The sequence below is a fragment of the Clostridium sp. SM-530-WT-3G genome, assembly GCF_012843905.1.
Taxonomy (GTDB): domain Bacteria; phylum Bacillota; class Clostridia; order Clostridiales; family Clostridiaceae; genus Clostridium.
Genome location: NZ_JABAGC010000010.1, coordinates 1 through 84,964 on the forward strand (window position 1 = coordinate 1; position 84,964 = coordinate 84,964).

Here is an 84,964-nt window from a genome sequence, read left to right on the forward strand (position 1 = left end):
GCGATAGCTCAATGGTGGAGCACTCGGCTGTTAACCGATAGGTTGGAGGTTCGAGTCCTCTTCGCGGAGCCATTTTTATTTTACAAAGAATTAATAATTATAGTATAGTCGTTTTACGACTTTTTTTTATGTATAAAATAGTAAAAATTTAACATTAAGATTTTGATTAAATTTATGAATAATCTTTATTTTTTGTTGATATTTGACCATATTTATAAATAATTAATAGTATTTGAATTAAATTAATCTTGTTAAATGGAAAAATAAAAATTATACTATTAATATATGTGAATATTTAATATAATTTATTGCATAAACGCGAAAAGTATATGAAGTATTCCAATATAATAGTATAGGGACGTGTGGGGTATATAAAATGAAAAGAAGATTAAAATATGATAGACATAAGTCTCATAAGATGAAAAAGGCTAAAATAGCTATATTATTTGTAGCAGTAGCTTTAGTAGTAATTGCTGGTGGGGCTGTGATGGCTACGAAAGTATTTAATTATTTTGAAACAGTACAAGCAAAACAAGTAGAGTCAGAAGATACAGCATCAGCAAATAATAGCCAAGTTGCTGATAATAATAGTGATACTAATACTAAAAAGGATCCTGAAATAGATGGTGACGAAAATCCAGATTCGGAAACACCAAAATTTATTGAGCATTACTTAAATCAACAAGCACGTGGAGAAATGCCAGATGGAGCAGATGGACAAAAAGTTGTTTATTTAACTTTTGATGATGGACCATCAGAAACTGTAACTCCTCAAATATTAGATATATTAGAAAAAGAAAATGTACATGCGACTTTCTTTGTATTAGGAAAATATGTTGATTCAAGCGAAAAAAGTAAAGAATTAATAAAAAGAATGATTGATGATGGCAATGCAATAGGTATACATACTTATTCACATGATTATAATTATTTATATCCAAATAGAACAGTTAATGTTGATAATTTTATGTCAGATGTAGATAAAACTAGAACAGCATTAAAAAATGTTCTTGGTGATGATTTTGAAACGCAAGCAATAAGATATCCAGGTGGTCATATGTCATGGAAAAATACTCAACCTTTAGATGAAATATTTGAAGAGAGGGGATATAGCTATATAGATTGGAATGCATTATCTAAGGATGCGGAAGGACCTAAGAAAAATGCTGAACAATTAGCACAGGAAGCTATCAAGAGTGCAGGAACAAAGGAGAAAGTAGTACTTTTAATGCATGATACTTATGGAAAAGAAGAAACTGCAAAGTCCCTTCCAGCGATAATACAATATTTCAAAGATCAAGGCTATCAATTTAAAGTAATTAAGTAAAAAATATTATAAGTATACAGATAAAGATTCATATGAGTTTTAATATATGTGATATTCTCAGTATCGCAAAATTATTAGGATTCATATGAATTTTTTTATAAGATAGTATTTATAACTGTAACTTTAAAGTATAGCATATTAGTAAAGATAAAATAGAAAAATTATGTTACTAAATAACAATAGTAAAATAAATTATTATAAATTATGCTATAAATGTTTTAAATATAAATAAATTAAGAAGAATACAATATTAATAAATAATGGTAAACTAGTATTAGTTGATAGATTAAGTTTTAAGGAGGAATACAATGTTATCAAAAAATATTGCATCAGAAGTTTTAGCGAAATGTCTTGTGACAGGTGGAGATTTTGCTGAAATATTTGAAGATGATTCTATTAATAATTCTATTTCATTAATAGATGGAAAAGTTGAAAATGCTATAGGAGGAAGATCTTATGGTATAGGAATAAGAATATTTAAAGGCTTAAAAAGTGTTTATGCATATACAAATAATAATAGTAGAGAAAGCTTATTAGAAACTGCATATAGAGCTGCATTAGCCTTAGGAGATGTTAAAGATGAAGCGGGAAGTATTATACTTAATGAAAAGAAAATAACAACAATTCATCCTATAATATATTATCCTAAAGATGTTATGTATGATAAAAAGATAGCTATATTAAAAAGTGCATATAATGGGGCTAAAAATTATAATGATGAAATTTCTCAAGTTGTAGCAAGTTATGTGGATAAAGAACAAAATGTATTAATAGCTAATACAGAAGGATTATATGTACAAGATACAAGAATAAGAACAAGACTTGGTGTAAGTGCCGTTGCCAGTATTGGCAACGAAAATCAGACTGGATTTGAAGGTCCAGGAAGACATATGGGTATAGAGATGTTTGATACTATAGATCCAGAAGCTACTGGTATAGAAGCAGCAAGAATTGCTCATACTATGCTTCATGCTAAAAATTGTCCAGCTGGAAATATGACTGTTGCTATTGATAATGGATTTGGAGGGGTAATATTCCACGAAGCTTGTGGTCATGCTTTAGAAGCAACATCAGTAGCAAAAGGAAATTCAGTATTTTCAGGAAAGTTAGGTCAGCAGATTGCATCAACTAAAGTAACTGCAATTGATGATGGTACTATTCCAAATGCATGGGGATCTTTAAACATAGATGACGAAGGTAATAAAACTCAGAAAAATGTTTTAATTGAAAATGGTATTTTGAAAGGTTATATGATAGATAAGCTAAATGCCAGAAGAATGAACATGGAACCTACAGGAAGTTCTAGAAGACAAAATTATTGTTATCAACCTACTTCAAGAATGACTAATACTTATATTGCAGCAGGAACAGATAAACCAGAAGATATAATCAAATCAATAGATAATGGATTATATGCTAAAAAACTAGGCGGAGGTTCAGTTAACCCTATAACAGGTGAATTTAACTTTGCTGTTCAAGAAGGTTATTTAGTTAAGAATGGAGTTATACAAGAACCTGTAAGAGGTGCCAGCCTTATAGGTAAAGGAAGCGATGTTCTTATGGATATAGATATGGTTGGTGATAATTTAGAATTAGCTCAAGGAATGTGTGGTTCATCTTCTGGAAGTATCTCAACTAACGTAGGTCAACCTATGATAAGAGTAAAGAAAATGACTGTTGGAGGTAGATAGGATATGGAATTAAGCTTATTTAAGAAAAAGTTATTTGAAGAAGCTAAAAATAATGGCTTTGATGAATGTGAAATTTATTATTCAAATTCAGAAAGTTTAAGCATGAATATATATGAGGGTGATGTTGAAAAATATAAATTAAATAATTCCTTTGGTCTATCATTTAGAGGAATGATTAATGGAAAAATAGGATATTCATACACTGAAATTCTTGATGAAGCTGCAATAAAAACATTAATAGATAATGCAAAGGGTGGAGCATTATCTATAGAAAACGATGATGTACAATTTATTTATGCAGGCGATGAAAAATATGTAGATATTGATTGTTATCATAAAGAATTAGATGATATTAAACCAGATGAATTAATTAAGCTAGCAATGGAAATGGAAAGTCAGTGTAAAGAACAATGTGATAAGGTTGTTAATTTCTCAGGATGTGGAATAGGATATGGCAAGTCTGAGTATGGAATAGTTAACACAAAAGGACTTAACTTAGAAAGTAAAAGAAATCATTTAACTGCATATGTAGTTCCTATAGTAGAGGAAAATGGTGAAAAATACGATGGTATGGGATATGTAGTTGCTAATAATATAAATGAAGTAAAGCCTGCTGAACTAGCTAAAATGGGCCTAGATGAAGCTCTTTCGAGAATAGGAGGCAAAAGTATACCAGCTGGGAAGTATAAAGTAATAATAAATAATGAAGCTATGGTATCACTTTTAGGTACATTTGACTCAATATTTAATTCAGATCAAGCTCAAAAGGGGTTATCTTTACTAAATGGTAAAGAAGGAGAAATAATAGCCTCTAATGTAGTAACTTTAGTAGATGATCCACATTTAAAAGATGGTTTAGGAAGTACAGCATTTGATGATGAAGGTGTTGCAACTTATAAGAAGGAAGTTATAAGCTGTGGTAAGTTAAATACTTTACTTTATAACTTAAAGACTGCTCATAAAGCTGGAGTAAAATCAACAGGTAATGGATTTAAGAGTTCATATGCATCTCCAATAGGGGTAAGTGGAACAAATTTTTATATAAAACCTGGTGACAAATCATTTGATGATTTATGTAAGACTGTAGGAAGTGGAGTAATAATAACAGAATTTGCTGGACTTCATTCTGGTGCAAATGCTGTAACAGGTGATTTTTCACTTGCTGCTAAAGGATTTATGATAGAGGATGGAAAGAAAACATTCCCTGTAGAGCAGATAACTGTTGCTGGAAACTTCTTTGATTTATTAAAGGATATAGAAGAAGTAGGTAGTGATATAAAATTCCCAATGAGCAGTATTGGTTCTCCATCACTTATAGTTAAAGAACTATCAATAGCAGGAAAGTAATATTAAAATAGATTTTTATATTAACCTTCAATTAAAAAATTAGGATTTTTTATGAAATCCTAATTTTTTTATACCAAATACATATGAATAAAAATTATCTATGTATATTAAATACCATTCACAATTAATATATTTAGAATATTTAATCAGGTAAATGAAAAAGAATTAAATAAATTTTGTTATCTTGGAGTTTTTTTAATAAATTTATAAATTTTTTATGAAAATATACTTTTTATAGGTTTATCTATTTCGAAATTCGACACATAGTATCAAAATATATTTGATAGATATTTTAAAAAAAAGGGGAAATAACTTATGAAGAAAAAAACAATATTATCCTTATTAACAGGAGTTGCAATAGTTGCAAGTACTGCTGGAACATATGCTGCATGGGATAAAATATCAGATAGCACACAAAGTGATAAGACAGTAACATTTTAAAATCCCGTATCAATTACTGCAGTAGCTGCTACAACTAGTTATACTACAAATGATAATATAGCAAAAGATAATAGTGACGATAATAATCCGTCAGCAACTGCAAATGGTATACAATTTAATATAAGCGATAAAGATGGTAAATCTGATACGTTAGAAATAATTCCTAAAATAACTGATGCTGACAATTCAAATAGTGATTTAACTTCAAATTTCACTATTGATATCAAAGAAGAAAGTGGAGATAATATTACTAGACTTAGTAATAAAACCACATCAACAAATAATGGAGGCGTGTTAGTACAGACTGTTAACACAAGCAAGACAGATTCAAGCATTGGAACTAGCGATTTTGAGCCTAAGTATGATGTTACAATTAAACCAACAAGTAAAGATGTAGCAAATAGTATAGCTGATAAGAAATTAAATATAACACTTACTGCACAATTATCTAACAGTAAACAACAATAGTCTTTAATTCTATCATATTTAAATAGCCATTAATATTAGTATCATTAATATTCCTAATATTAATAACTATTTAAATTCTTAATTAATAAACTGGAGAATTTTATGAAGGTATTTAAGGCATTTACTAAAATTATTTATTATTTAGTAATTGTATTACTAATAGTTTTTATAGCTTTAAGAATATTTATTCCTAGAAAGATGGATAATATTGTAAATTATAAGTTCTATACTGTTCTAACAAATAGTATGGAGCCGAGGATTCCAACATACTCTTTAGTATGTGTAAAAAACTTTAAAGAAGATGAACTTGTAAACTTAAAGCCTCAACAAATTATCACTTTTCATGCCAATCGTTTTGGCGACCCAATAATTATAACCCATCATTTTAATAAAACTGAAAGAGATAAAGATGGAAATATAATTTATAGAACAAATGCTGAAGGTAAAACCAATTTGGATGTTTATGAAACTAAAAGAAGTGATTTGATTGGTACATATGTTTTTCATATTCCCTATGTAGGAAAAGTTCCTTTATTTTTTAAAAGTAAATTTGTTTTTATATGGCTTGGAGAATTGGTTATTATATTTTTAATAAATATTCTAATCAGATTGCTTTGGGGTGACAAACTTAATGAGCCTATTAAGTTAAATAAGAAAAGTAGAAGTAAAGATAAAAAAATCAATATATTAGAATAACTAAATATATATTTTTTAAGGATATATAATAAAAAGACCTGTATCTGAATGTTTTTAAATTATTTAGATACAGGTCTTTTTTTATTTATCAGTTTCCATCATAATTATAATTTGCACGAATCATCTTATCTGAAATATCAAGAGCTTCTGAGAGAATTTCTCTTTGTTGCTCAGTAAGATTTTCTTGTCCGTAAAGTCTACCACTATTTGATAGTGCATATGATAAGTTAGTATTTAAAAGATTTCTTCCCATACAAGTATTTTCATATTCACTTGCTGGAATACCTAATACATATAGAACAGTAGGCATAAAATCAATTTGACCGCCATAAAGGTTGTCAAAAGTATGTGGTTTTACTGCTCCAGATGGATCATATATTAACATTGGAACTTTACGTGCATCTTCATCAAGATACCAATCTTCTTTTTTAGATAGTTGATCAATATCGTCATTATAATATTTGTGAATTCCTGTATGGTCTCCCATAATAACTATTATACTATTCTCTAAGACACCTTCTTGCTTTAATAAGTCTAAAAAGTATCCAATTTGTTTGTCTGTATAATGTATGCTTTGGAAATATCCACCAAGTTTATTGTCATCTAATTCTTTATCTAGATTTAACTCTCTATATTTTTCAGGTAAATTAAATGGCCCATGGCTTGTTAGAGTTACTGTCATTGCATAGAATGGTGATGGCATATCACCTATCATTGGAGCAGCCTGTGTGAAGAAGGTTCTATCACTTAGTCCTAGTCCAATAGATTCATCATTTTCAAATGAATAATAATCAGTAAATTTATTAAATCCAATTCCACCACTTAGTGCAAGTTCATAGTTCCAGAATGAACCCTTATCAGGATGTATTACTTCAGTATAGTATCCATTGTTTTCAAGTATTTTAGGCATTGAATTATAGTCGTTATTAGGATATCTAAAGAAAGCAGTACCTCTTCTTACAGGGAACAATGAAGTATTTGCAATAAAATCACAGTCTGAACTTGTTCCTTCATTTACTTGTTCAATTATATTAGGGAAGTATACTGAATTTTGTGTGAGTTTATTTAATACAGGTGTTATTTCCTGACCATCAATACTTTTTCCTATTACAAAGTCTTCTAATGATTCAACTTGAATATATATTAAATTTTTACCTTTGGCAGCACCAAAATACTCATTATTAGGAAGATCTTCATTTTTAGTTTCGTAATATTCTTTTATTTCTTTCTTGTCTTCTTGAGTAAGAGTATATGGTTGTGTATTAATATATGTAGTTACAGCATCGTGTATGTGATATCCTATTGAAGACAAATATTCCATAGTATAGTTTGGATCGGTAGCTGCTAATATATATGCATTTTTAACGTTATAGTTATGTAATACATATAGATTAAATGGTAAATATGCAAGATATATAAATGGAATTATGAAGGTTAATAAAAATCCTTTAATTGCTCTCTTATAACCTTTTCCTTTTGCAAATTTGTCTCTAAATATATAAGCTAAAATTCCAAGAATAATAAAATCAACGAAAAATATCCAGTCCATTGGACTTATCATAGACATAATAGTTTCAGTCATATTGTCTAAGTTAGCTGTCTGTTGAAGTACTAATAAAGATGGTACAGTATTAAATCCTCTATAATACCATATATCAAATATGAATAAAGCAGTTACTATTATATCAAGGACAAAAACATAGATTAGTCTTCCTTTACCTTTGAACAAAAGAGAAAAGCTCAAAAATATAAGTGCAAATCCAAAATAATATGAAAGAGAAAGAATCGATACTTCATTATATCCTGATATAAAATTAAAGTCATATGGAGAAGGGCTTGTTACAAATCCTTCATAGAAAATGCCTTTTAAGACTATTGATATTAGTGGAATTATAAAAAACAATGACCTTATAAGGCTATCTTTTGAAAAATGATTTATAAAAAAGTTTTTTAGTTTTGAGTTTGAAGAACTCATAATTTCACCTCGATTCAATTAATTGTAGCTATACATTAGTATACATAATTTTTACCTTTAAATAAATAATTATGAAGCTAAATAATAAAATTGTAATTTTTATATAAATGAAAAGGTTAAATGAATATTTGTTATTAAAGCAACTTAACTTTAAATTATTATAGTATAATATATAATGTGCATTATAATGTTTTGAAATAGACAAAGTAAATAATTAATAGCTTGTTAAAAATATAAAGTTAGAAGATAGAATGGCATGGAGGGAAGTAATAATATGTTAGACTATGATTTGATTATAATAGGAGCTGGTATTGCTGGCATGACAGCAGCCTTAGGAGCAGCAGAGTCAGGTTTGAAAAAAATATTACTTATAGAAAGAGAAGAAGATATTGGAGGCATAGTAAATCAATTTATTCATAATGATTTTGGAAAAAAGTTTATAGGAGAATGTGTAACTGGACCAGAATACATACAATTTCTTAAGAATAAATTAAAAGATACAGAAGTAGATATATATATAAATTCCACAGTACTAGATATTACAGTTAATAAAACAGTTGTATATGTAAATCCTGTAGATGGTGTAAAGGAAGTTACAGCAGGGGCTATAATATTTGCAATGGGATGTAAGGAAAGACTTAGTGGAAATGTAGATGTCGCTACAAATGGTCTTACAGGAATATTTACAGTAGGTGAAGCTCAAAGAATAGTTAATATAGAAGGTTATCTTCCAGGAAAGAATGCAATTATAACAGCAAAAGATAAGTGGGGATTTATTTTAGCAAGAAGGCTTCTTATTGAGGGTGGAAATGTAGATGCTATATTAATAGAAAAAAAATTTGAAGATATTGTAGACGATGAAATAGCAGATATAATTGATGGATTTGATATGCCAATAGTTGAAAGGACTAAAGTAATAAATATTTATGGTGATGTTAGGATTAACACTGTTGAAGTAATTAATCTGGACACTAAGGAAACAATTAATCATATTTGTGATTCGCTTATATTATCAGTTGGATTTATTCCAGAAAACTACAAGATAAAGAAATTAAAAATAGAAATAGATGAAAATACTAAAGGGCCTAAAGTTATAGATTATATGACTTCTATAGATGGATTCTTTGCATGTGGAAATATAATTTATGGAGAAAATACATTAAAAATGAAAGATATAGATGGATATGAATGTGGTAAAAAAGCTGCAGAATATATAAATAGATACTTGATTAGTTAGCAATTATAATTCTAATAATTAAATTTATAATTTGACTTAATTATGTATATTTAATAGATTAAAAACTACTGTTGATTTAATTTTTGAAACAGTAGTTTTTCTTACATTGGTTGATATATTATTTTTACTATTAAACTTATTGTAATGGCATCCTAGAGATTGTATTTCTAATTACTTTAACTGCATTCTCAAACATCAATTGATTTCCTTGAGAATTTAAATGTATTCCATCTAAAAATAAAATTTTTTTATTTAAAAGAATTGAGTAAAAATCTATATATGAAACTAAATATTTATTACATAATTTTATTAGCTCCTTATGTAGTAGAGATAGTTTATCTTCAGCATATGTATAAAATGGAGAAGGGCAGAATAAATCATTTGCCATATCGCCAAATATAATTGGAGGAATTCCTATTATAACTTGAGAATTTATAGCTAATGCATCTTTTATCATAATTTCTATATTATTTAATATGTAATCTACACTTCTTCCACACAATAAATCATTAGTACCACCCATAATGAATATTATATAGGGCTTATTTTGTAAAACATCACTATTATATCTAGAAAGCATAGAAGAGGTAGTATCACCATTTTTTCCTTTATTAATATAGTTTAGTTTTAATTCATGAGAAGTTTTGTATACCCATGAATTTTCTTTAGAAACACCATAGCCAAATGTCAAGCTATCTCCAAAAAATAAAATATTTAAATTATCATTCATATATTCTCGTCCCTTCTAAAATAATTATATTAATACTGTGCTTGTTAAAATATGTGAATTTTAGGTTTAGAATAGTTTAGTAAAGCATTTTTTGCATATTAGTGTTTTGCCACCATCTGCTTTTACAAAATCAGAAGTTATAATTGGCTTGTTACAAATACTGCATGTTTTTTCTGCTGTAGCAGTATTTGAAATATTTTTTTGTACATGTTTTGCTGAATTAGTTTTTGGTGATGATTTCGAAGAAGATGAATCTTTTGATAAATTACTAGATATATTTTTTTTTAAAGAAGAATATAAAATTGGCTCTTTTATTTCTTTATTCTCGTATATTGAGTAATTTATATTATATTTGCTTTCAGGATATAATTCTAATTCAAAACGAGGATTTTCTTTATCATAAAATTCTTCAGTAATTATTCTTCGTATCTGAGCATCATTAACTATAAGTCCACTTTTTTCGATTCCATCAAATATGCTTTTTGTTATATTTATAGTATCTGGATGACGTTTTTCACTTTTATAGTATACCTTTAGTACGGCAATAAGGCTTTCAGTAAAAATTACATCTGGATTCTGGCTTCTTGCAATTAATGCGATTTCTTGTTCATATAAGGCATATCTATCATGATATTGACCAGAGTTATCAGGTAAAATAGCACGCCCTTTTGTATTGTGTAATTTAAAATTAGATTTTGTTATAGGTGACCCTTTAACGATAACTTTCGAATAATCTGACATTTAAATTCTCCTTATTTATAATTATATTTTAGATAATTGTACAGTTTAATTTTAAATTTTTCAAATTCAAGCATATCAAGTATATAATCTATATAGCATACAAAAAATTGATAATATTATATATATAAAGTATAATATTTGGGTATTATTAAGATTAACGTAAGAATTAAAATATATTATTCTGATATACTTTATAGAGGATATTTAATATTTGAGGAAGTTTTTGGAATAGACTTTATATTAAGAAGAGGGATTAAAAAATATGAGTAGAAAAGTAATTTTATCTATAGAATCTAGCTGTGATGAAACATCAGCAGCAGTTGTTGTAAATGGAAGAAAAGTACTATCTAATGTAATTGCATCACAGATAGATACTCATAAGAAATATGGAGGAGTAGTTCCTGAAGTTGCATCAAGAATGCATATTGAAGTAGTAGATAGTGTTGTTAAGGCTGCCTTAGAGGAAGCAGGAATGACTTTAAAAGATATAGATGCAATTGGAGTTACTTATGGGCCAGGGCTTGTTGGAGCACTTCTTGTAGGTCTTCAATATGCTAAGGGGTTATCTCTTGGAACAGGAATACCGCTTGTACCAGTAAACCATATTCAAGGGCACATTAGTGCAAACTTTATTCAACATGAAGATTTAAAACCACCTTTTGTATCTTTAGTTGTATCAGGAGGACATACTTTTATAGTTCATGTTAAAGGATATAGAGAATTTGAAGTTATAGGACAGACTAGGGACGATGCGGCTGGAGAAGCATATGATAAAGTTGCAAGAGCTTTAGGACTTGGATATCCAGGAGGACCTAAAATAGATAAGCTTGCAAAAGAAGGAAATGAAAATGCTATAGAATTTCCTAGAGCTAAATTCCATGATGATACTTTAGACTTTTCATTTAGTGGTGTAAAATCAGCAGTTCTTAATTATTTAAATAAAGCTAAAATGAGAGGTGAAGAAGTTAATAAGGCGGATGTTGCAGCTTCATTCCAAAAAGCAATAGTTGATGTATTAAAAACAAATGTATTTTTAACTTGTGAGAGAAAGAATGTTAAAAAAATAGCTATTGCAGGAGGAGTTGCATCTAATTCATGTCTTAGAGAAACTCTTATAAAAGAAGGTGAAAAGAGAGGTATTGAAATATTGTTCCCAGCTCCTATTTTATGTACAGATAATGCTGCCATGATAGGAAGTGCTGCTTATTTTAAATTTGAAGCAGGATTTACTGAGGATATTGATATAAATGCAAAGCCGAATTTAAAATTAGTGGAGGGTTAATTTTATTATGAAATTATTATCTCATTCTAATGGTCTTCATACTGTTAAAAAAGAGAAAATAAACAAAGTAAAAGTCATAAAGAGAATTGTAATTTTTATAATGATTTTAGTTGCAGTAGGATTTATAATTCAATCAGTAGGTAAAACTATTGACAATCAAAAATACAAATCTAGATTTAAGTATGTAAGAATAGATGGTAATAAGATGGAGTACCAGATAAGGGGAACTGGTGAATATACTGTAGTCTTTGATGGAAATATAGGTACTAATTTATATCAGTGGGATAAAGTATATAAAACAGTTGAGGAACAGGATAATGTATCAGTTTTTAGGTACAATAGATGTGGATATGGATTTAATGATTTAAAAAGTGAGATGACTCCAGAAGAGCAGGCAAAGGCTTTAAAATCACTGCTAAAAAAAGCAGGAGCATCGGAGCCATATATTCTAGTAGGAGAAGAGTATGGATGCCTGGTTATGACGAATTTTGCTAAATTATATCCAGACTCTGTTGCAGGTGCAGTTCTTATTAATCCTATTGATGAAAGCAAACTTAGTGATGCAAATATCAGTAAAGTTATTAGAAATAAATACTATAGAAGTAAAATAGAAGACTTTGGATCTAATTTTTCATTAACATTATTGATGGATAAGATGGGATTAACTACTGAAAATGCTTATTTTGAAGAAAATTTAAATGAAAATGAAAAAGAAGAATTTGAATGCTTTAAAAATAAGAACACATATAGAGGTGCTATATCAAATGAGTTAGGTAATTTATATGAAAGAGTATCAGACAGTCAAGATCAAGGAGTATTCGAAAACAAACCTCTTTATATAGTAACAGATGATGCTGATATATCTATTAAGAACATGGGGGATGAAGATAAAACCACAGTTTATATAGAGGATACATCATACGATAGTCCATATTCTATGTCTAATTCAGACAAGGTAATATCTGATATTAATAGTGTATTAAAACAGGCTAGAAAGCTATCAAAAAAATAAATATTATTATAAAATCTATAGTATAAATATAAACTATAGATTTTTTTATACTGTCATTTGTTTGACACATAATTTTTTTATACTAATATTAAAGGATGGGTAATAATATTCTATATGAAAAGTTAAAATATTATTAATTTTAATATATGTATATAATTTTTAAGTGAGTAACTACCATAGTAAATGCGTTAAGATATAGTATTAGAAATAAATATAGGAGGAACAATTTATGTATAATAACGAAAATAATAATTTTATTGATGTGGAAGCATCACCAGTTAATGAAGCGGATCAAACTGTAGGAGGGAATAGTTATAACGGAAATAACAATTTTCATAATAAACCTAAAAGAAAGGGAAAAGCAAAGTTTTTAGGAAAAATTGCAGGACTTGTAATTGTAGCAATGGCAGGGGGAGTATTTGGAAGTGGAATTACTTACTATGCTATGAATAGAGGAACTTTAGGTACATCTGCAGTAAGTAAAAATGTAACATATGTACCACAATCTTTTACACAAAGTTCTGATGATGCAATGTCAGCTGCTGATGCATTTAACAAAGTTTCACCAGCAGTAGTTATTATTTCAACTGTATCTGATTCTGGTTCAGTAAACATGTTCGGTGGAACTGGAGAAGTTGAAGGTATGGGATCTGGGTTTATAATAAATGAAGATGGAGATATCCTAACTAATTATCATGTTATAAATGGAGCTAAAGAAATAAAAGTTACATTAAGCGATGGAAGAGAAGTAAATGCTAATGTAGTTAACTATGATGCAGATAAAGATATAGCAATGATAAAATTAGCTGAAGGAACAAAGGTTCCTGCTGTTGCAGAACTTGGAGATTCTGATGAAATATACCCAGGGGCAGAAGTTATTGCAATTGGAACACCTCTTTCTAAAAATCTTGCATATACATTAACAAAAGGGGTAGTAAGTGGAAGTAATAGATCTGTTGACAGTGGAAACGGTAAATCTATGAATTTAATTCAAACTGATGCTGCTATAAATTCAGGTAATAGTGGTGGTCCATTAGTAAATACAAAAGGACAGGTAATTGGGATAAATTCAATGAAACTTTCTTCACAAGCAAGTAGCTCAAATGCTTCTGTTGAAGGTATAGGATTTGCAATTCCAATAAATGAAGTTAAGGTTCAAATAGATACATTATCAAAACAAATGGTTAACCTTGGAATAAAGATTAGAGTTGTAGATAGTTCTTTATCTCAAAGATATAATTTAGAACAAGGATTATATGTTGCAGAGGTTGAAGAATATTCACCAGCTGAAAAAGCAGGAATGAAAATCGGTGATATAATAGTAAAATGTGATGGAAAAACTGTTACTACTTTTGATGAATTAAAAGAAATAAAGAATAGTAAAAATGTTGGAGATACAATGGAAGTAGAGGTAATCAGAAATCATAAACCTGTTGATTTAACTGTTACCCTAGAAGAAGCTAAATAATACTAATATACTATAGGTATATTTTTTATTATATCTATAGTGTATTTTTTGAATTAAGATATTGGCATAATATTATTTAAAGATGCACCAAAATACATTATTTTCATATTTTATTAATATAAATAATAACTTATGGAGGTAAAGATAATGAGCGGAAGAGTAAGTGTTTGTTCCATATGCCCTAGAGAAAATGAACAAATTGATGCAGTTATTAAAATTGGAAAAGAAAAGAGAAGTGTAATATACGGAACAGTTGTAGATGAAGATAATGATCCTGTAGCTGATGCTGTTGTAAAGCTACTTCAGATTTGTCCAAAGGGTATAGTTCCATTAACTCATACTTTTACTGATCAATATGGTCAATTTTTACTTGGGCCTTTATATCCAAATCAAAGATATATGCTAAAAGTATATAAAGATAATATATGTATAAGATATGAGTCATTAAAAACATCATGTTATGAAGGAAAATATATAGGCAATAAGTGTTCTAGAGAAAATTCTTGTGATGATGATTATTAGAAAATAATATTTTTTTGCTATTTGATATTTGAAGTAGTTAATATAAAAAGTTCTCTTATATAGGGAACTTTTTATGCTATACTTAATATTGTTATAAATTAATTAATATCGTATAAAAGTAAGAGAGGTAAAGCATTATTATGAAAAATAAGATTAAATATACTGTTGTATTTTTTATAATTTTGGGATTTGGTATAATAAGTATTAATTTATTTAACCCACAGAAAGAACAGCAGATAAAGGGGCATATTGAAATTTTAGCTACTGATAAATCATATGATTTTCTCACTTTGTGTGCTGATAAATTTATGGAGACAAACCCTAAGACTACGGTTACTATAACTAAAATGAATAATTATTCAGAATTAGAAGAATTAATGGATAATACATTAAAGAATAAATTATCTAATGTAGGAGAAGCAAATAGACTTACTCTTGAGAACATTGGGATGGATAAATTAAAACCATATGAAAATGCAAATACACTTTTAGATACATATGAGAAAAATTTTGCAAAATATAGAATAGAGCAGGTTGAATATAATGGAAATGCTATAGGTATACCATTAACATCAAGACCTTTAGTTCTCTACTTACGAGAAGATATGTTAAAACAATATAATTATGATAGAGCTGATTTTAATACATGGGATGATGTTATAAGAATAGGAAAAGATATTTATGAAAAAAGTGGTGGTACAGTAAGGATACTTAATGCTACTGACCAAGATTATAAGGATTTAGTTGATTTACTTATAATGGAGAATATGACAAATGATTTAACAGAGGATGAGATTATAGAAAAAGTAAATTCTAAAATGGATGAATTAAAAAATAATAATATAATTAATTTAACTAATGGAGGAGAATTTTTAGCAAGAATTTCTTCTATAAATGCTATGAAAGAAATTGCAGCAATAGAAGAAAAGTGCCAATGGAGTGTAGGTACAGTTCCAAGTCTGCATGCAGGTACAAATAAGTTTTACTCAGCTGATGGGTCAAATATAATAGTATTAAGCGAAAATGCAGATAATCAAAAATTAATAGATAAATTCATAACGTATGTAATGACAAATACTAAAGATGGAATAGAATTTGTAAAAAATGGAGATTTCTTTTCTAGTTACTTATATACTTATAAAAGTACTGAAATAGAAAAGCATATGAATAATTTTTATGGAGCAAGTCCTTTGGTAGTTATGAGCAATGTTGAAGAAAAAACTTTACCTATGGGAAATTATAATAAGTATATTAAGATAAAACAGAAATTAATTACAGAATAATAAAACTCAGATTTTATGCATAATGTATTTTTAATACTTCAATGCAGATAAGGTCTGAGTTTTTTTATTTTTATTTAATCTTAGATGAAACAATTTTAGCATATGCTTCTAATGTTTTTTTTGCTGTATTTTCCCATGAGAATTCTAAACTTCGTTTATAGCCTTTTTCACTATATTGTAATTTAAGAGAATCACTATTTAATAAAGTAACAATAGATGATTCAAGTTCATCATCTTTAGCAGGATTTATTAAAATTGCTGCATCATCTGTGACTTCTGGAATAGATGAAATGTTAGAAGTAATTACTGGAGCTTTGCAGCTCATTGCTTCAAGTGGTGGTAGACCGAATCCCTCATATAGAGAAGGGTATATAAATGCATCACATCCACTGTATAGAACAGGGAGCATATCATCTTCTACATATCCGCAGAAAATTATCTTATCATCAAGGTTATTATTCTTTACATATTCAAAAATTCTATTACCTTCATCTTTAAGTGAACCACCTAAAAGAAGCTTATAAGGTTTATTTAAGCTTTTGTAGACTTTATTAAAAGCTTTTATTATACCAAAAGCATTTTTTCTAGAACTGAATCCTCCAAGGTATAGAATATAAGATGTATCTATATTATAAGTTTTGTTTACATATAACTGACAATCTTTTTTATCTAATGGTCTAAAATTGCTATTAGCAGCTAATGGAGTCACAAATATTTTTTCTTCAGGATAAAAACTAAAAAATTTTAATATATCTTTTTTAGAGTATTCAGAAACAGTAATTATTGCATCTGAATTTGAAATTATACTCGGCATATCTCTTAAAAATCTTTCAAGATATCCTTTTCCAACAGTTTGGGGCATAATATATGGAATAAGGTCGTGGATGGTTACAACTGTAGTTGTCTTTGAGTTAAATTCAAATCCAATTCCGTTTTGAGGAATATGATATAAATCAATATTGTTTTTTTCTAGACTATTAGGAAAATAATATTTCTCGTAGAAGGTGCCATGTTTTCCCGAAGAAAATATTATATGCGTATTATCTTTATTATAATTTGAGTTATATTTTGCAGAACAAAACAAGGTGAATTCATCTTTTGGATCTAGATTTATCATTTGTGAAATAAGATTATCTGTATATGTTCCTATTCCAGTACCATGATATAAAAATGCACCTCGCGCATCTATAGCAAATTTCATGTAAACACCTCAATAAACTGTATATATTATAGAGTATTAGTAGAGGGTAAAGATTGTGAATATAAATCACAATAAATTATTTCAGCACATATAATAAGGAGAACGATATTTGGTGGTTAGTTTATGGATAAAGGTATTGATGGTTTTAAAATAAAAAAATATATAGAGGGAAATTATAAAATTGCTGTAAATACTGTGGAGAAAGTTAAAAATAGTTATAAAATTGTTGGAACGGATGATGAGGGATACTGCCTAAAGATAGTTAAATATGAATTTTCTCATTTTTATTTTATATATTCTGCAATAAAACATCTTCAAAAGAATGGCTTTTCAGATATTCCTGAATTTATAGCTGACAAGTATGGAAGGGAGTATGGAAAGTTAGATAATAAATATGTGTACTTAACAAAATGGATTCCATCAAGAGTAAGCAATTATGATAATCTTATAGAATTGTCTTTAGTAGCTGAAGAACTTGCAAAGCTTCATAAAAGAAGTAGGGGATTTATTATTAATAATAAAATGAAGCCTAGAATAGGATGGTTCTCATGGGAGAAAGTATTTGATACAAGAAAAAATGAAATGTTAGATTTTAAAGATAGGATAAGCAGAAAGTTTTATAAATCAGATTTTGATTTATTGTACTTAGAAAATATAGAAAAAGAAATAAATAGAGCAGAAAAAAGTATAGATGGATTAAAAAAGAATAATTATTTTAAAGTTATGGAGAAAGAAGTTTTCAAGGGGGGATTCTGTCACCACGATTATGCACATCATAATATTCTAGTAGATAAGTGTGGAAAGCTTAATATTATAGATTTTGATTATTGTATATTAGATTCACATATTCATGATTTAGCTTCGCTACTTATTAGATCTATGAAAGATGGAAAGTGGGATTCACGTAAAGCTGATTTTATTCTTAATTCTTATGAAAAGGAAGTAGAAGTAGAAAATTATGAGATACCTATTATAAGAGAATTTATAAGGTTTCCTCAAGCTTTCTGGCAGATAGGGATTCAAGCATATTGGGAAATGCAGCCATGGGGAGAAGAATTTTTTATTAATAAGTTAAAAAAATATTTATGTGATTGTGATGAACGTGAAGATTTTATAGAGAGTTATTTTAAAGGGGGAGATTAAAATAACTGAATATTTAAGTTCTAAAGGAATAAATATTATAGGTAAGTATTTTTCTTATGATAAAAATATAGATAGAAGAGCATATGAAAATCAAATTAAATTAATTGTCCGTACACAAAAAATACTTTTAGGATGTAGTTTTGAAAAACTTGAAAGATTTCAAAGTGTAATAGGTAAAGATATTGAAGGATACAAAGTGCAGATGAAAAAACTAAAAAGAAATTATGACTTTTTACTAGATAAGCATCAAAAGAATGAAGCTGAGAAATTATTAATTTCTGAAGGAAATAGAATGTTGCAGAAAGGAAATGAGTCAATTAAATATATTTATGAACATGGATATTTTACTGTCATTGAAAGAAGTATGAATCGTGAAGAAATATGTATAGGGAGAGCTGATGCAGGAAACCTTAGAACTAATGGTGATAAGATTGAAATTGGTATAGATAAGGGTATGGTTTATGACCTTGTAGAAGAAGACATGTATAGATATATAAAGAGACTTCAGCGAAAAAAAATAAATATAAATGAAGAGGAATTTATAAAACTATTTGTTCATTTATCACATCTTTCGTTTGATAGCATTCATTATTTAAAAGGTTTATGTACTTATCCAAGAGATTTTTTAAGAACATGGGAAAAGTATATAGAAAATAAAAAAAATAAGTCTATAGATGAGTATTTTATAATGCTAAAAAACAGTCTGAAATATGAAAATAAGAATTTTATTTCATAAATAATTCATACTTAGGCAGGTAGTATAATTTAGGAGGAAATATATGAATAGGATAAGATATTCAGAAAAAAATTATCTTTGTGAGTATGATCTTAGTCTAGAGTTTTTCAATGAACTTGGTATAAAAATCAATGATGTTACACCACTTAGAAAGGTGTTTATATTATCTACTGATAATGGACGTAAGATACTTAAGAAGGTTAATTATGATATTCCAAGGATTAATTTTATAAGCGATTCTCTTAAATATGTGAAAAAAGATTATAAGAATATAATAAGTTATAATGTCCTTAAAAATAAGAAAAATTATTTAAAATGGAACAACGATTTATATGTAGTTATGGATATTTTAGAAGGAAGAGAAGCTTCTTTTACAAATCCTGTTGAGATAAGGTTATGTGCTGAGAATATAGCATTAATGCATAATGCTTCTCAAGGAATAAGAGAATATTTAAATAATAAATATGCTACAGATGTATTAGATGTTTCAATTATTGATAAGTATATATATGCATATGATGATCTTAATAAAATAAAAAAAATGGTATTAGAATACGATCATAAGAATGAGTTTGATGAACTGTTTATGGATAATGTAGATAAATATATTGGTGAAATAAATATTCTCATAGATAGTCTGAAAAAAAGTGATTATTTGTATTTAAGATCTTTAAAAGATAAAATTACTATCTGTCATAATGATCTTGCATATCACAATTTTCTTATAAAAAATCAAGATGTGAGTATAATAGATTTTGATTTTATGACTATTGACCTTAGAATAAATGATTTAGCAGATTTTGTGCTTAAAGCAATTAAAAATGCTGCCTTTGATATGAATAAAATGGATATGGTTATAGATTCTTATGAAGAAATAGCTCCATTAGATATGAAAGAGAAAAAACTTATGTCATATATACTTAGGTTTCCAAAAGATTTTTATGCAATATCAATGGACTATTACTATAAAAAGAAAAAGTGGGATTATGAAGTATTTTTAAATAGACTAAAAGGAAAATTGAACAATGAAATTTATAGGCTTGAACTTATTGACACACTAAATCAAAAATTCAAAATATAAACTAAAATGAACTTAATCTTATGATTAAGTTCATTTTAGTTTATATTGATTAAGTGTTATTAAATCTTATCATGAGTAATATTATTATAAATAATAGATCTATATGCATTTATAGTTCCAAGAGCAGTTTTATTCCATGAAAATTCACTACTTCTTGTAAGGCTTTTTTTAACCATAGTTAATTTTAAAAGGCTATTATTCAAAACTCGCTGAATATCATATGAAAGCATATCAATATCATAAGGATTTATTAATAAAGCAGATTCATAACAGACTTCAGGAAGTGAAGTTACATTTGATGCTATTACAGGAGTACCACAGGCCATGGCTTCAAGAGGTGGAAGGCCAAATCCTTCATAAAATGAAGGATAGACTAAGACTTCAGCTGCATTATAAAATAAAGGCATGTCTTCTAATGGAATAAAATCAGTAAAGACAACTTTATCTAAAATACCAAGTTCTTCTGCACGATGTTTATAATCATAGTATGAAGGTCCTTTGCGCCCTATTATAACAAGCTTATATGTTTCTTTTAATTCATAAGGAAGTTTTGAATATGCTTCGATTAAGCCTTTTATATTCTTTCTAGGACTAAATCCGCCTACATATAGAACAAAATCTTCTTCAATACCGTATTTTTGAGTTATAAGAGCTTTAGACTGGCATTTGCTAAGAGGTTTGTATATATCTTCAGCAGCAAGAGGTGTAACGTATATATTTTCTAGTGGAAAATTAAATTCTTTTGAAATATCATTCTTTGAAAATTCGGACACAGTTATAATTCCATCACAATTATCTAATATTTTAGGAAGTTCATTATTGAATATTCTTATATATCTATCACTTACTGTTTCGGGCATTCTTAAAGGAATTATATCGTGAAGGGTAATTACTTTTTTACAGGATATATTTTCAGAAAGACCTACCCCATTTTGAGGGACATGATATATTTCAATATCAGATGAACTTAATGCGTTAGGAACCTTTATATCATCCCAGAAACTATCAGAAGATATAGAATCTACAAATTCTACAGAAAAATTTTTGCCTAGGTTGTTTAATAAATCACATTTGGGCATAAAAATTAAATAATCATTATCAATATCTGTATTACTTAAATTTCTAATGAGCTCATGAGTATAAGTGCCTATTCCAGTACCTCTATACCATTTTGCAGCCCTGCCATCTATTCCTATCTTCATTATTGATTCCTTCCAAAGTATTTATCTTATTGTATTATATTAAAAGAATATAAAAAATGTTAATAAAAGGAATATAATATACATATAAATATTACAGGAGGTGAGAACTATGATGAGGGAATTTGAAATAGAGAGACAGTTTAATATTAAGATAGAAAAAATTAAGGCTAATAAAGGTGTATACTATCTTAAGACTGATAAAGGTGAAAGATGCTTAAAAAAGATTAATTATGGTCCTCAGAAGTTATTATTTGTATATGGTGCAAAGGAACATTTAAGAAAAAATGGTTTTTCTAATCTGGATAAGTACTATCTTAATACAGAGGGTGAACCATATGCATTAGTTAATGAAGATTTATATACTTTATCTGAATGGTTAGATGGGAGAGAATGTGATTTTCACAATATAGAAGAAGTAAAAATAGCAGCTAAAACTTTAGCAGAGCTTCATGAAGCATCTAAAGGATATGATCCACCGGAAAATTCAAAACTAAAAAGCGATCTTGGAAGATGGCCTCATCTAATGGAAAAAAGAATTAAATCATTAGATAAAATGCGTGATATGGTGAGAAAGAAAAATATAAAAAATGATTTTGATATGCTTTATATACAATCAATGGAGTTCTATAAGGATCTTGGTAAAAAGGCATTAGAAACATTAAAAGAATCGGATTATTATGAGCTTTGTATGTACGCTGAAAATGAAAAGAGTTTTTGTCATCATGATTTTACCTATCACAATATAATACTAAGTGATAAAATGGACGTGCATATTATTGATTTTGACTATTGTAAGAGAGAACTTAGAACATTTGATATTAGTAATTTTATGACTAAAGTATTAAAACGTGTAGATTGGAATATGGATTTTGCAATAGCTATTATGGATACTTATAATTCTGTATCAAAACTTAAGGATGAAGAGTACAAAGTACTATTTGCATATCTTGAATTTCCACAAAGGTACTGGAGACTTGCAAATAGATATTACTACAATGAAGTTAATTGGGGACAAAATACATTTGCAGGGAAGCTAAGTTCCATAATAGATGAACAGAAAAAGTATCTAGATTTCTTGGAAAAATTTAAAATTGAATATAAAATATAATATTTATTTTTGAATGAGTCCTATTGAATTTTAATTAGTCAATAGGATTTATTATTTTATTGAAACCTTTTGTATTAATAGTCCATATTATGAAAGTATATAAAAACAATATATTTAGGAGAAAGTAATGCAGATAGGAGATATTGTAGTAAGGAAATCTTATGGAAAAGATATAACATTCAAAATTATTGATATGAAGAAAGTAGGTAATGTTGAAAATATAATATTAAAAGGTATCAATATTAGAATAATAGCTGATTCAGTAGAGGATGACCTTGAAGAAGCAGAAGAAGATGGTGGGTCTAAGGATAGGATATTAAATACTAGAGTAAATGAAGCTATAAAAAACGCTTTAAGGTTCAGAGGTGGAGTTAGAGATAAGGTAGATAAGTCAGCAAAGATAAAGAATAAGCAGGAATTAATGTTTGGAAGGCCAGGTAGAATACTTCACGTTGATGGAGATAGTGAGTATATGGAAACATGCCTGAAAGTATATAAGCAATTATCTCTAGATGCAGTAGGAAAGACAATACCAGAAAAAGAGCAGCCAGAAGTTATTGTTGATTTAGTTAAGGAGATTAAGCCTGATATAGTTGTTTTAACAGGGCATGATAGTGTAGTAAAAGCTCCTAGAGATTATCTTGATTTAAATAATTATAGGAATTCTGAATATTACCTTGAATCTGTTAAGAATTTAAGAAATTATAATTCTAGTTATGATGAGCTTGTAATATTTGCTGGAGCATGTCAGAGTTGCTATGAAAGAATTTTAGATGTAGGTGCTAATTTTGCTTCATCTCCTAATAGAGTACTTATACATTGCCTGGACCCAGTCTTTGTATGTGAAAAAATAGCTTATACAAGAATTGATAAAGTAGTATCAATTACTGATGTTATAGAAAATACTATAACAGGTATGAAAGGAGTTGGAGGAATTCAGACAAGAGGAAAATATAGAGAAGGATATCCCAAATCAATTTATATTTAAAGGTGAATTATATATGATTTAAAATATTTAATGGATAATAGATAAAAGCAGTTTTGTTTAGATTAGTAATATTAACATATAAGTTAATATTACTATAATTTATTATTCATTAATAATTTTTTTAGTAAGCAGGGTGTACTATATAAATTTAAATAAGATTATTAATAAAAAAATTAATTATGTATAAAATATAATTTGTTGCAGATAATAGAATGACTTAGTAAAAAAATAAAGTCATAGAAAAATGTTCGTATTGACAAAGTACTATGAATAGTGATAAAATATTTGATTTTATTGACAAAAAATAAATTTAATGTATAATTTATATGAAAGAGGGTGTGTAAATGGAAAAAGTAAAAACAATTGCTTCTATAAAAAGTGACATAAAAAGTCATGTTGGCGATGAGGTAACTTTAAAAGCTAACGGTGGAAGAAAAAAGATATTAGTCAATGATGGAATAATAGAGAGTGTTTATCCTAGTATTTTTGTTATAAGACTAAAAAATGACACCCAAAGGACAGTGACATATAGCTATTCAGATGTATTAACAAAAACGGTACAATTAGTGTTTCCGGCAGGAATATAAACTTCGATTTTTCGGGGTTTTTTCTTTGTTTGAATAAAGAAAAATACATAAAAAAAGAAAGATGGTGGGTTTCCATCTTTCAACTATGGTATAAAAGGGTATTGAGAATTTATGAGAGGTTATATGGTCAATAACCAATTACTATATTACGACAATATAAGTATATTGTCAATAAAAAAATAAAAAAATATAAATAAAAGTTTAACTTTGTAGTTAAACGTCATAATTAATGTAATATTGAATGGTTTTGTTATATATATAATTGTCATAAACTTATCTTCTAAGGTATATACATAAGTAGTAGGAATTTATAGGAGGTATTAAGTATGGCAGATATTGATGTTATCAAAGAAAATGTTCAATTTGAACAGCTGTTGAAAGAAGATAGTTCTAATTGTGTATTAAAAGATGAATATTTAATTCCAGATACTCACCCTGATGTTGAAGAAATATTAACAGTTGAATGTAAGCCTATGATAATGAATAAAGAAGTAGTTGGAGATAAAATTTTATTAGAGGGAAAAGTTGAATATACAGTAATATATTTAGCAAGAGAAGATAGTCTTGCTGTAAATTCGGTAGATTATTCTCAAAAGTTTACAAGTAGTATTGACTTAAGCCCAAGTGAACATAAGGTTATCTGCGAAGCAGAGTGCAAATTAGAACATATTGAAGCTTCAATAATGAATGAGAGAAAAATATCTATTCAAGGAATATTTGAAATCGACTGGGAGCTTTATAAAAGTAATGAATTTGAATTTGTTAAGGACATAGAAGGAAATGATGACGTTGAAGTATTAAAGAAAACTGAAATGATAAATAGGATAAGTGCTAGTGATGATATTGAGCTTAATGGAAAATCAATGATAAGAGTTGGTATGGATAAACCACAGATAAATAAAATATTAAATTACTCAATAATGCTTCATAAGAAAGAAGTAAAAATATTAGATGATAAAGTTTATGTAGGATGTTATTGTAAATTAAATGTTCTTTATAAAGGGGATAACTGCAAAGATGTAATAAGTTTAGAAGATGATGTTTATTTATCTAAGGAACAAGAAATGAGTGGTATTACAGCAGATATGACACCTTCAGTTTCTTTTGAATTATTAGATAATGAACTTATGCTTGAAGAAGATGATCTTGGTGAAGTAAGGATAATAAATACTGAATTTATAGTTAAGGCTCATGTAAAGGTATTTTCTAAAGAAAATATTGATATTGTAAAGGATGCATATTCACCAGAATGTTTATTGGATTTAAAGAAAGATGAATATGAGGTTGGCATACTTCAAGGTATAAATAATACAGAATCATTAGTTAAAGATAATATTCAGCTTACAGATTCAGATCTTAGACCTGAACAAATAATATCATCTAATGCAGCTGTTATACTTACAGATAAAGAGATAGCTCAAGACAAAGTGATTGTTGAAGGTATAATTAAAGCTGATATATTATACAAAACAGCTGATGAAGAAAAATATTTGTCTGATATTAAAGCAGAAATTCCATTTTCATCAATGATAGATATTGCTGGAGCTAAAGAGGGAATGAAAGCGATAATAAGAGCTGGTTTAGAGAGTATTGAAGCTGCTATTGAAGGAAATACAATAGCTGTTAAAGCTAATCTTTTTTTAAGTGGAAAAATTCTTTATGAAATAAATAAGGAATTTATATCTGATATAATTGAAGAAGAAGGAGAAAAACCTGAAAAGAAAGCAAGTATAACAATATATGTTGTTGGTGAAGGCGATAGTCTTTGGGGATTAGCAAAAAAATATAGCACAACATTGGAACAGCTTAAATCTATAAATGAGATTGAAGAGGAAGACTGTATTGAACCAGGACAGAAATTAATTATTCCAGGAAGAGCTATTTTTAAAAATTAATTAATGTATATGTGTTTAAGTCATTGTATTATTCTACAATGACTTTTTTTCTGTTAAAAATTTTAATACAAACATAAATTATTACTAGTTTTACCTTATATTTTATATAGAAAATTATGAATAATTTTAAAATTTAGTGGAAATAATAAGTAATACGTGATATGAGGTGATAAATTTTGGATAATAAGCTGATTGGAAATCTAATAATAATTGGCGGTGCAGAGGATAAAGAAGGAAAAAAAGAAATTTTAAAAAAGGTATGTAATTCAATAAATAAAAATGAAGATATGCTTTTAATAGCTACTATTGCTACAGAATATCCTGAAGAAGCAGCTTCAAAATATAATAAAGTATTTAGTGAGCTAGAAGTAAAAAATATAAAAATATTAGATATAGGTGAAAGAATACAGGCTTTTGATGAAGAAAATATAAAATTAATTAGCAAAGCCTCTTTAATATTTTTTACAGGAGGAGATCAGCTTAGAATTACTAGTCTTATAGGCGGAACCCCTGTTTACGATGCGTTAAAAAAATCAGTACAAAATGGAACTTTTATGGTGGGTACATCAGCAGGAGCTTCTGTAATGAGTGATACTATGATTGTTCAAGGTGATAATGACGATTCACCTAGAAAGTGCACTTTAAAAATGGCTCCAGGTCTAGGATTTATTAAAGATGTTATTATAGATCAGCATTTTGCACAAAGAGGAAGAATAGGAAGACTTCTTGCAGGAATAGCGCAAAATCCAGAAGTTTTAGGTATTGGAATAGATGAAAATACAGCAATAATAGTTGACAAGGATGGAATTGTTGAGGTTATTGGAGAAGGTGCAGTTTATTTTATAGATGGAACAACAATTACATATACAAATGTATCAGAATTACATGGCGATGATATTTTGAGTATGCATAATATAAAATTACATGTTCTAACTGGTGGAGAAAAATTTGATTTAATAAAAAAGTTACCTTTTGAGGAGGAAAAATTTAAAGATGAAAATAACGCAGAAGAGGGTATATGAAGGACAAAATATATATTCTCATAAAAAATGTATAAGAATAGATGTGGATTTGGAAGGGTATTGTGAAATACCAAGTAAAGATATACCAAATTTTAATTTTAATTTAATAAAACTTATACCCGAATTAAAGGAGCATAGATGTGGAATTGATGAAATAGGTGGTTTTGTTAAAAGGTTAAATGAAGGAACATATCTAGCTCATGTGTGTGAACATATGATAATAGCTATTCAAAATAAGTTGGGCATTGATGTTGTGTATGGAAAGGCAAGAGAAATTGAAGGAGATTTTTATTATATAATAGTTCAGTATGAATATAAAAATACTGCTATAAAAGTATGTGAATTATCTGTTGATATTATAAATTCATTTATAAAATGTATTCCTATTAACTTTGAGGAAAGATTAAATATAATAAAAAGAATTCTTGTTCAAGAACAGATGGGGCCTAGTACTAAAGCTATCTGCCGTGCAGCAGAAGAATATAATCTTCCTGTTACTGAACTTTATGATAGTGGTATTTATCAAATTGGATATGGAAAAAAGGGAAGATTAATAGAAGCAGCTATTGGACAGAAAACAAGCTGTGTAGGTGTAGATATTTCTTGCGATAAACTTCTAACTAAACAGTTATTGAAAAGTCAAAATATTCCTGTATCAGAAGGCGATAAAATAAATAATAGTATAGATGCATTAAGACAAGCAGAATATATTGGGTATCCTGTAGTTTTAAAACCTAGGTTTGGAAGTAAGGGGAAAAATGTAATTCTTAATATACGAAATGAAAAGGAACTTATTAATGCATATATTAATTTAAGAAAGAAACAAAAAGATATTATAATTGAACGTTATTTTAATGGGAATGATTATAGAGTATGTGTTGTAAATTATAAAGTGGTAGCTGTATCTTTAAGAATAAAACCATTCGTAATAGGAAATGGTAAAGAAAATTTGAAAATGCTAATAAGTAAGCTTAATAAAGATGACTTAAGAGGTGAGGATCATGAAAAACCTCTTACAAAAATAAAATTTGATGAAGAACTTATGAGATGCCTTGAAAAGCAAAATATTACACTAGACTATATTCCTAAGGTTAATGAAAAAATTATTCTTAGAGAAAATGCAAATTTATCAACTGGAGGATTTGCAATAGATTGTACCGATGAAATTTGTAAAGAAAATATAGATTATTGTATACGAAGTGCAAAAATATTAGGAATTGATTTATGTGGAGTAGATATTTGTACTGAGGATATAAGTGTACCTATAAGTGATAATAATGGAATAGTTATGGAAGTTAATGCTGCTCCGGGTATAAGAATGCATCATTTTCCTTCAAAAGGTAAGAAAAGAGATGTTGGTAAAGCTATTGTAGATATGTTATATGATGAAAAGCCAAAGAGTATACCTGTTATTTCAGTAACAGGAACAAATGGAAAAACTACAACTGTGAGATTGATTGCTTATGTGTTAAGAAAAATGGGATACAACATAGGAATGACTAGTACTGATGGGATTTATTTAAATGATAAATGTATTCATAATGGGGATGATTCTGGATTTGATAGTGCAAAGACTATATTGTTAAATCCAGATGTTGATGTAGCAGTTTTAGAAACAGCAAGAGGAGGAATAATACGAAAAGGTCTAGCTTATAATATAGCTGATATAGGGGTAATTACAAATATAACAAATGATCATTTGGGGAATGATGGTATAAATTCAATGGAAGAATTATGCTTTGTAAAATCTCTTGTGGCTGAAGCTATAAAAGATGATGGATTTGCAATCATAAATGCAGATGATAAGTATAGTAAAACTATTATTAATAGAATAAAGTCTAATATAATATATTTCTCAAAATCAAATAAGAATGAGTTGATTTTAAAAAATATACAAGATGGAAAAAAAGCAGTTTTTATTGAAGATAATTCAATAGTTATGGTAAATAACAAAAAGAAATATAAGTTAATAGATATAAATGATATTCCTATATCATTTAATGGTAATTTAGAATATAATATTGAAAATGCAATGGCAGCAAGTGCTGCGCTTTTAGGATTGAATGTAGATTACTGTATGATAGAAAAAGGGTTGAAGTCATTTAAATCTGATAGTAAAGATAATAAGGGAAGATTTAATATCTATAACTATAACGGAAGAAAAATAATATTAGATTATGGACATAATATAGAAGGTTATAGAGCGGTCATATCCTCTCTTAATAAGATGAAAAAGAATAATAATCTTATTGGGGTAATAGGAATACCTGGAGACAGAGAAGATGCTGTAGCTTATGAAATAGGAAAGATATGTGCTGATGGGCTTGATAAAATAGTAATTAAAGAAGATAAGGATAAAAGAGGAAGAAAGCCTGGAGAAATTGCAGAATTATTGAAAAAGGCTATATTAAAAAATAAAAAAGATTGTAATTTAAGTATATGTCTTGATGAGATTGAAGCTTTGGATCATGCTGTAAATATAAGTAAAAAAGATGATATAATCATTGTATTTTATGAAAAACTTAACAGCTTAGTTGAATATATTAATGATGATATTCAAAAATATAATAAAGTATATAAGGCATAGACTAGATTTAATTCCCTACATGTGCATTAGACAGGATATTTTACCTATGATAAAATGTTATTAATTAATGTAAGGAAAGGACATAGAAGTATGAAAATTAAGGCCTATGCCAAAATTAATATTGCATTAGATGTTGTTGGAAAAAGAGATGATGGATATCATTTATTGAAAATGATTATGCAGACTATAGATTTATACGACATAATTGAATTAGAAAAGTGTGATTCAGGTATTAATTTAAAGTGCAATAAGCATTATGTACCTACAGATAATAAGAATTTAGCGTATAAAGCTGCGAAGCTATTTATGGAAACTTACTCAATAACAAGTGGTGTAAATATTAATATAATTAAGAATATTCCGGTATCAGCAGGTCTTGCAGGAGGAAGCACTGATGCTGCAGCTGTAATAAAATTAATGAATAAGTTATTTAATATAAATGCTGCTGATGATGAATTAGAAAAAATAGCTTTAAAGATCGGAGCAGATGTGCCATATTGTATTAATGGTGGAACAGCATTATGTGAAGGAATTGGTGAAAAAATAACTAAGCTTAAGCCATTTAAAGATAAAATTGTGGTTTTAGTAAAGCCACCTTTTGGAGTATCAACTAAAGAAGTATATAAAGCATTTGATTTATCAAAAGTTGTTTTTCATCCAAAAACTAATGATATTATTAAAGCGATGGAAAACGATGATGTACATTTTGTAGCTAATAATATGAGAAATTTATTGGAAAATGTTACACTTAAAAAACATAAAGTAATATCTAATATAAAAGCTGAAATGAATGAAAATGGTGCAATTTCAAGTATGATGAGTGGAAGCGGGCCTACTGTTTTTGCTTTTTTTGATGATATGTTTAAAGCGCAGAATTGCTATGATGAAATGAAAAAGAAATTTAAAGATGTATATATAACAAGAACTATATAATTTATAAATATTTTTGTGTATAAAAAACCCCTATGTGGTAATAATTAAGCTACAAAGGGGGTTTAATTATGAGAAAAAAAACAGTTTTTATAGTATTATTAAGTGTGTTATTATTTATATCTAATATATTAAGTGGATGTGCTAGTGGTGTATTAAGTGCAAAAACTCTAAATAATAATTTTAATTCTAATACAGGTGTCAATGTTAAAGTATTAGATTATGATAAAGTAAGGAATTCATTAATAAGGTTTCATGTAATTGCCAATAGTGATAGTAGCGAAGATCAGAATTTAAAGATAAAAGTAAAGAATCAAGTTATTGATTATTTATATCCTTATTTGAATAATTCTAAATCGTTAGATGAATCTAGAAGAATAATTAAAGCTAATATGCCAGAAGTTGAGAAGATAGCAGAAAAAGTTATAAAGGATAATAATTATAATTATGATGTTAAAATTCAGTTGTCACGAGAAAACTTTCCGGAAAAATCTTATGGTAATATAGTACTACCACAAGGTAATTATGAAGCTTTCAGAATAATTATTGGAAGTGGACAAGGGAAAAACTGGTGGTGTGTTATGTTTCCACCTTTATGCTTTGTAGATGAATCTAAAGCTGAAGTGGAATACGATAAGGTAGAAGAAAGAATAAATTCAGAGAGTGAATTAAATACTGTTAGCAATGATGAAAAAATAGAATTAGATGAACACAAAAGCGAGTCTGATAATTGTGTACAAATAAAATTTAAGTTTATTGAAATAATTGAAAAATTATTTGACTAGGGGGAGTATCATATGACAAGAGCATTAGCGATGGTATCAGGAGGTCTTGATAGTATATTAGCAGCTAAGCTGATTAAAGAACAAGGAATAGAAGTAATAGGAATATGTTTTAGATCGTATTTCTTTAATGAAGAAAATGCAAAGAGAATGACTAAACAAATAGACATTCCATTAGAAGTTGTAGATTTTTCAAAAGAGCATTTTGATATGGTTAAGCATCCAGATCATGGATGGGGAAAAAATATGAACCCATGTATTGACTGTCATGCTATGATGATGAGATATTCAGGAGAATTATTAAAAAAATTCAATGCTGATTTCATAATTACAGGAGAAGTTCTTAATCAAAGACCAATGTCTCAAAATAGATCAGCATTAGATATTGTAAAAAAACAATCTGGGTTTAGCGATAAGATTTTAAGACCACTTTGTGCTAAGAATTTAAAACCAACTCAAATGGAAATTGACGGTTTAGTTGATAGAGAACAATTATTAGATATATCAGGAAGAAATAGAAAACCACAAATGGCATTGGCTGAAAAGTGGGGAATAAAGGATTATCCATCTCCTGCAGGAGGATGTAAGCTGACTGATCCAAATTATTCTATAAGATTAAAAGAAGTTTTAGATAGAAAAAAGGAAGTTTCAGAGAAAGATATTAATTTATTAAAGTATGGAAGACACTTTGTTACAGAAAATAATACAAAGATAATAGTATCAAGAACAGCAGAAGAAGGAAAATCTCTAAAAGAATTATTAAATTCTAATGACCTTATGTTTATGCCTGTTAACTTTACTGGCGCTATGGTAATAATTCCAGAAGGAAACATTCCAAATGAAGATGATATTATAATTGCGTGTAAATTAGCAGTTAGATATAGTAAGGGAAAAGATCAAAAAGAAGTTGAGGTTAAGTTTGGACGTGTTTCCACTAATTTTAATGAAAATAGATCTGTAAGCGCTATAACTCAAGAAGAAGCAGATAAGTATAATGTGAATTAACATATCTAAAGAATTGGAGGAATAGGATGAGTAAAAAAGCAGTAATTACTGTTAAGAGTAATATATCAGTTGAAGAAGAATTTATTGAAGTAATAACTCCAGGTGTATTTACAGTATTAAAAAATGGTTTCAAAGTTGAATATGAAGAAACTAAGATTTCGGGAATGGAAGGCACCAAAACAACAATGTTTATAAGGAAAAATTCATTTCAACTTATGAGACGTGGAAGTACTGAGACAAAAATGCTTTTTGATAAAAGTAATCAATCTATGTCATTATATAAAACTCCATATGGAAATATGGCAATAACTATAGATACAAAACATATAAAGATTGATGTTGATGAAAATGGAGGAGATATACATATAATATATACTCTATTAATAGAAGATCAACAAAGAATAGAAACTGATTTGAAAGTAAACATAAATGTTATATAAAATAGCATATAAAATATGAACTACTAATAATATTAGTGGTTCTTTTTCATTGTTTAAAATTGGTATATAGAGGTAATAATATTTAAAAAAGATAAATTATATTTTAAGAGGTATTAGAATTGGAAAATAAATTATATTACAATGAAATAATTAATTATATGTGTAGGTATTATGATGTTACAAGTGAAGAATTAATTGAAGTATTAAATACTAAAGAAAATATATATATTCTTTTATTGCTTTTAAAAAAACATAATTGTTTGAATATAAAAAAATTAAAGGATAAATATAAATTTGAAGAAAAAATAAGAATTAAGAATAGGCTCAAGAAAGCTGAAGAAATGCTACTTATCAATACTTTTTTTAGAGAAAAATATTTTATGATAGAAAATTATATTGAAAAAAATAATGCCAACACAAAAAAAACACTAGATATTAATAATAATATGTGATAGTATTATATCTATGTTGAAATTATGAGCAGCACAAAAAGGCCCTCTATTAATTTAGTGGGTAATTTATATTATAGCAATGAAAAAAAGTAAAGTCAATAGAAAAATAATATATTTTTACAATATAGGAGGATAAAATGAGTACTAAGTATGTTTTCGTTACAGGTGGAGTAGTATCAGGATTAGGAAAGGGAATAACTGCAGCATCCCTAGGAAGATTATTAAAAAATAGAGGGTTAAGTATATCAATTCAAAAATTTGATCCATATTTAAACGTAGACCCAGGTACAATGAGTCCATATCAACATGGAGAAGTTTTCGTAACTGATGATGGAGCGGAAACAGATTTAGACTTAGGACACTACGAAAGATTTATAGATGAGAATTTAAGTAAAAACTCAAATGTTACAACTGGTAGAATTTATAGTACGGTTATAGAAAAAGAAAGAAGAGGAGAATATCTTGGAGGAACAGTTCAAGTTATACCTCATATTACTAATGAAATTAAAGATAAAGTATATCAAGTTGCAAAAGAAAGAGATGTTGATGTTGTAATAACTGAAATAGGTGGTACTGTTGGAGATATTGAGTCTCAACCATTCTTAGAAGCTATAAGACAAATAAAAAGTGAAGCTGGTGCAGACAATGTATGTTATATACATGTTACTTTAGTACCTTACTTGGGAAAATCAGGTGAATTAAAGACAAAACCAACTCAACATTCAGTTAAGGAATTAAGAACTATAGGTATTCAACCAGATATAATTGTATGTAGAACTGAAAAAGAATTAAACGAAGATTTAAAAGCTAAAATCGGTTTATTCTGTAATATAGAAGGAAAATCAGTTATTCAAAACCTTGATGCAGATCATTTATATGAAGTTCCATTAATGCTTCATGGTGAAGGCTTAGATAATTTAGTAATAGAAAAATTACATTTAGGATGTAAAGATATAGACAATTCTGAATGGATTGAAATGGTTAATAGAATTAAAAATCTTAAGGATAATGTTGAAATTGCTTTAGTTGGTAAGTATGTAGAATTACATGATGCATATATCTCAGTTGTTGAAGCTTTAAGTCATGGTGGATATGCAAATGATTCTGAAGTTAAAATTAGATGGATAAATGCAGAAGATATTGAAAATGGAGATGTTAATGAAATTCTTAAGGGAGTAGATGGTGTATTAGTTCCTGGTGGATTTGGTGATAGAGGAGTAGAAGGAAAAATTGAGTCTATCAAATGGGCTAGAGAAAATAAGGTACCTTTCCTTGGAATATGTTTAGGAATGCAATGTGCAGTTATTGAATTTGCTAGAAATGTGCTTGGATTTGAAGGTGCAAATAGTTCAGAAATAAATCCAGATACAAAATATCCAGTTATAGATTTAATGAATGATCAAAAAGATATTGAAAATCTTGGTGGAACAATGAGGCTTGGACAATATCCATGTAAGCTTGATGAAAGTAGTAAATCATTTGATTTATACGGTACAGACCTTATAAATGAAAGACATAGACACAGATATGAATTTAATAATACATATAGAGAACAAATAGTTGAAGCTGGAATGAAGATTGCAGGAACAAGTCCTGACAATAGATTAGTTGAAATAGTAGAAATTGAAGATCATCCATGGTTTGTAGCAGCACAATTCCATCCAGAATTAAAATCAAGACCAAATAAACCACATCCATTATTCAGAGGATTTATTGAAGCTGCATTAAAAAATAGATAATTTATAATAATATTACATATATAAAAATTGTTTTATATTATAATTTAATATATAATATAGTTAAATTTTAAACTGGTAAATTTTAAATTTACCAGTTTAAAATTATATACATAGAAATGAAATTAATTTATGTAGATTAGTTTTATATATCCAGTATGTTCTTATGATTATCTTATTCAAGTTTAGATTAATCAGTGTTGCTAATGACATGAAAGAAATCTGAAACATCATATCATATACTCTTTATTTTTTTCCGTATGTAAATTGATTATTATGTTTAAAGTATAGATAGATTTGTCTATATAAGATGGAGGTGCCGATTTGACAAAACAGGAATACGAAAATATGACATTAAGTAGTTTAAAAGAAATTGCAAAAGAGTTAGGCGTAAAAAATATATCTAAATTTAAAAAGAATGAATTGATAGATGAAATAATTAAAGTTTCTCCTAATTCGATTGAAAAAGATGGAGTTGTATTAAGAGAAAATATATCTCCTAAGGAAAATGGAAAAACAGTAGAAAGTAATAAAAATATCAATGTTAATAGACAAAATAATATAAATAGAAGTAGTGATAATCAAAGATCTAATAATGCTGGTATAAATAATAATTATAATAATTTCAGAAATGAATCGAATGACTCTGAAAAAATAGAAAAAAAAGAAGTACTTAAAGAAATGATAAATGAATCTAATACTGCTAAGGGTATATTAGAAATCTTAGAAAATAATAATTTTGGATTTTTAAGATGTAAAAATTATTTGACAAGCAGTGAAGATATATATGTATCTCCATCTCAGATAAGAAGATTCAATTTGAGAACTGGTGATGAAGTACAAGGGAAGATAAGGGAAGCTAAGGAAGGCGAAAAATTTAAAGCATTATTATATGTTGAAAAAGTAAATGGAGAGCATCCAGAAAAGGCTATAGGAAGAAAGTCTTTTGAAACCTTAACACCAATATATCCAAAAGAAAGATTAAGATTAGAAAATTTAAATAATCCAAATGATCTTTCTTCAAGGTTAATGGATATAATATGTCCTATAGGCAAGGGTCAGAGAGGACTTATAGTCGCTCCTCCAAAAGCAGGTAAAACTACTTTACTTAAAAAAGTTGCTCAGAATATAGTTAAGAACTATCCAGATATAAAATTAATAGTTCTTCTTATAGATGAAAGACCAGAAGAAGTTACTGATATGCAGAGGTCAATCAATGGTGATGTTGTTTATTCAACATTTGATGAAGAACCACAAAATCATGCTAAAGTTTCACAAATGGTTCTTGAAAGAGCCAAGAGAATGGTTGAACAAGGAAAAGATGTAGTAATACTTATGGATAGTATTACTAGATTATCTAGAGCATATAATTTAACTATAACTCCAACGGGAAGGACTTTATCAGGAGGGCTTGACCCAGGAGCACTTATCATGCCTAAAAAATTCTTTGGAGCAGCTAGAAATATAGAAGAAGGTGGAAGTCTTACTATACTTGCAACAGCGCTTGTTGAAACAGGTTCTAGAATGGATGATATGATTTTTGAAGAATTTAAAGGTACAGGAAATATGGAAGTTCATTTAGATAGAAGACTTCAAGAAAGAAGAATATTCCCGGCTATAGATATATATAAATCTGGAACAAGAAAAGAAGATTTACTATTATCAAAAGAAGAACAAGATGTTGCTTTTGCCATAAGAAGAGTTATGTATAAAGAAGGAAATGCAGACGATGTTACAGAAAACTTGATAAATATGTTATCTAAAACTAAAGATAATAAAGAATTTATTGATGTATTCTTAAAAAATAATAAAAAATAGTATATTAAAAGTGACCATATAAAAATATATATTGGTCACTTTTAATTTTTAATTAGATTTTCTGCAATGTCTACTATTTTGTCTAGTGAATAAGTATCAGCTAAAGTTTTAATTCTATTTTTTATTAACTTTAGTTTTTCAGGATTTTCAATTAAATTATCTATTTCTGAATTAAGATTTTGTATGCTATCTACTTTTACTGAATATCCCTCACTTGTTAAAAAATCAATATTTTCATTTTCCTGCCCTGGAATCGAAAATGGTATTATTAGTGGTATATTTTTTACTATAGATTCTGTTACTGTAAGACCTCCAGGTTTTGAAACTATAACATCACAATAATCCATTAAATATGGGATATCATTTGTAAATCCTAATATATGAACTTTTTTGCTTGTAAAAGTATTATTATTACAATAATCAGTTAATAGCTTTTTTAGTTGTTCATTTTTACCGCAAACAACAGTTATTCTTAATTTGTGTCTATTTTTTAATAATTCCTTCATTACTATGAAAATAATATCTAATCCAAAACTTCCGCCCATAAGAAGTAAATTGAAATATTGATTATCTTTTAAGTCATCTGCATTAGTGACATTAATATAAAATTTCTTATCTATGGGTATTCCAATAGGATATATTTTGTTAGCATCAATATTTTTTTCTATCAGAGATTTCTTTGTATAATTACTTCCGGTAATATAAGCATCTACATAACTGCTTATATAAGTATAATGAGCTTTAAAATCAGTAACTGTTAAAATATAAGGAGTTTTTAAACCTTCTTTTTTTAAATTAGATACTATACGTGTACTTAATGCATGTGTTCCTATAATTACATCAGGATTTACTTCGTGAATCAACTTTGATACTTTTTTTTTAGGAAAAATAAAAGGAATGTTCAATAAGCTATTTACCATAGGGGTATTGGTTAAATTATAGAACCAACCATATATTTTAGGAAATTTTGATGCCATAATTTTGTAACCAATTACGACTACATCATTCAAAAATTTACTGTTTCTAGCTAAGAAATCATGTGTTATAAGTTCATAACCAGATTCCTTAAAAGATTCTCCAATAGATGTAGCAGCTTGATTGTGCCCTTGTCCTGTAGAAATTGTCAAAATCAAAACTTTTTTCATTTAATTCACTCATTTCCAATGTATTCTAGCATATAGTTTATCATTTTTTGTAAAGAAATTAAATGGTACTTTTAAATAAAAAAGGAAAGTTATTTGAAGAAAAAAGGGAAAGACATTGTCTTTCCCTAAATCTCTTATTTGTTGCTAAGACCGAATCTCTTGTTGAATTTATCAACTCTTCCGCCAACGTCAACGATTTTTTGTTTACCAGTGAAGAATGGGTGGCATTTAGAGCATATTTCAACTTTAAGTTCTGGTTTAACAGAACCAGTAGTGAAAGTGTTTCCACATGCACACTTAACCACAGCATCGTGATGGTATTCTGGATGTATGCCTTCTCTCATTATTTTTCACCTCTTTCAATTATATAAACTGTTTTTATTTTTTCAATAACAACTACTAGATTATAACATATAGCAATATTAGCGTCAATAAAATTGTATGATTAAAAATAGATGAAACAGTAGATTTATGTGGAATTTACGCCAATTATATAATGATATATTAATATAAAAAAATCTTTTTATGATATGTATTAAATGATATAATCGTTATTGATAAATAAAAAGGAGAATACACGAATATATGAGTAAATTATATTTTAGATACGGTGCGATGAATTCAGGGAAATCAACTCATTTGATGCAGGTTGCATATAATTATGAAGAACGTGGAATGAATGTTGTAATAATTAAGCCTAAAGTAGACAGTAAAGGCGGAGAAAAACTACTTTCAAGACTTGGTGTTGCAAGAAAAGTAGACTTATTAATATCAGAAGATGATAACATATTTGACATAATTAAAAATTATAATAAAGAAGTAAAGAAAATTGATTGTATATTAGTAGATGAAGTTCAATTTATGAAGGCATATCAAATAGATCAGCTTTTTGAAATATCAGTGAAAATGGATATTCCAACTATATGCTATGGTCTTAGAACAGATTTTAAACTTAATGGTTTTGAAGGAAGTACCAGACTTTTATTATTAGCACATAGTATAGAAGAAATGAAGACAATATGTGCATGTGGTAGAAAAGCTATATTTAATGGAAGAAAAATAAATAATAAGTTTGTATTTGAAGGTGATCAGATAGCTATTGATGAAGAAAATAATGTTCAATATGAATCATTATGCGGACAATGCTATTATAAGTATAAGGATAAAAAATAGTTCATATATTTACAGAAAATTTTTCAAATACTTGCTAAATAAATTTAGAGAGTAAGTGATAAAAAATGAAAAGGCGTGATGTTGGAGGGCAAGCTGTTATAGAAGGTGTAATGATGAGAGGAAGCAAAAGTCTTGCAACAGCAGTAAGAACTCCTAAAGGAAATATAGAAATTAATTATAAAGATAATATACCTATAACAAAAAAAAATCCTGTTTTTAATATACCATTTTTAAGAGGGTTTTTTGTACTTATAGAATCAATGAAAGTTGGAATGGAATCACTAAATTATTCAGCTACATTTTTAGAAGATGAAGATTATGAACCAAGCAAGTTTGAAAAATGGCTTGAGAGGAAGATGGGAAAAAAGGCAGAGGATATAATCCTTGCAATTACAATGATTATGTCGTTTATCTTTTCAATTGGACTTTTTATATTAATACCTACTGGAATTGCATCATTATTTAAAAAATACGGAGTTTCGAATGTTGTACTTAATCTGACAGAAGCTTTTATACGAATAATAATTCTTCTTATATATATGTATTTTATAAGTAGAATAAAAGACATTTATAGGCTATTTCAATATCATGGAGCAGAACATAAAACGATTTTTTGTTATGAGGCTATGGAAGAATTAACAGTAGAAAATGTGAAAAAACAACCTCGACTTCATCCGAGGTGCGGAACAAATTTTATTTTTTTAGTCATGTTTGTAAGTATAGTAGTTTTTTCATTTACTGGATGGGGCGGAATAGGTGAAAGGTTGATACTCAGAATAGTGTTAATTCCAGTAATTATAGGGATTAGTTATGAATTAATAAAATGGCTTGGAAAAACTGATAGTACGTTGTCAAGGATAGTTGCGTATCCTGGCCTTAAATTACAATTAATAACAACAAAGGAGCCCGATGATTCGCAGATAGAGGTTGCGATTGCATCATTAAAGGCTGCAGAAGGAATTGAAGATATGGATAAGACTATTGAAGAATTACTTAATTCAGGAACATCAATATTAAAACAAAATAAGATAGATACAGCAAGATTGGATGCTGAACTATTATTAGGATATATTATAGGAAAGAAAAGAATATATCTTATTACTCATAAAGAAGAATATATTAGTAAAGAAGATGCTGATAAATATTATGAACTTATAGAAAAGCGAAGAAAAAGGATGCCTGTAAAATATATACTAAAAGAATGTGAATTTATGGGTATAGATTTTTATGTGGAAGAAGGAGTACTTATTCCAAGAGGAGATACTGAAATACTAGTAGATGAAGTACTAAAACATATAAATAAAGATGATAAAAAAGAAGTATGTGATTTATGCTGTGGTTCAGGAGCTATTGGAATAGCACTTGCTAGTTTAAGAGAGAATATACATGTGGATCTTATTGATTACTATCCTATTCCAGAAAAAGTTACATTAATAAATATAGAAAAGCACAATCTTAAAGAGAGAGCTGAGTTTATTAAAAGCGATTTATTGGATCAGCCTATACTTCAAAACAAAAAATATGATATTCTTGTTTCAAATCCACCATATATTGAAGATTCAGAAATTGAAAAACTTATGGATGATGTTCAAAAATATGAACCACATACAGCACTTAAAGGTGGAGAAGATGGATTGGATTTCTATAAGAAAATAGTAGAAAAAAGCAGTATGGTTTTAAAGAAAAATGGAATACTAGCTTTTGAAATAGGCTATAATCAAGGTGAAGCAGTAAAAAAACTTATGGAAGATAATAATTACATTAATGTGAAAGTAGTAAAAGATCTTGCAGGTTTAGATAGAGTGGTAATTGGTGAATTAAATTAAAAAGTATATTAAAATTAAGTATCAAATACTTGAATCATTAAAATAATGAGATAGAAGGTAAATTGATATTATATCGAATAATGTGATATAATATAAAAATGGCAAAAATAAAGTACGGAGTGATTATATGTTATTAGATAAATTAGAGTTTATAGAAAATAAATATGACGAATTATCAGTAAAAATCAGTGATCCATCTATTATGCAAAATCAAAATGAATGGAGAAAACTTTGTAAAGAGCATGCTGATTTAGAAATTATAGTAAACGCATATAGAGAATATAAGAGCGTTACTCAAGAATTAGCTGATAATAAAGAAATGTTAAGCAGTGAAAGTGATAAAGAAATGAGAGAAATGCTTAACGAAGAAATTTCAGCATTAACACAAAGAGAAGAAGAATTAGAAAAAGAAATTCAAATTCTATTATTACCTAAAGATCCTAATGATGAAAAGAATGTTTTCGTAGAAATTAGAGGTGGTGCAGGTGGTGAAGAAGCTGCATTATTTGCATACAACTTATTTAGAATGTACACAAGATACGCAGAAACTCAAAGATGGCAAGTTGAAATCATGAGTTTAAATGAAACAGATCTTGGTGGATGCAAGGAAGTTGTATTCATGATTAAAGGTAATGGGGCATATTCTAAATTAAAATATGAAAGTGGTGTACATAGAGTACAAAGAGTTCCAGATACTGAATCAAGTGGTAGAATTCATACTTCAACAGCTACTGTAGCAGTGCTTCCAGAAGTTGATGATGTTGAAATAGAAGTATTAGACAAAGATATTAGAATAGATGTATTTAGAGCATCAGGTAATGGTGGACAATGCGTTAATACAACAGACTCAGCAGTAAGAATTACTCACATTCCTACTGGTTTAGTTGTTTCATGTCAGGATGAAAAATCTCAGCTTAAGAATAAAGAAAAAGCTATGAAAGTATTAAAGTCAAGACTTTATGAACAGGCTGAAAAGGAAAGACAAGATGGAATAGCAGAAGATAGAAAGAGCCAAGTCGGAACTGGTGATAGAAGTGAAAGAATAAGAACTTACAATTATCCACAAGGAAGAGTTACTGATCATAGAATAGGACTTACTTTATACAAGTTAGAAACATTCTTAGATGGTGACTTAGACGAAATGATTAATGCTTTAATTACAGCAGACCAAGCTGAAAAAATGAAATTAATGGGTAATACACAAGAATAATATTTACTTAAATTAGGGATTGTATCAATAATTATTTATGAAGATTATATAAGATGTTCTTCAGGGAGTTAATTTTGACACAATCCCTTTAATAAAGTATGGAGGAATAAATATGGATATATATACTGCGGTAAAGAAAGAAAAGAAAAATCTAAAGATTTTTTTTATATCAATGATAATTATTGCGCTTATTCTTCCAATAGCAGTTATTATAACTAATTTGACTACTTTTTTTTATTTTGCATATTTGGGAGTTATTGAATTTTTAATAGTTATATCAATGATTATAAGGCTTAATTATTATAAGGTTGAATTTAAATGTATAAATAATAAGCTTATGTTTAAAACGGGAATACTTACAAAACAGTATTTAATTATATGTGATAAAGTTGTCCTTGTTCATACTAATAAATCAGATTATGACCTGGAAATAATAATTGTAACAACAACAAATTTCAGAAATAAATCTTTAAGAAAAGTTGATAATAATTTTTTAAAAAGATATCCTCGAATTAAAAGTAATCTTGATTATTTAAATAGAGTTAATGGTGAAGAGGACAGGAAATATTATTTTCAAATTGTAAGAAGAGGCGGTTTAAAAAAATATTTACTTCTTGATTGTATATATAAAAATTGTGTTAAGGCTATTTATACTGAGCAAAGTATTCAGAATATAAAAATAGCTAGGGGACAGACTATAGTTTAAAGGAAACTCGCCAATATTTGTTGGCTGAGTAATCTATTTATACTAAATGCAAGATTTAGGTTCTGTACTTATAGAAAGAAGGGTAAACTTTGAGAACAATAATTAGTAAAATTTATGGTCCACAAGATGAAGAAAAAATAAGAGAAGCGGCTGAGTATATTAAAAATGGGGGTATAGTTGCATTCCCTACAGAAACTGTTTATGGATTAGGTGCTGATGCACTGAATGAAAAGGCTGTAAAAAAGATATTTGTAGCTAAAGGACGTCCACAGGATAATCCTTTAATTGTTCATGTTGCATCAAAGAATTTAAATAAGTATGTTGAGAATGTGCCAGATATAGCAAAAAAAATGATGGATAAATTTTGGCCGGGTCCACTTACAATAATTTTGAAAAAGAAAAATATAATTCCTAATATTACAAGTGCAAACTTAGATACAATTGGAGTAAGAATGCCAGATAATGAAGTTGCTAGAAAGTTGATTGAGTTTTCAGATACTGTAATAGCAGCTCCATCTGCTAACATAAGTGGAAGACCAAGTCCTACAGATATAGAAAGATGTATTGAAGACCTTGAAGGAAAAGTAGATTGTATAATAGGTGGGAGCCATAGCAAAATAGGAGTAGAATCTACAATATTAGATTGCACAGTAACACCTCCACTTGTATTAAGACCAGGTGGTATTACGTTAGAAATGTTAAAAGAAATAGATTCGGAAATTAAAATAGATGCTGCAGTAATGCAGAAACCTAAAGAAGGGTTGAAACCAAAAGCACCAGGAATGAAGTATAGACATTATGCACCTAAGGCAAAGGTTAGAATTATTACTGGAAATAGAAAAAAAACTGTTGAAAAGATAAAAGAAATGGTACACTATAATATAGAAAAACATAAAAAAATATGCATACTCACTGTTGAAGAACATAAGAATGAATATTTAGAAGGAAATACAATTGTATTAGGAAGCATTTCAGACTTATCAACAGTTGCTAAGAATCTTTTTGAAGCATTGAGAAAATGTGATGATATTGGTGCAGATTTGATTTTGGCAGAAGGGTATGAAGAAAAGGGTGTCGGAGTGGCTATTATGAATAGATTAAATAAAGCTGCTGGCTTTGACATAATACATGTTTAATTTTAGGAGGGTGAATATATTATGAAAATTGCAATTGGCTGTGATCATGGTGGATTTGAATTAAAAAATGAGATAATTAAATATCTAGAAAGCGAGAAATATGAAGTAAAGGATTTCGGAACATATTCTACTGATTCTTGTGATTATCCAGATATAGCTTTACCTGTAGCAGAAGCTGTTGCAGCAAAGGAATTTGATTTTGGGATATTAATATGTGGAACTGGAATTGGTATAGGAATAGCTGCAAATAAGGTTCCAGGTATAAGAGCAGCATTATGTTCAGATACATTTAGTGCACATGCAACTAGAGAACATAATAATGCTAATATTTTAACTATGGGTCAGAGAGTTGTGGGGCCAGGACTTGCAATTGATATAGTTAAAACTTTTTTAACTTCTGAGTTTCAAGGCGAAAGACATCAAAAAAGAATAGATAAAATTACAGAAATAGAAAAAAAATATTCTCGTTAAGAAGAAAAAGTTATTATTTTATAGAAAAATAGTATATAATATAAAAAATTACATTTAAATTGGGAGGCAATAAAAATGAGTAAAGTAACAGAAATAACACATCCATTAATTTTACATAAGTTGGCAATCTTAAGAGATGAAAATACAGGATCAAAAGCATTCAGACAATTAGTTGAAGAAATATCGATGTTAATGGCTTATGAAGTAACAAGAGATTTTCAAACTGAAGAAGTAGAAGTAAAGACACCAGTATCATTAACTAAATGTAAAATGTTAGCTGGTAAGAAAATGGCTGTAGTGCCAATACTTAGAGCGGGATTAGGAATGGTAGATGGAGTTTTAAACTTAATACCAGCAGCAAAGGTTGGACATATAGGTTTATACAGAGATGAAGAAACACTTCAACCAGTAGAATATTTCTGTAAATTACCACAAGATATTGCAGAAAGAGATATTATAGTTGTAGATCCAATGCTTGCAACTGGTGGATCATCAATAGATGCTCTAACAATGCTTAAGAAAAGAGGCGCTAAGAGTTTAAAATTAATGTGCCTAGTTGGTGCTCCAGAAGGAGTAGAGGCAGTTCAAAAAGCACATCCAGATGTAGATATATATTTAGCAGCAATAGATGAAAAATTAAATGAAAATGGATATATTGTTCCAGGTCTTGGAGATGCCGGAGATAGATTATTCGGAACTAAATAATAATATTGGGAGCCTGTAGGAATGAATAGGAGAGATAAAAACAATTATTATTTAGATATTGCCGAAACAGTACTAGAAAGAGGCACCTGTCTTAGAAGAAATTATGGCTCTATAATAGTAAAAAATGATGAAATAATTTCTACAGGCTATACAGGAGCCCCTAGAGGAAGAAAAAATTGTATTGACTTAAATTCATGTATAAGAGAAAAGCTAAATGTTCCTAGAGGAACTCATTATGAGCTTTGTAGAAGTGTTCATAGTGAGGCAAATGCTATTATAAGTGCTTCTCGTAAAGATATGATAGGGGCAACACTTTACCTTGTAGGAAAAGATGCTAAGACTAGAGAATATGTGCGAGATGCTAATTCATGTTCCATGTGTAAAAGATTAATAATTAATGCTGGAATAGAAAAAGTTATTATAAGAGAATCTAAGGATGAACATAGAATAATAGATGTTAATTCATGGATTATAGATGACGATTCATTGAATGTAACAGATGGTGCAGGATATTAAGTCATTATATATTTAGATTATGAATATATAGTAGAAGTAAAATAAAATTACTTCTACTATAATACTGTATGTTAATATTATGCTCAAGATTGGGAGGAAAAAAGGTTGGCTAAAAAGAAAATTATAACTATTTTTGGAACACGTCCAGAAGCTATAAAAATGGCTCCACTTGTAAAAGAATTGGAAAAAAGAGAAGAAATAGATTCCAAAGTATGTGTAACTGCACAACATAGAGAAATGCTTGACCAAGTATTGAATTTATTTGATATAAAACCAGATTTTGATTTGAATATTATGAAAACAAAACAAACTCTAACTGGTATAACTAATAAAGTTCTTGAAGGACTTGAAGAAGTATTTGCAGAAGAAAAACCAGATATGATTTTAGTTCATGGTGATACTACTACTACATTTGCAGGAGCGCTTGCTGCTTTTTATCAACAAGTAAAAGTTGGGCACGTTGAAGCTGGACTTAGAACATTTAATAAATATTTCCCTTTCCCTGAAGAAATGAATAGAAAGCTTACTGGAAGTCTTGCAGATTTACATTTTGCACCTACAATGGGTTCAAAAAATAATCTATTAAGAGAAGGAGTAAATGAAGCTGAGGTATACATAACTGGAAATACAGTAATTGATGCTATGAAACATACTGTGGAAGAAAATTATGTATTTGAAAATGATGAATTAAACAATATTGATTTTGAAAACAAAAAAGTTATTATGATTACAGCTCATAGAAGAGAAAACTGGGGCCAAGGAATAGAAAATATTTGTGAAGCTCTAAATAGAATAGTTGATGAAAATGAAGATGTGGAATTAGTTTATTTGGTTCATTTAAATCCAGTAGTTAAGGATGTTGTAACTGAAAGACTTGGAGGAAAAGATAGAGTTCATTTATTACCACCTCTTGATACAAAAGAAACTCATAATTTAATGAACAAATCATTTATGGTAATGACTGACTCAGGTGGGTTACAAGAAGAAGCTCCACATTTAGGAAAACCTGTATTAGTACTAAGAGATGTTACAGAAAGACCAGAAGCAGTAGAAGCAGGAACTGTAAAGCTTGTTGGAACAGATTCAGATGTTATAGTTAATGAAGCATCAAAAATTCTAAATGATGAAAATGAATATGCAAAAATGAGTAAAGCTATTAATCCATATGGAGATGGAAAAGCATCTGAGAGAATTGTAAATGCAATTTTAAAGTATTACGGATTAAGTGATATTGAAGTAAGCGAATTTTTAAGATAAAAGTATATTATTGATATGAAAAAGCCAAACATTAGTGTAATTCTAATGTTTGGCTTTTTCATTGTAATAAATACTTAATATATAAAAAGTTTAACTGTATATTATTAATAATAATTGATAAAAAAAGAAAAAATGGTATAATTATCTTGTGTTAATAATTTAACAAAAATGTAAAATATTTATATTAAATTATATATGGGATATATTAGGAGGTTTTTTATGAAAGACGTAGTTATTGTAAGTGCAGTTAGAACAGCACTTGGAACTTTTGGTGGATCATTAAAGAATGTTCCAGCAGTTGAATTAGGAGCATTAGTTATTAAAGAAGCTGTTAAAAGAGCTGGAGTAAATCCTGAAAATGTAGAAGAAGTAATAATGGGTAATGTTATACAAGCTGGTCTTGGACAAAACACAGCAAGACAAGCAACTTTAAAAGCAGGACTTCCAGATGAAGTATCAGCAATGACAATTAATAAAGTTTGTGGTTCAGGATTAAGAGCTGTAAGTTTAGCTGCTCAAATGATTAAAGCAGGAGATGCAGATATAATTGTTGCTGGTGGTATGGAAAGTATGTCACAAGCTCCATATGCTTTAAAAGATATGAGATGGGGACACAAAATGAATTCTGTTCCTACAGTTGATACAATGATTAATGATGCATTATGGGATGCATTTAATGATTATCATATGGGAGTTACAGCTGAAAATATAGCAAAACAATGGAACATCACTAGAGAAGAACAAGATGCTTTTGCAGCAGCTTCTCAAGCTAAAGCAGAAAAAGCTATAAAAGAAGGAAGATTTAAAGATGAAATAGTTCCAGTTGTTATACCACAAAGAAAAGGTGATCCAGTAGTATTTGATACAGATGAACAACCTAGATTTGGAACAACTACTGAAACATTAGCTAAATTAAAACCTTGCTTCATAAAAGATGGTACAGTAACAGCTGGTAATGCTTCAGGTATTAATGATGGTGCTGCGGCATTTGTTATTATGAGTGCTGAAAAGGCAGAAGAATTAGGAATTAAACCATTAGCTAAAATAGTATCTTATGGTTCAAAGGGATTAGATCCAGCTATAATGGGATATGGACCATTCCATGCAACTAAGAAGGCTTTAGAAAAAGCAAATCTTACTGTTGATGATTTAGATTTAATTGAAGCAAATGAAGCTTTTGCAGCTCAAAGTATTGCAGTAGCAAGAGATTTACATTTCGATATGGATAAAGTTAATGTAAATGGTGGAGCTGTAGCACTTGGACATCCAGTTGGAGCTTCAGGAGCTAGAATCTTAGTTACTCTTGTTCATGAAATGCAAAAGAGAGAAGCTAAAAGAGGTTTAGCAACATTATGTATCGGTGGTGGAATGGGAACTGCTGTAATAGTTGAAAGACCATAATTGACTAAGTAACTCAATATAAATACTTTTTAATAAACAAAGAAGTTATTGCATTTATTTATGTGCAGTAGCTTCTTTTTATTATATGAATATATTAGTTGCTAAATTTAGCATTAAAAATAGTTTATTAGTTAAAATAAGGATTATAAGAATATTTATAAATTGTTTCATATGATACTGGAATCAATATTTTGAATAAATATTGTAAAATTAGAGAAAATAATTTTGTTCAATATACGTATAGGGACAATAAATTATCGGAATATGTAAGGTATGCATAAATTATATCTAGATGAGTAAAATAAAATAGAGTAATAGAATTCAGTAAAATGCAAGATGAGAAGATGATTGAAAAAGTGTTTAATAAACATGAAAGTTTTACAAACAAAACATTTATTAAGTGGATTTTGATGTGATATATCTGTTGTATCGAAGATATAATCTAAAATTATTATTGAAAATTAAATAAATAATTGAATAAAAAAATATTTTTGTATTCAGTAGTACAAAAAGAGTTATTTATAACTTTATAGGAGAAAAATATATTAAATAATCAATAAATACAGTATTATTAGAACATTTATCATAAAAATTAAACTTTTTATTAATAATATAGCTAATAAAATAGTAATTCAATTTATGAAATATTCTGAAAAAAGAATAATTTGATTATAGCTGATTTATATACGAAGAAAATGCAAGTAATAGTGAACATTAGCTAGATATTTAAATGAAACTACGAGTTAATTTGAAATAAAGTAAAAAAAAGATAACTTTTAAAAAAAAATAGCGTTTTGTTAAAGATAAAGATGAGGATATAATACATGATATTAGACGTTGGGAGGTATGTATGAGTAAAGGGATAAATAAAGTCCTTAATGAAACTATAAAATTAGATCTTATAACAGGATTATTGATATCTTTATTGATAGTATTATCTTCCTCGTTTTTATATGCAATGATTTACTTCTTAGGCATTATAGTTGGATTGTTAAATTATGTATGCAGCTATTATGTTACCAATAAGATGCTCTTTAAAGGTGGTGTTAAAAGTATTCTTTCAATACTTATAACATTCGCAAGAATTTTTGGTGTAGCAGGTATTGCAGTATTGTTAAAGAATGATATAACTTTTATTGTTCTTTATATTTTTGGGTTTATTTCTTATCTGGTAATGCTTGGTATATCGTGCATTAAAAATAAATAAAGAAAGGAAGTGCTTAAAGTGGAAGCGAGCCCAATTATATTTTCATATAATTTTGGAAGGTTTACATTTGATATAACTACAAGTGTAATTGTCCAGTGGTTTGTAATACTAGTCTTGGGTATAGGGTCATATCTGTTAACAAGAAACTTGAAAATGAAGCCCGGTAAAGCTCAGGCTGCTTTAGAAAAGATTTATCAGACAATATATGATTTGGTAGAAAATGTTATGGGAAGCGCTTATGTATCTTTCATCCCTTATGTAGGTACACTAATGATTTATCTGTTAATCTTAAATTTCTTTGGACTTATAGGAATTAAGCCACCAACTCAGGATTTAAGTGTAACAACAGCATTTGCAGTTATTAGTTTCTTAGTAGTAAATGGTTATGCTATTAAGAAAAATGGTATTGCCGAGTTTGGAAAGTCCTTTGTGCATCCGTTTGCTCCTATGTTACCAATTAACATTATGGAAAAAATAGTGCTTCCAGTATCGTTGGCTCTACGACTTTTTGGTAATATGTTAGCAGCTACTTATGTACTGGATCTATTATATACAGTATTACGTAAAATAAGTGTGTTCGCACAAATAGGTTTACCAGTATTTGCACATTTATATTTTGATATTTTTGATGGGACAATCCAAATGTTGGTATTCTCAATGTTAACTATGATCTATATAAAAGTGACAGCAGAGGAATAAAAAATTAAAATTAATTATTTTGAGGAGGAATTAGAATGAATTTATCAATTTTAGCAGCAGGTATAGCTGTATTATCAGGTATTGGAGCAGGAATAGGTATTGGTATAGCTACAGGAAAGGCTGCAGAAGCAGTAGGAAGACAACCAGAAGCATCAGGTAAAATTATGACTATGTTTATATTAGGTGCTGGACTTGCAGAAGCTACAGCAATATACGGACTAATTATTTCATTTATAGCAATGGCTAAATAATCAATTTTATGAGTTAATTATATTGACTCCGAAGGGAGGATATACGTAAAAAATGGAAATGAATTTTTCAACGGTAATAATGACTTGGGTTAACTTTATAATAATTGTATTAGTTTTAAAACACTTTTTTTGGGATAAGATTAAAGGAATAATACAAGAAAGACAAGATTCTATAGACGAAAAGTTAACTAAAGCAGATGAGGATTCTGAAAAAGCAAGAATGTATTTATTACAAAATGAAAGAATCTTAAATACAGCTAGAGAAGAAGGTAAAAAGATTACTGAAGAACAAAAACAAAAAGGTGATAAGATTTACGAGGAAATTGTTCAAAATGCCAAAGATGAATCAGCATCAATAATAAAGAGAGCTAATCTAGAAATCGAAAGAGAAAAAGAAAAAGCTGAATATGAAGTTAAGAAGCAAGCAGTTGAACTTGCAGTTGAACTTTCAATGAAAGCTTTAGATAACCAAATTGATGAAGAGACTCATAGAAAACTTATCGGCGATTTTATTGCTAAGGTAGGTATATAATATGTATGAATATTTAGATAGACGTTATGCGTTAGCTCTTTATGAAGTTGCAGAAGAAAAAGGAAAAGTTGATGAGTATTTAAAAGACTTAAGAGAAATCTGTGACATTATAGATAATAACAAAGATTTCTATGAAGTAATAAAACATCCTCAAATTAATACAAGAAAGAAAAAAGAACTATTTATTAATGTTTTTAAAGGAAAAATTGATGAACAATTACTTTCATTTCTTCTTATATTAATTGAAAAAGACAGAATACTTTTTCTTAGAGAAAAACTTAACGAGATGGAGAAAATCAATCTCGAAAGAAAAAATACTGTATTAGGAACTATTAAAACAGCAGTTCCTCTTTTAGATAATGAATTAAAGCAATTAAAAGATATTTTTGAAAAGAAGTATAATAAACATATTATTTTTACTACTATAGTAGATAAAGGTGTTTTAGGCGGAGTTTATGTTAGAATTGGAAATGATGTTATAGATGATACTGTACTTTCAAAGATAAATGAAATGAAACATTTAATGCTTAAAGAGAAATAGAGGTGAATCCATGAATATTAAACCAGAAGAAATAACTTCTATTATAAAGAAAGAAATAGAAAAATACGAAAAACAGATTAAAACAGTAGATTCTGGGACTATAATCCAAGTTGGTGATGGAGTTGCAAGAGTTTATGGATTAGATGATTGTATGGAAGGTGAATTATTAGAATTCCCTAACGATGTTTATGCCATGGCAATGAATTTAGAACAAGACAATGTTGGATGCGTTCTTTTAGGATCAGAAGAAGGAATAAAAGAAGGAGACATTGTTAAGGGAACAGGAAAAATTGTTGAAGTTCCAGTAGGGGAAGCGTTATTAGGAAGAGTAGTTAATGCATTAGGTGAACCTATTGATGGTAAAGGACCTATATTAACTAAAGAAAGCAGACCTATCGAAGTTCCTGCTCCAAGTATAATTGACAGAAGTTCAGTTAATGAGCCATTACAAACTGGTATTAAAGCTATTGACTCTATGATTCCAATAGGAAGAGGTCAAAGAGAACTTATTATAGGAGACCGTCAAACAGGTAAAACTGCTTTAGCTATAGATACTATACTTAATCAAAAAGGGAAAGATGTTATTTGTATATATGTTGCTATAGGTCAAAAACAATCTACAGTAGCTCATATAGTTAATACTTTAACAGAAATGGAAGCAATGGACTATAGTATAGTTGTAAGTTCTACAGCAGCACAATCTGCACCTTTACAATATTTAGCGCCTTATGCTGGATGTAGTATTGGTGAATATTTCATGCATCAAGGAAAAGATGTATTAATTATATATGATGACCTTTCTAAGCATGCAGTAGCTTATAGAGCGATGTCATTATTACTTAAGAGACCACCAGGAAGAGAAGCTTATCCAGGGGATGTATTCTACATACATTCAAGATTACTAGAAAGAGCTGCTAAATTATCTCCTGAATTAGGTGGAGGATCGTTAACAGCACTTCCTATAATTGAAACACAAGCTGGAGATGTTACTGCGTACATACCAACAAACGTAATATCTATTACAGATGGACAAATATTCTTAGAAGCAGATTTATTCAATTCAGGACAAAGACCTGCTATAAATCCAGGAATATCAGTATCAAGAGTTGGTGGTAGTGCACAAATAAAAGCTATGAAGCAAGTAAGTGGTACGTTAAGACTTGAACTTGCTCAATATAGAGAACTTGAATCTTTTGCTCAGTTCGGATCAGACTTAGATAATGATTCAGCTAGAAGACTTGAAAAAGGTAAGAGATTAATGGAAATCTTAAAGCAGGATCAATATAAACCACTAGATGTTGAAAAACAAGTTGAAATTTTATATTTAACAGTTAATGACTTCTTATCAGACATCAAAGTTAGTGATATAAGAAAATTTGAAAGTGAATTCTATGAATTCATGGACACTCACTATAGAGAAGTGGGTAAAGCAATTCTTGAAGAAAAAACTTTAACAGATCAAATTAAAGCAAAGCTTGAAGAAGCAATTGTTGAATTTAAAAAGATATTTTTACAAGAAGTATAGCTTATATTGATTAGCAAATATTATATAAGCACTAATATATGTAGAAATCCAAATGGATTTCTACATTAATATTGAAAAGTGGATTCGAAATTAAATAAACGTTATTTAATGATGTATCTAAAGTAATTTATATAAAATCCCAAGATGGGATTTTATATTTAAGTTATGTTTATATATTAGTTGTTAATTATAATGTAGGAGGTGGAAATCATGGGCGCAGCTGGACTTATTGATATAAAAAGAAGAATTAAGTCAGTAGAAAGCACAAGAAAAATTACAAATGCCATGGGACTTGTTGCCACTTCTAAGTTAAGAAAATGTAGGAAAGAGTTAGAAGTAAATAAGAAGTTTGTTGCTTCTTTAAACTCTGTTATAAAAAGCCTTGGAAATTCACTTTTTGGTGAAAGTAATATTTATTTTTCAGGAAATAAAGGTCAAGGAAAATTATATATAGTTATCACATCAGAAACAGGTTTATGTGGAGGATTTAATGGTAACGTAGTATCTTACTTAGAACAAGTAATTGAAACTGATAGAAACAATAGCAAAATAATTATTGTTGGAAAAAGGGGAATAAGCTACATAAGAAAAACTGGACTTGATACAGTTGCTGAATATGTTGATATTTCAGATATACCAACAATAAAAGATGCAAATATTATTTTTGAAAAAGCTTTAAGTATGTATAAAAGCAGAGAAGTAGCAGAAGTAAATGTTGTATATTATGACTTTGTTTCGCCAGTTAAGCAAGAACCAAAATGTGTTAAGATTTTACCAATTGAAGAACGTAAAGAAGAATCAGAAATGTGTGTTGTAGAACCAAACGTTACTACAGTACTAAATGATGCTGTAAATATTTATTTAAAAGGTAAAATTAGAAATATTCTATTAAGCTCAAAGTGCAGTGAGCAAAGTTTAAGAATGACTGCAATGGATGGAGCTACAGAAAATGCTAATGACTTATTAGATAGCTTAAATCTTAAATTTAATAGAATAAGACAGACTATGATAACACAAGAAATTAGTGAAATTGTTGGAGGAGCAGAAGCTCAGAAATAGTTAAGGAGGTATCTTAATGCCTGGAAAAATGGGAAAAGTAGTTCAAGTAATTGGACCGGTAATAGATATAAAATTTGATTCTGATTCTCTTCCAAATTTATATGATGCAATTAATATAAATATGGGAGATCGTATATTAGTAGCTGAAGTTGAACAACACGTTGGAGACGATATAGTAAGAGCGATTGCAATGGAAGCTACAGAAGGTGTAAAAAGAGGAATGGAAGCTGAAGATTTAGGAAAGCCAATTTCTGTTCCTGTTGGAGATGAAGTTTTAGGAAGACTTTTCAATGTTTTAGGTCAGCCTATAGATAATTGTGGGGCTGTTAATGCAAAACAAGAATATCCAATACATAGACCAGCACCATCATTTGAAGAACAATCAGTTGAACCAGAAGTATTTGAAACTGGAATTAAGGTTATAGACTTACTTGCACCATACCAAAAAGGTGGTAAAATAGGTCTATTTGGAGGAGCAGGAGTTGGTAAAACAGTTCTAATTCAAGAATTAATTAATAATATAGCAAAACAACACGGTGGTTTATCAGTATTTACTGGAGTTGGTGAAAGATCAAGAGAAGGTAATGATTTATATCACGAAATGAGTGATTCTGGAGTTATTAGTAAGACTGCATTAGTGTTTGGACAAATGAATGAGCCACCAGGAGCAAGAATGAGAGTTGCATTAACTGGACTTACAATGGCTGAATACTTTAGAGATAAAGGGCAAGATGTACTTTTATTCATAGATAATATATTTAGATTTACTCAAGCAGGTTCAGAAGTATCTGCTTTACTTGGAAGAACTCCTTCAGCAGTTGGTTACCAACCAACACTTGCAACTGAAATGGGTGCTCTTCAAGAAAGAATTACTTCAACTGTTAATGGATCAATTACATCAGTTCAAGCGGTTTATGTACCTGCCGATGACTTAACTGACCCAGCACCAGCAACAACATTTACTCACTTAGATGCGACAACAGTTTTATCAAGAAGTATAGTTGAACTTGGAATATATCCAGCAGTAGATCCTCTAGAATCTACATCAAGAATGATGGATCCAAGAATAGTTGGTGAAGAACATTATAAAATAGCTTCTGGGGTTAAAAATGTTCTTGAAAAATACAAGGAATTACAAGATATAATAGCTATTTTAGGTATAGATGAATTAAGTGATGAAGATAAGGCTACAGTTGCAAGAGCAAGAAGAATTCAAAGATTCTTATCACAACCATTTACAGTTGGGGAACAATTTACAGGAATGCCAGGTAAGTATGTTCCTATTAAAGAAACTATAAGAGGATTTAAGGAAATACTTGAAGGAAAATATGATGATTTACCAGAATCAGCATTCTTATTTGCTGGAACTATAGATGATGTTGTAGAAAAAGCAAAAACTTTAGGGTAAGGGGATGTTAGATAATGGCTAATACTTTTGCACTAAGAATTGTAACACCAAGTCATGATGTTTATAATGGAGAAGTTGAAAAGATACTTTTAAAAAATGCAGATGGACAGTTTGAGATATTAGCACATCACGAAAGAATGATTACAAGTACTGTGCCTTATGTATCAACGTTTGTTGATTCAGATGGCAACAAGAAAGAAATATTTATTTCAACATCTGTTGTAAAAGTGAGTCCTGATGAAGTTGTAATATGCAGTGATGCTGCAGAATTTGCAGAAGATATAGACTTTAAAAGAGCTGAAGCTGCAAAAGAGAGAGCAGAAGAAAAAATGAAAGCTCAAGATAAATATGATAGAGATTTAGTTAAACTATCTTACCTTAGAGCTGTTGAAAGATTAAAATTAAAAAAATAGATTATACAGGTTTTTAATAAGATGTAATTTCATATAATGAAATTACATCTTATTTTTTTATATTTAAATCTAATAAAATACGTATATAAAATAATATGCTTTATGCATAGTTTATTAATAATCACAAAATAATAAATAATTTATATATTATAAATATAAATTATTTATTTATTAGAATAAAAAAATAGATTATGCCAATAATTTAAGAAAGATAAATGATTCTGTTAAGTTATTTGATTTAAAACTAATTTATATAGCTACTCACAATGATAGTAAGTATATTTTTATATGCTTTTATTATCTGATTTATAAAGGAATGGTTAGTTTTTGGACAATTCTATTATATTTTCTACAGTAGCGAAAAGTATATTATTCATATGACTTAACAGATCGGGTGATATTAAAGGGGGAGCACTATGAAGATAAGAATAATTATAGTGATTTTAATATTAATATCTTTTTTGAATATTGGAGCATTTTCAGGAAATTTTGTGAATGAATATTCTTTTGATGAATTAGAAACTGAATGTTTGAGTAAGAGTGAATTTGTAGAAAATGGTGTTAAAATTCAATATAAAACAAAAACAGATAAAGATACAGAGAAAAATAAGATTATTAATTACTTCAAAACAATTAAATTAAATCAAAACAATATAAATGCACTAAATTTTGTTAACAACACATTAAATGTAGAAACTAACATATGGGATGATGATTTATACACTTATGTTAATGTTACCTTATTAAATACAGATGTATTTTATAAGACTCTGGAGCTACAAAATATTGTTGGAGAATTGATAGATGAAAATTCAGAAGAAGTACAGTGTTTTTGTTATTATAAGGGAAGAATAAATTATACCAATAACCTTAGTAATACAGAAATATTAGAAGAGATAATGAGTGAATCAATATTAAATAAAGCAGATATATTGGAAGTTAATAACGGATATACAGGCAATATTATTCTAAAAAGCAGTGAGAAAATTAATTTTGCTGTAAGTAGATATAATACAGGAACATATTTTATAATAGGAACTCCCATAATATTTGCAGCTTATTAACAATTCAATTTGGAGGATAATATGGAGAAAATAGTAGTCAAGGGTATTAATGAACTTAAGGGTGAAGTTAATATAAGTTCAGCAAAAAATTCAATCTTACCTATTATTGCAGCAACTATACTGTGTCCAGAACGTATAGTTATTGATAACACACCTTTACTAGAGGATGTTGAAGTTATTTGTAAATTATTAAGTGAATTAGATTGTGACGTAAATATTTTGGGTATTACTAATAAATTAATAATAAATACAAAAAATATAAGTGGAATAGATGTAAATGAAGAATTAATTAGAAAGATGAGAGCATCCTTTTTAATTATGGGCCCTATGCTTTCAAGATTTGGATACTGTAAATTGTCAATGCCAGGTGGATGTAATATTGGAAGTAGACCTATAGACTTACACTTAAAGGGCTTTAAGCTATTAGGTGCAGATATAATAATGGGGCATGGCTATGTAGAAGTTAGAGCAAAAAAATTAAAAGGAAATAGAATATATTTAGACTTTCCGTCTGTTGGAGCTACAGAAAATATTATGATGGCAGCTGTTTTAGCAGAAGGAACAACAATTATTGAAAATGCAGCAGAAGAACCTGAAATCTGGGACTTAGCTCAATTTTTGAATAAAATGGGGGCAGATATAGAAGGCGCAGGTTTAGGGAAAATTGAAATACATGGAGTTAAGACGTTAAAAGGAGTCGAGTATTGCCCTATATATGATAGGATAGAGGCTGGAACATTTATGATTGCAGCGGCGATAACAAATAGCAAGATAAAAATAAATGGAGTAAATGAGGAACACTTGCGTCCTGTAATAGAAAAGCTTAAGGAAGGTGGGGTTGTTTTTAGTAATTATAAAAATAACTCAATTGAAGTAGATGGAACTCATGAAAAATATCCTTTGGATATAAAGACACTTCCATATCCGGGATTTCCAACAGATATGCAGGCGCAAATGATGAGTTTATTATCAGTTGTAAATGGGGTAAGTGTTATTACAGAGACTGTTTTTGAAAATAGATTTATGCATGTATCAGAGCTTCAAAGAATGGGAGCAAATATAAAAATTGATGGAAGAACTGCAATAGTTGAAGGAGTAAATAAGTTGACAGGATGTGCAGTTAAAGCAACAGATTTAAGAGCTGGAGCTGCTATGATTTTAAGTGGATTGGTAGCTGATGGAATTACAGAAATAAGTGACATATATCATATTGATAGAGGATATGTAAATATTGAAGAAAAGTTTAGGAAATTAGGTGCAGACATATATAGAGTAAATTATTAAATTATATGTTGATTGGTCTTTGTATAGTTTATTGAGAAATATATTATACAAAGGGTGATCAGCATTTTTTTTTGTTAATTAGTTAACATAACAATCATAATAATTTTTACCAAAACATATATTTTAAAGTGCATATTTTGGGAGGAATGGTTATGAAGAAAATAAAGCTTAAAATTAATGCGGATATATTAAATATTGTAGTAGTGACCGTAGTAATAGTTTTAATATTATGTATTTTACCAATATTATTTCTTGATAATAGTAATAAAATAAATATATTTAATATTCAGTTAGATGATATTAAAAAGTCAGAAGATAAAAATATAGAGTTCCCTAGTGATGGAAAAGTGAAAGTTTATATTAAAGAAGAAAACAAAGTTATAGAGCTAGATTTAGAAGATTATATTACTGGAGTTGTCGCAAGTGAAATGCCTGCTAATTTTAATGAAGAGGCTTTAAAGGCACAGGCTATTGCAGCAAGGACATATTATATGAATAAAAGAAAGAAACCTTGTAAGGATTCAGAAGCAAATGGAGCCGAAATTTGTGATACGACTAATTGCCAGGTATATATGAATAAAGAAAAAAGATTAAAATTATGGAGTAGTAGTAAAGGTGAAGAAAATTGGAGTAAGATAAAAAATGCAGTTGATTGTACAAGGGGACAGATAATGACTTATGATGGATATGTATTAGAGTATCCTCAATTTTTTTCTACTAGTTCAGGTAAAACAGAGGATGCAAAAGATGTTTTTTCAGTTGATGTTCCCTATTTGAAATCTGAAGAAAGCCAAGGAGAAGAAATTGCTCCTAAATATGAAAGTACATGTGAATTTTCTATTGATGATTTTGTGAAAAAAGTAAATTCTAGTTATATTGATGCGAATTTAACAAAGAGTAATCTGCCAGCAATGGTATCGATAAAATCTTATACAGAAGGTGGGAGTGTAAAGGAAATACAGATTGGAGAAATATTAATTAAAGGTACTGATTTTAGAAAAATATTTGGACTTAATTCAAGTAATTTTAATATTCAATTTACAAATAACCAAGTGATAATTAAGTGTAGGGGATATGGTCATGGAGTAGGAATGAGCCAATGGGGAGCCAATGTCATGGCTAAGAATGGTTTTTCTTATGAGCAAATATTAAAGCATTATTATAGGGGGATTGAGATTGAATCAATTAAGTATATTTAGAAATAAAATTTTTAAGTGAATTTTATAAAGATTTCAAAAAAGAGTAGATTTAGTCTGCTCTTTTTTTTGTATAAAAAATGAAAAATATTTAAATTTATGTTTAGAAAAAAATAAAGTGGACATAATTTATTGTAATGGTAATTAATAATTTAAATTATTAATATTTTTTGTGTTAAATGAAAAATAAACCATATTTTATGTATTAAATTTTTAAAAAAGGAAATAATGAGGAGAGGAGGTGTTCTTAATGGACAAAAATTTTAAAGATAAATTTAAAAATTTGTTGAGGAAGGAGGGGTTCTATATAGCTCTATTCCTATGTCTTTGTGTGATTGTTGGTGTAGGAGCTTTTTCTTATAAACAATTCAATAAGCAGAATGAAATTAATGAAACAGAAGATGTAAATAAGGATGTTTCATATAATTCTAATAAAGATTCTGAATCTGTAACAAATGAAATGCAGAATGCTGAAAGAGTTGAAAACAATACTTCTAGCAAGAATAAAGAAAATAAATTAAAGAATAATAATTCGGAAAAATCTGCAGCAGTCGCTAATACAGCTACAGTTAAGTTTGTAAAACCATTAGATGGAGTAGAGAGCAGAACTTATACTTATCCTATACCAGTAAAGATGGGAGAAAATAGCTATAGAACAATAAAAGGAATTAATCTTAGTGCACCTATTAATACTGAAGTAAAAGCGGCAGCAGATGGAATCGTTGAATTAGTTGAAAATTCAGGAGTAGAGGAAGGTGTCATTGTTCAAATTAAACATGCAAATGGTATGAAAACAAGATATGGAAATCTAAATCCAGAAGTATTAGTTAAACAAGGAGATAAGGTTACATCTAATCAAGTTATAGGAAAAGTTGGGGAAACTGCAAAAGTTTTTAGTAAAGATATGTTTGGTGAATTTTTAAATTTACAGATAATAAATTCTAAGGGAGAACAAGTAAATCCAGAAAAATATTTAGATTTAAAAAAATAATTGATTCATATATTTCATATTGATAATAATTTAAATTAATAATATATTAAGAGTAAATCGATATGAAATATATGTACCATAATAATTTAAATAAACAATTTTATTGAAGTTAATAAAAAATTTCTTGTTGATTTATTTTAAAAAAAATATATATAAGTATTTATTGTATGCATAGGAGGTGTAAACTTTGAAAGATTATATTGAAGAAAGAGTATTAGATGTTGCTAAATATATAATAGACTCAAAAGCAACAATAAGAAAAACTGCAAAGGTTTTTGGAGTTAGCAAAAGTACAATTCATAAGGATATGACTGAAAGACTTCCTAAAATAAATCCTGAAATTGCAGAAGAAACACATTCAATTTTAGAATTAAACAAGGCTGAACGCCATATAAGAGGTGGTAATGCTACTAAAATGAAGTACAAGGCTATTGAATCTTAGGTTAAATAAGACTATAATATATTGTTGGTAGAATTATGTAAAATCAAATATTAATATATATTATAGGAGTGAATTAATATGGGTTTTTGGAGAACAGGGACAGACCTTGCGATAGATTTAGGAACGGCAACAGTCTTAGTGTATGTTAAAGGAAAAGGAGTCATACTGAAAGAACCATCTGTTGTTGCTATTAATAGAAATAATAATAATTTATTAGCTATAGGTGAAGAAGCAAGGAAGATGATTGGAAGAACTCCTGGTAATATTGTTGCAGTACGACCACTAAGAGATGGAGTTATATCGGATTATGATATAACACAAAAAATGTTGAAGGAATTCATAAAAAAAGCTTGTGGAAAGAGAAATATAAGTGCACCTAATGTTATTGTTTGTGTTCCATCTCAAGCTACTGAGGTTGAAAAAAGAGCAGTTATGGATGCGGCTATTAATTCAGGTGCAAAGAGAGTACATTTAATAGAAGAACCTTTAGCAGCAGCTATAGGGGCTGGATTAGATATCACTAAACCAAATGGAGCTATGGTTGTAGATATTGGTGGTGGTACATGTGATATAGCTGTAATTTCTCTAGGTGGTGTTGTAAAAAGAGAATCTATAAAGATTGCAGGAGACAAGTTTGACGACGCTATTATAAAGTATGTAAGAAATGAATATAAACTTATGATAGGAGAAAAGACAGCAGAAGAATTAAAAATAAATATTGGATCTGCATGCAAGGATTTAAGAAATTTAACAAACATAATGAAGGGTAGAAACCTTATTACAGGGTTACCTGATGAAGTTGAGATTAATACTGAGCAAATTAGACTTGCAATACAAGAACCCGTACAAAATATTGTTTATACAGTTAAAAAAGTACTTGAAAAGACTCCACCAGAATTGGCTTCTGATATTATGGAAAGAGGAATTGTAATGACTGGTGGTGGAGCATTGCTTCATGGATTAGATAAGCTTATTGAACTTGAGACAGGTGTATCTGTTAGAATAGCGGAAGATTCAGTTGAGTGTGTGGCTAAAGGAACAGGAGCTGTTCTTGGGTATATAGATAAACTTGATAGTGACGTTAATTCTCAGCAGATAGTATTGATAGAATAGTAAAAAGAACAATTTAGTTTAAACTAAATTGTTCTTTTTACTTTGAATAGATTGATTAATATTATTGTAATTTATATTATAAGCTTCAATTATAGCTTTAGATATTGTTTTTGCCATATTCATAATGAATGAAAGTCTGATACTACGTGAAAAAAAGAATTCTGAATTTTCGCTAGAATCAACTATTCCGATTATTGATGCAATACCAACTTCAGTTAAATCTTTACCTACTCCTTTTCCAGGGTGAATTGCATAATTACGTATGCGTATTTGTCCAATATCATCTTTATTACCTAAACAAGCATCTACACCAATTATATCGGCATTTGGATGTTTGGTATGTATTTCATCTAATTTCTTATCTAAATTAAGTGCGTGAATTGGAAAATTTAATGTTCCGTATACTGGTAAAGGAAAAGAGCTTTCAGTTAACAAAGAACCTACTAGTGGACCTAAGCAATCGCCAATACATTTATCAGTTCCTATACATACAATGATAGTATTATTGTTGAGATAATTATGAATATCTAAAGCCAAGCTATAAGAAGAAATGTTAGGATTATTATAATTAGTATCTGACTCGATCAAAGGACATACCCCCTTTATAAAATAAATATATGCGTTAGGGCATTAGGATATTATTAAAATAAAGAAAAATATTTATATTTTTCTTTATTTTAATAATTGTTTTTATGTTTTGAATTTGAAAATTTAGTAGAATACCCGTATTTTAATTATTTTATAAAAATATAAAATAGTTATGTCTTGTGTATTAAGATAGAGAAAAAAGAAGAAATAAATAGAATGAGAGGGGTAAACTTAAATAATGATTATATATTCGATTTGAAATAAAGTAACTTTAAATATATACTAACTATTGTTGAGCGGCGCTGATGAAGCAAAGCAAAAAATAAAAAGTTTGGAGGAATTCCCGAGAGGCCAAAGGGGGCAGACTGTAAATCTGTTACGTTTCGTTTCGATGGTTCGAATCCATCTTCCTCCACCAATTAACGGGCGCATAGCTCAGCTGGGAGAGCACCTGCCTTACAAGCAGGGGGTCACAGGTTCGAGCCCTGTTGTGCCCACCATTATAAAAATCCTTAAAAATAAATATGATATTATTTAATAGAAGTATAGTTCTTAATATGCTGGCATGGCTCAACGGTAGAGCAGCTGACTTGTAATCAGCAGGTTGTAGGTTCGATTCCTATTGCCAGCTCCATTTAATAAGTATATATTACTATTAAAAAATTTGGAGGAATTCCCGAGAGGCCAAAGGGGGCAGACTGTAAATCTGTTACGTTTCGTTTCGATGGTTCGAATCCATCTTCCTCCACCAATTAACGGGCGCATAGCTCAGCTGGGAGAGCACCTGCCTTACAAGCAGGGGGTCACAGGTTCGAGCCCTGTTGTGCCCACCATTATAAAAATCCTTAAAAATAAATATGATATTATTTAGTAGAAGTATAGTTCTTAATATGCTGGCATGGCTCAACGGTAGAGCAGCTGACTTGTAATCAGCAGGTTGTAGGTTCGATTCCTATTGCCAGCTCCATTTAATAAGTATATATTACTATTAAAGAATTTGGAGGAATTCCCGAGAGGCCAAAGGGGGCAGACTGTAAATCTGTTACGTTTCGTTTCGATGGTTCGAATCCATCTTCCTCCACCATCTGAAGAATAAACGTTAGTTTATTCTTTTTTTTGTAAAAAAAAATTAATACTATTTAATATTATTAAAAATATATTGACTCATATAATGTACATATGATAGAATACAATACGAAAATTAAATTATGTTACTCTTATCAAGAGAGGTGGAGGGAAAGGGCCCTGTGAAACCCGGCAACCTGTATATGCAAGGTGCCAATTCCTGTAGAGTTATTTTCTACGAGATAAGAAAAAGATTGTTGAATCTTACTCTTCTTATCGAAGAGTTTTTTTATTTCAAAAATTTATTATTAATATATATGATGTGATAAAGAGTAAGTTCGAAAGGAGAACAATTGTGAGAAGATTATTTACTTCAGAATCAGTAACAGAAGGGCATCCAGATAAGATGTGTGACCAAATTTCAGATAGCATTTTAGATGCAATTTTAGAAAAGGATCCTAATGCTAGAGTAGCATGTGAAACATGTACAACTACAGGATTAGTTATGGTTATGGGAGAAATATCAACTAACTGTTATGTTGATATTCCTAAAGTTGTTAGAGAAACAGTTAGAGAAATAGGATACGATAGAGCAAAATATGGCTTTGACTGTGACACTTGTACAGTAATGACTACTATTGATGAACAATCAGCTGATATAGCTATGGGTGTTGATGAAGCTCTTGAATCTAAAAAAGGTGAAAAAGATGATGTTGAAGCAATTGGTGCTGGAGACCAAGGTATGATGTTCGGATTTGCTACAAATGAAACAGAAGCATACATGCCATTACCAATCTATATGGCTCATAAATTATCTAGAAGATTAACAGAAGTAAGAAAGAACGGAACATTAAGCTACTTAAGACCAGATGGTAAAACACAAGTAACTGTAGAATATGAAGATGAAAAACCAAAAAGAATAGATACAATAGTAATCTCAACTCAACATGACGAACAAATTTCTTTAGAACAAATAGAAAAAGATTTAATAGAAAAAGTTATAAAAGAAGTTGTTCCAGCTGAATTATTAGATGAAAATACTAGATACTTCATAAATCCAACTGGAAGATTCGTTGTTGGAGGACCACAAGGGGATTCAGGATTAACTGGAAGAAAGATAATCGTTGATACTTATGGTGGATATGGAAGACACGGTGGTGGAGCTTTCTCTGGAAAAGATCCAACAAAGGTTGATAGATCAGCAGCATATGCAGCAAGATGGGTTGCTAAGAACTTAGTAGCTGCAGGAGTAGCAGAAAAGTTAGAAATTCAATTAGCATATGCTATAGGAGTTGCTAAGCCAGTATCAATAACTGTAGATACTTTTGGAACTGGTAAGATATCTGACCAAGAAATAGTTGAAATAGTAGAAAAAGTATTTGATTTAAGACCAGGTGCTATAATAAGAGACCTTGACTTAAGAAGACCTATATACAAGCAAACAGCTGCTTATGGTCATTTTGGAAGAAATGATCTTGACTTACCTTGGGAACAATTAAATAAGGTAGAAGAAATTAAAAAATATTTATAATATATAAATATAACAGATAAACAGCCATACTAATTAGTGTGACTGTTTATTTTTTTTATAGAAATAAATCACCAATGATTAATATTAAAATTCTAAATATAAAATATTATTGAAAGATAAAAAATCATATATGTTAAATAAAGGTAAGCAGACAATTTTGCAAGTATTCTTTATGATATAATAAAATATAACTATTCATAAAGATTAGATTGAGGTAAATTAGAGATTAAATACTTAAAATAAAGATAATAATATATTAAGTTATAAAAAGATTTGGAGAGATTCTATGGAAGTTCTAATTGGGTTTGTTGAAAGTATTGTGTTTAAAAGTGATGATACTGGATATGTAGTTTGTAAAATAAGAAATGAAAAAAAGTTAGTAAGTGCAGTTGGAACTGTACCATTTATTAAAGAAGGGCAGAATGTAAAGCTTAAGGGATACTGGACAGTTCATAAGCAGTTTGGAAACCAGTTCAATATACAAGAATATGAAGAAGTGCTTCCAGATTCATTAGATGGAATAGAAAAATATTTAAGTGCAGGTGTAATTCATGGTATTGGACCAGTTACAGCTAAAAAGATTATTGCCAAATTTGGCAACGAAACTTTAGATATAATGGAAAACCATATTGAAAGGCTTAAGGAGATTGAAGGGATAGGAGAGAAGAAATTTCAGATAATATATGAATCTTATATTGAGCAACAGGGACTTAAAGATGTTGTATTATATTTTCATAAGCACGGGGTGACTAATAATCAGTGTATAAAAATATACAAAAAGTTTGGACCAAATGCAAAGCAGATTGTATCAGCAAATCCTTATATTCTATGTGAAGAAATATCAGGAATAGGATTTAAAACTGCAGATAGGATTGCAATGAGTATAGGAATTAAAAATGATTCAGACTTTAGAATTCAAAGTGGAATAAAGTATGTAATGAATCAATTCTGTGCAGCAGGAAGTACATATATGCTCAAGGAAGATATAATTAAGGAATGTGAAAAGAATTTACTTGTTTCTAAAGAACTTATAGAAAAAAATCTTTATGATATGGCTGCATCTCAAAAAATAGTACTAGAAAAGGTTGATGGAAAAGAAGCAGGATTTCTTCTTCCATATTATTATTGTGAACTTGGAGTAACAAGCAAGATTATCACACTTGGTCTTCAGCAGATTCAAACTATAAATACAGATATAGATTTTGAAATTGATGTATTTGAAAAAGAGCAGAAGATAAATTTTGCAGAATCGCAAAGAGAGGCAATTCGAGGAGCGTTTAATAATGGTATTGAAATAATAACAGGAGGTCCAGGTACTGGTAAGACTACTATAATAAAAGCTATAATTCATATATATGAAAATAATGGAATGAAGGTTATCTTAGGTGCACCAACAGGAAGAGCAGCCAAAAGAATGACAGAATCTACGGGGAGAGAAGCTAAAACTATACATAGATTATTAGAAATGGGAGTATCAGATGATGAAGGAGATGAATCAGTATTTGCAAAGGGAGAAGGATCTCCTTTAGATTGTGATGTTATTATTATAGATGAGGCATCTATGATAGATATAATGCTTATGCATAACCTTCTTAAGGCTATTAATCTAGGAACTAGGTTAATTATTGTTGGCGATGTTGACCAGCTTCCATCAGTAGGACCTGGAAATGTTCTTAGAGACTTAATTGAAAGTGAATATATTAAAGTTGTAAGGCTTAAAGAAATATTTAGACAGGGAACAGAGAGTCTGATTGTTGTAAATGCCCATAGAATTAATGAGGGACAAATGCCACTATTAAACCAAAAGGATAAAGATTTCTTCTTTATAAATGGTGATAGTCAGGAAAAGATAGTTGATACTATAAAAGATTTAATATATAGACGACTTCCAAAGTTTAATACATCATGGGATAAATTAAGAGATATGCAGGTTCTTACTCCAATGAGAAAAGGTACTCTTGGGGTGAATAATCTTAATATATGCCTTCAAGAAATGTTTAATCCTAAGAACAAGGATAAGAAGGAAAAAGAACTTAAAGATATCACCTTTAGAGAAGGTGATAAAGTAATGCAGACTAAAAATAATTATACATTGAAATGGTTCAGAGTAGGTGGAATTGGTGAGCAAGAGGGTGTAGGAGTATTTAATGGAGATTTAGGATTTATAGAAAGCATAGATGAAGAAAAAAAGTGTATGACTATAATTTTTGATGACGAAAGAAAAGTTTTATATGACTTTAATTTTTTAGATGAGCTAGATTTGGCATATGCTACAACAATACATAAAAGTCAGGGAAGCGAATTTAAAGTAGTAATAATTCCTGTATTTATGGGATCTCCATTTTTAATGAACCGTAATCTGCTTTATACAGGAATTACAAGGGCAAAACAACTTGTTGTAGTTGTGGGATTCCAAAAAGCATTGATGTATATGATAAATAATACTAATAGCATGGAGAGAAACTCGGCATTAAAATATAGGATAAGAGATATAATAAGTCAGGATGAAATTGAATATGATGATTCTTTAAAAAATGAAGAGATGGATAAAGAGTTTTTAAAGGGACTTGAAGAATTTAATGCAGATAACGATAAGTTTTAATAGATTATAAGGGGGCATAATTTATGGCTAATGTATGCAAAGTAAGTAAAGAAGATCTTAAATATGCAGTTGAAAAAATAGATTACTGGTATAAGAAAAATATTAAGAATCTGACTATTATTACAGTCCCATTTAATACTTCATGTATATTTGCCAATATTATAGACAGTTTATCAAAAAATAAAGGCAGAATTCTTTATGTTTGGGGAAAGAACAATGAAAATAGAGAACTTATAACCGCTATAAGAGAATTAAATTCAGAAATAACGCATTCATATATTGAAAAAGATACATCAAAATATCAATTGTCATTTGTAAAGTATAAAAAATTATATAGTATAAAAGAAAAATATGATCTTGTTATTTTTGATGATATTACTTATTTTTCGCATTTAAATACATTGCAGTTACGAGAGTATTTAGAGATGTGCAATATGATTGGAAAAAGAGTTATTTTATATAGTATAGAAAAGATAGCATTAATTGGTGAGAAAATTGAACTTGCTGCATATAACTATAAACTTCCTTTTGCAGAGCCAAGAATTTTGAACACAAGAATAGATTTAAATAATGATATACCATATAGTGTTTATGATTATTTAAAATGGTTTAGAGATAATAACAATAAAGTAGCAATTTATGTACCGAATGAAGAGAAGGTTAAGATAACTTTTGATTACTTTGAAAATAAATTAAAACTTCCAAATGTAAAAATATTAAAGGTACTAAGTAAAGATGAAATGAAAAGGTGCAATCGTGTATCAAAATATAAAGATAAGGCAATATTTATAATAACAAATAGATTTGAGGAGTTAATGGAATCTTGCTATATAGATAATATCGTAGTTTTATTTTCTGATGATAGTAAATTCAATTATAAAAGTATTTTGTATATATGTGGTCAGATAAGAAATATAAATTTTAATTCTCCAGAAATTCTTTTAGTATCTAATAATATATCAGGAGATATGGATAAAGCTAAAGATATGGCAAGAGAATTTAATAAAAAGGTATGGGAAAAAAATCTACTTACATTAAAAAAGTAATTATTAGTTTATGGTACGGGTTTCTTGAAATAATATATCCTATAGAATCATACTGTATAATATGTGGTAAAGAAGGATACAATGGAATATGTGATTACTGCATTTCTAAAATAAAACAAATAGAGTATATTATTCCGGGTGAAGATAAGATGATTATAAATAGCTATGGTCATTATGGTGGTGTTCTGAAAAAACTTATTCTAAGATTAAAGTATTACAATGATTTTACAGCAGGAGATATATTAGCAGAATTACTTGAAAAATATATTAGAGAAAATATTGATTATAGTGAATATGTTATTTCTTATATACCAATGTCAAAGAAATCAAAGAAAAAGAGAGGGTTTAATCAGTGCGAGTATATTGCTAACAAAGTAGCATATAGTTTATCAATTAGAAATGTATCAATTTTATATAAGTGTAAAGAAACTAAGGAACAGAAACGTCTTTTGAGGCAGGAGAGATTTGAAAATATAAAAAATGCTTTTGGCATATATGAAGAAAAAATAAAAAAAATAGAAAATGTAATATTAATAGATGATGTTACAACTACTGGTGCAACAATGATTGAAGCATTTAAAATATTAAAAAAGTATGGTATAAAACAAATAAAACTATTGACCTTAGCCAAAAGTCATATATAATATTAATGTAAAGCTAGGTCTGTGGTTGAAAGTCGAAGCTAGTCGCAGGCAAAACGATCCACGTAATCTAGATAAAATGTCTAGGGAGCATGGTGCGGTATAGAAGTAAGTCCTGCCAGTTAAAGCTGAGAGGGTTAGTAGTGAGGAATTAATTTTTAGTAGCAAAAGCTCCAGCAGGCGAGTGTGGGGTCAAAAACCAGGTCAGCTAGCTTTACATTTATTTAAATATATAAAGTTATTAGAAAATAATATGAAAGATATAAAATTTGCGTAAAGCAAATTTTTTTTATAGGGTAAATTTTCAGAATTTACAGAAAACTATCTTGTTAATTTCATTATGAAGTGCTAAAATATAGTTAACTTAAATAAAAAAAGCTTAATAAAAACTTTTTCATATAGAGAGGGGCTGGATAGAATGAAAGTAACAGTTGTAGCAAAAAATATTGAACTAACAAATGCGTTAAAGGAAATTGTCGAAAAGAAGATACGCAAATTAGAGAAATATTTTGAGGGAGATATAAATGCTAGAGCAACACTTAGTGTTCAAAAAAGTAGACATACTATTGAAGTAACAATACCTTTCAATGGAGTTATATTAAGAGGAGAAGAGTCAACTGATGATATGTATAAATCATTAGATCTTGTTATAGATAAATTAGAAAGACAAATAAGAAAACAAAAAACAAGATTATCAAGAAGAAATGGTGGATCAGTAAGATTTGCAGAAGTTGCAGATGATGATTTTAACGTTTCTGATGATGGCACACTAGTAAAAGTTAAAAAATTTGGAGTTAAGCCAATGAATTCAGAAGAGGCGATACTTCAAATGGATTTATTAGGACATAATTTTTTTGTTTATCAAGATGCTGATAGCAGTAAGGTAAATGTAGTTTATAAAAGAAAAGATGGAAATTATGGTTTGTTAGAACCAGAATTTATATAATAAAAATCCCCACCAATGAAAGGTGGGGGTTTTTTGTTAGTTATAAAAATTTAAATATATTAGAAAATAATAAACTATTATATTGAGAATAATTATAATGATACATAAATATTAAATTTACATTAAAATATTGTGATTTCTATGGTGAATACCATAAAAATTCCGAGTTTTATTGAAAAACATGATGATAAAATGTTATAATTTAAAAATACGAAATTGAAAAAAATTAGAATTTTTAATATAGAAATATATTTTCGAAAGGATGACATTATGGGATTATTAGATGCCTTATTTGGAACATATAGTGAAAGAGAAGTAAAAAGACTTAGACCAATAATAGAAAAAATAAACTCATTAGATGAACAAATGCAGAAGTTATCGGATGAAGAACTTCAAGCTAAAACTCCAGAGTTTAAAGAGAGATTAAAAAATGGAGAAACTTTAGATGATATTTTACCAGAAGCCTTTGCAGTAGTAAGAGAAGCTTCATCAAGAGTTTTAGGTATGAAACACTATGATGAACAACTTATGGGTGGTATTGTACTTCACCAAGGAAGAATAGCCGAAATGAAAACAGGTGAAGGTAAAACATTAGTTGGAACATCACCAGCTTATTTAAATGGTTTAAGCGGAAATGGAGTTCATATAGTAACAGTTAATGACTATCTTGCAAAAAGAGATGCTGAGCAAATGTCAGAATTATATGGATTCTTAGGATTAACAACAGGAGTTATTGTACATGAATTAAATAATGAACAAAGAAGAGAAGCATATGCATGTGACATAACTTACGGAACAAATAATGAATTCGGATTCGACTACTTAAGAGATAACATGGTTATTTATAAAGAAGAAAGAGTTCAAAAGCCATTAAACTTTGCAGTTGTGGATGAAGTTGACTCAATATTAATTGATGAAGCTAGAACACCACTTATAATTTCAGGTCAAGGTGACAAATCAACTGAATTTTATAGAATTGCAGATCGTTTTGCTAAAAAGTTAGTTGCAGAGAAAGATTTTACAAAGGATGAAAAAGCAAATGCTATACTTTTAACAGATGAAGGTATAAAAAAGGCAGAAGCAACATTCAATGTAGATAACTATGCAGATGCTGAAAACTTAGAATTACAACACTATGTTACTCAAGCTTTAAAAGCTAACTTTGCTATGAAAAAAGATAAAGACTATATGGTTAAAGATGGAGAAGTTATCATAGTTGATGAATTTACAGGAAGACTTATGGAAGGTAGAAGATATTCAGATGGTCTTCACCAAGCGATAGAAGCTAAAGAGGGTGTTAAGATTGCTAGAGAATCTAAAACACTTGCAACTATTACATTCCAAAATTATTTCAGAATGTATAAAAAGTTATCAGGTATGACTGGTACTGCTTTAACAGAAGAAGGAGAATTCAGAGAAATATACGGTCTAGATGTTATTGTTATACCTACACATAGACCAATAGCAAGAAAAGATAACCCTGATTTAGTATTTAGCACAGAAATGGGTAAATTTAAAGCTGTAGCAGATGAGGTTGCAAAAGCTTATGAAAAACGTCAACCAGTACTTGTTGGTACTGTAAGTATTGAAAAATCAGAATTAGTTTCTAACTTATTAAAGAAAAGAGGAATTCCTCATAGAGTTTTAAATGCAAAATTCCACGAGCAAGAAGCTGAAATTATAAGTCATGCTGGTGAAGCAGGTAATGTAACTATAGCTACAAATATGGCTGGTAGAGGTACAGATATCAAGCTTGGCGAAGGTGTAAGAGAAAATGGTGGTCTTAAAATAATAGGTACTGAAAGACATGAATCAAGAAGAATAGATAATCAGCTTAGAGGACGTTCTGGTAGACAAGGAGACCCAGGTGAATCGACATTCTTTATTTCATTAGAAGATGATTTAATGAGAATTTTCGGTTCAGAAAAAATTCAAGGTGTAGTAGAAAAATTAGGACTTAAGGAAGACGAAGCTATTGAAAGTAAAATGGTTTCAAAAGCTATTGAAAATGCTCAAAAGAAAGTTGAAGGAAACAACTTTGATATTAGAAAAACTTTACTTGGATACGATGATGTTATGAATATTCAAAGAGAAGTAATCTACAAACAAAGAGCAGAAGTTCTTGAAGGTGAAGATGTTAAACAAGAAATCTTATCAATGGTTAGAGAAGTAATAGCTGATGCAGTTAATACTCATATAACTGGAGACAGTGATGATTACAGAGAAGAATTCTTACACTTAATGGTTTACTTACAAGATTTATGTTTACCACCTAACAAAGTTAATTTACCAGCTCTTGAAAACATGTCAAATGAAGAAATTATAGATTATTTATATAATATAGCTGTTGAATTCTATAATGAAAAAGAAGCTGAATTTACACCTGAAAGATTAAGAGAAATAGAAAGAGTCGTACTTTTAAAAGCTGTTGATACTAATTGGATGAATCATATTGATGCTATGGATCACTTAAAGCAAGGTATCGGACTTCAAGCATTTAAACAAATTGATCCAGTTCAAGCATACCAAATGGAAGGTAGTGAAATGTTTGAACAAATGATTAAGGAAATAAAGAAAGAAACAGTAAGATTATTATTCCATGTTAAGGTTGAAAAAGCACCTGAAAGAGCTAGAGTAGCTCAAGAAACTGCTGCTATCCATCAAGAAGGCCCAGGAGCACCAGGACCAGGATCAAATCCACAGAATGGACCAGTAAGATTACCAAATATGCATAAATCAAATCTTCATCCAGGGCAAGATCCAAGACCAGGAAGTCCAATGATGAATAATGTTGTTCCATCAGGGCAAATGCCACCTGGTGAACAAGGATATACTCATCCATCACAAATGCCTGTGAGAAATGAAGATGGTCCAGGAAGAAATGACTTATGTCCATGTGGAAGTGGAAAGAAATATAAAAACTGCTGTGGAAAATAAGTTAAATTAACGTAGAACTAAGGATTTTAGATAAATTTCCAACAGAATATTAATTGTATGTTAAAAAATAAGAAATCTCCCTTAAGAGATTTCTTATTTTATTTAATTATATTTTTAAAATATGTGTCTAAAATGTATTGAATGTAATTAGAATTTGGAAATAGTAACGAATGATTACTTATTTAATTATGGTATAATATTTAATCATAAGAGATAATATTAATTATTCTATATTTGTCCAAAGACAGTTGAATTAATATGATACTGTGGACTTGAAAGAGGTGAAAATAGATGAATGTTAAATTAGAAAAAGAAATTTCTAAACTTTCTAGCATAAAAAAATCTATAGAGGAAATGGGGGCTTCACTTTGACAAACCTGCTTTAGAAAGAGAATTACATGAACTTGAATGTAAGATGCAGGAACCAGGTTTTTGGGATGATTCAAAGAAAGCTGAAGAGGTTACTAAAAAAAGTAAATCGATTAAAGATAAAATAGATAGATTTGATAAATTGAAGTCTCAATTAGAAGATGTTGAAGTTTTAAATGAGATGATGGAAGATGATGATGAAGAGTCAGCTAATGAAATAATAGATACTATAAAAAATATTGAAGCTGAAATAGAAGATTATAATATGAAAATTCTTTTAAATGGAGAATATGATAAGAATAATGCAATAGTTACTCTTCATGTTGGTGTAGGTGGTACAGATGCTAATGACTGGACAGAAATGTTGTTGAGAATGTATACAAGATGGTGTGAACAGCATGGATATTCTGTTGAGACAGTAGACCTTCTTCCAGGAGATGAAGCTGGGATAAAAAGTGTTACACTAAAGGTTAGTGGAGAATATGCATATGGATATCTTAAAGCAGAAAAAGGTATTCATAGATTAGTAAGAATATCACCATATAATGCAAATGGTAAGAGACAGACTTCATTTGCATCTATGGAAGTTTTACCTGAGCTTACAAAAGATCAGGATATAGAAATAAAGGCAGATGACTTAAAGATTGATACTTATAGATCTGGAGGAGCTGGTGGTCAGCATGTTAATAAGACAGATTCTGCAGTTAGAATTACTCATATTCCAACTGGAATAGTTGTTCAATGTCAAAATGAAAGAAGTCAGTTTGCTAATAGAGATACTGCAATGGAAATGCTTAAATCAAAATTAGTTGAATTGAAAGAAAGAGCACATAAAGAAAAAATTGAAGATTTAACTGGTGAACTTAAAGATATGGGATGGGGAAGCCAGATAAGATCATATGTATTCCATCCGTATAGTATGGTTAAGGATCATAGAACAAATGTAGAAACATCTAATGTAACAGCTGTTATGGATGGAGATATTGATATGTTTATAAATGCATATTTAAAACAACAATAAAAATAATTTATTATTAATCAGATAAAAATATTAAAGGCAAGAAGTATCTTAAGCATATGCGTTAAGTTTAAGATACTTCTTTATTATTTTTATCATATTTATAGTAGTGATATAAAATCATTATAATAAAACATATACATGATAATATAGGTATAAGTGGATTATATATAAGTAAAAAATATTTATCATAACAAGAGCTTAATATATTATTCATTACTAGTGTATAGACAGTATTTATAGATTCAGAATCAATATGTTCTATAGTATCATAAGGTGTATGAATTCTAGAGGTATCCGCATGACATATAGTAACAGCATTAATCCCAGCATTACAAAAGCTAGCATGATCACTTGAATCTTTTTCAGTAATAGAGTATTTTATTGATTTATCTATACATATTTTTTCAAGGGAATTTACAAGAGAATTATCTTTTGAATTTTTATTAGGATTTTTTCCAACCATAAGAGTCAAATCTGTTTTTGGAGCACCAATCATGTCAAAGTTAATAACATCAGCATTTTTTATTTGAGAGAAATGATTATATACAAAATTTTTTGACCCTATAAGACCAAATTCCTCTCCAGAGAATGATACAAATATAATAGTTCTTTTGGGTTTTATTATAGAAGATAAAGTTCTTAGCATTTCAAGCATAAAACTTGTACCAGAAGCATTATCAAGAGCACCATAATAACAATTATTTAAGTAATCTTTTCCCATATGGTCAAAGTGAGCTGATAAAATTAGAGGAGGAAGGGAGGGAGAAGTACCTTTTATATAACCAATAATATTATTAGAAGATTTTTCAGTTAGCGTATAAGGTAAATTAATGAAAAGAGTATAGCCGTTTCGTAAACCATTTAATATATCATTATATAGAGAGGGTGATATATCTATACAAAAGTCATATTTAGAAGAAGAATTAAAAGAACTCCTAAAACTGAAGTTATTATCATGACAATTTAAATTGAATAAGTATTTATGATTGTTTTGCGTTATTAATATAGAATTTATACTGGCACATATATCATCTGAATTTGAAAATTCAGCATTAGAAGTTCTAAAATTAGTTAAATCCTCCTTGTAATCAACTCCATATTTATATTCTTTTACTATTTTATTTTGATTTTTTAGTATTAATTTAGGTTTAGTATTGTTTAAAATAGGCGTAATCATATTAAAGGATTCTTTGTAATTATTATTTAATGAATTAATATTATAATTTCTATAATAATTTTCTATAAAATCAGAAGTTTTTTCACAACCATAAGAGCCTGTAAGTCTTCCTTCAAATTTATCAGAACTAAGATATTTTATATTATTCAAGACATTATCAGTACTGAATTTATGATATGTAACCTGAAGTACTAAGGAAGAAGTTAATATTGTTAAAAATATTAATAGAAACAGGCAGTAAAAAAATCTATTTAAGTTTTTCTTCATTAAATAATCCTCCAATAATTAGATTTATAATAAAGCTTATTATAAATCACTTCATAATATGAATGGATTAAAGGAGACATTTATTTATTGTGGTTTATAAAATATATCAATCATTGAATAAATTGATGTTAGTATAACACATCCATAAATAGCAATATTAAGCCCTGGTTTTAAGATTGATAATACACCACCAACAGCTAGTGCTGCAATTATTACTGCACCTATAAATTTGAAAAAACCTGATTTGTTTGTTAAGAGTGTTGTTACAGAAGAAAACATTATTAGTATTAATGTTAGAAAATAAAAGATGTTTTTTAGAATGTCTGAAAATGTAATTATACTTATTTGATTTAAGGTTAGTACTGAGATAAAAAATAGTAATAGAAAGGAACATATTTTGCTTATATTACGAATCATACTTTCACCACCTTTTGGAAAATATTTACATAATAATTATAGCGTCATATGATTTTTTAAGCAATTTAAATTTTATACTATAGAAAATATAACCATAAAATCAATATTATGATAAAATATATTCATAATAGTTTTGGGGGGCTAATGTATGAATATTTTGATTGCTGAGGATGAAAAAGATATTAGGGAATTAATAGTACTACATATGAAGAAAGAAAATTATAGTATATTTGAAGCATCAAATGGTGAAGAAGCTTTAGAAATTTTTAGGAATCAGAAAATAGATTTAATTTTATTAGATATAATGATGCCAAAAGTTAATGGTATTTCAGTAATTCAAAAAGTTAGAGAAACTTCAACAATTCCAATTATATGTATAACTGCTATGGGAAATGATTGTGATAAGGTCCTGGCATTAGGTTTAGGTGCAGATGATTATTTGGTGAAACCCATAAGTCCAATTGAACTTTCAGCAAGAGTTGAATCAAATTTAAGGCGATGCTATAAATATTCAGAGAAGCAGGAGCAGGTATATGAAATAGGGGAAATAAAGATGTATACGGATACTTTTGAAGTATATAAGAATGAAAAGAAGATAGATTTAAATCCTAAGGAATTTAAAATACTTAAGCTTTTAGTTTCAAATATAGGTAAGGTATTCACAAAGAAACAAATTTATGAAGAAGTATGGGGGGATATTTATATAGGAGATTCTAATAATATAATGGTTCACTTAAGTCATTTAAGAGAAAAAATAGAGGATGATCCAAAGAAGCCAAAGTATATAAAGACAATAAGAGGTATTGGGTACAAAGTTGAAAGGCTTAAAAATGAAAAATAAGATAAAAAGGCGTAGTGTAACTACAGAATTATTTATCATATATTTTTTGGGATATACCTGTTTATCCATAATTATTTTTTCATCAACTAATATAAGTTTTAAGATTTATAAGTTTTTATGTAGTCAGAGAACTTATAATAGTATTTATTTCGATAATCTTGAAGATAAATTAGAAACAAATTATCTTGATGTTACAGATAGAGATTTATCAGTAATAAAGGGATTTCTTATAACAATAAATAATGATAATAAAATTGATTATCATAAAGGCTGTTTAATCGATGAATTTGATCAAATGAATTTAAATGATTATATGGGCTTATTCGGCGTTAATAAAAATAATATAATTTTAGTAAATAGTGATATGCGGGCTAGGAGTATACTTAAGAATTTTAATAATACGATTGTGGATCTTAATAATGGTGAAAAATATTCTATATATACAAAGTATATTAAGAAAAAAAATAAGATGTTGGTAATTGGATGCCCATATATACAAATAACTCAGCCCAATGTAGTAACTAATATAATTTCTGTTCATAGAATCATTCAAATACTTGCTTTTGCAAATGTAGTTATAGTGTTATTGCTTGTATATGTACTTGCTGAAAAGACATCTAGCAATTTCATAATGCCAATAAGAAAGATGATTAAAGGTGTTAACGAAATATCTAATGGTAATTATAATGTACGCCTTGGAGATAATAAAATAAATGAATTTATTGAACTATCTCAAGGATTTAATAATATGGCTGAAACTATACAAAAAGAACAGAGTGAAAAGAGAAAATTAGAAAAACTAAGAGAAGAATTGATACTTGATATTTCTCATGATTTAAAAAATCCATTATCATCTATTTTAGGATACAGTGAAACATTGCTTAAAGATTCTAATATAAGTGAAGATGAAAAAAATAAATATTTAAATATAATAAACCAAAATTCATATAGAGCTAATAAGCTTATTACTGATTTATTTGAGTTTTCATTATATGAAAACTGTAACTATAAAATGGAACTAAAGAAAACTGATATATGTGAATTATTAAGAATAATAATAGCAGGTTACATTAATGAGTTTGATTATAAAGGGTTTGAATATGAATTTGATATTTCTGAAGATGAATATCATATCATGATTGATGAGTTAAAGTTTACAAGAGCCATAAATAATATATTAGATAATAAGATTAAATACAACGATAGAGGAAATAAAATTTATATAAAAACTTATGCTAAAAATAATAATTTTTATATAATTTTAGGAGATAATGGACATGCCATTCCTAAAGAATTAAGGGATAACATATTTAATCCTTTTGTAAGGACAGATAAATCTAGAAATTCTAAAACAGGAGGCACAGGTCTTGGACTTTCTATAACTAAAAAAATTATTAATAAACATAATGGTGATATAAAAATTATAGATAGTGATTGTGGTACTAACTTTGAAATAAATATTCCTCTGTCACATTAGGGAGTATCATTTAAGTTTATTTTAATGTAAAAGATAAATTAATTTAATTGACATCTATTATAATGTTACTAAAGAAAATTTAGAAAGGGATGAGGTAGGATTTTTGTAGACGAAGTGAAGTTTAAAGAAGTAAAAATACGAACTGTTATACTAATATATTTTATTACAATTTTAATTATGTCAGCAATTATATTTTTTATAATGGCTAAATTTGGACCTAATATAAGTCAAATGACGTTATTAATTTTAAACTTAGTTATGGATTTAATGATTATGATAATGCTTGTATTTACTTTTAAACCAACAATACGAGGAATAAAAGTATTATTAAGAGATGTAATAAATAAAGCAGATAAAAAAGAAATTATATATGTTGTAATATTTAAATTATTAGTTGCACTAGGTGGTGGAAAGATGTTGATTGATTTTTTACACCTTATAGATGAAAACTTCATAAATAGTTTTATGGCTGATATGATAATAAAAGTAGATGGACCAATACAATATGCAATAAGTGTAGTTATATTATGTTTGTTATGCCCTATTATAGAAGAACTTATTTTTAGAAATATAATATTTAAGAGGATATCAAAAAAGTTTAATGCTTATATAGGAGTAATAATATCATCTATAGTTTTTGCAACAATAAATATAGGAAATGGAATTGCTGGAGCATTTTTATTTGGTATAGCAAACTGCATTATATACACTAAATATAAGAATATATTTATGCCTGTATTAGTTAATTTTTCGTATAATTTATTGTTAGTTATTTTGGTGATTCCTTTCTTTGGTAATAATGCGAACTATATTCTCTTTAGTACAAGGAATGCAGGTATAAGTCTTTTGGTGGCATTTTTAATGTTTGCTACAGGGATATTTTTATTTATTAAATTTTTTATTAAAAATAAGAAATACATGAATGAATATAATATTGAATTGAGAAATAATTTAGAAATGAATACTATATAAAAAGCCTATAAATAAGCCATTTATTTGCATAAAGGATAAATAGGTTTATAATATTTATATGGAAACTTATCGCAAAGTTACTATTAATGATATATAATAGTAACTTTGTTTGATTTAAATTATAAAATACATAATTAACAGGATAAGTTCTTACAGTTTTGAAAAAATATAATTAATAGCATTAGAGAGTTGTGGAAGTGGAGGACATATGAATTCAATTGAAGAAAGATTAGCTAAAGAATTAGAGATAAAATTAAGTCAAGTACAGAATGTAATAGGTCTTTTAGATGATGGTAATACAGTACCTTTCATATCAAGATATAGAAAGGAAGCAACAGGAGGACTTTCTGATGAAATATTAAGAAAATTAGCAGAAAGGCTTACTTATTTAAGATCACTTGATGAAAGAAAAGCTGATGTTAAAAGACTTATAGAAGAACAAGATAAATTTACTGAAGAAATAGGAATAGCTTTAGATAAAGCTACAACTTTAACAGAAGTAGAAGATATATACAGACCATATAAGCCTAAGAAGAGAACAAAGTCTACAATTGCTCAGGCTAAGGGGTTAAAGCCTTTAGCTGAATTAATAATGGAAGGTAAGTTTAAAGACGATTTAGATAGAGAAGCAGCTAAGTATATAAGTGAAGAAAAAGGAGTGGAAACTTCTGATGAAGCTATACAAGGTGCTTTAGATATTATAGCAGAAGCTATTTCTGATGAAGCTAAATATAGAAAGTACATAAGGGAATTAGTCGTAAGAGAAGGTAATATAGAATCTAAAGGAAGTAGTGAAGAACCAACGCCATATGAAATGTATTATGAGTATAGTGAATCAGTAAATAAAATACCTCCTCATAGAATATTAGCTATAAATAGAGGAGAAAAAGAAAAAATTCTTAGTGTTAAGATTACTTGCAATGAAGAAAAAATATTAAAGTATTTAGAAAAACATGTTCTTAAAGGAAATGAAGTATTGGATGAAAAACTAAAATTAGCTATAAAAGATTCATTGAAGAGACTTATATATCCATCAATTGAAAGAGAAATAAGAAATGAATTAACTGATATTGGTGAAGAGGGAGCTATAAAGATATTTAAGGAGAATTTAAAGGCGCTTCTTTTACAGGCTCCTATAAAGGGAAAAGTAGTAATGGGATTCGACCCTGGATTTAGAACAGGATGTAAAGTTGCTATATTAGATGCAACAGGAAAATTCCTTGAAAATACAGCGGTTTATCCTACTTTACCTAAAAAGGATATAGAGGGAACAAAGAAAACATTAAAAGCTCTTATTAAGAAGTATGATGTAGATGTAATTTCTCTTGGTAATGGTACTGCCTCAAGAGAATCGGAAGAAGTAATTGCAGAAATGCTAAAAGAAATAAAAGAAGAAACAGGTAAGGAATTATCTTATGTAATAGTATCTGAAGCTGGAGCATCAGTTTATTCTGCATCAGAACTTGGAACAAAAGAATATCCAGATTTAGACGTTACAGTAAGAGGTGCTATTTCAATAGGAAGAAGACTTCAGGATCCACTTGCAGAATTAGTTAAAATAGATCCGAAGGCAATAGGTGTAGGTCAATATCAACATGATGTAACACCTAAGAAATTAGAAGAATCATTAGCAGGTGTTGTTGAAGATTCAGTTAATACTGTGGGTGTAGATTTAAATATTGCTACTCCTTCATTACTTACTCATATTTCAGGAATAAATGCATCTATAGCAAAGAATATAGTTGATTATAGAGATGAAAATGGAGGATTTACTTCAAGAAAAGAACTTTTAAAAGTAAAGAGACTTGGTCAGAAAGCGTATGAACAATGTGCTGGGTTCCTAAGAGTTGCTGAAAGTAAAGAACCACTTGATAATACATCTGTTCATCCTGAATCATACGATGCAGCTAAAAAACTTATAGAAGTATTAGGATATAATAAAGAAGATCTTAAGAATAAGAAGCTTGATGATATTGATGAAAGAGCAGAAGCTAAAGGTCTTAACGTTTTAAGTAAGGAGCTTGAAATTGGGGAACTTACATTAAGGGATATTATAAAGGAACTTAAGAAGCCAGGAAGAGATCCAAGAGAAGAAATGCCTAAACCAATTCTTAAAACTGGAATAATAGAAATGAAAGATTTAAAACCAGGAATGGTTCTTAGTGGTACAGTAAGAAATGTTTCTGATTTTGGAGCGTTCGTAGATATTGGAGTTCACCAAGATGGGCTTGTGCATAAGAGTCAGATGGCAAATAGATTTGTAAAACATCCTCTAGATATAGTAAAGGTTGGAGATATAGTAAAGGTAGCAATCTTAGAAGTTGATGAAAAGAGAAAGAGAATTTCATTAACTATGAAGGATGTAGATAAATTAGAAAAAGAAAATTAATTAATACTCTAGAATAAAACTCTTTCCAGTAGTACTGGAGAGAGTTTTTATGTAAGATATATAACACTACTTGCTTAGGTAAAATTGAAATCACTAAAGAATTTATGATAAAGTAAAGAATAGTGTGTGTTTATATCTGAGTATATGCACATAAAAAATAATTTGAGAGAAGGAAATCAAAATTGGATACGAAAAAGTTTTATACCAATAGAAGAAACATAGTTTTCTTTGCGACTTTATGCTGTATATTGTGGGGAAGTGCATATCCAGCTATTAAATGTGGATATGAAATGTTTGATATTGCAGCAAATGATATTCCATCAAAGTTTATATTTGCAGGATATAGATTTACACTTGCAGGAATTATAGTTTTGATAACATGTGTATTTTCAAGAAAAAGACTATTTAATTTTTCAGTAAGACAGATAGGGCAGGTTACAATACTTGGGCTTACACAGACAACATTACAATATATGTTCTTTTATATAGGATTAGCATATACAACAGGAATAAGAGGTTCTATTATTAATGGAACAGGTGCATTTTTTAGTATAATATTAGCTCATTTTATTTATAAAAATGATAGGTTAAATTTCAACAAAGTTTTAGGATGCATAATTGGATTTTTAGGGGTTATAGTTGTAAATTTAAATGGACAGTCATTTTTTGATACTTCATTTTCATTAAAGGGTGAAGGTTCAGTAATGCTTGCGGCATTTATGCTTTCAGCATCTTCAATTTATGGTAAAAGAATTACTCAAAATCAAGATGCTTCAATAGTTACTGGATATCAGCTACTTATTGGTGGAATAATACTAACTGTACTTGGATTTGTATTTGGAGGGCGCTTAAATGGATTTAATCTAAAATCTACAAGTCTTTTAATATATATGGCATTAATATCTTCAGTAGCATTTGTTTTATGGAGTGAATTATTAAAGTATAATAAAGTGGGAATTATATCAGTATTTAATTTCTCAATCCCTATATTTGGCTCATTGCTATCTGCTATATTTTTAGGAGAAAATATATTTAATATAAAGATATTAATTGGATTAGTATTTGTATGTATTGGAATATACTTAGTATATAAAGTTAAGGATACAGAAAAAGAAAATAAGTAATTTAATATAATACTAATACTAAATAAATATAAGAGGGACTATGCATAATGGCAAATTTAATTACTGTTTAGCTAAAGTCCCTTTTTATTGTTTAGTATATTTTTTTATAAAGTTCTTTAGGTTTAACTCCATAATTATTTTTACACTGAATTTTCCAGCCGTGGTTTGCAATTAAAATGAATAAGCGTTTAGGAAATTTAAGTGTAGCAAGTATAATATCATTAGAAATAGAAATATTATCTTCAATAGAATTTTTAATTTGCATTAGTGCATCATAGGCAGGTTTTTTAGGACCTTTCTGCCATGGGGCTGATTTCATTCCAACTAACATTTCACCGCTACCAATTCCAACTCCAATCTTCCAATTTAAATTATTTGAAATTGCAAAGTTCTTCAATATATTTACAGCTAATATATTTTGATGTCCATCATTAAATCCAGAATTAATAATACCGTATAAATTAATATTTAAATTGTCTTGGGTAGATAAGAAATCACCAAACTGCCATAAAAATTCAAGGGTAGTACTTGGAAATGAATCTGCATAAAGTGGAGATGTAATAAGAATATTCTCATAAGTTATTATTTCATCAAATAATGAAGTGTCTTTAAGTATATCTGCTACATAAAAAGTTTTTGATTTGACTTCTTTACTAAATAAAGCTAAAAGTTCATCTGTTATATATTTTGAATTACTAGATTTCCGTCTAGGACTTCCATTAATAATACACATATTTATCATGAATCTGTCCTCCTAAATTATAGTTTTTACTATATTCTCAATTTCAGTGATGTCTTTTGCTATAAAGGAGTTATATTTTGGGGCACCAAAGTTAAGCGCATTAGCTTTTACTAAAGATTTAAAGTTTTTTTCTTCTTCAGAAGTTATGGATTGTGAATAACCAATAAAAATAAGTTCTGGGACATGTTCATATCGAATTGAGTGATGAATTTCTCCATTATATATCCTGAAGAAGGGTAGAAGAAAACCTATAGATCTTTCAATTACTCTTTTTATATAAGGACTATATGATCCGTATCTTAATTCTGTAATAACAACCATTTTATCCGCTTGTTTAATATATTTTGGTGATTCAGTATAATAGTCGTTAATTATGCATCTACCAGGAGTCTTTAACCAGCATTTAAAACAGCCTAAGCATGGATGAATATCATCTATATCCTTAGAAAAAACTTTTGAATCTTTAGGTATCAAGCTTTCTATCTGTATTTTATTCTCGTTACTTAAGTCATGAATTAACAGCATATGTTACCGTTACTGAAAACTTATAAAAATCTATAAAAAATTATAAAATCTTATGTTTCATTCCTTTTTCAATGTATCTGCTT

The 84,964-nt window shown here is 28.5% G+C and carries 78 protein-coding genes, 7 tRNA genes and 1 riboswitch; of the genes, 72 read left to right on the top strand and 13 right to left on the bottom strand.

Annotation, left to right across the window (positions count from 1 at the left end; genetic code table 11):
* Nucleotides 1-376 precede the first annotated feature (376 nt).
* The 4 genes from HF850_RS05680 (at nt 377) to HF850_RS16020 (ending at nt 4,806) form a co-directional block, all read left to right on the top strand.
* Nucleotides 377-1,327: a polysaccharide deacetylase family protein gene (locus HF850_RS05680; RefSeq protein ID WP_169104507.1), complete on the top strand. Its 951-nt coding sequence runs from the start codon at nt 377-379 to the stop codon at nt 1,325-1,327.
* A 308-nt stretch (nt 1,328-1,635) separates the two neighbouring features.
* Nucleotides 1,636-3,018, top strand: coding sequence for a TldD/PmbA family protein (locus tag HF850_RS05685; RefSeq protein WP_169104508.1), 1,383 nt, complete (start codon nt 1,636-1,638; stop codon nt 3,016-3,018).
* A gap of 3 nt (nt 3,019-3,021) precedes the next feature.
* Nucleotides 3,022-4,365 (top strand): TldD/PmbA family protein, encoded by a 1,344-nt coding sequence (locus HF850_RS05690; protein WP_169104509.1) that lies wholly within the window; start codon nt 3,022-3,024, stop codon nt 4,363-4,365.
* Between the two features lie 315 nt (nt 4,366-4,680).
* Nucleotides 4,681-4,806 (top strand): hypothetical protein, encoded by a 126-nt coding sequence (locus tag HF850_RS16020; protein WP_279285833.1) that lies wholly within the window; start codon nt 4,681-4,683, stop codon nt 4,804-4,806.
* A 38-nt stretch (nt 4,807-4,844) separates the two neighbouring features.
* On the opposite strand, the gene HF850_RS05695 is transcribed toward HF850_RS16020, so the two are convergent.
* Nucleotides 4,845-5,078: a hypothetical protein gene (locus HF850_RS05695; protein ID WP_169104510.1), complete on the bottom strand. Its 234-nt coding sequence runs from the start codon at nt 5,076-5,078 to the stop codon at nt 4,845-4,847.
* Between the two features lie 19 nt (nt 5,079-5,097).
* Here HF850_RS05695 and HF850_RS05700 point away from each other — a divergent pair, with 19 nt between their 5' ends.
* Nucleotides 5,098-5,274 carry a hypothetical protein gene (locus HF850_RS05700; RefSeq protein WP_169104511.1) on the top strand — a complete coding sequence of 59 codons (177 nt, stop codon included), beginning with the start codon at nt 5,098-5,100 and terminating at the stop codon, nt 5,272-5,274.
* Between the two features lie 102 nt (nt 5,275-5,376).
* On the top strand, nt 5,377-5,970 hold the full coding sequence (locus tag HF850_RS05705) for a signal peptidase I (protein WP_169104512.1): 594 nt from the start codon (nt 5,377-5,379) through the stop codon (nt 5,968-5,970).
* 88 nt (nt 5,971-6,058) lie between these two features.
* Here HF850_RS05705 and HF850_RS05710 read toward each other — a convergent pair whose 3' ends face one another.
* A complete protein-coding gene (locus HF850_RS05710) occupies nt 6,059-7,945 on the bottom strand; it encodes an LTA synthase family protein (protein WP_169104513.1) in 1,887 nt (628 codons plus the stop codon).
* 274 nt (nt 7,946-8,219) lie between these two features.
* Between HF850_RS05710 and HF850_RS05715 the strand changes: the two genes are divergently transcribed.
* Nucleotides 8,220-9,182, top strand: a complete 963-nt coding sequence (locus HF850_RS05715) for an FAD-dependent oxidoreductase (RefSeq protein WP_169104514.1) — start codon at nt 8,220-8,222, stop codon at nt 9,180-9,182.
* A gap of 136 nt (nt 9,183-9,318) precedes the next feature.
* Here the strand turns inward: HF850_RS05715 and HF850_RS05720 are convergent, their stop codons facing one another.
* Together HF850_RS05720 and HF850_RS05725 are read right to left on the bottom strand one after the other, a co-directional pair.
* On the bottom strand, nt 9,319-9,912 hold the full coding sequence (locus HF850_RS05720; protein WP_169104515.1) for a GDSL-type esterase/lipase family protein: 594 nt from the start codon (nt 9,910-9,912) through the stop codon (nt 9,319-9,321).
* Between the two features lie 66 nt (nt 9,913-9,978).
* On the bottom strand, nt 9,979-10,653 hold the full coding sequence (locus HF850_RS05725) for a RusA family crossover junction endodeoxyribonuclease (protein WP_169104516.1): 675 nt from the start codon (nt 10,651-10,653) through the stop codon (nt 9,979-9,981).
* 262 nt (nt 10,654-10,915) lie between these two features.
* On the opposite strand from HF850_RS05725, the gene tsaD reads away from it, so the two are divergent.
* The 5 genes from tsaD to HF850_RS05750 all read left to right on the top strand — a co-directional run bounded on the left by tsaD (nt 10,916) and on the right by HF850_RS05750 (nt 16,220).
* Complete coding sequence (tsaD, locus tag HF850_RS05730; protein WP_169104517.1) at nt 10,916-11,935, top strand: tRNA (adenosine(37)-N6)-threonylcarbamoyltransferase complex transferase subunit TsaD; 1,020 nt, start codon at nt 10,916-10,918, stop codon at nt 11,933-11,935.
* 7 nt (nt 11,936-11,942) lie between these two features.
* The gene (locus HF850_RS05735) at nt 11,943-12,947 is read left to right on the top strand and encodes an alpha/beta hydrolase (protein WP_169104518.1); all 1,005 of its coding nucleotides are present in this window, start codon (nt 11,943-11,945) and stop codon (nt 12,945-12,947) included.
* Between the two features lie 229 nt (nt 12,948-13,176).
* The gene (locus HF850_RS05740) at nt 13,177-14,415 is read left to right on the top strand and encodes a trypsin-like peptidase domain-containing protein (protein ID WP_169104519.1); all 1,239 of its coding nucleotides are present in this window, start codon (nt 13,177-13,179) and stop codon (nt 14,413-14,415) included.
* 147 nt (nt 14,416-14,562) lie between these two features.
* Complete coding sequence (locus HF850_RS05745; RefSeq protein ID WP_169104520.1) at nt 14,563-14,937, top strand: carboxypeptidase-like regulatory domain-containing protein; 375 nt, start codon at nt 14,563-14,565, stop codon at nt 14,935-14,937.
* 140 nt (nt 14,938-15,077) lie between these two features.
* The gene (locus HF850_RS05750) at nt 15,078-16,220 is read left to right on the top strand and encodes an ABC transporter substrate-binding protein (protein ID WP_169104521.1); all 1,143 of its coding nucleotides are present in this window, start codon (nt 15,078-15,080) and stop codon (nt 16,218-16,220) included.
* 70 nt (nt 16,221-16,290) lie between these two features.
* Here HF850_RS05750 and HF850_RS05755 read toward each other — a convergent pair whose 3' ends face one another.
* Complete coding sequence (locus HF850_RS05755) at nt 16,291-17,421, bottom strand: glycosyltransferase family 1 protein (RefSeq protein ID WP_169104522.1); 1,131 nt, start codon at nt 17,419-17,421, stop codon at nt 16,291-16,293.
* A gap of 123 nt (nt 17,422-17,544) precedes the next feature.
* Between HF850_RS05755 and HF850_RS05760 the strand changes: the two genes are divergently transcribed.
* The 3 genes from HF850_RS05760 to HF850_RS05770 all read left to right on the top strand — a co-directional run bounded on the left by HF850_RS05760 (nt 17,545) and on the right by HF850_RS05770 (nt 20,381).
* Nucleotides 17,545-18,564 carry a CotS family spore coat protein gene (locus tag HF850_RS05760; protein ID WP_169104523.1) on the top strand — a complete coding sequence of 340 codons (1,020 nt, stop codon included), beginning with the start codon at nt 17,545-17,547 and terminating at the stop codon, nt 18,562-18,564.
* Nucleotides 18,565-18,766: 202 nt separating this feature from the next.
* Nucleotides 18,767-19,300: a spore coat protein gene (locus tag HF850_RS05765; protein ID WP_347564411.1), complete on the top strand. Its 534-nt coding sequence runs from the start codon at nt 18,767-18,769 to the stop codon at nt 19,298-19,300.
* A 43-nt stretch (nt 19,301-19,343) separates the two neighbouring features.
* Entirely contained in the window at nt 19,344-20,381 is a 1,038-nt protein-coding gene (locus HF850_RS05770; protein WP_169104524.1) for a CotS family spore coat protein, read from the top strand.
* Between the two features lie 59 nt (nt 20,382-20,440).
* Here the strand turns inward: HF850_RS05770 and HF850_RS05775 are convergent, their stop codons facing one another.
* On the bottom strand, nt 20,441-21,583 hold the full coding sequence (locus HF850_RS05775; RefSeq protein WP_169104525.1) for a glycosyltransferase family 1 protein: 1,143 nt from the start codon (nt 21,581-21,583) through the stop codon (nt 20,441-20,443).
* Nucleotides 21,584-21,692: 109 nt separating this feature from the next.
* On the opposite strand from HF850_RS05775, the gene HF850_RS05780 reads away from it, so the two are divergent.
* From HF850_RS05780 to rho, 13 genes are all read left to right on the top strand, one after another.
* Entirely contained in the window at nt 21,693-22,691 is a 999-nt protein-coding gene (locus tag HF850_RS05780; RefSeq protein WP_169104526.1) for a CotS family spore coat protein, read from the top strand.
* A gap of 127 nt (nt 22,692-22,818) precedes the next feature.
* Nucleotides 22,819-23,679: a sporulation peptidase YabG gene (yabG, locus tag HF850_RS05785; RefSeq protein WP_169104527.1), complete on the top strand. Its 861-nt coding sequence runs from the start codon at nt 22,819-22,821 to the stop codon at nt 23,677-23,679.
* A 344-nt stretch (nt 23,680-24,023) separates the two neighbouring features.
* On the top strand, nt 24,024-24,266 hold the full coding sequence (locus HF850_RS05790) for a Veg family protein (RefSeq protein ID WP_169104528.1): 243 nt from the start codon (nt 24,024-24,026) through the stop codon (nt 24,264-24,266).
* 326 nt (nt 24,267-24,592) lie between these two features.
* Nucleotides 24,593-26,161: an SPOCS domain-containing protein gene (locus HF850_RS05795; RefSeq protein ID WP_169104529.1), complete on the top strand. Its 1,569-nt coding sequence runs from the start codon at nt 24,593-24,595 to the stop codon at nt 26,159-26,161.
* A 176-nt stretch (nt 26,162-26,337) separates the two neighbouring features.
* Nucleotides 26,338-27,183 (top strand): cyanophycinase, encoded by an 846-nt coding sequence (locus HF850_RS05800; protein WP_169104530.1) that lies wholly within the window; start codon nt 26,338-26,340, stop codon nt 27,181-27,183.
* Nucleotides 27,155-29,770 carry a cyanophycin synthetase gene (gene cphA, locus HF850_RS05805; protein WP_169104531.1) on the top strand — a complete coding sequence of 872 codons (2,616 nt, stop codon included), beginning with the start codon at nt 27,155-27,157 and terminating at the stop codon, nt 29,768-29,770. Before HF850_RS05800 ends, cphA begins: the two co-directional genes overlap by 29 nt.
* 90 nt (nt 29,771-29,860) lie before the next feature.
* A complete protein-coding gene (gene ispE, locus HF850_RS05810; RefSeq protein WP_169104532.1) occupies nt 29,861-30,703 on the top strand; it encodes a 4-(cytidine 5'-diphospho)-2-C-methyl-D-erythritol kinase in 843 nt (280 codons plus the stop codon).
* A 68-nt stretch (nt 30,704-30,771) separates the two neighbouring features.
* Nucleotides 30,772-31,485 carry a stage II sporulation protein R gene (gene spoIIR, locus HF850_RS05815; protein WP_169104533.1) on the top strand — a complete coding sequence of 238 codons (714 nt, stop codon included), beginning with the start codon at nt 30,772-30,774 and terminating at the stop codon, nt 31,483-31,485.
* Between the two features lie 12 nt (nt 31,486-31,497).
* Nucleotides 31,498-32,487 carry a tRNA 4-thiouridine(8) synthase ThiI gene (locus HF850_RS05820; RefSeq protein ID WP_169104534.1) on the top strand — a complete coding sequence of 330 codons (990 nt, stop codon included), beginning with the start codon at nt 31,498-31,500 and terminating at the stop codon, nt 32,485-32,487.
* Between the two features lie 26 nt (nt 32,488-32,513).
* Nucleotides 32,514-32,927 (top strand): DUF1934 domain-containing protein, encoded by a 414-nt coding sequence (locus tag HF850_RS05825; protein WP_169104535.1) that lies wholly within the window; start codon nt 32,514-32,516, stop codon nt 32,925-32,927.
* 119 nt (nt 32,928-33,046) lie between these two features.
* Nucleotides 33,047-33,379 (top strand): hypothetical protein, encoded by a 333-nt coding sequence (locus HF850_RS05830; protein ID WP_169104536.1) that lies wholly within the window; start codon nt 33,047-33,049, stop codon nt 33,377-33,379.
* Between the two features lie 137 nt (nt 33,380-33,516).
* Nucleotides 33,517-35,118 carry a CTP synthase gene (locus tag HF850_RS05835; RefSeq protein WP_169104537.1) on the top strand — a complete coding sequence of 534 codons (1,602 nt, stop codon included), beginning with the start codon at nt 33,517-33,519 and terminating at the stop codon, nt 35,116-35,118.
* 321 nt (nt 35,119-35,439) lie between these two features.
* Nucleotides 35,440-36,933, top strand: a complete 1,494-nt coding sequence (gene rho / locus HF850_RS05840; RefSeq protein ID WP_169104538.1) for a transcription termination factor Rho — start codon at nt 35,440-35,442, stop codon at nt 36,931-36,933.
* A 41-nt stretch (nt 36,934-36,974) separates the two neighbouring features.
* Here the strand turns inward: rho and HF850_RS05845 are convergent, their stop codons facing one another.
* Nucleotides 36,975-38,078, bottom strand: coding sequence for a glycosyltransferase (locus HF850_RS05845; protein ID WP_169104539.1), 1,104 nt, complete (start codon nt 38,076-38,078; stop codon nt 36,975-36,977).
* Nucleotides 38,079-38,212: 134 nt separating this feature from the next.
* Nucleotides 38,213-38,422: a 50S ribosomal protein L31 gene (gene rpmE / locus HF850_RS05850; RefSeq protein WP_169104540.1), complete on the bottom strand. Its 210-nt coding sequence runs from the start codon at nt 38,420-38,422 to the stop codon at nt 38,213-38,215.
* A gap of 241 nt (nt 38,423-38,663) precedes the next feature.
* Here rpmE and HF850_RS05855 point away from each other — a divergent pair, with 241 nt between their 5' ends.
* The 25 genes from HF850_RS05855 (at nt 38,664) to mreB (ending at nt 62,204) form a co-directional block, all read left to right on the top strand.
* Complete coding sequence (locus HF850_RS05855; protein WP_169104541.1) at nt 38,664-39,251, top strand: thymidine kinase; 588 nt, start codon at nt 38,664-38,666, stop codon at nt 39,249-39,251.
* A 65-nt stretch (nt 39,252-39,316) separates the two neighbouring features.
* Nucleotides 39,317-41,077, top strand: coding sequence for a peptide chain release factor N(5)-glutamine methyltransferase (gene prmC / locus HF850_RS05860; RefSeq protein WP_169104542.1), 1,761 nt, complete (start codon nt 39,317-39,319; stop codon nt 41,075-41,077).
* Nucleotides 41,078-41,204: 127 nt separating this feature from the next.
* On the top strand, nt 41,205-42,287 hold the full coding sequence (gene prfA, locus HF850_RS05865; RefSeq protein ID WP_169104543.1) for a peptide chain release factor 1: 1,083 nt from the start codon (nt 41,205-41,207) through the stop codon (nt 42,285-42,287).
* A gap of 112 nt (nt 42,288-42,399) precedes the next feature.
* A complete protein-coding gene (locus tag HF850_RS05870; protein WP_169104544.1) occupies nt 42,400-42,993 on the top strand; it encodes a hypothetical protein in 594 nt (197 codons plus the stop codon).
* 89 nt (nt 42,994-43,082) lie between these two features.
* The gene (locus tag HF850_RS05875; protein WP_169104545.1) at nt 43,083-44,129 is read left to right on the top strand and encodes an L-threonylcarbamoyladenylate synthase; all 1,047 of its coding nucleotides are present in this window, start codon (nt 43,083-43,085) and stop codon (nt 44,127-44,129) included.
* A gap of 21 nt (nt 44,130-44,150) precedes the next feature.
* Complete coding sequence (gene rpiB / locus HF850_RS05880) at nt 44,151-44,600, top strand: ribose 5-phosphate isomerase B (RefSeq protein WP_169104546.1); 450 nt, start codon at nt 44,151-44,153, stop codon at nt 44,598-44,600.
* 75 nt (nt 44,601-44,675) lie between these two features.
* Nucleotides 44,676-45,305 carry a uracil phosphoribosyltransferase gene (gene upp, locus HF850_RS05885; protein WP_169104547.1) on the top strand — a complete coding sequence of 210 codons (630 nt, stop codon included), beginning with the start codon at nt 44,676-44,678 and terminating at the stop codon, nt 45,303-45,305.
* Nucleotides 45,306-45,326: 21 nt separating this feature from the next.
* Nucleotides 45,327-45,821, top strand: a complete 495-nt coding sequence (locus HF850_RS05890) for a deaminase (protein WP_169104548.1) — start codon at nt 45,327-45,329, stop codon at nt 45,819-45,821.
* Nucleotides 45,822-45,926: 105 nt separating this feature from the next.
* The gene (gene wecB / locus HF850_RS05895; RefSeq protein ID WP_169104549.1) at nt 45,927-47,078 is read left to right on the top strand and encodes a UDP-N-acetylglucosamine 2-epimerase (non-hydrolyzing); all 1,152 of its coding nucleotides are present in this window, start codon (nt 45,927-45,929) and stop codon (nt 47,076-47,078) included.
* A 219-nt stretch (nt 47,079-47,297) separates the two neighbouring features.
* Complete coding sequence (locus tag HF850_RS05900; RefSeq protein ID WP_169104550.1) at nt 47,298-48,479, top strand: acetyl-CoA C-acetyltransferase; 1,182 nt, start codon at nt 47,298-47,300, stop codon at nt 48,477-48,479.
* Between the two features lie 850 nt (nt 48,480-49,329).
* The gene (locus HF850_RS05905; protein WP_169104551.1) at nt 49,330-49,686 is read left to right on the top strand and encodes a hypothetical protein; all 357 of its coding nucleotides are present in this window, start codon (nt 49,330-49,332) and stop codon (nt 49,684-49,686) included.
* Nucleotides 49,687-49,704: 18 nt separating this feature from the next.
* Entirely contained in the window at nt 49,705-50,385 is a 681-nt protein-coding gene (locus HF850_RS05910) for a F0F1 ATP synthase subunit A (protein ID WP_169104552.1), read from the top strand.
* Between the two features lie 35 nt (nt 50,386-50,420).
* Nucleotides 50,421-50,636, top strand: coding sequence for an ATP synthase F0 subunit C (gene atpE / locus HF850_RS05915; RefSeq protein WP_169104553.1), 216 nt, complete (start codon nt 50,421-50,423; stop codon nt 50,634-50,636).
* Nucleotides 50,637-50,688: 52 nt separating this feature from the next.
* On the top strand, nt 50,689-51,168 hold the full coding sequence (locus tag HF850_RS05920) for a F0F1 ATP synthase subunit B (RefSeq protein WP_169104554.1): 480 nt from the start codon (nt 50,689-50,691) through the stop codon (nt 51,166-51,168).
* A gap of 1 nt (nt 51,169) precedes the next feature.
* On the top strand, nt 51,170-51,709 hold the full coding sequence (locus HF850_RS05925) for a F0F1 ATP synthase subunit delta (protein WP_169104555.1): 540 nt from the start codon (nt 51,170-51,172) through the stop codon (nt 51,707-51,709).
* A 10-nt stretch (nt 51,710-51,719) separates the two neighbouring features.
* Entirely contained in the window at nt 51,720-53,234 is a 1,515-nt protein-coding gene (gene atpA / locus HF850_RS05930; protein WP_169104556.1) for a F0F1 ATP synthase subunit alpha, read from the top strand.
* A 210-nt stretch (nt 53,235-53,444) separates the two neighbouring features.
* Complete coding sequence (gene atpG / locus HF850_RS05935; protein WP_169104557.1) at nt 53,445-54,293, top strand: ATP synthase F1 subunit gamma; 849 nt, start codon at nt 53,445-53,447, stop codon at nt 54,291-54,293.
* Between the two features lie 16 nt (nt 54,294-54,309).
* The gene (atpD, locus tag HF850_RS05940; protein ID WP_169104558.1) at nt 54,310-55,701 is read left to right on the top strand and encodes a F0F1 ATP synthase subunit beta; all 1,392 of its coding nucleotides are present in this window, start codon (nt 54,310-54,312) and stop codon (nt 55,699-55,701) included.
* Nucleotides 55,702-55,715: 14 nt separating this feature from the next.
* On the top strand, nt 55,716-56,114 hold the full coding sequence (atpC, locus tag HF850_RS05945; RefSeq protein WP_169104559.1) for an ATP synthase F1 subunit epsilon: 399 nt from the start codon (nt 55,716-55,718) through the stop codon (nt 56,112-56,114).
* A gap of 416 nt (nt 56,115-56,530) precedes the next feature.
* Nucleotides 56,531-57,178: a hypothetical protein gene (locus HF850_RS05950; protein WP_169104560.1), complete on the top strand. Its 648-nt coding sequence runs from the start codon at nt 56,531-56,533 to the stop codon at nt 57,176-57,178.
* A 21-nt stretch (nt 57,179-57,199) separates the two neighbouring features.
* A complete protein-coding gene (gene murA, locus HF850_RS05955) occupies nt 57,200-58,462 on the top strand; it encodes a UDP-N-acetylglucosamine 1-carboxyvinyltransferase (RefSeq protein ID WP_169104561.1) in 1,263 nt (420 codons plus the stop codon).
* 152 nt (nt 58,463-58,614) lie between these two features.
* Complete coding sequence (gene spoIID, locus HF850_RS05960) at nt 58,615-59,661, top strand: stage II sporulation protein D (protein ID WP_243159413.1); 1,047 nt, start codon at nt 58,615-58,617, stop codon at nt 59,659-59,661.
* Between the two features lie 247 nt (nt 59,662-59,908).
* Nucleotides 59,909-60,649: a M23 family metallopeptidase gene (locus HF850_RS05965; protein ID WP_169104563.1), complete on the top strand. Its 741-nt coding sequence runs from the start codon at nt 59,909-59,911 to the stop codon at nt 60,647-60,649.
* A gap of 187 nt (nt 60,650-60,836) precedes the next feature.
* Nucleotides 60,837-61,091: a sporulation transcriptional regulator SpoIIID gene (spoIIID, locus tag HF850_RS05970; protein ID WP_169104564.1), complete on the top strand. Its 255-nt coding sequence runs from the start codon at nt 60,837-60,839 to the stop codon at nt 61,089-61,091.
* A gap of 78 nt (nt 61,092-61,169) precedes the next feature.
* On the top strand, nt 61,170-62,204 hold the full coding sequence (gene mreB, locus HF850_RS05975; RefSeq protein WP_169104565.1) for a rod shape-determining protein MreB: 1,035 nt from the start codon (nt 61,170-61,172) through the stop codon (nt 62,202-62,204).
* 18 nt (nt 62,205-62,222) lie between these two features.
* Here the strand turns inward: mreB and yyaC are convergent, their stop codons facing one another.
* Nucleotides 62,223-62,792 (bottom strand): spore protease YyaC, encoded by a 570-nt coding sequence (gene yyaC, locus HF850_RS05980; protein WP_169104566.1) that lies wholly within the window; start codon nt 62,790-62,792, stop codon nt 62,223-62,225.
* 333 nt (nt 62,793-63,125) lie between these two features.
* Here yyaC and HF850_RS05985 point away from each other — a divergent pair.
* The 14 genes from HF850_RS05985 (at nt 63,126) to prfB (ending at nt 74,950) form a co-directional block, all read left to right on the top strand.
* Nucleotides 63,126-63,210 (top strand) — tRNA-Tyr (locus HF850_RS05985).
* A gap of 6 nt (nt 63,211-63,216) precedes the next feature.
* A tRNA-Val gene (locus HF850_RS05990) sits at nt 63,217-63,292 on the top strand.
* A 59-nt stretch (nt 63,293-63,351) separates the two neighbouring features.
* Nucleotides 63,352-63,426 (top strand) — tRNA-Thr (locus tag HF850_RS05995).
* 32 nt (nt 63,427-63,458) lie between these two features.
* Nucleotides 63,459-63,543: transfer RNA gene (locus HF850_RS06000), tRNA-Tyr, on the top strand.
* Between the two features lie 6 nt (nt 63,544-63,549).
* Nucleotides 63,550-63,625, top strand: a tRNA-Val gene (locus tag HF850_RS06005).
* A gap of 59 nt (nt 63,626-63,684) precedes the next feature.
* Nucleotides 63,685-63,759: transfer RNA gene (locus HF850_RS06010), tRNA-Thr, on the top strand.
* Between the two features lie 32 nt (nt 63,760-63,791).
* Nucleotides 63,792-63,876, top strand: a tRNA-Tyr gene (locus HF850_RS06015).
* Nucleotides 63,877-64,006: 130 nt separating this feature from the next.
* Nucleotides 64,007-64,106: riboswitch (SAM riboswitch) on the top strand.
* Between the two features lie 106 nt (nt 64,107-64,212).
* Nucleotides 64,213-65,388, top strand: a complete 1,176-nt coding sequence (metK, locus tag HF850_RS06020) for a methionine adenosyltransferase (RefSeq protein WP_169104567.1) — start codon at nt 64,213-64,215, stop codon at nt 65,386-65,388.
* Nucleotides 65,389-65,674: 286 nt separating this feature from the next.
* Entirely contained in the window at nt 65,675-67,990 is a 2,316-nt protein-coding gene (locus HF850_RS06025; RefSeq protein ID WP_169104568.1) for an ATP-dependent RecD-like DNA helicase, read from the top strand.
* 23 nt (nt 67,991-68,013) lie between these two features.
* Entirely contained in the window at nt 68,014-69,036 is a 1,023-nt protein-coding gene (locus HF850_RS06030; protein WP_169104569.1) for a hypothetical protein, read from the top strand.
* Nucleotides 69,003-69,680, top strand: a complete 678-nt coding sequence (locus HF850_RS06035) for a ComF family protein (protein WP_169104570.1) — start codon at nt 69,003-69,005, stop codon at nt 69,678-69,680. Before HF850_RS06030 ends, HF850_RS06035 begins: the two co-directional genes overlap by 34 nt.
* Before the next feature lie 415 nt (nt 69,681-70,095).
* Nucleotides 70,096-70,623 carry a ribosome-associated translation inhibitor RaiA gene (gene raiA, locus HF850_RS06040; protein WP_169104571.1) on the top strand — a complete coding sequence of 176 codons (528 nt, stop codon included), beginning with the start codon at nt 70,096-70,098 and terminating at the stop codon, nt 70,621-70,623.
* A 270-nt stretch (nt 70,624-70,893) separates the two neighbouring features.
* On the top strand, nt 70,894-73,560 hold the full coding sequence (secA, locus tag HF850_RS06045) for a preprotein translocase subunit SecA (RefSeq protein WP_169104572.1): 2,667 nt from the start codon (nt 70,894-70,896) through the stop codon (nt 73,558-73,560).
* A 291-nt stretch (nt 73,561-73,851) separates the two neighbouring features.
* Nucleotides 73,852-74,950, top strand: a protein-coding gene (gene prfB / locus HF850_RS06050) for a peptide chain release factor 2 (RefSeq protein WP_169104573.1) whose coding sequence is annotated in 2 segments (ribosomal slippage) — nt 73,852-73,929 and nt 73,931-74,950 — 1,098 coding nt in all. Because the reading frame shifts where the segments join, the coding sequence is not laid out codon by codon here.
* 67 nt (nt 74,951-75,017) lie between these two features.
* Here prfB and HF850_RS06055 read toward each other — a convergent pair.
* Both HF850_RS06055 and HF850_RS15695 read right to left on the bottom strand, forming a co-directional pair.
* Nucleotides 75,018-76,394, bottom strand: coding sequence for a M28 family metallopeptidase (locus tag HF850_RS06055; protein WP_243159414.1), 1,377 nt, complete (start codon nt 76,392-76,394; stop codon nt 75,018-75,020).
* An 84-nt stretch (nt 76,395-76,478) separates the two neighbouring features.
* Nucleotides 76,479-76,673, bottom strand: coding sequence for a hypothetical protein (locus HF850_RS15695; RefSeq protein ID WP_243159415.1), 195 nt, complete (start codon nt 76,671-76,673; stop codon nt 76,479-76,481).
* 286 nt (nt 76,674-76,959) lie between these two features.
* Between HF850_RS15695 and HF850_RS06065 the strand changes: the two genes are divergently transcribed.
* The 5 genes from HF850_RS06065 (at nt 76,960) to HF850_RS06085 (ending at nt 83,614) form a co-directional block, all read left to right on the top strand.
* Nucleotides 76,960-77,652, top strand: coding sequence for a response regulator transcription factor (locus tag HF850_RS06065; RefSeq protein ID WP_169104575.1), 693 nt, complete (start codon nt 76,960-76,962; stop codon nt 77,650-77,652).
* Nucleotides 77,642-79,129 carry a HAMP domain-containing sensor histidine kinase gene (locus HF850_RS06070; RefSeq protein ID WP_169104576.1) on the top strand — a complete coding sequence of 496 codons (1,488 nt, stop codon included), beginning with the start codon at nt 77,642-77,644 and terminating at the stop codon, nt 79,127-79,129. The genes HF850_RS06065 and HF850_RS06070 overlap by 11 nt, the downstream gene beginning before the upstream one ends.
* 177 nt (nt 79,130-79,306) lie before the next feature.
* Nucleotides 79,307-80,101 carry a type II CAAX endopeptidase family protein gene (locus HF850_RS06075; RefSeq protein WP_169104577.1) on the top strand — a complete coding sequence of 265 codons (795 nt, stop codon included), beginning with the start codon at nt 79,307-79,309 and terminating at the stop codon, nt 80,099-80,101.
* A 208-nt stretch (nt 80,102-80,309) separates the two neighbouring features.
* Nucleotides 80,310-82,490, top strand: a complete 2,181-nt coding sequence (locus HF850_RS06080; RefSeq protein WP_169104578.1) for a Tex family protein — start codon at nt 80,310-80,312, stop codon at nt 82,488-82,490.
* 182 nt (nt 82,491-82,672) lie between these two features.
* On the top strand, nt 82,673-83,614 hold the full coding sequence (locus tag HF850_RS06085; RefSeq protein ID WP_169104579.1) for a DMT family transporter: 942 nt from the start codon (nt 82,673-82,675) through the stop codon (nt 83,612-83,614).
* Between the two features lie 91 nt (nt 83,615-83,705).
* On the opposite strand, the gene HF850_RS06090 is transcribed toward HF850_RS06085, so the two are convergent.
* Complete coding sequence (locus HF850_RS06090) at nt 83,706-84,356, bottom strand: flavodoxin (protein ID WP_169104580.1); 651 nt, start codon at nt 84,354-84,356, stop codon at nt 83,706-83,708.
* A 12-nt stretch (nt 84,357-84,368) separates the two neighbouring features.
* Nucleotides 84,369-84,881 (bottom strand): flavodoxin family protein, encoded by a 513-nt coding sequence (locus HF850_RS06095; RefSeq protein ID WP_169104581.1) that lies wholly within the window; start codon nt 84,879-84,881, stop codon nt 84,369-84,371.
* Nucleotides 84,882-84,964: the final 83 nt, after the last annotated feature.

Coding starts and splice junctions, on each gene's coding strand:
- HF850_RS06075 (WP_169104577.1), top strand. CDS start 79,307: ATGTCAGCAATTATATTTTTTATAATGGCTAAATTTGGACCTAATATA.
- HF850_RS05845 (WP_169104539.1), bottom strand. CDS start 38,078: ATGAAAAAAGTTTTGATTTTGACAATTTCTACAGGACAAGGGCACAAT.
- HF850_RS16020 (WP_279285833.1), top strand. CDS start 4,681: ATGAAGAAAAAAACAATATTATCCTTATTAACAGGAGTTGCAATAGTT.
- rpiB (WP_169104546.1), top strand. CDS start 44,151: ATGAAAATTGCAATTGGCTGTGATCATGGTGGATTTGAATTAAAAAAT.
- HF850_RS05770 (WP_169104524.1), top strand. CDS start 19,344: ATGAATAGGATAAGATATTCAGAAAAAAATTATCTTTGTGAGTATGAT.
- HF850_RS05680 (WP_169104507.1), top strand. CDS start 377: ATGAAAAGAAGATTAAAATATGATAGACATAAGTCTCATAAGATGAAA.
- HF850_RS06080 (WP_169104578.1), top strand. CDS start 80,310: ATGAATTCAATTGAAGAAAGATTAGCTAAAGAATTAGAGATAAAATTA.
- HF850_RS05745 (WP_169104520.1), top strand. CDS start 14,563: ATGAGCGGAAGAGTAAGTGTTTGTTCCATATGCCCTAGAGAAAATGAA.
- prfA (WP_169104543.1), top strand. CDS start 41,205: ATGTTATTAGATAAATTAGAGTTTATAGAAAATAAATATGACGAATTA.
- HF850_RS05790 (WP_169104528.1), top strand. CDS start 24,024: ATGGAAAAAGTAAAAACAATTGCTTCTATAAAAAGTGACATAAAAAGT.
- HF850_RS06090 (WP_169104580.1), bottom strand. CDS start 84,356: ATGATAAATATGTGTATTATTAATGGAAGTCCTAGACGGAAATCTAGT.
- HF850_RS05780 (WP_169104526.1), top strand. CDS start 21,693: ATGATGAGGGAATTTGAAATAGAGAGACAGTTTAATATTAAGATAGAA.
- yabG (WP_169104527.1), top strand. CDS start 22,819: ATGCAGATAGGAGATATTGTAGTAAGGAAATCTTATGGAAAAGATATA.
- atpD (WP_169104558.1), top strand. CDS start 54,310: ATGCCTGGAAAAATGGGAAAAGTAGTTCAAGTAATTGGACCGGTAATA.
- HF850_RS05755 (WP_169104522.1), bottom strand. CDS start 17,421: ATGAAATTTGCTATAGATGCGCGAGGTGCATTTTTATATCATGGTACT.
- HF850_RS05870 (WP_169104544.1), top strand. CDS start 42,400: ATGGATATATATACTGCGGTAAAGAAAGAAAAGAAAAATCTAAAGATT.
- HF850_RS05965 (WP_169104563.1), top strand. CDS start 59,909: ATGGACAAAAATTTTAAAGATAAATTTAAAAATTTGTTGAGGAAGGAG.
- HF850_RS06065 (WP_169104575.1), top strand. CDS start 76,960: ATGAATATTTTGATTGCTGAGGATGAAAAAGATATTAGGGAATTAATA.
- HF850_RS05710 (WP_169104513.1), bottom strand. CDS start 7,945: ATGAGTTCTTCAAACTCAAAACTAAAAAACTTTTTTATAAATCATTTT.
- HF850_RS05820 (WP_169104534.1), top strand. CDS start 31,498: ATGACAAGAGCATTAGCGATGGTATCAGGAGGTCTTGATAGTATATTA.
- HF850_RS05775 (WP_169104525.1), bottom strand. CDS start 21,583: ATGAAGATAGGAATAGATGGCAGGGCTGCAAAATGGTATAGAGGTACT.
- HF850_RS05750 (WP_169104521.1), top strand. CDS start 15,078: ATGAAAAATAAGATTAAATATACTGTTGTATTTTTTATAATTTTGGGA.
- HF850_RS06095 (WP_169104581.1), bottom strand. CDS start 84,881: ATGCTGTTAATTCATGACTTAAGTAACGAGAATAAAATACAGATAGAA.
- atpC (WP_169104559.1), top strand. CDS start 55,716: ATGGCTAATACTTTTGCACTAAGAATTGTAACACCAAGTCATGATGTT.
- spoIID (WP_243159413.1), top strand. CDS start 58,615: ATGAAGAAAATAAAGCTTAAAATTAATGCGGATATATTAAATATTGTA.
- HF850_RS06025 (WP_169104568.1), top strand. CDS start 65,675: ATGGAAGTTCTAATTGGGTTTGTTGAAAGTATTGTGTTTAAAAGTGAT.
- HF850_RS15695 (WP_243159415.1), bottom strand. CDS start 76,673: ATGTTTTCTTCTGTAACAACACTCTTAACAAACAAATCAGGTTTTTTC.
- HF850_RS05950 (WP_169104560.1), top strand. CDS start 56,531: ATGAAGATAAGAATAATTATAGTGATTTTAATATTAATATCTTTTTTG.
- atpG (WP_169104557.1), top strand. CDS start 53,445: ATGGGCGCAGCTGGACTTATTGATATAAAAAGAAGAATTAAGTCAGTA.
- raiA (WP_169104571.1), top strand. CDS start 70,096: ATGAAAGTAACAGTTGTAGCAAAAAATATTGAACTAACAAATGCGTTA.
- prmC (WP_169104542.1), top strand. CDS start 39,317: ATGAAAAGGCGTGATGTTGGAGGGCAAGCTGTTATAGAAGGTGTAATG.
- HF850_RS05795 (WP_169104529.1), top strand. CDS start 24,593: ATGGCAGATATTGATGTTATCAAAGAAAATGTTCAATTTGAACAGCTG.
- cphA (WP_169104531.1), top strand. CDS start 27,155: ATGAAAATAACGCAGAAGAGGGTATATGAAGGACAAAATATATATTCT.
- HF850_RS05720 (WP_169104515.1), bottom strand. CDS start 9,912: ATGAATGATAATTTAAATATTTTATTTTTTGGAGATAGCTTGACATTT.
- HF850_RS05760 (WP_169104523.1), top strand. CDS start 17,545: ATGGATAAAGGTATTGATGGTTTTAAAATAAAAAAATATATAGAGGGA.
- HF850_RS06030 (WP_169104569.1), top strand. CDS start 68,014: ATGGCTAATGTATGCAAAGTAAGTAAAGAAGATCTTAAATATGCAGTT.
- HF850_RS05735 (WP_169104518.1), top strand. CDS start 11,943: ATGAAATTATTATCTCATTCTAATGGTCTTCATACTGTTAAAAAAGAG.
- tsaD (WP_169104517.1), top strand. CDS start 10,916: ATGAGTAGAAAAGTAATTTTATCTATAGAATCTAGCTGTGATGAAACA.
- HF850_RS05715 (WP_169104514.1), top strand. CDS start 8,220: ATGTTAGACTATGATTTGATTATAATAGGAGCTGGTATTGCTGGCATG.
- HF850_RS05900 (WP_169104550.1), top strand. CDS start 47,298: ATGAAAGACGTAGTTATTGTAAGTGCAGTTAGAACAGCACTTGGAACT.
- ispE (WP_169104532.1), top strand. CDS start 29,861: ATGAAAATTAAGGCCTATGCCAAAATTAATATTGCATTAGATGTTGTT.
- HF850_RS05705 (WP_169104512.1), top strand. CDS start 5,377: ATGAAGGTATTTAAGGCATTTACTAAAATTATTTATTATTTAGTAATT.
- HF850_RS05905 (WP_169104551.1), top strand. CDS start 49,330: ATGAGTAAAGGGATAAATAAAGTCCTTAATGAAACTATAAAATTAGAT.
- HF850_RS05685 (WP_169104508.1), top strand. CDS start 1,636: ATGTTATCAAAAAATATTGCATCAGAAGTTTTAGCGAAATGTCTTGTG.
- HF850_RS05920 (WP_169104554.1), top strand. CDS start 50,689: ATGGAAATGAATTTTTCAACGGTAATAATGACTTGGGTTAACTTTATA.
- rpmE (WP_169104540.1), bottom strand. CDS start 38,422: ATGAGAGAAGGCATACATCCAGAATACCATCACGATGCTGTGGTTAAG.
- mreB (WP_169104565.1), top strand. CDS start 61,170: ATGGGTTTTTGGAGAACAGGGACAGACCTTGCGATAGATTTAGGAACG.
- atpE (WP_169104553.1), top strand. CDS start 50,421: ATGAATTTATCAATTTTAGCAGCAGGTATAGCTGTATTATCAGGTATT.
- HF850_RS05690 (WP_169104509.1), top strand. CDS start 3,022: ATGGAATTAAGCTTATTTAAGAAAAAGTTATTTGAAGAAGCTAAAAAT.
- murA (WP_169104561.1), top strand. CDS start 57,200: ATGGAGAAAATAGTAGTCAAGGGTATTAATGAACTTAAGGGTGAAGTT.
- HF850_RS05740 (WP_169104519.1), top strand. CDS start 13,177: ATGTATAATAACGAAAATAATAATTTTATTGATGTGGAAGCATCACCA.
- HF850_RS05825 (WP_169104535.1), top strand. CDS start 32,514: ATGAGTAAAAAAGCAGTAATTACTGTTAAGAGTAATATATCAGTTGAA.
- HF850_RS05765 (WP_347564411.1), top strand. CDS start 18,767: ATGAAAAAACTAAAAAGAAATTATGACTTTTTACTAGATAAGCATCAA.
- spoIIR (WP_169104533.1), top strand. CDS start 30,772: ATGAGAAAAAAAACAGTTTTTATAGTATTATTAAGTGTGTTATTATTT.
- upp (WP_169104547.1), top strand. CDS start 44,676: ATGAGTAAAGTAACAGAAATAACACATCCATTAATTTTACATAAGTTG.
- HF850_RS05835 (WP_169104537.1), top strand. CDS start 33,517: ATGAGTACTAAGTATGTTTTCGTTACAGGTGGAGTAGTATCAGGATTA.
- HF850_RS05725 (WP_169104516.1), bottom strand. CDS start 10,653: ATGTCAGATTATTCGAAAGTTATCGTTAAAGGGTCACCTATAACAAAA.
- HF850_RS05890 (WP_169104548.1), top strand. CDS start 45,327: ATGAATAGGAGAGATAAAAACAATTATTATTTAGATATTGCCGAAACA.
- HF850_RS05925 (WP_169104555.1), top strand. CDS start 51,170: ATGTATGAATATTTAGATAGACGTTATGCGTTAGCTCTTTATGAAGTT.
- HF850_RS05855 (WP_169104541.1), top strand. CDS start 38,664: ATGAGTAAATTATATTTTAGATACGGTGCGATGAATTCAGGGAAATCA.
- HF850_RS06055 (WP_243159414.1), bottom strand. CDS start 76,394: ATGAAGAAAAACTTAAATAGATTTTTTTACTGCCTGTTTCTATTAATA.
- HF850_RS06035 (WP_169104570.1), top strand. CDS start 69,003: ATGGGAAAAAAATCTACTTACATTAAAAAAGTAATTATTAGTTTATGG.
- HF850_RS06070 (WP_169104576.1), top strand. CDS start 77,642: ATGAAAAATAAGATAAAAAGGCGTAGTGTAACTACAGAATTATTTATC.
- secA (WP_169104572.1), top strand. CDS start 70,894: ATGGGATTATTAGATGCCTTATTTGGAACATATAGTGAAAGAGAAGTA.
- atpA (WP_169104556.1), top strand. CDS start 51,720: ATGAATATTAAACCAGAAGAAATAACTTCTATTATAAAGAAAGAAATA.